At 65.0% G+C, this 113,506-nt stretch carries 109 protein-coding genes, 1 tRNA gene and 1 pseudogene (1 of these 111 cut by a window edge); 51 read left to right on the top strand and 60 right to left on the bottom strand.

Annotated features, from left to right (window positions below):
- Positions 1–4: 4 nt before the first annotated feature.
- The 6 genes from ACOGXE_RS07165 to ACOGXE_RS07140 all read right to left on the bottom strand — a co-directional run bounded on the left by ACOGXE_RS07165 (position 5) and on the right by ACOGXE_RS07140 (position 2,177).
- Positions 5–241: a hypothetical protein gene (locus tag ACOGXE_RS07165; protein ID WP_419933259.1), complete on the bottom strand. Its 237-nt coding sequence runs from the start codon at positions 239–241 to the stop codon at positions 5–7.
- Entirely contained in the window at positions 238–507 is a 270-nt protein-coding gene (locus ACOGXE_RS07160; protein ID WP_419933258.1) for a hypothetical protein, read from the bottom strand. The genes ACOGXE_RS07165 and ACOGXE_RS07160 overlap by 4 nt, the downstream gene beginning before the upstream one ends.
- Positions 504–716: a hypothetical protein gene (locus ACOGXE_RS07155; protein WP_419933257.1), complete on the bottom strand. Its 213-nt coding sequence runs from the start codon at positions 714–716 to the stop codon at positions 504–506. The genes ACOGXE_RS07160 and ACOGXE_RS07155 overlap by 4 nt, the downstream gene beginning before the upstream one ends.
- 231 nt (positions 717–947) lie before the next feature.
- Complete coding sequence (locus ACOGXE_RS07150) at positions 948–1,334, bottom strand: helix-turn-helix domain-containing protein (RefSeq protein WP_419933256.1); 387 nt, start codon at positions 1,332–1,334, stop codon at positions 948–950.
- Positions 1,335–1,584: 250 nt separating this feature from the next.
- Positions 1,585–1,713 carry a hypothetical protein gene (locus tag ACOGXE_RS07145; RefSeq protein WP_419933255.1) on the bottom strand — a complete coding sequence of 43 codons (129 nt, stop codon included), beginning with the start codon at positions 1,711–1,713 and terminating at the stop codon, positions 1,585–1,587.
- A complete protein-coding gene (locus ACOGXE_RS07140; RefSeq protein ID WP_419933254.1) occupies positions 1,710–2,177 on the bottom strand; it encodes a hypothetical protein in 468 nt (155 codons plus the stop codon). The genes ACOGXE_RS07145 and ACOGXE_RS07140 overlap by 4 nt, the downstream gene beginning before the upstream one ends.
- 442 nt (positions 2,178–2,619) lie before the next feature.
- Here ACOGXE_RS07140 and ACOGXE_RS07135 point away from each other — a divergent pair, with 442 nt between their 5' ends.
- Positions 2,620–2,985: a hypothetical protein gene (locus tag ACOGXE_RS07135; RefSeq protein WP_419933253.1), complete on the top strand. Its 366-nt coding sequence runs from the start codon at positions 2,620–2,622 to the stop codon at positions 2,983–2,985.
- 640 nt (positions 2,986–3,625) lie between these two features.
- Here the strand turns inward: ACOGXE_RS07135 and ACOGXE_RS07130 are convergent.
- The 5 genes from ACOGXE_RS07130 to ACOGXE_RS07110 all read right to left on the bottom strand — a co-directional run bounded on the left by ACOGXE_RS07130 (position 3,626) and on the right by ACOGXE_RS07110 (position 7,528).
- Complete coding sequence (locus ACOGXE_RS07130) at positions 3,626–4,021, bottom strand: hypothetical protein (protein WP_419933252.1); 396 nt, start codon at positions 4,019–4,021, stop codon at positions 3,626–3,628.
- Between the two features lie 484 nt (positions 4,022–4,505).
- Entirely contained in the window at positions 4,506–4,748 is a 243-nt protein-coding gene (locus tag ACOGXE_RS07125) for a hypothetical protein (protein ID WP_419933251.1), read from the bottom strand.
- Positions 4,732–5,589, bottom strand: a complete 858-nt coding sequence (locus ACOGXE_RS07120) for a protein phosphatase 2C domain-containing protein (RefSeq protein ID WP_419933250.1) — start codon at positions 5,587–5,589, stop codon at positions 4,732–4,734. The genes ACOGXE_RS07125 and ACOGXE_RS07120 overlap by 17 nt, the downstream gene beginning before the upstream one ends.
- Before the next feature lie 57 nt (positions 5,590–5,646).
- Positions 5,647–6,528 (bottom strand): type IV toxin-antitoxin system AbiEi family antitoxin, encoded by an 882-nt coding sequence (locus ACOGXE_RS07115; RefSeq protein ID WP_419933249.1) that lies wholly within the window; start codon positions 6,526–6,528, stop codon positions 5,647–5,649.
- A gap of 67 nt (positions 6,529–6,595) precedes the next feature.
- The gene (locus ACOGXE_RS07110) at positions 6,596–7,528 is read right to left on the bottom strand and encodes a hypothetical protein (protein ID WP_419933248.1); all 933 of its coding nucleotides are present in this window, start codon (positions 7,526–7,528) and stop codon (positions 6,596–6,598) included.
- A gap of 724 nt (positions 7,529–8,252) precedes the next feature.
- Between ACOGXE_RS07110 and ACOGXE_RS07105 the strand changes: the two genes are divergently transcribed.
- Together ACOGXE_RS07105 and ACOGXE_RS07100 are read left to right on the top strand one after the other, a co-directional pair.
- Positions 8,253–8,741 carry a hypothetical protein gene (locus ACOGXE_RS07105; protein ID WP_419933247.1) on the top strand — a complete coding sequence of 163 codons (489 nt, stop codon included), beginning with the start codon at positions 8,253–8,255 and terminating at the stop codon, positions 8,739–8,741.
- 323 nt (positions 8,742–9,064) lie between these two features.
- Positions 9,065–9,919: a hypothetical protein gene (locus ACOGXE_RS07100; protein ID WP_419933246.1), complete on the top strand. Its 855-nt coding sequence runs from the start codon at positions 9,065–9,067 to the stop codon at positions 9,917–9,919.
- A 471-nt stretch (positions 9,920–10,390) separates the two neighbouring features.
- Here ACOGXE_RS07100 and ACOGXE_RS07095 read toward each other — a convergent pair whose 3' ends face one another.
- On the bottom strand, positions 10,391–10,975 hold the full coding sequence (locus tag ACOGXE_RS07095) for a DUF4389 domain-containing protein (protein ID WP_419933245.1): 585 nt from the start codon (positions 10,973–10,975) through the stop codon (positions 10,391–10,393).
- Positions 10,930–11,388, bottom strand: coding sequence for a hypothetical protein (locus tag ACOGXE_RS07090; RefSeq protein WP_419933244.1), 459 nt, complete (start codon positions 11,386–11,388; stop codon positions 10,930–10,932). Before ACOGXE_RS07090 ends, ACOGXE_RS07095 begins: the two co-directional genes overlap by 46 nt.
- A 252-nt stretch (positions 11,389–11,640) precedes the next feature.
- Between ACOGXE_RS07090 and ACOGXE_RS07085 the strand changes: the two genes are divergently transcribed.
- The gene (locus tag ACOGXE_RS07085) at positions 11,641–11,988 is read left to right on the top strand and encodes a hypothetical protein (protein ID WP_419933243.1); all 348 of its coding nucleotides are present in this window, start codon (positions 11,641–11,643) and stop codon (positions 11,986–11,988) included.
- A 115-nt stretch (positions 11,989–12,103) separates the two neighbouring features.
- Positions 12,104–12,349 carry a hypothetical protein gene (locus ACOGXE_RS07080; RefSeq protein ID WP_419933242.1) on the top strand — a complete coding sequence of 82 codons (246 nt, stop codon included), beginning with the start codon at positions 12,104–12,106 and terminating at the stop codon, positions 12,347–12,349.
- Positions 12,350–12,783: 434 nt separating this feature from the next.
- On the opposite strand, the gene ACOGXE_RS07075 is transcribed toward ACOGXE_RS07080, so the two are convergent.
- Positions 12,784–12,915 carry a hypothetical protein gene (locus ACOGXE_RS07075; RefSeq protein ID WP_419933241.1) on the bottom strand — a complete coding sequence of 44 codons (132 nt, stop codon included), beginning with the start codon at positions 12,913–12,915 and terminating at the stop codon, positions 12,784–12,786.
- A 65-nt stretch (positions 12,916–12,980) separates the two neighbouring features.
- Between ACOGXE_RS07075 and ACOGXE_RS07070 the strand changes: the two genes are divergently transcribed.
- Together ACOGXE_RS07070 and ACOGXE_RS07065 are read left to right on the top strand one after the other, a co-directional pair.
- Complete coding sequence (locus tag ACOGXE_RS07070) at positions 12,981–13,637, top strand: RNA polymerase sigma factor (RefSeq protein WP_419933240.1); 657 nt, start codon at positions 12,981–12,983, stop codon at positions 13,635–13,637.
- Positions 13,634–14,599: a hypothetical protein gene (locus ACOGXE_RS07065; protein ID WP_419933239.1), complete on the top strand. Its 966-nt coding sequence runs from the start codon at positions 13,634–13,636 to the stop codon at positions 14,597–14,599. The genes ACOGXE_RS07070 and ACOGXE_RS07065 overlap by 4 nt, the downstream gene beginning before the upstream one ends.
- 123 nt (positions 14,600–14,722) lie before the next feature.
- On the opposite strand, the gene ACOGXE_RS07060 is transcribed toward ACOGXE_RS07065, so the two are convergent.
- The 4 genes from ACOGXE_RS07060 to proX form a co-directional block, all read right to left on the bottom strand.
- The gene (locus tag ACOGXE_RS07060) at positions 14,723–16,123 is read right to left on the bottom strand and encodes a hypothetical protein (protein WP_419933238.1); all 1,401 of its coding nucleotides are present in this window, start codon (positions 16,121–16,123) and stop codon (positions 14,723–14,725) included.
- A gap of 456 nt (positions 16,124–16,579) precedes the next feature.
- Complete coding sequence (locus ACOGXE_RS07055; RefSeq protein WP_419933237.1) at positions 16,580–17,116, bottom strand: hypothetical protein; 537 nt, start codon at positions 17,114–17,116, stop codon at positions 16,580–16,582.
- Between the two features lie 40 nt (positions 17,117–17,156).
- The gene (locus tag ACOGXE_RS07050; protein ID WP_419933236.1) at positions 17,157–18,236 is read right to left on the bottom strand and encodes a restriction endonuclease; all 1,080 of its coding nucleotides are present in this window, start codon (positions 18,234–18,236) and stop codon (positions 17,157–17,159) included.
- 407 nt (positions 18,237–18,643) lie between these two features.
- Positions 18,644–20,749: a glycine betaine/L-proline ABC transporter substrate-binding protein ProX gene (gene proX, locus ACOGXE_RS07045; protein WP_419933235.1), complete on the bottom strand. Its 2,106-nt coding sequence runs from the start codon at positions 20,747–20,749 to the stop codon at positions 18,644–18,646.
- Positions 20,750–20,937: 188 nt separating this feature from the next.
- Here proX and ACOGXE_RS07040 point away from each other — a divergent pair, with 188 nt between their 5' ends.
- The 4 genes from ACOGXE_RS07040 to ACOGXE_RS07025 all read left to right on the top strand — a co-directional run bounded on the left by ACOGXE_RS07040 (position 20,938) and on the right by ACOGXE_RS07025 (position 25,006).
- On the top strand, positions 20,938–22,764 hold the full coding sequence (locus ACOGXE_RS07040; protein ID WP_419933234.1) for a BCCT family transporter: 1,827 nt from the start codon (positions 20,938–20,940) through the stop codon (positions 22,762–22,764).
- Between the two features lie 31 nt (positions 22,765–22,795).
- Complete coding sequence (locus tag ACOGXE_RS07035) at positions 22,796–23,761, top strand: glycine betaine ABC transporter substrate-binding protein (protein ID WP_419933233.1); 966 nt, start codon at positions 22,796–22,798, stop codon at positions 23,759–23,761.
- Positions 23,762–23,843: 82 nt separating this feature from the next.
- Positions 23,844–24,500, top strand: coding sequence for a DUF4389 domain-containing protein (locus tag ACOGXE_RS07030; protein ID WP_419933232.1), 657 nt, complete (start codon positions 23,844–23,846; stop codon positions 24,498–24,500).
- A gap of 86 nt (positions 24,501–24,586) precedes the next feature.
- A complete protein-coding gene (locus ACOGXE_RS07025) occupies positions 24,587–25,006 on the top strand; it encodes a hypothetical protein (protein ID WP_419933231.1) in 420 nt (139 codons plus the stop codon).
- Positions 25,007–25,165: 159 nt separating this feature from the next.
- Here ACOGXE_RS07025 and ACOGXE_RS07020 read toward each other — a convergent pair whose 3' ends face one another.
- The 14 genes from ACOGXE_RS07020 to ACOGXE_RS06955 all read right to left on the bottom strand — a co-directional run bounded on the left by ACOGXE_RS07020 (position 25,166) and on the right by ACOGXE_RS06955 (position 43,403).
- Positions 25,166–26,884, bottom strand: a complete 1,719-nt coding sequence (locus ACOGXE_RS07020; RefSeq protein WP_419933230.1) for an HNH endonuclease — start codon at positions 26,882–26,884, stop codon at positions 25,166–25,168.
- A 1,013-nt stretch (positions 26,885–27,897) separates the two neighbouring features.
- On the bottom strand, positions 27,898–28,974 hold the full coding sequence (locus tag ACOGXE_RS07015) for a hypothetical protein (protein WP_419933229.1): 1,077 nt from the start codon (positions 28,972–28,974) through the stop codon (positions 27,898–27,900).
- On the bottom strand, positions 28,971–29,753 hold the full coding sequence (locus tag ACOGXE_RS07010; RefSeq protein ID WP_419933228.1) for a glucosamine-6-phosphate deaminase: 783 nt from the start codon (positions 29,751–29,753) through the stop codon (positions 28,971–28,973). Before ACOGXE_RS07010 ends, ACOGXE_RS07015 begins: the two co-directional genes overlap by 4 nt.
- Complete coding sequence (locus ACOGXE_RS07005) at positions 29,750–30,586, bottom strand: ROK family protein (protein WP_419933227.1); 837 nt, start codon at positions 30,584–30,586, stop codon at positions 29,750–29,752. Before ACOGXE_RS07005 ends, ACOGXE_RS07010 begins: the two co-directional genes overlap by 4 nt.
- Positions 30,583–31,356, bottom strand: a complete 774-nt coding sequence (locus ACOGXE_RS07000) for an ATP-binding cassette domain-containing protein (protein ID WP_419933226.1) — start codon at positions 31,354–31,356, stop codon at positions 30,583–30,585. The genes ACOGXE_RS07005 and ACOGXE_RS07000 overlap by 4 nt, the downstream gene beginning before the upstream one ends.
- On the bottom strand, positions 31,353–32,561 hold the full coding sequence (locus ACOGXE_RS06995) for an alanine racemase (RefSeq protein WP_419933225.1): 1,209 nt from the start codon (positions 32,559–32,561) through the stop codon (positions 31,353–31,355). The genes ACOGXE_RS07000 and ACOGXE_RS06995 overlap by 4 nt, the downstream gene beginning before the upstream one ends.
- 1 nt (position 32,562) lies before the next feature.
- Positions 32,563–33,534, bottom strand: a complete 972-nt coding sequence (locus ACOGXE_RS06990) for an ABC transporter permease (protein WP_419933224.1) — start codon at positions 33,532–33,534, stop codon at positions 32,563–32,565.
- Between the two features lie 98 nt (positions 33,535–33,632).
- Positions 33,633–34,850, bottom strand: coding sequence for a substrate-binding domain-containing protein (locus tag ACOGXE_RS06985; protein WP_419933223.1), 1,218 nt, complete (start codon positions 34,848–34,850; stop codon positions 33,633–33,635).
- 20 nt (positions 34,851–34,870) lie between these two features.
- A complete protein-coding gene (locus ACOGXE_RS06980) occupies positions 34,871–36,121 on the bottom strand; it encodes a M20 family metallopeptidase (protein ID WP_419933222.1) in 1,251 nt (416 codons plus the stop codon).
- Positions 36,118–37,308 (bottom strand): ROK family protein, encoded by a 1,191-nt coding sequence (locus tag ACOGXE_RS06975; RefSeq protein ID WP_419933221.1) that lies wholly within the window; start codon positions 37,306–37,308, stop codon positions 36,118–36,120. Before ACOGXE_RS06975 ends, ACOGXE_RS06980 begins: the two co-directional genes overlap by 4 nt.
- Positions 37,309–38,990: 1,682 nt before the next feature.
- Positions 38,991–40,418: a cadherin-like beta sandwich domain-containing protein gene (locus ACOGXE_RS06970; protein ID WP_419933220.1), complete on the bottom strand. Its 1,428-nt coding sequence runs from the start codon at positions 40,416–40,418 to the stop codon at positions 38,991–38,993.
- Positions 40,419–40,761: 343 nt separating this feature from the next.
- Positions 40,762–42,435, bottom strand: coding sequence for an HNH endonuclease family protein (locus ACOGXE_RS06965; RefSeq protein WP_419933219.1), 1,674 nt, complete (start codon positions 42,433–42,435; stop codon positions 40,762–40,764).
- A 319-nt stretch (positions 42,436–42,754) separates the two neighbouring features.
- Positions 42,755–42,931, bottom strand: coding sequence for a hypothetical protein (locus ACOGXE_RS06960; RefSeq protein WP_419933218.1), 177 nt, complete (start codon positions 42,929–42,931; stop codon positions 42,755–42,757).
- A gap of 235 nt (positions 42,932–43,166) precedes the next feature.
- Entirely contained in the window at positions 43,167–43,403 is a 237-nt protein-coding gene (locus ACOGXE_RS06955) for a hypothetical protein (RefSeq protein WP_419933217.1), read from the bottom strand.
- A 173-nt stretch (positions 43,404–43,576) separates the two neighbouring features.
- Between ACOGXE_RS06955 and ACOGXE_RS06950 the strand changes: the two are divergent.
- The 3 genes and pseudogenes from ACOGXE_RS06950 to ACOGXE_RS06940 all read left to right on the top strand — a co-directional run.
- Positions 43,577–43,693 (top strand): annotated as a pseudogene (locus tag ACOGXE_RS06950) (topoisomerase DNA-binding C4 zinc finger domain-containing protein); the annotation flags it as partial.
- Positions 43,682–44,203, top strand: a complete 522-nt coding sequence (locus ACOGXE_RS06945; RefSeq protein ID WP_419933548.1) for an HNH endonuclease — start codon at positions 43,682–43,684, stop codon at positions 44,201–44,203. The pseudogene ACOGXE_RS06950 and the gene ACOGXE_RS06945, both read left to right, overlap by 12 nt.
- Before the next feature lie 300 nt (positions 44,204–44,503).
- On the top strand, positions 44,504–46,669 hold the full coding sequence (locus ACOGXE_RS06940; RefSeq protein WP_419933216.1) for a fibronectin type III domain-containing protein: 2,166 nt from the start codon (positions 44,504–44,506) through the stop codon (positions 46,667–46,669).
- 25 nt (positions 46,670–46,694) lie between these two features.
- Here the strand turns inward: ACOGXE_RS06940 and ACOGXE_RS06935 are convergent, their stop codons facing one another.
- Both ACOGXE_RS06935 and ACOGXE_RS06930 read right to left on the bottom strand, forming a co-directional pair.
- A complete protein-coding gene (locus ACOGXE_RS06935) occupies positions 46,695–48,305 on the bottom strand; it encodes a SulP family inorganic anion transporter (protein WP_419933215.1) in 1,611 nt (536 codons plus the stop codon).
- Positions 48,306–48,643: 338 nt separating this feature from the next.
- Complete coding sequence (locus ACOGXE_RS06930; protein ID WP_419933214.1) at positions 48,644–50,359, bottom strand: cation:proton antiporter; 1,716 nt, start codon at positions 50,357–50,359, stop codon at positions 48,644–48,646.
- A gap of 185 nt (positions 50,360–50,544) precedes the next feature.
- Here ACOGXE_RS06930 and ACOGXE_RS06925 point away from each other — a divergent pair, with 185 nt between their 5' ends.
- On the top strand, positions 50,545–51,834 hold the full coding sequence (locus ACOGXE_RS06925) for a sodium:proton antiporter (RefSeq protein ID WP_419933213.1): 1,290 nt from the start codon (positions 50,545–50,547) through the stop codon (positions 51,832–51,834).
- 18 nt (positions 51,835–51,852) lie between these two features.
- Here the strand turns inward: ACOGXE_RS06925 and ACOGXE_RS06920 are convergent, their stop codons facing one another.
- The 6 genes from ACOGXE_RS06920 to ACOGXE_RS06895 form a co-directional block, all read right to left on the bottom strand.
- Complete coding sequence (locus ACOGXE_RS06920; protein WP_419933212.1) at positions 51,853–52,497, bottom strand: anti-sigma factor; 645 nt, start codon at positions 52,495–52,497, stop codon at positions 51,853–51,855.
- Complete coding sequence (locus ACOGXE_RS06915) at positions 52,490–53,035, bottom strand: RNA polymerase sigma factor (RefSeq protein WP_419933211.1); 546 nt, start codon at positions 53,033–53,035, stop codon at positions 52,490–52,492. Before ACOGXE_RS06915 ends, ACOGXE_RS06920 begins: the two co-directional genes overlap by 8 nt.
- 142 nt (positions 53,036–53,177) lie before the next feature.
- Positions 53,178–53,609: a fasciclin domain-containing protein gene (locus tag ACOGXE_RS06910; protein ID WP_419933210.1), complete on the bottom strand. Its 432-nt coding sequence runs from the start codon at positions 53,607–53,609 to the stop codon at positions 53,178–53,180.
- A 3-nt stretch (positions 53,610–53,612) separates the two neighbouring features.
- On the bottom strand, positions 53,613–55,148 hold the full coding sequence (locus ACOGXE_RS06905) for a fasciclin domain-containing protein (RefSeq protein WP_419933209.1): 1,536 nt from the start codon (positions 55,146–55,148) through the stop codon (positions 53,613–53,615).
- Positions 55,149–55,350: 202 nt separating this feature from the next.
- Positions 55,351–56,139 (bottom strand): DUF1295 domain-containing protein, encoded by a 789-nt coding sequence (locus ACOGXE_RS06900; RefSeq protein ID WP_419933208.1) that lies wholly within the window; start codon positions 56,137–56,139, stop codon positions 55,351–55,353.
- Positions 56,136–57,236, bottom strand: a complete 1,101-nt coding sequence (locus tag ACOGXE_RS06895; protein ID WP_419933207.1) for a 3-oxoacyl-ACP synthase III family protein — start codon at positions 57,234–57,236, stop codon at positions 56,136–56,138. Before ACOGXE_RS06895 ends, ACOGXE_RS06900 begins: the two co-directional genes overlap by 4 nt.
- A gap of 117 nt (positions 57,237–57,353) precedes the next feature.
- Between ACOGXE_RS06895 and ACOGXE_RS06890 the strand changes: the two genes are divergently transcribed.
- Both ACOGXE_RS06890 and ACOGXE_RS06885 read left to right on the top strand, forming a co-directional pair.
- Positions 57,354–58,817, top strand: coding sequence for a cryptochrome/photolyase family protein (locus tag ACOGXE_RS06890; RefSeq protein WP_419933206.1), 1,464 nt, complete (start codon positions 57,354–57,356; stop codon positions 58,815–58,817).
- A gap of 567 nt (positions 58,818–59,384) precedes the next feature.
- Positions 59,385–59,867, top strand: a complete 483-nt coding sequence (locus ACOGXE_RS06885; protein ID WP_419933205.1) for a hypothetical protein — start codon at positions 59,385–59,387, stop codon at positions 59,865–59,867.
- Between the two features lie 458 nt (positions 59,868–60,325).
- Here ACOGXE_RS06885 and ACOGXE_RS06880 read toward each other — a convergent pair whose 3' ends face one another.
- The gene (locus tag ACOGXE_RS06880) at positions 60,326–61,000 is read right to left on the bottom strand and encodes a hypothetical protein (RefSeq protein ID WP_419933204.1); all 675 of its coding nucleotides are present in this window, start codon (positions 60,998–61,000) and stop codon (positions 60,326–60,328) included.
- A 584-nt stretch (positions 61,001–61,584) separates the two neighbouring features.
- Here ACOGXE_RS06880 and ACOGXE_RS06875 point away from each other — a divergent pair.
- Positions 61,585–62,286 carry a FadR/GntR family transcriptional regulator gene (locus tag ACOGXE_RS06875; RefSeq protein WP_419933203.1) on the top strand — a complete coding sequence of 234 codons (702 nt, stop codon included), beginning with the start codon at positions 61,585–61,587 and terminating at the stop codon, positions 62,284–62,286.
- Between the two features lie 258 nt (positions 62,287–62,544).
- Positions 62,545–62,964 carry a WhiB family transcriptional regulator gene (locus ACOGXE_RS06870; RefSeq protein WP_419933202.1) on the top strand — a complete coding sequence of 140 codons (420 nt, stop codon included), beginning with the start codon at positions 62,545–62,547 and terminating at the stop codon, positions 62,962–62,964.
- A gap of 46 nt (positions 62,965–63,010) precedes the next feature.
- Here ACOGXE_RS06870 and ACOGXE_RS06865 read toward each other — a convergent pair whose 3' ends face one another.
- Positions 63,011–63,322: a hypothetical protein gene (locus tag ACOGXE_RS06865; protein WP_419933201.1), complete on the bottom strand. Its 312-nt coding sequence runs from the start codon at positions 63,320–63,322 to the stop codon at positions 63,011–63,013.
- Positions 63,323–63,409: 87 nt separating this feature from the next.
- A complete protein-coding gene (locus ACOGXE_RS06860) occupies positions 63,410–64,273 on the bottom strand; it encodes a metallophosphoesterase family protein (RefSeq protein WP_419933200.1) in 864 nt (287 codons plus the stop codon).
- A 214-nt stretch (positions 64,274–64,487) separates the two neighbouring features.
- Here ACOGXE_RS06860 and ACOGXE_RS06855 point away from each other — a divergent pair, with 214 nt between their 5' ends.
- On the top strand, positions 64,488–65,072 hold the full coding sequence (locus ACOGXE_RS06855) for a hypothetical protein (protein WP_419933199.1): 585 nt from the start codon (positions 64,488–64,490) through the stop codon (positions 65,070–65,072).
- A gap of 99 nt (positions 65,073–65,171) precedes the next feature.
- Here the strand turns inward: ACOGXE_RS06855 and ACOGXE_RS06850 are convergent, their stop codons facing one another.
- Both ACOGXE_RS06850 and ACOGXE_RS06845 read right to left on the bottom strand, forming a co-directional pair.
- Positions 65,172–66,401, bottom strand: coding sequence for a hypothetical protein (locus tag ACOGXE_RS06850; RefSeq protein ID WP_419933198.1), 1,230 nt, complete (start codon positions 66,399–66,401; stop codon positions 65,172–65,174).
- A gap of 57 nt (positions 66,402–66,458) precedes the next feature.
- Positions 66,459–67,664, bottom strand: a complete 1,206-nt coding sequence (locus ACOGXE_RS06845; protein WP_419933197.1) for a hypothetical protein — start codon at positions 67,662–67,664, stop codon at positions 66,459–66,461.
- Between ACOGXE_RS06845 and ACOGXE_RS06840 the strand changes: the two genes are divergently transcribed.
- Positions 67,657–67,971: a hypothetical protein gene (locus ACOGXE_RS06840; RefSeq protein WP_419933196.1), complete on the top strand. Its 315-nt coding sequence runs from the start codon at positions 67,657–67,659 to the stop codon at positions 67,969–67,971. The two genes, ACOGXE_RS06845 and ACOGXE_RS06840, sit on opposite strands and share 8 nt — an antisense overlap.
- A 432-nt stretch (positions 67,972–68,403) precedes the next feature.
- Here ACOGXE_RS06840 and ACOGXE_RS06835 read toward each other — a convergent pair whose 3' ends face one another.
- Positions 68,404–69,225 (bottom strand): RCC1 domain-containing protein, encoded by an 822-nt coding sequence (locus ACOGXE_RS06835; protein WP_419933195.1) that lies wholly within the window; start codon positions 69,223–69,225, stop codon positions 68,404–68,406.
- A 582-nt stretch (positions 69,226–69,807) separates the two neighbouring features.
- Here ACOGXE_RS06835 and ACOGXE_RS06830 point away from each other — a divergent pair.
- Together ACOGXE_RS06830 and ACOGXE_RS06825 are read left to right on the top strand one after the other, a co-directional pair.
- Positions 69,808–70,650, top strand: a complete 843-nt coding sequence (locus ACOGXE_RS06830; RefSeq protein WP_419933194.1) for a protein phosphatase 2C domain-containing protein — start codon at positions 69,808–69,810, stop codon at positions 70,648–70,650.
- A 10-nt stretch (positions 70,651–70,660) separates the two neighbouring features.
- On the top strand, positions 70,661–71,068 hold the full coding sequence (locus ACOGXE_RS06825; protein ID WP_419933193.1) for a hypothetical protein: 408 nt from the start codon (positions 70,661–70,663) through the stop codon (positions 71,066–71,068).
- Positions 71,069–71,609: 541 nt separating this feature from the next.
- On the opposite strand, the gene ACOGXE_RS06820 is transcribed toward ACOGXE_RS06825, so the two are convergent.
- The 3 genes from ACOGXE_RS06820 to ACOGXE_RS06810 form a co-directional block, all read right to left on the bottom strand.
- Positions 71,610–71,990, bottom strand: a complete 381-nt coding sequence (locus ACOGXE_RS06820; protein WP_419933192.1) for a hypothetical protein — start codon at positions 71,988–71,990, stop codon at positions 71,610–71,612.
- Between the two features lie 91 nt (positions 71,991–72,081).
- On the bottom strand, positions 72,082–72,396 hold the full coding sequence (locus tag ACOGXE_RS06815) for a hypothetical protein (RefSeq protein WP_419933191.1): 315 nt from the start codon (positions 72,394–72,396) through the stop codon (positions 72,082–72,084).
- A gap of 127 nt (positions 72,397–72,523) precedes the next feature.
- Entirely contained in the window at positions 72,524–72,739 is a 216-nt protein-coding gene (locus ACOGXE_RS06810; protein WP_419933190.1) for a hypothetical protein, read from the bottom strand.
- 1,376 nt (positions 72,740–74,115) lie between these two features.
- On the opposite strand from ACOGXE_RS06810, the gene ACOGXE_RS06805 reads away from it, so the two are divergent.
- Positions 74,116–74,709, top strand: a complete 594-nt coding sequence (locus tag ACOGXE_RS06805; protein ID WP_419933189.1) for a GIY-YIG nuclease family protein — start codon at positions 74,116–74,118, stop codon at positions 74,707–74,709.
- Positions 74,710–74,800: 91 nt separating this feature from the next.
- Here ACOGXE_RS06805 and ACOGXE_RS06800 read toward each other — a convergent pair whose 3' ends face one another.
- Positions 74,801–75,148, bottom strand: coding sequence for a hypothetical protein (locus ACOGXE_RS06800; RefSeq protein ID WP_419933188.1), 348 nt, complete (start codon positions 75,146–75,148; stop codon positions 74,801–74,803).
- Positions 75,149–75,686: 538 nt separating this feature from the next.
- Here ACOGXE_RS06800 and ACOGXE_RS06795 point away from each other — a divergent pair.
- On the top strand, positions 75,687–76,622 hold the full coding sequence (locus tag ACOGXE_RS06795) for a hypothetical protein (protein WP_419933187.1): 936 nt from the start codon (positions 75,687–75,689) through the stop codon (positions 76,620–76,622).
- 794 nt (positions 76,623–77,416) lie between these two features.
- Here the strand turns inward: ACOGXE_RS06795 and ACOGXE_RS06790 are convergent.
- Genes ACOGXE_RS06790 through ACOGXE_RS06780 form a run of 3 tightly spaced genes read right to left on the bottom strand, consistent with a single transcriptional unit; the run spans position 77,417 to position 79,260 of the window.
- The gene (locus tag ACOGXE_RS06790; protein WP_419933186.1) at positions 77,417–78,286 is read right to left on the bottom strand and encodes a trypsin-like peptidase domain-containing protein; all 870 of its coding nucleotides are present in this window, start codon (positions 78,284–78,286) and stop codon (positions 77,417–77,419) included.
- Positions 78,286–78,897: an ImmA/IrrE family metallo-endopeptidase gene (locus ACOGXE_RS06785; RefSeq protein ID WP_419933185.1), complete on the bottom strand. Its 612-nt coding sequence runs from the start codon at positions 78,895–78,897 to the stop codon at positions 78,286–78,288. The genes ACOGXE_RS06790 and ACOGXE_RS06785 overlap by 1 nt, the downstream gene beginning before the upstream one ends.
- 3 nt (positions 78,898–78,900) lie before the next feature.
- Positions 78,901–79,260, bottom strand: coding sequence for a helix-turn-helix domain-containing protein (locus ACOGXE_RS06780; protein WP_419933184.1), 360 nt, complete (start codon positions 79,258–79,260; stop codon positions 78,901–78,903).
- A gap of 104 nt (positions 79,261–79,364) precedes the next feature.
- On the opposite strand from ACOGXE_RS06780, the gene ACOGXE_RS06775 reads away from it, so the two are divergent.
- The 5 genes from ACOGXE_RS06775 (at position 79,365) to ACOGXE_RS06755 (ending at position 82,972) form a co-directional block, all read left to right on the top strand.
- On the top strand, positions 79,365–79,637 hold the full coding sequence (locus ACOGXE_RS06775; protein WP_419933183.1) for a multiubiquitin domain-containing protein: 273 nt from the start codon (positions 79,365–79,367) through the stop codon (positions 79,635–79,637).
- A 10-nt stretch (positions 79,638–79,647) separates the two neighbouring features.
- On the top strand, positions 79,648–80,028 hold the full coding sequence (locus ACOGXE_RS06770; RefSeq protein ID WP_419933182.1) for a hypothetical protein: 381 nt from the start codon (positions 79,648–79,650) through the stop codon (positions 80,026–80,028).
- Positions 80,010–81,440, top strand: a complete 1,431-nt coding sequence (locus ACOGXE_RS06765) for a HesA/MoeB/ThiF family protein (protein WP_419933181.1) — start codon at positions 80,010–80,012, stop codon at positions 81,438–81,440. The genes ACOGXE_RS06770 and ACOGXE_RS06765 overlap by 19 nt, the downstream gene beginning before the upstream one ends.
- Positions 81,441–81,962: a hypothetical protein gene (locus ACOGXE_RS06760; RefSeq protein ID WP_419933180.1), complete on the top strand. Its 522-nt coding sequence runs from the start codon at positions 81,441–81,443 to the stop codon at positions 81,960–81,962. It abuts the gene before it with no gap.
- 314 nt (positions 81,963–82,276) lie between these two features.
- Positions 82,277–82,972: a hypothetical protein gene (locus ACOGXE_RS06755; protein WP_419933179.1), complete on the top strand. Its 696-nt coding sequence runs from the start codon at positions 82,277–82,279 to the stop codon at positions 82,970–82,972.
- Positions 82,973–83,063: 91 nt separating this feature from the next.
- On the opposite strand, the gene ACOGXE_RS06750 is transcribed toward ACOGXE_RS06755, so the two are convergent.
- On the bottom strand, positions 83,064–86,372 hold the full coding sequence (locus tag ACOGXE_RS06750; protein WP_419933178.1) for a hypothetical protein: 3,309 nt from the start codon (positions 86,370–86,372) through the stop codon (positions 83,064–83,066).
- Between the two features lie 1,098 nt (positions 86,373–87,470).
- Here ACOGXE_RS06750 and ACOGXE_RS06745 point away from each other — a divergent pair.
- From ACOGXE_RS06745 to folK, 7 genes are all read left to right on the top strand, one after another.
- Positions 87,471–87,605, top strand: a complete 135-nt coding sequence (locus ACOGXE_RS06745; protein ID WP_419863090.1) for a hypothetical protein — start codon at positions 87,471–87,473, stop codon at positions 87,603–87,605.
- A 7-nt stretch (positions 87,606–87,612) separates the two neighbouring features.
- Positions 87,613–88,785: a zinc-dependent metalloprotease gene (locus ACOGXE_RS06740; RefSeq protein WP_419933177.1), complete on the top strand. Its 1,173-nt coding sequence runs from the start codon at positions 87,613–87,615 to the stop codon at positions 88,783–88,785.
- A complete protein-coding gene (gene tilS / locus ACOGXE_RS06735) occupies positions 88,769–89,716 on the top strand; it encodes a tRNA lysidine(34) synthetase TilS (RefSeq protein ID WP_419933176.1) in 948 nt (315 codons plus the stop codon). The genes ACOGXE_RS06740 and tilS overlap by 17 nt, the downstream gene beginning before the upstream one ends.
- A 94-nt stretch (positions 89,717–89,810) precedes the next feature.
- Positions 89,811–90,362, top strand: a complete 552-nt coding sequence (hpt, locus tag ACOGXE_RS06730) for a hypoxanthine phosphoribosyltransferase (protein WP_419933486.1) — start codon at positions 89,811–89,813, stop codon at positions 90,360–90,362.
- A 107-nt stretch (positions 90,363–90,469) separates the two neighbouring features.
- Positions 90,470–90,988 carry a hypothetical protein gene (locus ACOGXE_RS06725; RefSeq protein ID WP_419933175.1) on the top strand — a complete coding sequence of 173 codons (519 nt, stop codon included), beginning with the start codon at positions 90,470–90,472 and terminating at the stop codon, positions 90,986–90,988.
- A gap of 8 nt (positions 90,989–90,996) precedes the next feature.
- Positions 90,997–91,365 (top strand): dihydroneopterin aldolase, encoded by a 369-nt coding sequence (gene folB, locus ACOGXE_RS06720; protein WP_419933174.1) that lies wholly within the window; start codon positions 90,997–90,999, stop codon positions 91,363–91,365.
- A 4-nt stretch (positions 91,366–91,369) separates the two neighbouring features.
- Positions 91,370–91,888 (top strand): 2-amino-4-hydroxy-6-hydroxymethyldihydropteridine diphosphokinase, encoded by a 519-nt coding sequence (gene folK, locus ACOGXE_RS06715; protein ID WP_419933173.1) that lies wholly within the window; start codon positions 91,370–91,372, stop codon positions 91,886–91,888.
- On the opposite strand, the gene ACOGXE_RS06710 is transcribed toward folK, so the two are convergent.
- A complete protein-coding gene (locus ACOGXE_RS06710) occupies positions 91,879–92,556 on the bottom strand; it encodes a PaaI family thioesterase (protein ID WP_419933172.1) in 678 nt (225 codons plus the stop codon). The genes folK and ACOGXE_RS06710 overlap by 10 nt on opposite strands.
- 40 nt (positions 92,557–92,596) lie before the next feature.
- Here ACOGXE_RS06710 and ACOGXE_RS06705 point away from each other — a divergent pair, with 40 nt between their 5' ends.
- Together ACOGXE_RS06705 and ACOGXE_RS06700 are read left to right on the top strand one after the other, a co-directional pair.
- On the top strand, positions 92,597–93,751 hold the full coding sequence (locus ACOGXE_RS06705; RefSeq protein WP_419933171.1) for an acyl-CoA dehydrogenase family protein: 1,155 nt from the start codon (positions 92,597–92,599) through the stop codon (positions 93,749–93,751).
- A gap of 9 nt (positions 93,752–93,760) precedes the next feature.
- The gene (locus ACOGXE_RS06700; protein ID WP_419933170.1) at positions 93,761–95,053 is read left to right on the top strand and encodes a 3-hydroxyacyl-CoA dehydrogenase family protein; all 1,293 of its coding nucleotides are present in this window, start codon (positions 93,761–93,763) and stop codon (positions 95,051–95,053) included.
- A gap of 8 nt (positions 95,054–95,061) precedes the next feature.
- Here the strand turns inward: ACOGXE_RS06700 and folP are convergent, their stop codons facing one another.
- Both folP and ACOGXE_RS06690 read right to left on the bottom strand, forming a co-directional pair.
- Entirely contained in the window at positions 95,062–95,937 is an 876-nt protein-coding gene (folP, locus tag ACOGXE_RS06695) for a dihydropteroate synthase (protein ID WP_419933169.1), read from the bottom strand.
- Between the two features lie 17 nt (positions 95,938–95,954).
- Positions 95,955–96,986 carry a polyprenyl synthetase family protein gene (locus ACOGXE_RS06690; protein ID WP_419933168.1) on the bottom strand — a complete coding sequence of 344 codons (1,032 nt, stop codon included), beginning with the start codon at positions 96,984–96,986 and terminating at the stop codon, positions 95,955–95,957.
- A 198-nt stretch (positions 96,987–97,184) separates the two neighbouring features.
- On the opposite strand from ACOGXE_RS06690, the gene ACOGXE_RS06685 reads away from it, so the two are divergent.
- From ACOGXE_RS06685 to ACOGXE_RS06660, 6 genes are all read left to right on the top strand, one after another.
- Entirely contained in the window at positions 97,185–99,686 is a 2,502-nt protein-coding gene (locus ACOGXE_RS06685; protein WP_419933167.1) for an ATP-dependent Clp protease ATP-binding subunit, read from the top strand.
- Between the two features lie 14 nt (positions 99,687–99,700).
- Positions 99,701–100,561: a hypothetical protein gene (locus tag ACOGXE_RS06680; RefSeq protein ID WP_419933166.1), complete on the top strand. Its 861-nt coding sequence runs from the start codon at positions 99,701–99,703 to the stop codon at positions 100,559–100,561.
- 57 nt (positions 100,562–100,618) lie between these two features.
- Positions 100,619–101,314, top strand: a complete 696-nt coding sequence (locus tag ACOGXE_RS06675) for an IspD/TarI family cytidylyltransferase (protein ID WP_419933165.1) — start codon at positions 100,619–100,621, stop codon at positions 101,312–101,314.
- 11 nt (positions 101,315–101,325) lie between these two features.
- Positions 101,326–101,868 carry a 2-C-methyl-D-erythritol 2,4-cyclodiphosphate synthase gene (gene ispF / locus ACOGXE_RS06670; RefSeq protein WP_419933164.1) on the top strand — a complete coding sequence of 181 codons (543 nt, stop codon included), beginning with the start codon at positions 101,326–101,328 and terminating at the stop codon, positions 101,866–101,868.
- Entirely contained in the window at positions 101,865–102,821 is a 957-nt protein-coding gene (gene rlmB, locus ACOGXE_RS06665; protein ID WP_419933163.1) for a 23S rRNA (guanosine(2251)-2'-O)-methyltransferase RlmB, read from the top strand. Before ispF ends, rlmB begins: the two co-directional genes overlap by 4 nt.
- 33 nt (positions 102,822–102,854) lie before the next feature.
- Positions 102,855–102,927, top strand: a tRNA-Thr gene (locus tag ACOGXE_RS06660).
- A gap of 46 nt (positions 102,928–102,973) precedes the next feature.
- Here the strand turns inward: ACOGXE_RS06660 and ACOGXE_RS06655 are convergent.
- Both ACOGXE_RS06655 and ACOGXE_RS06650 read right to left on the bottom strand, forming a co-directional pair.
- Positions 102,974–104,068, bottom strand: a complete 1,095-nt coding sequence (locus ACOGXE_RS06655) for an alcohol dehydrogenase family protein (protein WP_419933162.1) — start codon at positions 104,066–104,068, stop codon at positions 102,974–102,976.
- Complete coding sequence (locus tag ACOGXE_RS06650; protein WP_419933161.1) at positions 104,065–106,518, bottom strand: FAD-dependent oxidoreductase; 2,454 nt, start codon at positions 106,516–106,518, stop codon at positions 104,065–104,067. Before ACOGXE_RS06650 ends, ACOGXE_RS06655 begins: the two co-directional genes overlap by 4 nt.
- Before the next feature lie 53 nt (positions 106,519–106,571).
- Between ACOGXE_RS06650 and ACOGXE_RS06645 the strand changes: the two genes are divergently transcribed.
- The 4 genes from ACOGXE_RS06645 (at position 106,572) to ACOGXE_RS06630 (ending at position 111,210) form a co-directional block, all read left to right on the top strand.
- Positions 106,572–107,711: a pyridoxal phosphate-dependent aminotransferase gene (locus ACOGXE_RS06645; protein WP_419933160.1), complete on the top strand. Its 1,140-nt coding sequence runs from the start codon at positions 106,572–106,574 to the stop codon at positions 107,709–107,711.
- 70 nt (positions 107,712–107,781) lie between these two features.
- A complete protein-coding gene (locus ACOGXE_RS06640) occupies positions 107,782–108,858 on the top strand; it encodes an aromatic ring-hydroxylating oxygenase subunit alpha (RefSeq protein ID WP_419933159.1) in 1,077 nt (358 codons plus the stop codon).
- 28 nt (positions 108,859–108,886) lie between these two features.
- A complete protein-coding gene (locus ACOGXE_RS06635) occupies positions 108,887–110,251 on the top strand; it encodes an MmgE/PrpD family protein (RefSeq protein WP_419933158.1) in 1,365 nt (454 codons plus the stop codon).
- The gene (locus ACOGXE_RS06630) at positions 110,248–111,210 is read left to right on the top strand and encodes a PfkB family carbohydrate kinase (RefSeq protein ID WP_419933157.1); all 963 of its coding nucleotides are present in this window, start codon (positions 110,248–110,250) and stop codon (positions 111,208–111,210) included. The genes ACOGXE_RS06635 and ACOGXE_RS06630 overlap by 4 nt, the downstream gene beginning before the upstream one ends.
- Here the strand turns inward: ACOGXE_RS06630 and upp are convergent.
- The gene (gene upp / locus ACOGXE_RS06625; protein WP_419933485.1) at positions 111,158–111,787 is read right to left on the bottom strand and encodes a uracil phosphoribosyltransferase; all 630 of its coding nucleotides are present in this window, start codon (positions 111,785–111,787) and stop codon (positions 111,158–111,160) included. The genes ACOGXE_RS06630 and upp overlap by 53 nt on opposite strands.
- A 123-nt stretch (positions 111,788–111,910) precedes the next feature.
- Here upp and ACOGXE_RS06620 point away from each other — a divergent pair, with 123 nt between their 5' ends.
- Both ACOGXE_RS06620 and ACOGXE_RS06615 read left to right on the top strand, forming a co-directional pair.
- On the top strand, positions 111,911–112,531 hold the full coding sequence (locus ACOGXE_RS06620) for a LytR C-terminal domain-containing protein (RefSeq protein WP_419933156.1): 621 nt from the start codon (positions 111,911–111,913) through the stop codon (positions 112,529–112,531).
- Positions 112,532–112,536: 5 nt separating this feature from the next.
- On the top strand, positions 112,537–113,506 hold the 5' portion of the coding sequence (locus tag ACOGXE_RS06615) for a glycerate kinase (RefSeq protein ID WP_419933155.1). Its footprint extends 65 nt past the window's final position; the window shows 970 of its 1,035 coding nt (coding positions 1–970); it begins with the start codon at positions 112,537–112,539; the stop codon falls past the right edge of the window.

The following is a 113,506-nucleotide window of genomic DNA, read 5'->3' as shown; positions in this document are numbered from 1 at the left end:
AGATTCATGCGCGTGTGTACCGGTAGTGCATGCGGTAACCAAGCTGGTCGTCGTCAAGCTGTCCTGAATCACAGAACCGCCATAGCACGCCCTCTACAAGATCAGATGAAACCTTGTTGTTGTCAGGGAACAACCGCTGACGAATCTGCACCGCTGTGAGCGTGTCGTCGCCGATGGCATCTAGCACCGCAGCTTCGAGATGGGTCACGCCGATGAGTGCCTGTTGCGATGGTTGCATCATTCTGCCGGAATCGTTCCCAACACGACCCTGCCGTCCGCGAGTTCGGCAACCGGTCCGGAACTGAGGTCGACCCGCAAGTCCAGCTTCTCCAGCCATCCGGACGTGGCACCGGGACCGTCCGCGATCCTCACTTCGTCGTCTGTGAGAAGCGGGTCGTTACTCAGCCACACTTCGACCGGTAGGAATTGTTGATGGGGTATTCCCTTGAATCTCGGGGGTGGCGCTACCTTGGCCACGACCCACGTCTTGCGAGTGTCTTGGCTCATGTGTCAAGACTCTCGGTTCGGTACTTGGCGAGTTCTGCCGCTAGCGTCTCGAATCCGTGCGCGAGCGCGACCATGAGGTCATCGAAGACGAGTTGGGCGTTGCGCCGGTGCTGGCTGTTCTCCCGCATCGGAGCGATCTGGTGGCTCATGTCACGTGCCCAGTTCTCGACTGCCACGGCGAGATGGTCAACGGACGGTGAACCACTCATGATGCCAGCGTGTTGGACGCGACGCTGTCACCGACCAACCTGCAGCGTGTTCTCGGGGTGCGTGTTTGACAGGGCGCCTTGACGTCGACGCCGCGTGGTTGGTTGGTGTCGTCGAGGCGCCAGGCCCGAAACGGACGCGTGTCAGCCATCTCACTTCCTCTCGCTTCGGAACGGGCGGGACTCTACCCACGGCCTCGCGGTCGATGTGCGCCAGCTCGCTTCGGGGGATCGCTAGTAGCGGTGGATCACCCGCCCCATCCGGCAGTCCATCCAGCTGAGCCGATTGAGATCGTGACGCCGCAGTACTCGCAACATCGCCGCCTGAGGCACCCCAGTGCGCACCGACAGAAGGGTCGGTCCCCGCGTGGTTGAGCGCTGTGGTGGGCAGGACCGATCTCCGATTGTCGAGTCGGTGCTCACGCGAAACCGATGCGGTCGCCTGGACCGGTCCGCCAGACCTGCCACGCCCTCAGCCTGGTAGCGGTGCCACCACTTCGCCACCGTGCCCCGCGCCAGGTCCATCTGGCGGGCCACCTCGGCCTGAGTCGTCCCTGCCTCGGTTCGCTCCACCAACAGCAGCCGCCCAGCGGGCGTCAAGCGAGCATCGGCGTGAGACATTGAGCCCCCGGCGCGATCATGGAGGTCCTCTCAGACACCACGCTCGCAAAGGAAGCTCAACCTGTCACACTGATACCAACCTCAGTGTCCACGACATCTAGGCGCAGGCTCGGCGCACACTGTCCCAGTCCGCTCCTGCGGGCGCTGCGGCCCACATGCGGTTCGCTGCTACAGCGCGCCGGTCGATGGCGTCGCGCAGCGCGTGCAGCTCGCCGGGGGGCCAGTCAGCGGTCCGGTCGCCGTAGCGGGCTTATAGGGCTCGCCGGTCGCGGTCGGCTTCGGCCCAGTCGTCGTAGTGGTCGCAGTAGTCGTCGAAGATGCAGCCGAACGGGGCCAGCAGCAACGCTGAGGCGAGTGTCAGCGCAGCAATGCCGGTCATGGCCCCCATCCGTCGAGGTCGTGACAGTCGGCCGAGGAGTCGCCGAAGTCCAGCGATCCGCCGTAGTAGGCGTTGATATCCTGCGCCAGCAGCGCCGCGGCGTTGGCATCGGCGTAGGTGCCGACGGCGACGGCCTGCTCGATGCCGCCACTGAACGCGACCACGCTGATGTCGTAGCTGCCGTCGTCGTTGGCGTAGCACGACCCGTACAGCAGGGCGTCGCGGGGCGCTGCGGTCTGGACGATGTTCTTGATCTCTACCTCGTCGACCGGGTTGGCGACGGTCACCGGCTCGCCTATGGCGTCTTGCAGGTTCGTTAGGTCTTGACGGATGGTGAGCCACCCGACGATGGCGATGGCGACGAGCGCCAGCGCCGCGAGGGCGGTGACGACGTTAGGCCAAGTCCGCGCGGCGGGTCGGGCCGATTGCGGGGGTGGAGTATTCTGATCGGTCCCGTTATTCATGTGGCTGGGTCCCTCCGGTAGACGGCTGTCGTCTGTCACGAACGCCAACGCAGTCGCACCGGAGGGACCCCACGAATGGGGGACCCTCAGCTATGTGGGGTTGCGACCGCGCCTGCGGATCACATGGCGTTCGTGACTTCGAAGACCGTAGCCGGAGGGGTCAACCCGGTTTGTCACCTTGTGGGGCGTGCGTTACGGCGGACCTATTGCAACCGCCACACAGCCCGACAAGCCGCGACCTGACGACGATGAGCGCCCGCGAAACGACGGCTGAGCATCCCCGACCGCCCCGAACGCATCGCTCGAACTGTTGCCGTCACACGTCCACCATCACAGCGACAACTGCCATCGCCGAACTACTTGTTAGGCACCACGCCATCGGTAACTGCGTAAGTCATTCCCGCCGTGGCCGATGTTCCTTAATCCAGTCGCCGCACTCGTTGTGCTGACGCTGAAGTACAGCGACCGCAGTGTCTACGACAAGTTCATCTCTGGCGCCATCAGTGGCTACCACGCGGCCGCTGCTTTCAACCTGAGTCAGCCCAATCCTCACCGAGAGGCCGCGGCGTTGATGCCATGGATGCAAGCCCAACTAGCCCTTTGCTCTCTCGGACCCCGAGCGACGACTCTCTTCCATGAGGAGTTTATGGAGCGCTTCATTGCCGCAGACGCCGGCTCGGCAGACGATTGCACGGCAGTGCACGCGGCGCTACAGGAGCTGTGCAGCGACGCCGACAACATCTCCACGGTGACAACGTCGTTGCTCTACTTGATATCCCTCGTCGAGATGTCCGAACCCCCGGCCTGAGCCATTGGACGCCGCCGTAGCCATGGCAGCTTCATGATCGGCTCATAGCGTCGCTCCTAATGGCGCCCGGCTGTCGATCGCCGTCTCATTTGACAACCGAACCCAGACTCTCCGTAACGCATTCGCGCAAACAGGACACTCGCACGGGACAAGCGACCCGGCACGCTGCAGCTAGCACTCGATGTCTTCATAACCGGCCGACAGATGGTTCGATGCGCGGGCCAGCAGAAACCCCGACGTATCGGTCTGTCGCGGCACAGCCTTACTTCGCTGACCTCGGCGAGGTCGTCGAGCACAAGCGGATGAAGCGCGCCTATCAGGTGATTGGCTCGAACATCACCAGTGATGCGTCGGGCGCGCGATGCCGCATCGGCACTCTGAATCACCCTGAGAACACGATGGGACCTGACTTCTAGTCAGACGAGGTGCGCAAGATCGGCGACGTATCTAGCTGATCTCGGGCGGAACGAGCCCTGGCTTCGGCATCCCGTCATGAAGCGACTGAACTTGCGTGAGAGGGTCGCCCCGGACGCCATGCTGGCCCTTACGACGGCATCGTCCTCAAGAAGCTTGTTCCAGAGGACACTCAACCACGCGGCAAGCCACGAGGTGAATTGTCGCAGGCTTCATGTCCAACACTTCACTGGATGGGGGCGTCTGACAGTGGCGGTTGGGTCTGGGGACCGCAACCCGTGGCGAACTCATGAGTGATATAGGCGGTGCCGAGGAAGGGCGCCGACCAGATTAAACCGCGACGAATGCGCACTAGCCACTCCAATGACAGCAACCCGAGTTGCGCACAGAGGTGGCGGTACGTAGGGGACCGCAGTCTCAGCGCGACTCTGACTGCTTCGCGTTGCGTGCTGCGTTGGAAGCGTTCAATACGTGTATAGGCGGGGTCATTCTTGACCGGGGCGTCGATCTGCTCGTTGAGAATCTCCTCAAGCAGCTCATCGACGACGCCTTGGTGTTCAACGTTGCGCAACGGCCTCTGCTGGGGCGATCCGTCCGCTTCGCTGACTTCGATGGCACCCATCGAGATCACGCTGGTCAGCCACAACCGAAGGCGCTCTTCTCGTGATTGTGTCGCCCAAGGGCAGGAGCAGCCGATGTCGTGCTTGTCAGCACGTAGAGGGCGAGGGCAAGCGCAGCGGAACCGTTGTGCTCCGAAGAACCGTCGTGGGCTGCGGGGCCGCAGCCCAGCGATGCGGGTCACTCAGCAGTATCAGGCTTCTCAGCGGTGTGTGGCTTCGGGGCCGGTGCAGGCTCTTGCTGATTGGGCTGCTTGATCCGTTCGTTGGCCTGTTGTGCGTACATGTGAGGAGGCATCGAGCGAACCACTGAGCGAGCATCCTGGTTGATTCTCTCGTTGCCTGATTCCAACGCTGTTTTCTGGCCTAGCTGACGAAACGAGCCGGACGCACAAGATCGCCTAGCAATTGCGCGGTATCAAGGAGCATTCTCACCGGTAAAGGCGCCCGGAAGTGCGTCGTGCTCGATCCTGAAACGCCTCTCGGCGATCAATGCAGCGACGCCGATGCCCGTTCCGCATCAAGAAATTCAATACTCGCCTCAGTGTCGCCTTCGCGATGCGCCACTGTGACTGTCATGCTGCCGTGCGCATAGATCCGCAGGCGGATGCCTCGTTCTGAAAGGCGGGCGTCGAGTTCGTCGAGCGCAGAGACAAGCTTCGGTTCGCTGCATAAGCGCTCTTCGGAGCATCGCGCGGCGTCGAGGCTGGGTTCGTCAGGCAGCGTCAGCATCGGAGGGTGTTGTGGGGATGACTGCGGCAACTGCGACCGTCGCGTTGTCGTCGAGCCCGAAGCCGCGTGCTGCCCACATGATCCGCTCAGCGATCTCATAGGCACCGGTGGTGCCGGAGTGCATGAGCGACGCGACGGCGTCTGCTATGACACCGGACGCCGGTGCGGCTACCTCAAGCGCCGGTCGGATGAGCGCCTCCCACGCTCCGTCCGAGACGACCACGGCGGCGAACGCCGTGAGGTTCTCGGGCGTATCGATGTCCTCGTCGCAGAAGACATCCATGGGGTCGCTGCGGTCGTTCGCAGACCTCGGCCAGACCCGCGGCGCGCCCAGAAATCTCGTCACATTGCCGTAGTCCCCGGCGCTGCGATGGGCACTCCCGACCGGCCTGCCGTGCCAGCCCATGTCGTCACGCCACAGCACCACCACTCTGCAGTCCCCGGCGATCCCCACCGCCAAGCCGTCCTGCGGCGTCCACGCCACGACGCTGAGCTTGCTCGCCGGGCACGATCGAATGTCGCGCATCGCGAACCGCGAGTGACGCGGCGCGAGCCTCGCGACGGTCTTGTGAGCAGCCCTGAACGCTGCATGCATCCCGTCTGTCCCCGCGATGCGCATCGGCAGTGCTCTGATGGCGCCGCGGGCCGCCGCACGGGCGCGCGGGTGGCCGCCCAGGCCGTCCGCCACCGCGATGAGCCACGAGCCGTCAGCTTGCAGACGGCACAACGCATGGTCCTGGTTCTCGTCGCGTGGACCCGTCTCCGAACGCCACGCCACGCTCACCGGGCGAGCCGACAGGTACCGCCCTTCGATGTCGGCACGCCGTGTCGCTGTGTCCATGTCGGCGCAGCCTGGCGTCCCGACCCGCGCCAAGGCAAGGATTTGGATTCTGGGCGTTCAGTAGTCGGGGTCGAGCTGGCTGGAGTAGACGACGCCCCAGCGGTCCGGTATTCCGCTCCACTCGGGGTAGCCGTCGTGCATCGCCACCGCGTGCCGGGCGCGGATGCTGCGGACATGGCGCCAGAGCGGCCGCAGGCTGATCCAGCGGTCGCGGCCCCGGAGCTGTTGCAGAATCGAACCTGTGCGTTGCGGGACGTGCGGCGGATAGCTGCTCGCTGCTGCGGCGAGCGTCTTGGGGCGCAGCAGCCGTTCGCACAGCATCTCCAAGGCAATTTCGACGACATGGTGGAAGCCGTCGCATCGCTCAGGTGATTCCATGATGTCCAGCAGAATCGTCTCAGCTGCCGCGACGCGCACGATGCGCTGCTCGGTCCTCGGGACACCTCCGCCGGCCGTTGTCGGCTCGCACAGCCTTCCCATGATCGCCACAGGCCGATCGTGCTCAGGATCAACCGGATGGAACCGGGTCGCCGCGTCGCGTGGTCCGTAGATGGGGTGAAGCTCCAGCGCGTCCATGGCCATGTCGCCGTCGACCCCGACGTTCACGCGATTCCCCGACACCTGGCAAGGGGCCGCACCTTGCATCTCCGCCGCCGCTGCGTAGCTGACGTAATACCCGACCTTGAGATGCCGCATCATGTCGTCCAGGTAGGCAACGAGAGTTGGAGCGGTTCGTTCCCTGCCGTGGTAGCCCCAGGTCATGACCCAGCCGTCGCGGCACACCCGCAGCGTCAGCGACTCGGTTTCCATCTCAGTGAGCAGGCGGCGCGCTTGATCCACGCCCATCCCGAGCCGTTCCGCCGCTGCTTCGGTGGAGAAGAATGTCTTGGGCAGTTCGGCGAGCTCTTGCTCAGCGTCATCGAGAGCGAGTGATGGCATGCATGGGCACCCTGGCGTCTTGAGATGGGCCAGAGCAAGGAATCGGGATGGCGCGAAGCGCGCTGCTCTAGGGAACGATCGTCGAGCGGTCTTTGAGCGGTTGGGTGTTGCGTACAAGCAGCTCGTCTTGGGCGGGCTTGCCGATGGTGCTGACGGTGAAGCGGTACTCGCGTTGGCGTGCGAAGCGGGGATGCTTGACGAACGCGAACGCGCTTGCTCGGTGCTGGACCGGGAGGTGCTTGATGTGCCTTTCGTGGTCGTTGGTGTACACGACAGGCCCGTGGCAGACATGCACGACGCGTTCGAAGTTCGTCTGCGTGCGCAGCGCATGCTCCTGCAGTCGATGGAGCCACTCGCCGAGCGCGGCTGGGGGTGCGGGGGCCATCTGCGCGAACGCGCTGGCCAGCTCCTGTGCGAACCCGGCGGGATGGCCCAGGTCGGTCATGCAGTCTGCTTCGAACTCGTTCTCCAGAGCGGCGCGTTCGCGCTGTGTGCGCGGACACGTCGACGCACAGAAGAACCAGCTGCCGTCGCCTTGGTAGGCCACTGAGCCGTCGATCACATGCCGCAACCAGCCGTTGTCCAGCGCGTCGGGGTTCCACTCGGCAAGGCTGCTTCGCAGCGATTCGACATATCGCGCCTCGTCCGGGTCGCGGATGCCGGTGGCATCGCCGGGGTAGTCCCGGTAGTACTGCGCGGTGCCGAGCTTGATGCACTCGGCGTCAATGGCCGAGTGGCGCCGAGCCGAGTACTTGACGACGCTCGCCGGTGTTGCGCTCGTGTGAGGCGCATCGAGGTCGACACGATGCACGAACGCCAGCGAAAGGTACGGCTTCGCCTCGGCGAACACGGATTCGAGCCGAATCTCGGGGCAATCGGAATGTTCCCGCAAGTCGTCAGAGATGGACACCTCCACCCGCGAGCCATGGGCGGCCAACAGCTCGACCCCTTCTGGCGTGTCAAGCCTGATGGGCGCAGCATTACTCATGAACGCGCCCATTCGGTCCGCCGCGCCTGAGCATCACTGGCCGCGAGGTCCGTTCCGAGCATGTCTGCGTGTGCCTAAGGGAGCAGCTTGGCGACCCACAACCATTGGTGAGGCCAGGTCGTGCTCGACACGTCAGGAAGCACCTCTCCATTCTGCGCAGAAGTCCCAGTTCGGGTGGACGATGGGGTATGCAGCATTGCGAACCTCAAGATATGGCCTGATTGCAGCGTCCTCGTCGTCGAATGCGCCGCTTCCGAGACCAGCGGGTTCTATCGGGATGCTTGGGGGAAAGCGGCGACATCGGCCGAAGTACTCGGTCCTGCTGAAGCTGCCCGGGTTCACGCGTTCGCGTCCCTGCTCGTCGATTCGGAGACTCTCGCCTTCGACCAACATTGAGGGATCGAACCACGCACAAGTTCCGCAACGATCGGGGTCCAAGACTGTCGGTTCTGGCATGACCGGCAGTGTATGCGGCACATTCCGTTGAACATTCGTTAGACACTTTCACGGGCCGACTAATTCGCTAGACATTTGATTTCGCGAACAGGTTGTGGTTCGGCTCCCGGCCCGCTATATAGGTGTCGAGTCGCTGCGGCCAGGTGCCTGTGCTTGGGGCCGTCGTCTGCACACACAGTGCTCTTTGACACTGTGATTTCAAATCAGATTGAATGTTCTGGGCCAAGCATTTGGCGCGCCTCGACTCATCAATATAGAGAAATTCACCTAAGGAGTGAAAATGCAAAAGAAGAATGAAATTTCAATTCAGAAAGAAGAAACAAGAGGAGGAAATGTCATGAAGAAGATTGCGAAATGGTTGAAACTGAGCATGCTAATGAATCGGGCACCTCAGGTGCGGCGGGCTGCGTCGAGCGATCCGAGTTCGGGTTCTCGGTTCACCAAGCAACCGACGAATCGACCGGCTTCACTCGGCTGGTCTGACTGGGGCCGTCGACTACAGGAATTCCCCGGCGAGAGTCACCACGGCTACACGACACGCCGCTGCATGCGCAGCGGTGCGAAGAAGTGGGTGGATCACGCCTGTCGCAACGGTCTGGACCCTGCACGGCAGGACTGGCTGGCAGTCGACAGGATGCTCACACAGGGCAACCTGTCGGCCGGCACCCGTCCGGTCTACAGAAGCCACATCAGGTCGTGGTTCTCTTGGTGCCGAAAGAAGCGAGGCGATTGGGCGGAGCACCCGTGTTCGGCCGGGGAATCCGGCTAGTGCCTGAGACTGTCGGCTTCTGAGCCCCAAGAGCCAAGTCGCGTCGGCAGCCAAGGCCCCGCCCAGCGACGGGTGTGCGCCAGGGCTGTCGGCGCGACGTGGCGTGCAAGCGTGCGCAACTGGTGCCGCTCATGGTGCGGCGGCGTATCTGACCTGTCTGCGCCGTTCAGCGTGGATAACTGGATTTATCGCTGCAGCCTGCGCATCGGGTCACGACGCTGCGTGTCGGTGGTCCCCTGATGGGCAGCTCCCTTTCGGCAAGCCGGATGCCGCGCGGCTGAAGTTCCAGTGGAATTCTGCACTCGGTGCTGCATATTGCCTGTATGGGCTCTGCAGAGGCGCTCGCCTGCATGCCGTTCGTGTTCAAGACGCACGACTTCTGCGCGCATGCGGGCATCGAGCCGTCGTCTGCGTCGCGTGCGCTTCGTGCTGCCGCCGCTGAAGGCGTCATCACACGACTGGCGCGCGGCCTGTGGCAGCGCCGCGACTGCGAGGCGCCGCTCGCCGAACACCACTCGCATCATCCGTTTCCGCCCGCTTGGATGAACGCCAACGAATGCTCGCTCGACGCAGTGTTCGGTTCCGCGCCGCGCCGCTTCTCGCACATGACGGCGCTGGAAGCAGCGGGCGTGCCGCTTGTCATCGGGCGGCAGATGTCGTTCCCGCGTGAGAGCGCGAGAACGGCGATGCCGCTGGGCATCACGGTGTTCGGCGAACCCCGTGACCGTGTGCCGCTGTTCGCTGCGAGGGTGACTGAGCGCACCTGGATGTCGTCCGGGACGCGCGCTGCCATCGAGACTGCCCAGCACGACATCGCAGCGCCTCAGTGGGACGAACGCATCGCATGGGTGTTCGCTGAGGACGGCGGCGGGATCCTCAACGCCGAAGAAGCCGTCGAGATCAGCGAGGTTTTGAAGATGCGGGCCGGATTGCGGCGTCTGTCGTCCATCGCGGACGCATTGCGCCGTCTCGCCGCTGACGACCCCGACATCGGCTTAGGTAGCGTCCCCGGTGAATGGGCGGACATCGTGAACGCCCGCCGCGGCGACGTGTGGATTCGCCTGCACCGATCTTCGCGGACACCGCTCGAACCGTCCGATGCTGCGTGGGTGGACAACGAGCGCAAAGTGCTTTGGCATCGGCATCCAGAAGCGCTCGCAGCATCTCTCTCGACCTGAACGTCACCTCTTGCGCATTGCCGTCGCACGGTCGTTGCGTCTTGGGGATCGACGCAACCAGCTGCACAAGTCGGCCGGCGCTGTCACGCTCTCAGATTGGCAGCGGCGATATCGCGTCGGGTAGGGCCAATCCGGCGGATCACCTCGGACTGAGAACTGTCGGTTTCGGTCCGCTTCGCCGGCAAAGGCCGCCTAGTAGGCGTCAAGCGAGCATCGACGGGAGACATCGAGCCTCCTGTCGCCGTGGCTGTACTCGCCAACACCACGCTCGCTCAGGAGGCTCGACCCGGCACCCTGCTTCGAACCTCTATGTCCACGACACGTAGTTGCCGTTCGTGAACAGTGCAAGAGGTGCGTCCTCGAACTTGTCTCCCTCTTGAACCTGCGCGTGGCGGAAGGTCTGCCCAGTCGAATCCAGTTCGTGCTCGGCTATCGGACTCTGAGACTCGCGAAGCTCTGCGCGGGCTGACGCTATGCCGCTGCACTTAACGGCGGGTACTTGTCGTTCAGCGCGTGGATGAAGGACAGGTAGCGCGTGTGGGCTCGGTAGAACCCGATCACGAAGCTGCGCATGCGTGTGGGCCAGCGGCCGGTGAACAGGATGATGACGTAGGCGATCGTCACCACTGCGACGACGAGATAGGAGTAGACGATCACGAACACGATTTGTGGCAGCCCGTAGATCACTCGGAACAGCGATGTCAGGCGATTGCGGTTCTCCAGCTGCGCGGCGATGTTGACTGCGACTGGTGAGCCGCCCGGGTCGTCTGCCGCAGAAGAGAACTCGAATTTGGGGTACTGCTCGTGGATGATGTGCAGGTATGAGAGCACCCGGTGGTAGTGGCGGACGTACATCACTTGGAAGTTCGCGATGCCCGCCGGCAGCTTGCCGGTGATGAAGATGATGATCCACGTCAGGATCGACAACAGCCAAGCCGCAGTGACAAAGACCATCTGGATCACTTGGTGCGGAAGCAGCAAGATCCAGTGAACGAGCGGTCGCCAGTTCGCTACGCGATCCGGGGCGTCGACTGAAACTGAGGCTGGGTAGTCCATGCGGCGAAATTACTCCGGCCCTGACACGAGGCAGTGACACATGCGGCTCGGACACAACCCGTCACGGCGCCAAGTGGGGAAAGCTGTCGTCGTCCGCGGGATGTGCACGAGCGACGGCGGTCATGTCGTCTGCGGACGCTCATGACCTGATCGCCGCGCAATTGTCGGCAGATGCACTCGACACGGTTGTGCGCCTGAAGCGCGTGGATGTGTGCACTCGCGCCCCGCCACAGCAGCGCTCGACTGAGCACCGAGAAGAACTGGGCGTCGCGCGCATCGCGGACGCGGCACACCTTGCGCAGCCTGTCGCGGTAGGCATCGAGAGATTCGCTGCTTCCTGAGGTCACGATGTGAGTCTCAGCAGCTTCCAAGGCATCAGCTAGCTCGATGGCAGCGGTGTCGGTGGTGCTCATCGGGCGGGCAGGCTAGAGCCAGCGCTGGCTCGGGAGCTTCAGAGCTACTGCCGCCAAGACTGCTCCACTCCCATGAATCCGTGCTCCGGCGAGCACGGCCTGCTTCGCTTCCGAACCATCGATGGCGAATCCCTCGCGGGCGCCATCACGGGGTGAAGGAGCTTCCCGCCATCGTGATGAAGTACGGTCCTCGCGATCTCAAAATCAAGCTCGTGATTCGTGCCGAAGTGGCAAAGTGCGAGAGGCGAAGGCGTGAAGGAGCCGACGACGCTCGGAAGGGCGATCGCGCTTGTGCTGGTCCTCGTGCCTCTGGTTTGGGCCGGCTCGTGCGTTTGGCGATGGGCCGGCAGTCCCGCAGACAACGAACCCGCCCGAGAGTGGGAGTTGGACTTCTGTGATCACTTCTACGACTGGCGAGTATTCGACAATGAGATTCAGCGCATGCAGCGCAGGTACGGCGACCTTACGGCAGACTGGCCGGGCTTCGAGCTTGAGCGACTCAAGCGCATGGTGGATGAACGAGCACAGGCAGCATCGGCCATGTGGGACAAGGCTCCCGCCAGCATGCGCACGTGGTCCGATGTCCGTTCGTTCTGTTGACGATTCGGTTGGATCATGACACTCGTCGTCGCAGTGTGTGCCTGGGTGCAGATCGCTGTAGATGGCGCGTGTGCAGCGCCGCCGCTCTCTGGCTGGTTGCCTAGCCCCTTCGGGCATGGATGCGCGCCAGCACGCTCAAGCCGCTGTCGAACACATTGCCGAGGCTGTCCTGATGGTGCTCTCTGAAGCTGCCCGGAGCGGCCGTCCGGCGATCTCGCGTGCCGAGATCAGTCGCCGTGTCGGCATCCCTGAGACCAATCGAGGAAAACAGTGGATCACGTCTTGGGTGCTGTTCTGGCTCGAAGAGCAAGGCAAGGTGCGCCAGCACAAGCCCCGACAAGGCTGGTCGCTAGCGCGATAGCTGCCGGGACATATCCAGGAGGACTCGGACCGTCGTCGAGTGCCTGGTCACTCGCGGCTGCAGAAACCTGATGTCGTCAGCTGCGTAGCCAGTCGCCACACTGATTGAGGTGAGCGGGGCGTTTGGTGGTCACGGCTCGGCACGCGCTGCCGCGCATCGAAGCAGCGCCACGCGCTTGCCCGCAGCAGCCTGCGATGGTGAGTACGAGATGCTCGAACAATGCGTCAGGTTCAGGTCTGCCAAGCGGGTTGGGCCGCTGTGTCTGAACAGTCACCCTCGGTTCCGTGTCGGGCAGAAGTCGAGGGCAGTAGGCCACGAGCGGCTCTGTTGCGCCGTCAACGCCGATATTCGAAGCCGAGGTGATTATGCAGGCCGGTCGCGTTCTCCCACAGATAGTTATCGGGTGCGCTGACCTGCCGGCAGGTGCTGAAGGCTTAGAGCAGCAGCAGTTCGAGTGTGAAGTCTTCGATGTTGTCGACGCAATTGCGGTCGCCGGTCACGGTGCGTGCGACGGTGTGCTTGTGGAACTGGTCGATCCGGTCCATTGCCGCGAGGGCTTGTTCCAACGCCCCGCCATAACTCGGCGATAGCTCTGAGCAGTTGGTCGTGAAAGGGTCCAACGGGTGCGGACATGACAGCCATGATGGCTGTCTGCATGATCGCTGCCCATGACGAGGATTGGTTCCGGGATCTCTATGCCGAGACCTACCGGCCCTTGCTGGCCTATGCCAGCCGCCGGGTTGATCGTACGACGGCCGACGAGGTGGTCGCCGACACGTTCCTGACTGCGTGGCGCCGGCGAGACGACGTTCCCGACGGCGCTGAACGCCTGTGGTTGTTCGGTGTGGCCCGCAACGTGATCCGCAATGCTGCACGATCGAGCCGTCGACGCGAGGCGGCGCAGCATCGGCTGCGCATCGCGAGTCCACCCGAGACCATCGAGGTCATCGCGCCCCCCGCCGATGACCGCGCGGCGCTGCTCAGGTCGGCGCTCGGCGACTTGTCGGAGGCCGATCGCGAAGTGCTCATGCTGGTGGCCTGGGAAGAACTCAGCCACGCCGAGATCGGCGTAGTCCTCGGCATCTCGGCCAACGCTTCGGCAATCCGTGTCCACCGGGCTCGCAAGCGGCTAGCTGCGCGGCTTGACCGACGAGAACACGCTGACGACGGAGGGACCGGCGAATCGAATGTGAAAGAACGGCGTCGTCGCGGACAGGCAGCGGTCGAACACGATGAACCGCACCAGCCCACTCAGGGGTCGGATGACTCGGCAAGGAAGGCCCGATGAACCGCACTGATGTACACGACAACCTCATCGACGAGCTGCGCCGGGCCAATCCGGTCAATGCCGATTCCCTGGCGCCGGCGACGGATCCGGATCCAGCTAAGTCGCTGGAAATGATCTTGGCGGACGGCGGTGATCCGTATCTGCCGAGCCGGGGAGTTCATCGGTCGCGCAGGATGGGCCGGCTCAGCGCACCTGCTCGTCAACATTGGATCAACGCCGCAGCCGCAGCCGCAGTGATCGTAGTTGTCGCCGCTGCGACCGTCGTCGTCTACGACGCCGGCACCGGCCGCGATGCAACCGCCGCAGTGCACCAGGCCGTCGAGGCCACCATTGCGGTGAGCGACTCGTCAACTTCATCCACGACGGTCGTATTCGATTTCGACGATTTCACTGAACCGTGGGTATTGACCGTCGACGCGACATTCGCGAACGGGAGTGTCGCGTACCGAGTGACGCCTGGACCCGTTGCGGAGGACGTGAACGTCCCGCAGATGGACTCCTACGCCGAGGTCATTGTCGACGGCCAGACGTACCGCTCGGTGGCCGAAGGACCATGGGAGGGTCCCATTCCGGTCGCTTCGTCCGCAGGCGAGCCGGGCTCGGCCATCCAGTCGAACCTGACGTTCGGCGTCGCAATCGACGATCTCGGGGATCTCTACGACTTCGTTGACGTGGGTGACGAGATCCTCGATGGAATCGCTGTGGCTCACTACCGAACCCACACCACGCCTGCAGGTGCGGGGGCAGGTTTCTTGATGTCGCTCGGCATGTTCATGATGGTGACGGGCCAACAGCCGACCGAACAGCTGGACCGCACCCAGCTCGACGTCTGGGTGGACAGCGATGACCTGATCCGCCGCGTGAGCTACAGCGCCGAGATCGACGGCACCGGCTCATTCACAGTTGTCACGGAGTGGGGTGACTTCGGAGACGCCCCGCCGATCACGGCGCCCACGAACTGAGCCTCAACGTCATCGGCTGCAGGACGACGTGCCCGAGTGGGATATCGGCTGATTTGTTTCTGCTGGTCGGCCGCTGCGAAAAGAAATGTCGGCTGGCTCGTTCCAAAAGACACGCCAAGTTGCTCAACCGCGTGGATTGTCTGGGCCTTCTTGGCTCAATGATGAGTCTGCGGTGCCGGACCGGTCGTTGGATGGCCCCAAGCCTTGCTTCATGCGCCGTCCAGCCGCCGCTGCTGACTTGCCCGTTGCGATGCCTGCGGAGGCCGCTTGTCCAGCGACTGCAGCACCGGCATGGACCGCCTGTCGGCCGGCTGTGGCCGCTCCTTGAGCAATCGCGACTCCCGCCTTCGCAGCGAACTCGGCCGAGTCAACACTGAGCGAAGCACCCTGGGCGGCGATTTGGCCCACCAACGATTGCGCGCCACCCTTGACGAATTCGCACACGTCGTTGAGTTCCACGTTCTTCGCGGCCTTCTGCGCAAGCACCCCCGCCGAGATGCCAGCCAGCATCCCGACACCCGCGGGACCGCCGGCGACTCCAACGAGCGCTATCGCGCCCAGGCTGGTGCCCGACACGAGCGCTCCCTTGAACGCCCCGTCGGCAAGATCGCCATAATCGCCGGCCACGCGCGACTTGTGGAACGCACGCCCCAGAGCGACGACGGCGATGGGCATGAGCACCGGGTTGGTGCTGAGCGCTGCGCTGAGCGCCATCGATGAGGCCATCTGAGCGAACTTCTCCGTGTCGGCCCGGTTCCAGCCGTAGATGACTGACACGATGCCGACCGAACCGCCGAGGAGGTCAGCGGCATCATAGGTGACCAGTTCGTTGAGCCAGCTCTTGGGGATGCCGAAGCTGGATTTCAGCGACTCAGCCACAGCGTCGTAGGTGGGTTTGTCCCATGTGGCCAGCGGCAGCCCCTGCGGCGTGGAGACGTCTCGCAGCAGCCCCTGGATCGCTCCGAGCGTCTCCTGGATCAGCGTGTCGTCGGCCGAGGCTTCCGATGCCGCCTTGAAGGCTCCCGAGATCGTGTGCCCGCCGTCGAAGAGCCGGTGAGCGCCACCCCCGATGTGGGTTTCGATGTAGACGGCGTCCATTGCCTTGTCGTAGATGGTCGGTGCGCCCTTGACGGCGCCAGCGACTATCTCGTTGACGGTCGAAGACAGATCACTTGCAATGAGCGCCTGTGCCGACGAGAACACGTGCGCGGTGGCCGCACTGGTCGTGTCGAACGCCCACCGTGCACCCTTTGCTGCGGCTCGCCCGCCGGCAGCGCTGGCCTTCGCGGTCCCGCTGGCGATGGTCTGAGCGGCGGCAGCTCCGGTAGACGCTGCAGACTTCGCACGATCCGAAATCGGCCGATCTGTCACCGCTTCGCGTGCCTTCCGCATCCCGGCCGCTGACGCGCCGGCTGCCTGCTTGCCCGCAGCGAGGGCACTGCCAGCCAATCGCTTGAGTCGCCCAGGCTCGTCGTTCTCTGACTCAACCGCGCCCTCGTCGGACCGTTCTGGCTGATCGACCATCGGGCCGAAGCTAGTGCGGGTCTGCAGTCCGCAGCGCTTCGCGTCGTGATTCCGGAAGCGGACTAACCCGCCGACACCCGCTTGGGCCATTGGCTCACAACGAGCCGCATTGAGCCCGACGGCGGCGCCCAGCGCCACCACGTCGTCACCATCCCCCGGCCACCGGGCGGGTCATCTCGGCCTGGGTTGTGCGCTCCTCGATCCGTTCGACCAGCAACAACCGATCTGCCAGTGCCTAGCGAGTGTCAGCGTGGAACATCGAGCTTCCATTCGTCGTGGTTGTTCTCGCAGTAGCCACGCTCGGACGCGAGGCTCAACCTGCCACCTGCTCCTGATCTCAATGGCCAGAACATCGAGCCGTGCATGGCATGGCTCGGGGTGTCTGTGCTGCCGGATGTTCCTATTGGGTCGTGCGAAGGATCGAGCCGTCGGGTTGGCTCGGCCGGTGCTCGGTGGCTAGCGCAGCAGCTCGTCCACTGTGGCTTGGATTTCGTGCCAGCTCACAGGCGTGGCGAGTTCGTTGAGGCGGCTGATGCCCACGGATTTCTGCGATCCGAGCACCCGGTTGAGGACCTCGGTAGGCACGGCCCAGAATTGCCAGCAGTTTGGATCCGCGGCATTCGCATCGTTCGCAGGTACCTCTGCGTGCAAGCAGAACACGTAGATGTCGGCGAATCGCCGGGGTTGATCATGATGCGTGACAGTGTCGGTCGCTGCTGACCATGATGTCGTCTTCTGTTCGATGCCGAATCTGACGGTTGCTGAGCGGTCGGGGTTCCAGCTTTGGCTGCGACCGGCTGCTTTGACTTCGATTCGCTTTTCCCGGTACAGCAGGTCGTAGGCGTCCCATTCTTGGCGCCGAGCGGCTTCGTCGATCACTCCGAGCGCCATACCGACCATCCATTCGGCGAACAAGCCGCGGTTGCGGTTGTCTACGAGGTTGCCAAGCGCCCAGCGACGAAAGTCCTCGACGTTCAGCCGATGCTCCGGCATTGAGGGCGACCGTATCGGGAGAGTAGGAGCGAGCCGGCTGTCAGTCCTCGACCAGAGTCCACATCCGCTTGAGGGGAAGCTCGGCCTGGAGTTCCTTGTCGAGCTTGTCGTAGTTCCTAAACACGGCCTCAAGCAAGTCATCGGCATCCCACACACGCACGCGGAAGAACTGGCTGCGCATTTCTCTGCGGGCGGGCTGGTTGACGCCGCCCCACGCGACCAGCAGGCCTTGGTCCGCGTCCTGACTGCTGAGCACACCGTTGAGTTCGCGTACCACCTTCACATCCACAGGCGCAGGGCTGGACTTGACTTGCACAATCAGACGCGGACTATCGAGTCCGAGCGGGCCTCGACCGGCGAACACATCGATGCCGCCGTCTGGTCCCGGGGGAGCAGCGTCCACCGTGAAGCCCTCGGCTCTCAGGATCTCGGCCACGAGCCGCGACAGCTCGTGGCCCGCGAGATTTTCGGCAATGTGACTTTGGATGCGATCCTTGCCGATGCGTTCGAGGTCGATTGCGGACTCAGCAGAGTCGGTCGTATCTGAATCGATGTCCACAGCATCCGTGTCGGTGTCTCGGATGGATGCGGGCTTGGCCCTCGCGCCCGGATCAGCTCCGGTCTTGAGGAGTTGGTGCAGCCGCCACTTGCCGTCGTTGCGTGTGATGGTGCAGATCGTCAACGCGGAGCCAAGCGAGTACAGCAAGTCCTGTTTGACAGCTGTGCGGGGGACATCTGTGCGCCGCCAGTCAACCGAGACGGCGTGGCGCCAGTTCGGTTCGGGATCGTGGTTGTAGCAGTACTCTTGGGTGACGACCCCTAAGGCGATCTGCGACGTCGCTTTACGGGGCAGGACGACGAGATCGCCCACTCGAACTCGGTCGAACAGCGTCCACAGTTGATTTGCCCATGTTGAGATCGACTTCTCGCGTGCGTTCGGTGCGGCCGCCTGCATCAGGCGCTCGACTTCGTCACGACCTGAGAGTCCCCGGAGATCGGGAATATGGCCCCAGCCCATGCTCGCTAAACCATGCTCAAGATTGAAGTCCTCGCGCTCCCCGGACTTGCCGGCCCTGATCAGCCAGGCCGTACTCAGCTCGGTCCTGTCATCGCTTGACATCCGCTCTATTCCCTCCGGCCGAGGTCGCTCCGGAACAATAGGCGCGAGCCAATGGGAGGCTTTCGCAACGCCGGGATGGCGACTGTCTTCGATCTTGTCAGCGGATCGAAAGCACCCTGAAACCAAGTTGATTGAGCAACTCACCGACGGCTCGCGCCAGCTGTCGCTGTGATTCTGGACCAACCGCTAAGGGCTAGCTGTTCACCACTCTCGATCCCCAGCAGATCTTCTTGTGCTGACCGGTGCGGTCGTTATGGGTCGCTGTCGATCCAGACGAACCCCGGGAGATCGTCGGTGTGTGTGTGAAGAGCGGGTGCAGCCGGCCAGCGGACCGATCTGCGCTTCCCCGAGGTGGTCCGTGGTCGTGTCCGCAGATGCCTGCAAACGCGACAGGCGGTCCTGTTGGGTCATGACTTGTCTGTTCCGAACCAGCCGTCGTGCAGTCGTGCGTAGATGCCGGTTTCCATGAGTTTGAGCAATGCGAGGTTGAGGCGCTCGCGCAGCTCGGGGTCGTTTTCGTTGACCATTAGGCCGTAGCGGACTCGCCGAAATTCGGACCCGACCGTCACCACATCTCCGCCGCCCAGGTGTGAGGCGTGGTACTGCAGCACGGGCGCATCGAACACCACGGCCTCGACTTCGTCCTCTGTGAGCAGTTGGTAGGCGTCGTCGATGTCGTCGACGAGGATCGGGCCGACGCCGATGGTGGGCAGGTAGCTCTCGCCGGCGGAGTGCTTGACGGTGGCGACCCGTCGACCCGGCAGATCCGCGGGTCCTGAGATCTCTGATCGCAGTTCGTTCACGGCCAGCGAGGATGCGATGGCAGCGGTGAAGCTGGCGAATACGAGCGTGCCCATGGCGATCCAAAGCAGAGCGAGCACTCGGCCTCGGGTGCCGCGGGCCACCTTGTCGCCGTAGCCGACTGTGCTCATGGTGACAACTGACCAGTAGAAGGAGTCCCAGATTCCTTGGCGGTACGGCTCGGCGAAGTCGGGGTTGTGGCGGCGTTCGAGCAGCCAGATCAGGTGCGCGGCAATGAGCACAGCCAGGGCGAAGACGGCGAGCAGCCAAGGCAGGTCTGACTGTGCGACCGCCCTGAAGAACGCGGCTATTCGTGTCCCGATGCCTCGGGATTCTTCGGCAGTCGTGAGGATGCTGAGCCCCGAGTCGAGCACCGGCACGGTGAAGTCGACGTCGCGCTCGCGATGGCTCGTAACTGCTGTGCCGCCGAGGCCGACATCGGCGACGCGACGGTTGATGTCGTCGATCTGTTTGGCGACCGTGTCGACGGCGTAGATCTCCGTTTCCATGCCCAGATCGGCTGCGAGCAGCTTGATCAGCTCCACTTCGAAGCCGCTGTAGATGCCGTTCTCGTAGGTGACGAACGGCGGAAGGGCGCGGGCCGCGACGGTGAGCGTTCCGCCGGATGGCGCATCGTCGCCGTCCGGCGCCAGCGCGACTGCGTCGGGATCGGCAGCGCGGACCCATTCCTGCACCATCGCGTAGTTGGCTCGGACCCATTCTTCGGCGTGACGGCGGATGTCTGCGGGGTCGCCGCCTTCGGTGATCATGCGGGCGTTCTGCGCGGAGATGTCCTCCAGCGGGATGACTACCCGTTCCAGCAGCGTTCGAACTGCCGGATTTGTGTCGAGGAATTCGGCGTTGGCGACCGCTCGAATGTCGTTCGGGGGCCAGCCGGTCTGGCAAGGATCTTCGGCGCATCCGGGAATCCCTGCGACCGAGGTGCGGTCGATCGAGTCCGCTTGGTCTTGGGGCAGTGACGGGAATGGCGTTTGCAGCCAGACCACGTCGACTCCCGGCACGAGCGCGCCCATAGCCCAGTTCGGCGTCCATGAGAAATACAGCACGGCCTCACCGGCTCGCTGGCGGGCGATGGTTTCGGCGATCAGCGGCGAGTAGTCGCCCTGGATGTGCTCGACGGTGTCGTTCAGCCCGTACGCGTCGAGGTGGTGGTCGATCGTCTGCGCACACGACCACCCCACGTTGCAGCCCACCAGGTCGGCCCTGCCGTCGCCGTCTCGGTCGAACTTTGCCGCCACTGATGCGGTCGCGAGGTCGCCCAGATTCGTGATGCCGTGTTCGGCGGCGCTGCTCGCGTCGACGAAGTAGCCCTGCAGCGCTCCGTCGTCGACTGCCGTGCCGACCACTTCCACCGCAGCGTCGGGGGAGACATAGACATCGTGCAGCGGGAACCAGCCGTTGGCCCACAGGTCCACTTCCCCGGCGGCGACCGCCTCGTAGAACTCCGCGTTTTCCATCGTCACCGGGCCTTCGACCCGATAGCCCAGCTGCAAGAGCAGCAGCCGATAGACCTCCGCTTGGAACCAGCCTGTGTCCCAGGTGGCTCGGGCCATGCGCACCAGGGGTTTCGCTGACGATTCCTGCGCCGACACAACAGAGATGGGCATGAGCAGCACCGTTAGTGCTGTCAGCATTGCGGCGATGCGTCGGCTGCGGGTGGTGCGACGCGCCCGCGGTTGCCCGGCAGGCATCAACCCACGTTAGTCCCAAGTTGATGTGAGGCAGATTAATTGCAATATGTAGCAACTTGATACATGCCGATCATGTTGACGACATATCACACAGACAGCGCTCGCCGACTAGGGTCTACGAGGACCGGGCGGTGTGTCGCCTGAGAGCGCACGTCCATTCCCGGGGAGAGCGACTCGGGGGGTTCGCTATGGACGAAGACCAAGAAAACGCGGCTGTCGACCCGCGCATTCACCGAAGTCCTGATGACACGGACGTCAACCTGACCGAGGCGACGCTCGCGTTGCACGACTGGGAGGAAGAGGAAGAGCGTCGGCGCGACGAGGCGATTCACAACCGCCAGCCGCTGCAGGGTCTGCAGATCGATCCGGATATCGATTTCTACCCGGAGGTGGCTGACCGGGAGCCGGGCGACCGCAACATCGTGCGTGCCGGATTCGACATCCATCCGCAGGTGACGTTCTGGTCGTCGGGGATATTGCTGGCCTTCATCCTGCTTTCGATCTTCGTCGACGGCACTCAGGACGTATTCAGCTCGATTCTCGACTTCATCAACGAGAAGCTCGGCTGGTTCTACATCCTCGACTTCAACATCTTCCTGATCGTGGCGATCTATTTCGCATTCAGCAGGTACGGGAAGATCAAGCTGGGCGGCCCATTCGCGTTGCCGGAGTTCTCCACGGTTTCGTGGTACGCGATGTTGCTGTCGGCGGGCTTGGGCATCGGGCTGATGTTCTGGGGGGTTGCCGAGCCGATCTTCCATTTCATGTCGCCGTCCCCGTTCTTCGAAGGCGTCGAGGCCGGAAGCGGGACGGCGGGACAGGCGGCGCTCGCGACCACCTATCTCCACTGGGGGGTCCACGGCTGGGCGCTCTACGGGCTGGTCGCGTTGGCGTTGGGCTTCTTTGCCTACAACCGAGGTCTGCCGCTGACGTTCCGCTCGATCTTCTTCCCGATTCTGGGCAAGAAGATCTACGGCACCTGGGGCAACGTCATCGACATCCTGACGGTCATGGCCACGCTGTTCGGGCTGGCCACGTCGCTCGGCTTCGGTGCGAGCCAAGCCTCAGCGGGCTTGAACAAGCTGTTCGGGCTTCCTGACGAGCAGTGGTTCCAGGTGCTGCTGATCGTCGGCATCACGTTCTTGGCGACCATCTCGGTGGTTGCCGGGCTCGATGCCGGCGTGAAGCGGCTCAGCGAGCTGAACATCTGGCTGGCTGGCGCGTTCTTGGTCTTCGTACTGCTGGTCGGCCCGACGCTGTTCATCTTGTCGTTGTTCACACAGAGTGTGGGCAACTACATCCAGGTCTTGCCGGAATTCGCGTTCTGGAATGCAGCCTTCTCCGAGACGCAATGGCAGGCATGGTGGACCATCTTCTACTGGGGATGGTGGATCTCGTGGTCGCCCTTCGTCGGGATGTTCATCGCCCGCATCTCCAAGGGCCGCTCGGTGCGCGAGCTGCTGCTGGGCGTGATCGTCCTGCCGTCGATCCTGTGCTTCCTGTGGATGGCGGTCTTCGGAGGCTCTGCCATCCACCTTCAGCAGAACGGGATTCGCGACGTGGCCACCGCGGTGAACGACAACGTCGCCACCGCCCTGTTCGACATGCTGGAGTCGTTCCCGCTCACCGGCATCGTCTCGTTCGTCGGCGTGCTGTTGCTGGTGTCGTTCTTCGTGACATCGTCCGACTCGGGCTCGCTGGTCGTCGACCATCTCACCTCCGGCGGCAAGCTGGACTCGCCCAAGCCCCAGCGGGTCTTTTGGGCATGCATGGAAGGCGCCGTGGCAATAGCGCTGCTGATCGGCGGCGGGCTGAGCGCACTGCAGACAGCGGCGGTTTCGATCGGACTGCCGTTCGCGCTGATCCTGCTGATCATGTGCTGGAGCTGCAAGAAGGCGTTCGACGAAGAGCTCGACCTGCTTGAGAGCCACTACGACGAGCAGATCTTCCGATCACAGCACAGCGGATTGATTGCCACGGTCAAAGACCGCCTTCAGCACGGACCGACGAAGTGACCGGCGCGACAAAGCAGCGAGGAGACGAGAAATGACAAAGCAACGTCGCAGAAGTCTGATCCTGGTCGGTGCCCTGGTTGGTTTGGTCGTCGTCGCACTCGTGGTGATCTTCACCAGCGAGGAGGAAGACGGCACGGTGCGGATGGCCCGCGCCAACTGGGACAGCGGCTACGCGCAGGCAGAGATCTACGCCTCGCTCATCGAAGAGCTGGGCTACGAGGTCACCGATCCTTCTGAGCACGAACTCGGACCGCTCAACTTCTACCCCGCACTGAGAACGGGCCAATACGACCTGTGGGCCAACGGCTGGTTCCCCAACCACGACATCTTCCTCGACTTCGAGACCGCCGCAGGGCTGTCGACAGAGGGGGAGATCGAACCGGTCGGAACCCAGGTGGGCGGCGGCGGCCGGGAGGGCTACCTGGTCGATAAGGCCACCGCTGACCGACTGGGGCTGAGGTCGATGAGTCAGCTGTCCGACCCGTCGGTTGCCGCCGAGTTCGACGTCGACGGCGACGGCACTGCCGACCTGTACGGATGCAACGCCGACTGGGGTTGTGCCCAGATCATCGACGGCCACATCGCCGACAGCGAGTGGGGCGCCAACGTCCAGCAGGATTCAGCCAACTACAACGACCTCATCGGCGAGGTACGGGCGCGCGTCGACGCGGGCCAGCCGGTGCTGTTCTACGGCTGGACGCCGAACTGGACCTACACCGTCCTCACCCCCGGCGAGAACGTGGTGTGGCTGGACTCGGCGTTCCAGGTGAACGACATTCGGGCCGTAGCCAATGCCGATTTCCTCGACAGCCACCCAGACATCCGCAGCCTGCTTGAACAGGTCAAGCTTGATCTGGCGTGGATAGCGACACAGAACGAGCGGATGGCAGCCGGCGGCTACACCCAGGAGCACATCCGAGCAGACGCATCGCAGTGGATCGAGGAGAACCGGGCCAAGGTCAACGGCTGGCTCGAAAACGCACGGGCAGCCTCGTAGGGACCATTCTGGCGGAGACCCAGAATTCTCCGAGGCACCGGCCTCAATCGTCCGATCGGACATCTTCTCAGGAGGGATATCCATGTCAACCACCGAAGGCGCGAGCGCGCCCGCAGAAGACGACTACCCAGCGAGACTGGATGTCGAGTATCCCGAAGGAGGGCTCAGCCGGGCCAAGACGTTCTTCCGGATCATTCTGGTCATACCGATCGCAATCGTCGCCGGTCTGGTGTCCGGCTCCATCGCCAGCAACTGGGACCCCGGCCAAACGAACGCGGCAGCGGTAGTCACCGCCGGCGGGCTCTTCGGGCCGACGCTGCTGATGCTGCTGTTCCGACGCAAGTATCCCCGCTGGTGGTTCGACTGGAACTTGGAGCTGACGCGGTTCAGTGCCCGCGTCAACGCCTACCTGTCGATGATGCGCGACGAGTACCCGTCGACCGACGAAGAACAAGCCGTTGCGCTCGACTTGGATTATCCCGATGCGGGCCGAGACCTCAAGCGCTGGCTGCCGTTGGTCAAATGGCTGCTCGCGATCCCGCACTACATCGTGTTGGCTGTGCTGGCAGTGGCAGCGATCATCTGCGTCGTGATCGCGTGGTTCGCGATCCTCTTCACCGGCCGCTACCCCCGAGGGCTGTTCGACTTCGTGCTGGGCGTGCACCGCTGGGGCCTGCGGGTCGGTGCCTACATGTGGCTGCTGATAACCGACCGCTACCCGCCGTTCTCGCTGCGCTAGCGCTGGCGACTCGGCACCTGACAGCGCGACTTGCTGTGCCGCGCTGATGCGAAAAACCCGACTCCTCTGAACGAAGGGACCCACCGATGTTCGGACGCAGACGTCGCGCTGCCGAGCCACCGCGGCTGGCATCGCCGCCGCCGCTCGATGCTGAGGAACTGGAGATACTGCGCGTGTTGGTGGCGCAATGGCGGTCGTTGTGGGAGAACGGGAGACCTGACGAAGCCGACGTGCAACCCGTCGAGACGATGATCGCACTCTGTGCGACGCGCTTGGTCGGTGTCGGATATCGCGAGACGCCCACAGCCGTCGTGCCCGAAGGCGAACTTGACCCTGACAACATTGGCGAGCTGCGACGGCTTGTGCAGCGACGTCACGAAGTCGTCATCGATCTCGATCTGACGGAACGCGAACGCGAAGCCGATCTGGAGAACCTCTCGGCGCTGATTGCGCACCAAGCAGCGGACCTGCTCTCGGACAGCGCTTCGCCAAACTCGGCCGAATGACGCAGCCCGTGCTGCTGACCCCGACACACGAAACGCGTGCCGTCCCACAAGCCCTGCCGCTCTGTCGCGATGCAATTTCCACGACACGCGTCCGCGTTGCGAGTCAGCTACCAGCCGGCTGCGAGTCCTGTGCGTCTTGGGCAGCGGACGAGGGCGTTGTCAATGGCGGGTGTCAGTTTCTTCGGTCCGATTGGCTTCGGGGGCTTCGCATATGAGTTGCCTTAGTTCTTCTTCGGTTCTGGGAGTCTTCTTGCCGTAGTGCAGCATGAAGTGGCAGTTCGCGCAGACGGGTATCAGGTCTTTGCGAGCGTTGACCTTGCGGCTCTTGCCTTTCCCTGCGGAGATCGGCGTCAGGTGGTGGACGTGGATGTAGTCCCGTGCGAACTCCCCGTACCGATCCGCGAAGCTCATGTTGCAGACCTTGCATCGCTTGCCGTTGATTTGGATGCTTCGCTGCCGCAGCCAACGGCTGCGCTTGAACTTGGTGACGACAGACTGGTAGCTGGCGCCCTCGTCTGCTCCGACGTCGGCCTCGAGCCCGGCTTCGATTTCGATGAGAGGTGCTTGCAGGCTGTCATCCTGGAGGGCTGTCCACGCCTGCATCACGGCGGCTGCATCGTCGGCGCTGAGCTTCCAGCCTGAGGCCCGTATCGACCGGCGGAAGAAATTCGGGGCGATTTCGCGGAGGGCCTCGATGGGCAGACCGTCCTCGGGTGTGGTCCAGTCGCTCCAGGCGACGTCGATCCACGCAGTTGATCCGTCCGAGTCCGATGTTGTCTGACCCGTCGCGATGATTCCGCCATCGGGACCGTGTACGAACAGAACGACGTTGTCGCCTCTGCGGATGCCTGATTTGCGTGTGCCGGTCGACCATCTGGCGAGCACCGGTTCGCCGCGTGCGGTTGCAGACACGTTGTGTTGGTAGTGCTCTTCGTCCATGTCCCAATCGGATCGGTTCCAGGTCAGTACCCAGGTCGATCTGCGCGCAGGTCCCGAGGCTCGGCGGTCGTCGGGGACCTCTTGGGCTTCTTCGCCTGGTCCGGGATCCAAGCCATGCTCGACGAGGTGAATCAGGCGCGCCGGGGAGCCCGGCGGCGTCACGTGGCGCACTGTGCCCGGGCGGTCGATTGACTTGCGGAGTTCGGCCTGCACGTGTGTCTTGGCGGCCGAGTGAGTCAGCCATTCGACTGCTCGGCGGTGCTGGGCTCCGGGAGGATATGACTCGTCTCGATGGGCGGCACCGATGACGCGTCCGATCGCGATCCAGTCACGTGTTCCGCCGTGCTTTGTCAATGGCATGACGACCACATCGCCCACTCTGATCTGGTGATAGAAGTCCCATATCTGATCTCGTGCGCTGCGCTGCGCCGCTGCGGGCTCGTCGCTGAAGTTCTGCTTGATGAATTCGCCAAATGAATCCCGTGTGGAAAACGAGTAAACCTTCCTGATGGCATCCCAACCAATCCACTCGATGGTCACGGCGCCGTTGTCGAGATTGGGCTGCACCTGCTCTCCGTTGCGGCCCGCGCGCACCACCCAGGCACGCGGCTCGAAAGATGCCGCCGACGGATCTTCTGAGAATTCCGCCGTCAGATCCATTGCGACGCAGTATTTTCGCCATCGACGCACATAACTGATGTACGAGCGCGCTGTGCCAGGTTGAACTCTCTGAACTAGGACTTCGCGGAAGTTCTCGATGCTCTGATCGTCCGGCGACGCAGGATCGACTCCGGCGTCGAGCGCGTACCGAAACCACTCGCGCAGCTTTCCTCGGTATGCCTGCCGAGTGCTCTTGCTAGGGCGCGAGAGTTGATCAAGGTAGTTCTCCAAGTGATATGTCAGATACTCGTCGGTCAGATTGCCGGTATGACTATCCATGTCCAATAACCTCCGTGTGGACCATTGGGAAGCGGGTATAGGCGCGCTGGCGAACATATCGCCTCATGCTCGACGACGCCATTGAGGAGGCCGCAATCTTTGGGTGACCACGGATGGCGACGAGGACCAGCTGCCTGCCTGTAGTGCAGCGGATGTCTCTTTAGGTTCCGTGTGGGACAACGTGTATCTATTGTCATGTCCATGAGATGGAAAGCGAGACCCACCGATCCGGCGACTCTTTGGAGCGAGGCTGCGGAACGCAGCGTGATGTGGAGTTTCATTTTTCATCTGAGTTTCGTGTCATTCGCAATCCTTGTGCAAAGGCACAATTGGCTGGTGATCGCCGTAGTTCTGTCCTTTCTGGGTGCAGCAATTATGTCTGTGACTTGGCGTGTCTGTATGGTGCAGGCTCTCAAGGCTGACACTGCGGCTGAGCAGCAGTCTTGACCTGATGATCACGACTATGGAGGCTCAGGTCAGCAGCCCGCGCGCCGAGAACTACCGGTGGAATGTGAGCATGTGCAATGATGGTTGACCTCAGCAGAGCGACCTGAGCGTCAGCATGACAACTATCGCGACCAGTGCCGATATCAGGTAGGCGACAAATGCCCAAGGGCTCCTGACCTTCATTTCGAATCGCACTCGGATTCGATGCACCAGGACACACGCGATCCAGGCAACAAACCCCGAGCTGAGCCAGAATGACCACCACTCTTCGAGCAGCATGCACGCAATATCAGCTACAACCTCGATTGCGGTTCTTCTGCCTCGGGATTCCGGGCTTGCCTGCTCGTCGAATAATCCGCATCCGGTGCCCGACAGCAGGAGCAGCGATGAGATTCCGACGAGGGGACGACTCTTGACAGTCGTGGCAGCCAGCTCTCGCCCACAGCCCGGAGCGTTCCTACTGCGCGAGTACGGTCTGTTCGACAGCGCCTCGGCGCTCATGTTCGTTCGCGGACGCTCTTCGCTGGCGCGCCGCGGCAATTCCGGCTGGGCGCCAGTGCGCACGATCAATCTCCGATGATCGCGCGAATGTCGGATTCGCTCACAATCGGATCGTTGCCGTACGGCGTGTCGTAGCCGGCATAGTCCTGCACGTACTGGAGGATGTAGGTGCCGTTCTCGTCTGACGGGTTCTTGTGGTCCACGAGCAGCGAGACGATGCCCGCGGCGCCGCGAAGGTGGGCTCCTGCAAGCAGTCCGGACATCGTGATCTCGACTTTGTTTGCGCGTCCGCCTGGGGGCGGGCTGACGCTGGGGTCGAGTTGGTCCCAGTACACGTAGGTGCCGAGGTATTCCTGCAGCGTCTTGCCTCGGTCGGCCAGGCCCGTCACGATCCCGTGGTACTTGTTCTCGAAGTGGTCCTTGATGACCAGAATGTGCTTGTCAGGCGTCGTGAAGTCCTTGTAGCTGGCGATGCCGTTCTTGCCGGTGAAGTTCTCGTCGCTGAACATGACGACATCGCGCGCCCACGTCGGGACGCTGGCGAGCGGAGGCTCTGCAAGGAATGCTCGGACGCCGTTGGCCCAGTAGTGGTTGGGCACGTCGATGTAGTGCGCCGGGTAGGTGTTCTGCATGAAGGTCACGGTGTCGAACTTGTAGTAGCCGAGGTCGACGAGGTCCGATTCCTGGAACTGGAATCCGACGAACCCGAGGTAGTTGATGACGTTCGACTGGATTAGCTTCCAGTCGGGATTCGGATCATCGGGGCTGTACAGGTCTGCGATCCCGATGACCTCGAAGAACTGCTCGACGGTCAGCGAGTTGGAGTAGACGGGATCGCCGGCAAGATCCCGGATGACGCGGCCGGGATAGCTGACCTCGGGATACGGCGGCACAACCGGCAGTTTCCAGTTTTCGTTGTAGTACGACTGCTGCGACGGGTCGATGTCGGATTCGTAAATCCAGACGGCGTCGATGAAGTCCTCGTAGGACTTCGACGGCTCTGCGTCTTCGGAACCGGCGGCACCGGTCGCCTGAGCCGGGTGGCTGATCATGAACGCTGCGACTGCGACGCTGACGACCGCGAGAGTGATCGCACGTCGGCGCGTGCCGCCGGATGAGCTTCGTCCAGGGTGTCTGTTCATTCGTGGGTGTCCTTTCCTGTTTCGTGGATTGCTTGCTGAGGCTGTCGATGGTCAGGCGTCAGGAGTGCGGCGGCTTGAGGGTCGAGGACGACGGTGGCGTTGTGGTGCAGCCGCAGTGCTGAGGCAGGCAGTGATCTGGTCACCGGCCCCTCAAGTGCCCGGGCCACCGAGCGAGCCTTTGACTGTCCGCAGGCGACGAGCAGCAATTCCGCCGCAGTCAGAATCGTCGCGATGCCCTGTGTGATCGCAGAGGCGGGCACACGGATGCCGTGCGTGAAGGCGCCGGCGTTGTCATCGCGGGTCTGCTTGCTGAGCTGGACCACGCGTGTGGTGCTGGAAAATGAAGAGCCTGGTTCGTTAAAGGCGATGTGTCCGTTGGTGCCGATGCCCAGCAGCTGCAGCTCGATGCGGGCGCCGCGCACCCGCTTTTCGTAGTCGGCGCACTCGGCATCGAGGTCTGGGTTGTGCGGGTTCGGTGCGTGCACCGAGTCCGGTGAGAGGTCAGTTGCTTGGACGAGGCGCCGGCGGACCGTATTGGCGAATGTGTGTGGGTCGCCGGGGTTGAGTCCGAGGTATTCGTCGAGCAGATAGACGTCGGTGTCGGCGAGGCTCAGCGCTCCGGCTTGGTGCCGATGCACCAGTTCGGAGAGCGGCCCTTCCATCGTTGCGCCGGTGGCGATTCCCAGCGACGCCGGCTTCGATTGGCAGACGAGTCGCTGAACGCAATCTGCGACGTGATGAGCTAGTGCGTCCCGGTCCGGCGCAACGATGATTCTCACTGCTCGCCTGGTATGCCGACATGGGACGGGAAGCATCCGACTGCGGCCGCGGCGCCGACGATGCCGGCGTGGATTCCGAGATGTGCGGGACTCACTGGCTTGGACAGGGCGAGTCGGAATGCGTATTGGTGGAAGTTCTCGGTAAGGCCGCCGCCGAGCACCCATCGACTTGGGTTGAGGAGTGCTTCGAGCCGGTCGAAGAAGGGTTGAGCCCGCGCGGCCCATTGGTCTGGTGTCAGGTTGTGGTCGGAGATGGCGCGTCCGGATGCAATGTCTTCGAATCGGCCGGCATCGTGCTCGATCCCGCCGAGTTCGGTGTCGCTGATGAGTGCGCCGTTGTGGAGCAGGGCGCTTCCGATGCCGGTACCGAATGTCAGCACGATCGTGAGTCCGTCACTGTTGTTGCGTGAACCGCCGTAGGTCAATTCGGCGAGTCCTGCTGCGTCGGCGTCGTTGATGAGAACTGTCGGAGTGCTTTTGAGCGTGCGGAGGCAGTCGAGCGCGCCGTCGTGTTCCCAGGAACCGGACAGGTTTGGCGCGTGTCGCAGGCGTGATCCGGCGATGACGCCGGGCAGAGCGACACCGACTCTGCCTGTCCATTGTTCGGCTGCGGCGATCTGTTCAACGAGCGCAGCTACTTGCAGTGGGGCTGCGGCGTCGGGTGTCTGGCGAGTGTGGATAGCTCCCGCGAGCTGTCCCGTGCCGAGGTCGATGATGGCGCCTTTGATGCTTGTGCCGCCGACGTCGATGCCCAACTGGAGTCTCGCTTCGGCGCTTCGATGATCGTGAGCACGCGACGTGGCCTGAAGTCCGGCGGAGGCTGAGCTGCTCACGGTCCATCCTGCTGGGTCTTGGCGCCGGTGATGTAGGCGACGAGGTCGTCTTTGGTGACATCGCTGACATTCACTTCGGCGGTCTTGCGGCCTTGGCGTAGGACGATGGCTCGGTTGCAGACATCGGTGACTCGGTCCATGTTGTGGGTGATGAGCAGCACTGCGGCTCCGCCGTCGCGCAGGTTGCGGATCAGCTCGAGGACTCGTGCTGCTTGCTCAACGCCGAGCGCGGCGGCGGGCTCGTCGAGCATGACGATCTGCCGACCCCATGCCGTCGCCCGTCCGATGGCGACTGCTTGTCGCTGTCCGCCTGACAGAGTGCCCATGGCGTGACGCAGCGACGGTATGCGGATGCCCAGCTTGTCGAGGATTTGCCCGGTCTCAGCGCGCATGCGTTTCTTGTCGAGCACACCGAGCCAGGCGCCGATCGGCCCGCCGCGTGTGTGTTCACGGTTGAGAAACAGGTTCTCGGCTACATCGAGAGTGTCGATGACTGCAAGCGTCTGGTGAACGGTTTCGATGCCGAGATCGCGGGCTGCGTCGGGCGAGGAAACAGTGGTCTCGGTGCCGTCGATTCGCAGCACGCCGCTGTCGGGGGTGTAGACGCCGGCGACGCATTTCACGAACGTCGACTTGCCCGCCCCGTTGTCGCCCAGCAGCGCTGTCACCTCTCCATAGCGGAGCGTGATGGTTACCTGATCGAGGGCTTGCACCGCCCGGAAGGACTTGCTCAGACCCTCGGCTTCAAGAGCGGGTGTTGCGGCGCTCATGTCTGCACTCCGAGCGTGACCGGATCGCCGAAGCCGTTCCAGATGCCGGCTACGCGGGGTTCGCCTCGGGCGACGCCGGAGACGCCGACTATGAATGCGCGAGTGACGAATGCCTGTATCCGGAAGCCGAATACGACCGTGGATCCTTCCTGGAAAGTGTGCTGCGCCGGGGGAGTGAGGCGGGCGTAGTAGTCGATCGCTGCGGGGCTGGGCATCTCGACCGGAACTGGCTGAGTATCGATATCCGAGGAGTCGTCGGCGACGAGGGCTCGCACCTGGTAATCGCCGAACACCGGGTCGATGTAGAGCCCGCCCCCAAAGCACAGTGGGACGCCGTGGTGGATGTGGGCGATCTCGCTGAGGTACAGCACCGCTGGCAACTCGGGTAGGTCTTCTACGGCGTGCAGCGGTGTCGTGCCGCTGAGTCCGTGGCCCGGCTCGACCTGTGTCGCTCCCGCTTCGGCCAGCATCGGCAGCACCTGTGTTGACGTCGTCCCGGGAGCGTTGATCTGGAGCCGCTCAGGGCAGGCTCGATGCTTGCGTGCGATCTCCGCAGCTCGTGCCAGGGTGCCCATGTTCGGGGTCAGCTGCGCTGACCGGGACGCTGCGTCGTACAGCAGCGCAGGGAACGTCGTGAGTCCGGAGAAAATCGCACCGTCAAGCGTGGCGATGTGGTCAATTGCCGCTCGCAGCTCGCTCAGCGCGATACCGCCCTCGTGTCCGGGATAGAACTCGTCTCCGTCGTCGAACACGCGCACGAGCAGCGGCTGGGAGCGGCCGCTTGCGTGCGCCGCCGCCGCCGCCCGCTCTGCCTTGCGGCGGGAGAACACCGTCCAGAAGTCGGGCTCTAGGGCGGCCGCTTCGGCGGACTCGCTTTGCGGCACCTGCACCAAGTGTCCGAGGTGCCCGACGGAATGTTCGGCTCGGACGATTGGCCGGGCACAAGCCATGTCGACGGCCACGAAGCCGTCGGCGCCGCCGGCTGTGATCGCGTCCAGCGCAGCCGCCGCGCGGCCGATCTGCTTCGTCATCGCGTACACCGTGAGGCCTAAGTCGTCGGCGACTCTGCAGAGACCTTCGGTGTTCGATTCGATCGTGTCGAGGTCGAGCACGTAGCTGTTGGCCGGAATCGATCCAGACTGGTGCAGCGCAATCGCAGTCTCGACGAACCTAGGGTTACGCCGCAGCAACGCGTCGAGAAACACCTCAGGTCTCCTTCTGTTCGCGCATGCTCAGCGCGACCGCGAGGATGATGATCACGCCGCGGGCGATGAGCTGGTCTGCGACGCGCAGTCCCATGAGGATCAGCCCGTTGTTGAGCATTGCCATCACGATCGAACCTGCAATGGCGCCTACCACCGACGCTCGGCCGCCGAACAGGTTCGTGCCCCCGATGACCACGGCGGCGATCACTGTCAGAAGCAGATTCTCGCCGAGGTCGTGCCGGCCGATGGCGAGCCGCCCGGCCAGCAGCATCCCTGCGAACGATGCTGCCGCTGCGCTGACCATCAGCGCAGTGATGCGGACCCGATCGGTGTTGATGCCGACTGCCGACGCGGCGGAACGGTCGGCGCCGACGGCGAGCACGTGTCGGCCCCAGCGCAGCTGGTGCAACGCCAGATGCCCGATCGCGCCGATGACGACGGTCCAAATGAGCAGCGACGAGATCGGCCCGAGTGATCCGGCGCCGAAGACGTCGAGGTAGAGATCGTTGCGGATCGGCAGCGACTGCAGGTTGTTGAGGCTCCGGGCCACGCCGCTGACGATGCCGAGCATGCCCAGGGTGACCAGGAATGACGGGATGCGGACCTTGACAGCGATGAAGCCGTTCAGAGCACCGATTCCGAGGCCGACAGCGAGCGCTGTCGCGGCACCGCCGAAGAAGCCGAAGGTCCCGACGGCGTCGGCGACGACCAGCGACGAGAGCGCTGCGACTGATCCGACGGACAGGTCGATCTCAGCTGCGCCCAAGGCGAACGCCATGCCGACCGCCATGACCGCGATCGGTGCTGCCTGGCGTGCGATGTTCAGCAGGTTCGACGTGGTGACGAATCCGTCGTCGCGCAATATCACGGCGAACAGGGCGAATATCAGGATCGCTGCGGCGTACACCACGTACTGGCGCGGCTCCGCGATCTGTCGGCGTCGCAGAAGGGGTTTTCTGACGGGCTCAGTCAAGTGGATGACCGCATCTCACTGGTGGGGTGACATCGAGATCCTCGCGTCCCGCCGACGATTCCCGCCGGCGGGACGCGAGCCCGAGGAGGGATTCCTCGTTAGCGGTCCAGTGCGTCGAGGACCTCTTGGGGCGGATGGGCAGCCAGCGATTGCCGGTATCCCTCGACGATGTTGTCTGCGGTCACCCCGATTGCGGGCACGACAGCGAAGGCCGGCGCCGGTTTGCCCAGCAGCCCGTACGCGCCTTCCAGTGCCATTGTGCGGCCGAGGTTGTATGCCTCGTCGGCTGCGATGCCTACGACGTTGCCGCCCTCGACCAAGTCCAGCGACACGTTGGTGTCGAGGTCCATGGTCACGAGCGCGACATCGGATGCACCCGCTGCGCGCAATGCTGCCAGCACGCCGTCTGCGGGTCCTGCGGACCACGGCGCGTAGATGCCGTCCAGGTCGGGGTGACGTGTCAGCATTGCTGTCGCGATCTCTTCCGCGGCGGCCGGGTCTGCCAGTCCTTGCTCGGCGACGATTGTGATGCCGGGATAGTTGATCTCCATCCAGGCTTTGAACGCTTGGTCGCGTTGGTTGGTCACGTAGTAGGCGGCGTCGTGGAAGATGTAGCCCACTTCGCCTTCGCCGCCGAGCGCTTCGGCGAGCAGGTTCGCTGCGGTGATGCCCATGGCCGCGAGGTCATCGGTGACGATGCCCACGTAGTCCTCGCCGTGCACGTAGCCCTGCGGGATGTTGGACAGGAACACGAGCTGCACGCCCGCTTCCACGGCGGGACGGAAGGCTTCGGCTCCTGCGTCGGGACCGATCGCGAGGCTGATGATGATGTCGGGTTGCTGTGCCATGACGGTCTCGACGTCATTCGCCTGCTGCGCTGCGTCGAAGTTCGCGTTCGTCTCAGCGATCACCTCGATCCCGAGTTCCGCGAATGCGTCGCGGGCACCCTGGCTTACTGCGTCGGTGAATGCACCGGCCGTGTGCCACAGCAGCGCTGCGGTGTAGCCGCCGGCTTGCACTTGAGCGATCTCGTCGTCGCTCAGCGAAATCTCGCTCGACGCTATGGCCTCCTCGCCGCCGGGACCTTGTGTCTTCGGCGGTTCAGGTGCTGGCTCGGGCTCCGGTTCGGGTTCCGGCTCGGGCGCAGCCGTCGGCTCCGGCTCTGGTTCTGGTTCGGGCTCCGGTTCCGGTGCCGCGGCGGTCGTCGCCGGTGCCGCAGCGTCGTCGTCGTCGCCGCATGAAGCGGCGAACAAGGCGAACGCTGCAATCAGCGACACCCACAGCAGCAGCTTGGATGCCCGTCTGTTGGTGGTCATGTCCCCTCCCAGGGTTCCGGTTACAGATCTGTGGCGCCGCACCACTCGGCGATGAAGTGCGCGAGGGTTCGGGTGGCCGTGATCAGCTCGTCGATGTCGAGCCGTTCGAATGGCGTGTGGCAGTGCGAGATGTCGCCGGGAGCGAAATAGACGCTGGGAATCCCCAGGTCCCGTAGGAATGGCTTCTCTGACCAGTACGGGGCGCCCTCGATACGTGCGGGTTGTCCGCTGATTGCCGTGATGGACTCGGCGAGCGCCAGCACGCCGGGATGCTGCGCGCTTATCTCGTCGGGCGTGCCGCCAACGGAATGGTCGCGAGCGGCGCTGAAGCGGACATCGCACTCCACGCGGTGGTCCCGGGCAACGTCTTCGGAGATCGTGCGGATCTGCTCGGCTGCGTCGTCGAGGCTCTCGCCGGGCAGCACTTTGCGGATGAGTGACAGTTCGAACGTTCCCGGCACAGCGATGTTGCCGCCCGAGGCGACCGAGGTGACGAGCAGGAACGCTTCCCCGAGCAGCTCATGGGCGGGGATCGAGCGCCGCAGGGTGTCTGAGCATTCCCACAGACGACCGAGCAGCGCGTGACCGGCTCGCAGCGCGTCGACGCCGAGTTCGGGTCTGCCGAAGTAGGCCGACACGCCGGTGTAGGTGACATCGGCGATCAGAAAGCCCATCTGTGCCGTGTAGATCGCGGAGGTTGTCGGTTCGGTGTAGATCGCGAAATCCGCGTCCGGGATCGGACCGCTTAGCCCTTCGACCGCTGCTCGTATGCCGGCCGACACACCGCTGCCGGGCTGACCTGACTCCTCGTCGGAAATGAACAGCGCCGACACTTTGCCAGCAGGTCTCAGACCGGCGCGCGAGACGGCGGTGGTTGCCTCGATGATTGCGCAGATCCCTGCCTTCTGATCGGCGACCCCGCGTCCCCAGATCTCCCCGTCGATCACGTGCGCGCCGAACGGGTCGGCACGATCAGTGCCCTGCCACTGCTCGGACCAGTCCTCCGTCGCAACGGTGTCCAGATGCCCGGCGAGCAACAGCGAACGGCCGGAGCCGCCGCCGGAGGACCCCAATACGTTGACTCGGCCCGGCTCGAACTCGACCAAGTCGGCGTCGTCGAAGCCCCCGGCGGACCCCATGGCATCAAGCACCCAACGACCGAACTCCTCTTCGTTCGGAGTGACGCTCGGAATGCCGACCGCCTCGCGCACCAAGCGCACAACCTCGTCGCCGTCCACAGCCGCCGCCGCACGGGCGGCAGCAGCGCTCACAGCTGCGCTCCCAGCACCTTCGCGATCAGCGAATCACGCACATGCCGCTGAGCCATCGACGCCGCCCCTATGAGCGTCGCTCGCTCTCCTAGGCTCGACGCCATCAGCTCAGGAGCGACGGCCACCAAGCCAGCGAGTCGATCCCGCACCGTGGCCACAAACAACGGATCAGCGCCGACAGGACCGCCGAAGACGATGCGAGTCGGGTCCGCGATCAGACAGAGATGCGAAACGGCCAGCGCCATTGCGCTAGCGACCTCATCGAGCACAGCGGCGGCTGCCGCATCTCCCCGGCTCGCCGCGGCGAAGATCTCACCGACATCTGCCGCCAAGTCGAGTGCCGACTCACGGCCTTCCTCCACGGCCTGCCCCAGACGCTTGCGAATCGAAGGAGCAGACGCAACGTCCTCAAGTGTCACCGGCGCCGTGCCTTCATGCGGCCAAGAGACGATCAGCGACCCCAGCTCTCCTGCCGATCCGGTGCCGCCGCGATACAACTCGCCGTCGACCACCAAGCCAAGACCGATGCCAGTCCCGGCGAACACTGCGGCGAAGTCCCCGCCGCCCTCCTCGTCCCTCAGACATGCCAATTCGCCCAGCGCAGCGAGATTCACGTCGTTCTCCACGAACACCGAAGTGCCGAACTCCTCGCTGAGATACTCGGCCACTGCCAAGTCCTCGAAACCGGGCAGGCTCAGCGACTGTTCGACTCGGTCGAGCCTCGGCCGGTAGATCCCCGGCACCCCAACGCACACCGCATGACAAGGTGAATCGGAGGCTGTGACCATCGACGAGACAACCCGAACGAGTGTGGACAACGCCGCGCGAGCATCAGGCCCGGATTCGGTCTCGACCTCAGCGATGACGTTGCCGAGCAGGTCAGCGAGACCTACGAGCAGCCTTGTCGCGCCTACGTCTGCGACGACGCAATGACCTGCTGACGGCACGAGTTCGTAAAGCGTCGCGGGACGGCCAATGGAGCCCGAACGCGAATCGTCCTCGGCGACCCGCACCAAGCCTGCCGATTCGAGATCAGCCATCAACGCCGACACTGTCGGCTTCGACAGTCCGGTCGCCCGAGCGACCTCCGCGCGGGACATCCGTTGCGGATGCGCTTCGAACAGCGCGTCAACGATTCGCTGGCCGCTGTGCAGCCTCAAGATGGCCGAACCTGACGCCTCTGTCATATCGTTAGTAACGTTACCTTACAAATATGAGGTGCAGTGACGCGCCCTTCCGCTCCCTTTAGCTCGACGCTTTGGGCCTAGGCGCCCGCTCCGCTTCCAGCGTCCGCTTCCGGCTGTGCTCACCCGGCATCGCGCTGCCGCGACTGTCCCAGTCGGGTGGCAGCTTGCCTAGCGACGCGCGTACAGCCGAGTCGGCTCGGTATCCCGGTGGGCGATCCATTTCCGTCAGTTCACGCATCGCTGCTCGCTCACTGGGTTGAACGAACGGGAATGACCTACGTGGTTACCCAGATGCGGGCCGGACTGTCCGGTTAGGCGCATTCCTTGATAGCTCAAGGGAAGGGACAGCCCGACCCGCGAACGTGTCGGTCAGTTGGTGCGCTGCTGGTGACCCACACTGCGGCGCAGCCTCGGTTGTCGACCCTTAGCGTGAACCGGCAGTCGCTGACGACATCTCGTCGCGGCTGACGGCGAGAGGTCGAAGATGCATCCAGGAGGGGTTGAGCGAGTGAATGGCGACGCAACTCCGGCGATTCTGGTCCGGTTAGGGCCTTGGCAATGGCAGCGTGACCAGTTGGAGCCCGGGAATCACCGAGAAGGGCATGGCTATCGGGAAGGCATGTCGTCCCGAGAACTGGTCGATTCGACGCGTGCGTGGTGGCGCATCAACCCCGACCGGCTAGAGCGTGCAGGCATCCGGCACGCCGTAGCAGTGCACCAAGGCATCACGCTGGCCCTCGTCGAGATCGGCACCTGGTTTCAGCGTTCGGACGGCCGAAGGGCATTCTCAGCGAAGCTCGTGACCAGCGGTCCCGTCTTCGACGAGTGGGTCGGACCAACTGGCCGACGAGTCGATTTCACCCGAGGAGCGCGTAACCCGATCGCCTATTGGCCACCGACCTAGGCGTTGTCGTTCAGCTGGGCGAGCTTGAGTACGCCACGGGCGCAGATCTGGTGGGTCGAAACCTCATTGCCGGTTGTGCCGAACAGGGTTCGCGTGCAATTGGGGGCAGCTGGAACCGAAGCGGAGCGTCGCCCTCGGACCACCAGCCTGTACTAACACCGGCTAATTCTTGCTCTGCTGAGAACGTCCGCGGGAACGCCGAATTGACGCCATGTGGCGTGCGGCATGCCCGTACGTGTGCCATAGGTGGCGGCGTGGGTAAACGAAACCCGCCGGTTCGGTTTCGGCCGGATCGCTTCGAGCGCTTTGAGATAGTCGTGCACGGCTGCAGCCACGCACTTGGCCGAGCGTCCGAAGGCCGCAGCGCCTCACATCGTGATCCGATAGTCAGGCGAACCCACCGCAACCCCGTGGGTGAATCGCTCACGACAACCGGCATTTTGCTCCCTCGGCCTGAGCCGTTCCCGTATCGATCCGCCGGTAAGGCCAAGACCTCCCACCGGGCGTCAAGCGATTTGGAGGTGCACATAGCCAGCGACGAGCAGAGCTGGTATGCGGCCCGCCGGACTGTCTAAGGACACTGGTTTGCCGTCGGGCCGAGCGTCACGGAGATCATGACGGCTACGGATGGCAAGACAGCTAAACCGGCGCACTGGTATGAGCATCTTGCAGCTTCGGCTGATCTGACATCTCGGCGCCATGTGGTTGTCTGAGCAATCGGCACTGCACAGTGCTGCAGTTGCTGCGGAGATGGCCTAAGGGGTGGCCAGGCTCCTCGCTAAGCGGCGTGGGAGCGGTTGGCCGGATGTAGCGCCTGGTCGACAACGATTTGGAAGCTCGATGTCTCGGTGCCGTCCTCGGACGTGGCGGTAACGGTCACTTCGGTGTCGCACGTTTCGCAGAGCATGACGTGGTTGGCCGGCAGGTCAGGGTTCGGACAAGGCTGATCGATTGTCACGCTGGCTGCGGGATTCATGGGAACGGCGGAGAGAATCAGCTGCTGGTGGTCATGGCTTAACGCGAAATTGTCGTCAAAGTTCTGGTTGTTGACTAGGAGGGCATATTCGTCGTCGCCATGGGGCTTGGTGTAGCGAAACAGCGCCCTGCCGTTATTGGTCACGTACCTAAACTTGTATCGGATTCCCTCGAAGCAGTAGATGTCCGTCTTGGTGCCCGGTCCGCCGTCGATCGTGAGCTTGGCGACTCGTGCATCGTCGGATACATGAGGTTCGGTTCGGATTGCTGCTTCGATGGCGTCGTAGTCGGCCGTTAGCACGTCGCTTACAGATGTTGATCGCGTTCTCTTCCTCTGGTCTTGAGTTCCGCTGAGGCTCAGATGCGGGCGAACTGTGACACGGTGGTCTGACCAGTAGAAGCCGCCTTGGGCGCCCTCTCTTGCTGCACCTCCAAAACACTGAAGGATCCGTGGCGATGGCATGCAGAACGTCGGCGTCACCTCAGGCAAGTGGATACCGGCGTCTGTTCTGCCGTTGGCAGCGTTCAGTGACTGCCTCATGGCATGGGAGACTCTCAATCGCAGAGTGTCCTGGCTCAGGCCGTGCTCGGCGAGGATCGCGAATCTGTACTCACGCTGATGCCGGTAATCCATCGTCTTGGTGAAGATGCGACGGATGATCAATTCCAATGGGTCGTCAAGTTGCAAGATGTAAGCGCGAGGATCGTCCAAGTAGACGACTGGTCCATAGCACACAATGAGGCCATGGCACAGTTCGATGTGTTTACTGGTTGGATGCTGAATCTCAAGCGTGCTCGCAAGGATGCCATGCTGCGAGGTAGCCATCATTGCTAGCTGTCGGGCGAATTCGGCCGGATCGCCGATGAAGGTGGTGTGGTCGTAGTGAGACTCCAGCGAATCGTGCCACAGTTCCCACTCCTTGGGCGTCTGAGGCTCCATGGAGGCGCACCAGATGAGGCAGTTGTCGCCAAGCAGGTAGTTGTTTCGGATGCGTTCGTCGACATCGAGTCGAGAGAGGGTTGTAGGACCGAATTCGCGAACCAATGGATGAGATACGGCCAGCCGTTTTTCTGTGTCCCGGTAGGCGTCCAAGTCGGCAGGGTCATCGCTACGACTCTCGACTAGCTCTTCGCCGGCGATTACGCCTTCGAGGAGGTCCCAGATGAGCGAGTCGCCGTGACGGCGGTAGAACGCGAGGCTCCCCATTTGCAGAGCGCTGCCGAACTCCAAGGCGTAGCGCCTCGGGCAACCTTTGATGAGTTTGGTCCCTTCGGTTGCTCGTCCGCCACTCCGGCGTCCCAAGTGTGCAGGATGCTGCACCTCCGCGGTAGCAACAGCCCTCTCAGGCTCCACAAACTCGAATGACCGAGGAAGCACTTGAGTGTGTTGGATTCCGCCGCCGCTGCTAGAGGACTTCGTTAGCTGCGCACTGGCACGCCGTTCTTGTCGTGCTTTCGCCGGTCGGCTGTCGTTGCCGCGCTTCTGAGTCGGGTTGCGCTTGCGACTCATGATTCCAGTCTGTCCTCCAAGATCACATCATCAGATCAGCGAACGGAATCGCTGTCGTCGATGCTCAGCTGGTGCAACCCCATCCGTCTCCGTCGCGGTCGAGCCGATAGGGGTCGACTCCGATTTCCTTGACGCGTACGGGCCGCTGGTCGGCGGTGAGGTCGCCGCAGTTGAGCGCGTCCCCGGGCAGGTTGGGCAGGCAGGGTTCGTATGCGGGGTGGCAGTCGCCGACGGCTTCTGATTCATCGGCCTCTGCGTCCGGTGCTGCCTCTGCTTGGGGCAGGTTGCCGAGGTCGCTGTCGCTACATCCGGCGAGAACACTTCCGAGCTTGTTGGCCTCGGCCTGGTCGACGGTGAGGCCCCAGCGGGTCTTGACCTGCACCCATGCGGCGGCATACCAGCAGTGCACGCCTTCGGTGGGCGGCAGCCACTCAGCGGGGTCCTTGGCGCCCTTAGAACGGTTCGAGCTGGCAGACACGGCAATCAAACTGTTCGAGTAGCCGAGGTCGTTGGCGTACTGCTCACGGCGATCGGCAGTCCAGTCGTTCGCGCCGGATTCCCATGCTTCGGCGAGCGGCACGAGGTGGTCGACATCGAAGGCGCTGCCGCTGCCGCTGGTGGTCTTGCCGTCGTAGCGGCTCAGCCACTCGCCGCCTGACAGCGAGCAACCCGATCCGACGCTCGGGGCGACTACGGCCTCTGCGATGAGCACTTCGCGTCGAGCGTCGCAGCTGTCCCCGTCAGCATCTACCCAGTGTTTGAACAGGCCGCGGTCGTAGCCGCCCCGATTCTCCACAGCGACTGTCAGTTCGCTGAGCTGGCGGACAACCTGCTCAATCTGCGAGTCCTCATCGGCTTCGATGGTCTTGGTCGGGGCGCTGCCCGGTTCGGCGGCTTCCTCGCCGACGAGCAGCGCTGTGGCCCAGCGATCTGTGCCGCCGAGCCGAGCCATGGTGCGACCGGCGATCTTGCCGTCAGGCACCGCAGCGAGTCCGCCCACGACATAGCCGCCTTCGGCTGCCTCATCGAGGCGCGTCTGTTGTTCGGCAGGCATGTCCTCGCTACGTGGACCCGCAAGCACAATGCACGCGTCGCCAAGCACCCCCGCGAGAGTCACTGCTGAGTAGATGTCGGATTGGGCAGCAAGGTCCGATGCCACCACGACAGGAACCGAGTCCACATCGCAATCCCCCTGGCCAGACGCCGGAGGCACACGTACACGAGTCGCTGCGCTGCCCGATGACGACCCGGGTGTAGGGATGAATTGCGCCGCTGACGGGACGGTTGTGGTCGGTGCGGTGCCGGGATATGCAGCTTCCTCGCCGACCAGCAGCGCGGTGGCCCAGCGATCCGCGCCGCCGAGCCGCGCCATGGTGCGACCGGCGATCTTGCCGTCAGGCACCGCGGCTTGGCCACCCACCACATAGCCGCCGGCCGCAGCAGCGTCGAGTCGGGCCTGCTGATCCCCGGACATCGCCTCACCGCGGGAACCCGCGAGCACAATGCACGCATCGCCCAGCACGCCGGCGAGGGTGACAGCGGAGTAGATGTCTGACTGCGCTGCCACATCCGAGGCCACAACCAAAGGCACCGAGTCCGAATCGCAAACGCCCTGAACGGATGCAGGCGGAATCAGCGCTGCGGACGCCGCAGCGGGCGTCCCAGAAACCGCCACGAGCATCGCGGCCAGAAGTGGCATCGCGGCGGCCGTCGCAGTGTGCTTCAGTGTCTTGCGCATCTTGGAACCTTCATTTCTGAATCGAACTGTGGCGGACAATCCAGCAGGGGCCAACGTAGGGACGCCCTGTGACGAACTCACCCAATGAACGCTTTCGCTCTAGACGCCGAGCGGAGCCGAACGCTAGGGCAGCACGAGCCGCGAAGATGGCCGTCATCATTGCGTGCCCTACGCCTCAGCAGCTCTGGTAACCAGCCGTGGGGACGATTTCGCCCATTTCGGCCGAGGGCATCCCGGAAGCCTTGACTTGCTTCAGCAGATTTCGCTGCTCGCGCGGAAGTGACTTACGTGCTTGCCCGTAGACCGAGAGTGGCTGCGGTTACCGACTTTTGTTGATGTGGGCGAGCACGGTGTCGTAGGCGTCGCACCAGCGTTCGGCGGCTTTGCGCACTTCGCCCGATTGCATTCTGAGTTTGCTGTCCATCACGTAGTCCATGACGCTGCCAGCGGCTCGCACCGCGAGCGCGTGGTTAGGTTCGATGTGGTTCGGTTGCATTCGCGAACGCTAGGCATGGCAGCGCGGTCGGCGTCAAGGGTGGGTGTACCGAGGCAATAGGGGTGGTACCGCGGTGCGTTACCACGCGGCTCAGCCCGACAGGCCGCGAGCGGACGACGACGACCGGTCCTGCGAGCCGGGACGGGCATTCCCGATGCGCCCGGGCGGATCGCCCGAGTGGTGGAGGTTGCTAGACCCGAGCCTCGCCCGCGCCGTTAGACCGCTGTGGCGACCGTCAGCCGTTTGGACGCCAGAAGCGCCAATGCTCTCCCTTGGCGTCCTGCTCGGCTTCGAGCATTTCCGCACCCACAAGCCGCCACAGCACTCCTTCCGCGAGGTCGGCTGAGCCGTTCTTGTCCATCGGGAACAACCGGTGCCGCACGTAGTAGAGGGTGAGCTTGTCGTCGCCGATGGTGTCGAGCACATCACGGCGAATCCAAGCGGAGCCGAATTCGACCGGAGTTGAAATCACACTCCATGTTCCTTCAGTGATGCACTGAGTTGCCCTAGCGAGGCACGAACACGACGCATCGAGATCGCCGACGGCGAGCAAGCTCGCAACTACATTTCCTGCCGGTCAGGAGTTGATGCATGACATCGAAACGCACCGATCCAGCTGGCTCCTCAGACGCTGCCGAGGTGTCATGTCCGAAGTGCGGTGCGGAGATGGTGCGACGGGTCGCTAAGCGGGGCGACAACGCCGGTAACGAATTCTGGGGTTGCTCGACGTTCCCGAAGTGTCGATCGATCGTGCCGATCGAGGAACCCGAGCCTGCTGCGGATGAAGTTGATTCGGCGTGCCCGTTCAGCAGCCCCCGGCCTGAGCCGCAGAAGGGGCTGCTGCGCAAAGCCGTCGCCGCGATCGACAGCATCTGGCGGTTCAACCTCGAACTGGACGAGCCGAACGCAAAGGACCGCTGGGAACCTGAGCACCGCCGCAAGGTGCTCGACTATCTGCACATACGTGACGGGGAGCGCTGCGGGCTGTGCGGCGCCAAGATGAAGCTCGACGGAGCGCAAGTCGAGCATGTCGTGCCGAAACGTTTCGCCGTGTTCGAACTCACCGCCGACGGCGAAGCCCGTCAGGGCACCTACTACACGAGCGTGCTGCACGGCATGGAGAACCTCCAGGTCGCGCACCCGCGGTGCAACAAGTACAAGGGCAACAAACCAGACATCCGCGAGTGGCGGCACCCGAGCATGCCCCGGCTCGTTGTGGCCAACAGCAAGGACAACCGAGTGCTGATGCTGCCGCCACCGGTCCAGGGGTGATTCCATAGCGGCGAATGCCATGAACGCGTAAGGCGTCGACAGCATTCCTGATGGGGGTTCGTGAGCGGTCGGGCGGCGGTCTCGCGATGCGGTCCGGTGCGCTCTGTCCGGTCGACGCGCAGTAGGCCAGTTCAGCAGTCTGAGCTGCTGAACCGGTTTCGGGCTGCGCCCTCTCGCATCTGCTTGAGGTGCTGTATTCGCGGCCGGCACACGCAAGCTTGGAGGACCGGATTGACGCGATTTCGCGTAAAGGTGCTGGTCATGCTGCCGAAATGAGTAGTGTTTGCCATCGTGGCCCGGATGAGTGGGGAACACCTGGCCGGCCGCTTCGGCCGCGCTATCGGCGTCGGCCATCCTGCTAACGGCGCGAAGCGATTCGTGTCGTCGAAACGTCCGAGAACCCGGCGCGTGTGGGTCATCGCAGCGGTTGCGGCGCTGATGGGCTCGTTGGCGGTTCCGGTGGGCGCGCAGGCGGCCGAGGACGATGAGGTGTCGGATCTGGCCGCGCTGAGCGAGACGCCGGGGGAGCTGACAGTCACCTGGACGGCGCCCCAGCGTGCGCCCGACGACTACCGGGTTATGTTCGCGAAGGTCGGCGAGTCCTACAAAACGTGGACGGATGGCTCCGGCAACGTGTTCCCGACGGCGAACAGAGCGACGCTCACAGGATTAGAGGAAGGCGAGTCGTACAAGCTCATGGTCCGAGCCCGCTACGGCGCAGCCGGGTCCGGTCCGTGGTCTGACGAGGTCACCGCGCTGGTGCTGTCGTTTTCTCAGCGAGGCGCATTGGGCCAGGGCAGCGCGGTGGGTCCGCGTGCGACGGTGGGGTCGGGCGGCGGCGCGATCGGTCGGGTGCGGTCGTCCAGCGACGCGGCAGGCGAGCTGGTCGTGACGTGGCGCAGGTCCAAGCCAGCGCCTACGGACTACGAGGTCTACTGGGAGCGCAATGACCGGGAGTTCTCAGACGAGCGGCGGCTGATCCTCACGACCGAGCGCATGCATCTGACCGGTCTTGAAGAGGGGCGGGTGTACAAGTTCAGGCTCCGCAGCCGCTACGGGAATGCGTCGCCGGGGCCGTGGTCGTTCACCTACAGCAAGCGCGTCTCGACGGCCGCGGACCTCCTGCCACCCGAACCCGAGCCGGAACCCGAGCCCGAGCCCGAACCGGAGCCCGAACCCGAGCCCGAACCGGAACCGGAGCCGTACGACGGAGTGGTTCTGGGCACCATGACCGTGGGCACCATGACCTACAACGGGTCGGTGGTGCGGGGATTCGCAGTGCGCGGCGGCGGCATGGGCGCCTTCGAGGCCACCGCTGCGGCGGACCCGGCCGATGTCGGCAGCTACGGAGACGTGCGACTCGTGATGCACACACCGGGAGATGTGACCCTGCCCCATGTCGGCGAGGTCTCCGATTCGTTGACGCTGGCTCTTGCCGGCGAGCCAGAGCTGCCGTTCACGCTGCTGTTCGGCGACACGCAGCTGTCGTCGGCCCACGCGGTGAACCCCGAAGGGGACATGGTGCCGATCGGCCGTTTCTGGGCGTGGGAGGACATCACGCCCGGCTGGAACGTCGACGACGAGGTAACGCTGCGCGTCACCGGCGCCGACGAGCTGCTGGCCGGCACCGAGCCCATCTGGCACTCCAAGCTGACCGTGGGCAGGCTCAACAATTCCTACACCGGCTATCTCGGCTATCAGAATCGCGGCGCGGGGAGCAACAAGTTCGGCGCTTTGGATCCAACATCGGCCACGGTGGATGGCGAGATCTATGAGTTCCTCATCCTGTCGTGGTATCGGGGCAGTCGTCTCAACGGCGACGGCACGTCGCACACCCGGGCGCTGGACTTCTACGCGTGGGACAAGGTGATCCCCGCCGACTGGGTGCTCACGGTGAATGGCGACAGCTTCCGGGTCAGCGACGGCGTCGCTGGGTTCCTGCGAGAGCGCCTTCCCGGTGACCGCGACCAGTACAAGGTGTACTGGACAGAACCTGGCATCAAGTTCGATCTCGGGGCGATCTACCCGGTCACACTCTCGCGACCTACCGGGGACGCCTCTGGCGAGCAGACACCCGACGAGCAGACCTCCGAGGAGCAGACCGAACCGCCGCGGACGCCGTTGACCGCGACGTTCTCGTCCGACGGCATCGGCTCCCATCAGGGCGCCGGCTCGCAGATCACCTTCGAGCTGCGGTTCAGCGAGGAGACCCCGCTGAGCTACGTCACGTTGCGCGACTCCGCGTTCGAGGTGACCGGCGGAACGGTGGTGCGCGCCCAGCGCAGGAGCCCACCATCAAACTTGCGGTGGAGGATTACGGTGCAGGCATCTGGCGGTGGCCCGATGGAGGTGGTGCTGCCCGCCACGGCGGACTGCACCGCGGCGGGCTCGATCTGCGCAGCTGACGGCACGATGCTCTCCAATCGCAACAGCGTCACGTTCCCCGGGCCCGGCCCGCAGAGCTAGCGGCACTTCGCCGTCCGATCCCTTCTCAGGCGTTCGCGTCAGGTGCGCCGACCAGCAGTGCACGTGTCAGCGTGCGGGCTTCTTCGAGCGAGTCGACGAAGTGCGCGTCGGGGATGTGCCGCAGGACGCGGAGCCCGCTCAGGGTTTTGAGCGGTTCGCCGTGGAGCGCTGCGACGACGGTGAACGTGTCGCGCTCGGCGGCGGTGTCGACCAAATGCTCAATGAGGAGCGCGGCGCTGTCATCGATGTAGACGGTCGCAGCGAAGTCCAGAACGAGAACGTCGTGGTCTGCGATGTCGTGACGGATGATGCGGCCGAGCGCATGCGCCGAGGCGACGGTGAAGCTACCCCGCAGCGCGATCAGGCAGCTGCGGGCTTCGAAGGTGGCGTCGGCGTCGTCCAGGAAGGTGCGGTCGAGGAGCGGCGAGGAGATCACTCGGTCCATTTCGAGGCGCTCGAACTGGCGCATGCCTGCCAGTGCGGCCGTGACGAACCCGATCGTCACGGCCGTGACGAGATCGAACAGCACCGTGAGGACCAGGGTGACCGCCATGATCACAAGGTGTTCGCGCTGAACTCGATGCAGGCAGCGCAGGAAGCGCCAGTCGATGAAATCGAAACCCACTCGCATCAGGACGGCGGCCAGCACAGCATGGGGCACCCATTGGACGTGCGCGCCGAGACCGCCGACGAGGGCGAGTAGAACCACAGCGCACAGCGCTGCGGAGAAGCGAGTGCGAGCACCTGCTCGAATGTTCGCGACGGTGCAGACGGTGGCGCCACCCGCGAGCCCGCCGAAGATGCCCGTGGCGATATGGCCGAAACCCTGGCCGAGCAGGTCGCGGTGCGGATTGTGCGGCTCGCGGGTCATCGACTCTGCAATGCGAGCCGTGAGCAGCGTGTCGATGGAGCCGACGAGAGCGATGGTGGCGGCGGGCGGAATTGTGCGCAGCAGTGTGCTGAGCGAAAGCTGTGGCGCGTGCAGTTGGAGCGTGCCGGTCGGCACTGATCCGATCGTGGGAGCGTCGGCAAACCACCAAGTCCCGACAATCGTCCCCACCAAGAGCGCTGCGAACATCGCGGGCACATAGCGGTGCAGCGAACGAGGCCACACCAGCATGACACCTAGAGCAACCGCGGCGAGCAGCAGCGCCTGCCACTCGATGCGGCCGATGTCGGCTGGCCAGGACTCGATGGTGGCAATGACCCCTGCGCCCTCGACGCTGAGACCCAGCAGCGGCCGAGTCTGCATGATGATCACGATGACGCCGATGCCGGTCATGAAGCCTGAGACGACCGAATACGGCGCATAGGCCACAAACCTGCCGACCCGGGCCGCTCCCAGCAGCACTTGGATCGCGCCGGCCAGCATCACGATGGTGAAGAACTCGGCAACGCTGGCCGCGTTGTTGGCGATGATCGTCGTCGCGACCACCGCCATCGGTGCGGTCGGGCCGGAGATCATGGTGCGGGTCCCGCCCGTCACGGCGGCAAGAAAGCCAAGAGCGATCGCGCCATAGAGGCCGGCGAGCGCTCCGAGGCCCGATGCGACGCCATACGCGATGGCGAGCGGCAGCGAAACCATCGCAGAGGTGAGGCCGCTGATGATCTCAGTCAGGCCGGCGCGCAGCTTCATTTAGGTCTGCCACCCGCCGCTCACAAAAGAACGACGCTAACGCAGATCAAATGAGGGCGTTGACCAGCGTGTTTGTATCCGTCGGTCTGCGACGACCATGTTGGTTGGAGGACACCGTCCACCAACCCTGGCGGCGCAGGACGCAGAGTCGTCAAACGGCTCCACCGCAAGCACGGCCACGACGCACCCAGCCCAAGCTGGGTCAACACCCTGCCACGAACGGGCCACCTCATCGGACCTGTCCATGAATGGAAGACAGTCAGCTGAAAGCGCCACAAACCCGTAAGTCGCGCGTACGTGAGCTTCGGTGCCGATTGGACGAACCCCCCTGAGGGCGCTCAGGGTTGAACCTCGTTGCAGTGCAACACGGTGCGTGTCACCGTTTCGGTCTGCGATTGGGGTACTCCGAAGTACCCCAAGGTGTGAGCGATGAGCGCGTCGATCGCCGCTTGGCGCTCTGTGACGACATGGTTCACGAGCCCGCCGTCATCGAGATCTGCAGCGTCGTCTGGATTGACAGCCCACGCCAGGACGATGATCTGCGGGTTGTGCTCACGCGCAATACGGGCGAAGTGCGCGACGTCGGATGGTTGGCTGTCGACGGCCAGTGCAATGCGGGCTCTGCGGAGTCCAGCTCGCTCAGCGATCAGCTGCCGAGAGATGTCGCCATAGAGAACCTTTCGCCCGGTTCTGGCTGCCCAGCTTTGCGCGCGGGGATCGATCGAGACCAAGGAGTAGGGAATCTTGGCCAGTTCGAACGCAGCGGCGATGGCTCGGGCGCGCGGTCCGAATCCGTTCACGACTGCGTGATCGCGCGTCGGTTCTTGTTCGGCAAGATCTTGACCGGTGCCTGCTGCGGCCGTCGCGCTGCTGACGATGCTGCGATGCTGAGGCCACATCCGGCTGCTGCGTGCGCTGAACGAACTCAGCGCGATCAGCAGGACCGCAACGGCGATGAACGTGTCGGTGCCGTCGGTGAGGCCGAGCGGCAGGACGCCGGCATTCTCGCCGACGCGTTCGAGGACGAAGGAGAACTCGCCGATCTGAGCGAGCACTACCGCTGAAGCGATCACAACGCGCCGCGGCTGGCGAATGATCGCCGCTGCGGCTGCTGTCGACACCAGCTTGATGACCACTGTGCTGAGCACCAGGCCGATCACCAAGACCGCGTTACGCGCGAAGTACGCAGGGTCGAACAGCATCCCGATCGACACGAAGAACATCGCCGTAAAGAGGATCTGCAAGGGCATCACATCCGCGATCGCACGAGCCGCTGAACGGCCTTCTGAGACCATCAACCCGGCCAGGAACGCTCCCAGGAAGATCGACACGCCCGCCAAGCTCGTCAACAGGGCGGTCCCGAAGCAGATTGCAAGGATTGCCAGCAAGAACACTTCCTTGCTCTGGGAACGCTCTACCAGCCGCAGCAGCCGCGGAACCGCCGTCCGCGAGACGAGCAACACCGCCGCCACGATCGCGCCGGCCGTGGCCAATGCGACGACGATGTCAGCCCAGTTGCCCGACTCCCCGCCCAGCGAGGGCACCACCAGCACCATCGCGACGCTGGCGAGGTCCTGAAAGATCAGCAACGCCACGGAGAAGCTGCCAGTCGGTGATGTAGTCGCTTGTTTCTCGGCCAGCACGTTGAGCACAATCACTGTGCTCGATAGCGAGACGAGCAGACCGGTGAACACAGCAATCCGCCAGCCGACACCGAAGGCCATCGCCACGGCAGCGGCGATGCCGGTAGCGAGCCCGACCTGAACGACGCCACCGGCCAAGAAGATCGACGCCATCTGCCTCACTCGCGTCAGGCTGAATTCGATCCCGAGAGTGAACAGCAGCAGCATCACCCCGATGTCCGCTGACTGGTTCACCAGGTCGATGTCGCCGATGAGTCCCGTACCACCGGGTCCGATGACCGCACCGGCTGCCATGAATCCGACAATTGGCACAACGCCCACGCGAGCAAGCAGTGCAGCGATCAGCGTTCCCGCGACCAGCAGCACTGCCAGCTCGACCACCAGCGGCGGCACAGACTCAGGAATCGGCACTCGTTGTCGAGGCTATGTGCGGACCTATCCGCGCTGAGCGCGGGCCACGTCAGCTAAGTCGACTCCTGACCAAGAATCGCCGCGGTGGGTATCTACGATCGCCCGAAGAGTGTGTCGTCGGCGTGTGCCGGCGCTGATGCGGGAGGTTGGGCGTGCGCAGAGTTGTCGCCTTTTCGGTCTTGCTGGTGATCGGGCTTGGCTTGTCGCAGGTGCTGCCGCAGTTGGCCGGCGACTCACACGACCTGGTCGCCAACGTCGTCCGGGTGGCCACGATGACCGGGCTGGCGTTCATCATGATCCACGTCGGCTTCGAGTTCCACATCGACAAGACGAATCTGCGTCAGTACGGGTGGGACTACTTCGTGGCGTTCACAGCGGCGACATTCCCCTGGATCTTCGCCACCGGGTACTTCGTGTTCGTCATGCTGCCCTCAGATTTATGGGGCAGCGGCGACGCCTGGACCGAGACACTGCTGGCGGGCCGGTTCGCGGCGCCGACCTCAGCGGGCGTGCTGTTCAGCATGCTCGCCGCCGCGGGGCTCGCAGGAACGTGGATGTTCCGCAAGGTACGCATCCTGGCGATCTTCGACGACCTCGACACGGTGCTGTTGATGATCCCGTTGAAGATTCTGATCGTCGGACTGGCATGGCAACTGGGGCTGATCGTGGTGCTCATGGCCGTGCTGCTGGCGCTGGCCTACGTGTTCTTGCATCGGGTCGCATTGCCGGTGTCGTGGGGATGGGTGCTGGGCTACGCAGCCGCGATGGTGGCGGTCAGCGAAGTGCTGTACTCAGCCACCAAGGTGATCGACCCTTCGGTGCCGATCCACATCGAGGTGCTGCTGCCGGCGTTCGTGCTGGGCTGCGTCGCACGCCCGAAGCCCGCGCAGCCTCGCACGGCTCCGATGGCCGCCCATGACGAGCTGCATGAACTTCTCGAACGGCCGGCGGAGCGGCGCGCCGGGGCGTGGGTGGCGGCAGTGTTCATGCTGCTGGTCGGCCTCAGCCTGCCGCAGATATTCGAGGGCGCCGACGCACAGCATCCCGAGCCGACGCCCGCCGCGCTGCATGCAGCCGCTCCAGGCGCCTCAGTCGACGATCCCGCGTTGGCAGGCGGCGAGTTCGAGGGCCGCTACGCCGACACGGTCACCGCCAGCCAGCCGTCGATCAGCTGGGGAGCGATCGCGGCCCATGTGCTGGTGCTGTCGGCCCTGATCAACGTCGGAAAGATGTTCCCCGTCGTGTGCTACCGCAAGGAGGCCCACTGGAAGCACCGGCTGGCGATCGCGGTGGGCATGTGGCCTCGCGGCGAAGTCGGCGCCGGGGTGCTCGTGCTCAGCCTCAGCTACGGCATCGGCGGGCCGATCGTGACCGTCGCAATGCTCTCGCTGGCGCTCAATTTGGTCCTCACCGGAGTGTTCATCATCATCGTCAAGCGACTGATCAGCCACGAAGATCAGGCTGTAACGGTCTGAGCGCAGCGGTGCCGGCTGTTATGGGGCTCGCAGGGCTCCGCGCAGTATGGATCGCCCCGAGTGGGACGGGTCCCCGTCGCGGGGCTCGACGCTGATGTCGACGACCGAGTACACCGACGGGTCGTAGCCGACAGGGACTGCGAGGCTGCCCGGGTCCGCATCGTCCACGAGGCCGAGTGACACCAGGTCGGCGACGTTGCCTTGGTCGTCGGGTGCGATGAGCCAGGCTTCGAGATCGGCGCCGGGTCCGGCGCTCGGCAGCGACGCGTCGACGAGCTGGATGCGGTGAAGTCCCTCCTCCGCGATGAGATCGGCAGATGCGTGCGCTTGGGCGCCGAGCGGATCAAATGCGTCGGCGTCATAGGCCAGCGCAGCGCTGGCGATGACATCAGGGTCGTCTGCCGCAATGGCGTAGGCCGCGATGCCGACGACCACCAATGCGACTGCTGCGGCCGCGCTGGGCACCGCAATGCGCCAAGCCCGTCGCCTGCGGGGCGCCAGCGGAACGACAACCTCGTCTGCCTCGTCGGGCCTGCCCAGCGTCGAGCTGATGCCCTCCCACACGTCAGGGGGCGGTTCGATCAGCTCGAGGTCCTCGCGCGTCAGGTCGCGCAGCATCGCTTCGATGTCGGCGTCGTCTCGGCGGTCGGGTCGGTCACTCATAAGCCGACTCCAACTGGTCTCGGATCTTCGCGAGGCCGCGATGGATGGTGCTCTTGACGGTGCCGATAGGCAGCGATGTGTCCTCCGCAATCTGACTGTGAGTCGAGCCGTCGAAGTAGTGCATCTCGATCACCCGGCGGGTTGCCTCAGGCAGGCGACGCAGCGTCTCTGAGATCAGCATTCGTTCGGCGATTTGCTCGATCCCGGCCTCGGTCGGGATGTCTGCGAGGTCGGTGCCGGATCGTCGCTCCGAGTGCCGCTTCGCAGCACGGATGTTGTCGATGATCCGGTTCTTGGTGATCGTGACCAGCCATCCCGCCAGAGTGCCCTTGGCAGGGTCGAACCGTTGGTGGCCCTTCCATGCGCTGATGAACACCTCTTGGGTGACATCGCTAGCGCGACTCTCGTCGAGCGTGCGGCGGCACATCGTGTAGACGAGATGGCCGTACTGCCGGTAGACGGCTTCGAGAGACCCGTCCTCGCCCCGAGCGAACGACTTGGCGAGACCCTCGGCGGTCTCGTCCGCGGAGCGCTGCACGATGAGATCGTACCGAAGCGGTCTCGCCGTCCCGGCGGTGTCCGGACGCCCGTATGGACGGCGTGCCGGCCGCGGTGTGCGATCCGGCGCCTCGGCGGGCGGGCATAAGCGCAACTGCCCGCCCGCCGAAGCCGGGAACGCCCTACTCGCCGGAGGGAGGCAGCAGGACGGTGTCGATGACGTGGATTATGCCGTTGGAGGCCGCGATGTCGGTGGCGACGACGGTTGCGTCGTTAATCATGACGGTGTCGCCGACCACCGCTATCGCGACCTCTGCGCCGTTGACCGTCGGAACGGTCTGGCCATCGAGGCTTACGACTACCTCGGCTGGCACTTCGAGCGGGAGCACGTGGTAGGTGAGCACCGCAGTGAGCAGCTCGGTGTTGGCGAACACGTCCGCGGGAGCCATCTCCAGATCGTCCAGTGCAGCGGCGAACGCCTCCTCAGTTGGAGCAAGGACCGTGAGAGGACCCTCGCCGCTGAGCTCCTCGACCAGACCCGCAGCCTGCACAGCAGTCACCAGCGTCGGGAACGCACCCGAGGAGACTGCGACATCCACAATCGTGTCCGCCATCACCTACTCCTGAGCCGCGGACGACAGTGCCTCGATCACCGAAGGCGGAACCAAGACGGTGTCGATGACATGGATGATGCCGTTGGACGCGGCGATGTCGGTGGCGACGACGGTGGCGTCGTTGATCATCACGGTGTCGCCGTCCACGGAGATGGCGATCTCTTCGCCGTTGACCGTCGCGACGGATTGGCCGTCGAGACCCACGACAACCTCGGCTGGCGCTTCGAGCGGGAGCACGTGGTAGGTGAGCACTGCGGTGAGAAGCTCGGTGTTGGCGAGCAGGTCTGCGGGAGCGATGTCCAGCGCGGCGAGCGCTGCGGCGAACGCCTCCTCGGTCGGAGCAAGGACGGTGAAGGGACCCTCCCCGCTGAGCACCTCAACGAGACCCGCGGCCTGCACGGCAGCCACCAGCGTGGGGAACTGGCCTGACGAGACTGCGACCTCGACGATCGTTCCCGGCATCATTTCTTCCGGCGCAGTGGACGACAGCGTCTCGATCACCGCGGGCGGGATCAATACGGTGTCGATGACATGGATGATGCCGTTGGACGCTGCGATGTCGGTGGCGACGACGGTGGCGTCGTTGATCATCACCGTGTTGCCGTCCACCGCGACTGCGACTTCCGCGCCGTTGACCGTGGCAACCAACTGGCCGTCGAGCGTCGCCACGGCCGCAGCGGGGGCCTCCAGCGGCAGCACGTGGTAGGTAAGCACTGCGGTGAGAAGCTCGGTGTTGGCGAGCAGTTCTGCGGGCGCCATGTCCAGCGCGGCGAGCGCTGCGGCGAACGCCTCCTCGGTCGGAGCAAGGACGGTGAAGGGACCCTCCCCGCTGAGCACGTCGACCAGACCCGCGGCCTGCACAGCCGCTACCAGGGTGGGGAACTGGCCCGAGGAGACGGCGACCTCAACGATCGTGCCCGCGATCGCCGCCTCGTCCTCAGCCATCGTTTCCTGGTCGGTAGCGGCCGCTGACGCTCCGCCGGTCACCGAGGGCGGGACCAGAACGGTGTCGATGACATGGATGATGCCGTTGGAGGCTGCGATGTCGGTCGCAACGACTGTGGCGTCGTTGATCATGACGGTGTCGCCGTCCACGGAAATGACGATCTCTGCACCGTTCACGGTCGCGACGGATTGACCATCGAGAGTCACAACGACCTCGGCGGGGGCCTCCAGCGGGAGCACGTGGTAGGTGAGCACCGCAGTAAGCAGTTCGGTGTCAGCGAGCAGGTCCTCCGCGGTCATGTCCAGCGCGGCAAGTGCTGCGGCGAACGCTTCTTCGGTGGGGGCGAGCACCGTGAACGGGCCGTCGCCGCTGAGCACTTCGACGAGACCCGCGGCCTGCACGGCAGCCACGAGGGTGGGGAACTGGCCCGAGGCGACTGCGACTTCCACGATGGTGCCCGCGCTCATGTCCTCTTCAGCCATCGGCGCTTCGCCTGCCGATGTGGGCGCTGCGGTTGCCGTCGGGGCTGCGGGGGCGTCAGCGTCGTTGTCGTCGGCGCCGCACGCAGCCGCCAGCAGAACCAGTGCCAGCAATGCGGCCGACAGTCGAGACGATCGGCGGAGTCTTCCGGTCATGGTGTTTTCTCCAAGTGTTGGGGGAGCTTGAAGGTGATTACGGAATGACCGGCTGTTCGGTTGCAGCAATCTGCAGATCGGCAGCAGGAATCTGCGGAGCGGACTTGCGCGGGCGGCACACCGGCGCCTGGGACTGCTGCGGCGTGGGCGTGCGATGTCGCTACTGCGCGGTGCTGCCTGAGCTTCGACGGGGCGGCAGCGGGATGAAGGCGCTGGTGCGGGCCGCGTAGTCGGCATAGCCAGGGCGCCGTTCGCCGATGGTGCGTTCGAGCAGGGCGACTCCCGAGACGCGCACCAGCAGCACCGTCATGACTGCCGGCCCGATGATCGTCCACCAGGCGCCCGCTGCCCCGGCCACCAGGTAGATGCCCCACCAGACAAGGAAATCGCCGAAGTAGTTGGGGTGGCGGCTGTAGCGCCACAGCCCTCGGTCCATCACCTCGCCGCGGTGGGCCTGGGTGGCGCGGAATCGGGCGAGCTGACGGTCGGCGACCGACTCGAAGATCAGTCCGAACGCCCACACGGCCCCGCCCAGCCAGTCCAGCCAGCCCACAGCCGAGTTGTCTTCGGCGCCCAGCACGGCCTGAATGGGCAACGACACGATCGTCGCCAGCAGCGCCTGCAGACCGAACACGATTGCCAAGCTCCACAGCGCGAAGGGCTGCCAGCGGCTCCGCATGGCGGTGTAGCGGTAGTCCTCTGGCTCGCCTCGTTTCCGTAACGTCAGGTGAATGCAGAGCCGCAGACCCCACAGAGTGACCATCGCAGTCAGCACCAGCTTGCGTCCGCCGCCTTCGTTTGAGCTGAGCCACAGCCCCCACGCGATAGCGACGAACACCGCGGGCCACATCGGGTCCACGATCGAGGCATCCCGAAGCCGCAGGCTCACGAGCCAGCAGCCGAGCATCAGCACTCCCGCAACGGCAGCCGCGATCGCCAGCGAGATCACAGCTCTGCGGTGCGGTCCGGCTCCCGGTACAGCATCGCGCCCCAGTGCGCACCGGCTCCGAAGCTGGTGAACGCGACCAGCGAGCCGGGTCCGACACGGCCGGCTGAGCGCAGCTCGTGGAACAGGATCGGCAGCGTCCCTGCCGTCGTGTTGCCCCAGCGATGGATGTTGGAAGGCACCAGGGAGCCGTCGACGTCCAGCCTCTGGCGCACACCGTCGAGGATCCGCTCGTTGGCTTGATGCGCGACCACCACATCGAGATCGTCCAACTCGTGGCCGGTCCGCGCCAGCACCTCAAGCACTGCTTCGGGCATCGTCTCTACTGCGAGCCTGTACAGACCCCCGCCGTTCATCGCGGGATGGTGCAAGCCTTCGGCAATCTGTGCAGCGTCGGCATAGGGACGGTGCAGCGAGCCCAACCCCGGCACCTCGATGAGATCGGCATTGGCGCCGTCCGTGTACAGCACCGACGCCAGCAGCCCGACGGGTTGACCCCCGCCTGCTGCCGCCGACAAGTCGTGTCGTTGGACGACCGCGGCGCCGGCGCCGTCGCCGAACAGAACACTCCAAGCCCGGTGGCGGTTGGCCAGTTCTCGCTCATCGTCGGTTACGGGCCGGTCGGTGCGACCGAGCACGATGTCCCACGCGTCGCCCCACGGCAGGTAGCCCGCATGCACCTCGGCGCCCACCACCAGCACCGTGTCAGCACGGTCGGTTGCGATCAGCATGTCGGCCAGATCCAACCCGAACAGGAAACCGGCACACTGCTGGCGCAGATCGAGCGTCGCCACGCCCTCAATGCCCGACTTGTACTGCACCGCACCCGCGATGCCCGGATTCTGGCGGTCCGGCGTCATAGTGGCGCAGATCACTGAATCCACATCCGCCGTTCCAACCCCGGCATCGGCCAGTGCCGCCGTCGCCGCTTCGGCGCCCAGATCCGACGCCGCTGTGCCCGGCTCGACGAAGCGACGGCTCACCACACCGGTGCGTGAGCGGATCCACTCATCGGACGTGTCCATGATGCGCGTCAGCGCCTCATTGCTCACTACGTGAGGCGGCGCCGCGATCCCAGTCCCCGTGATGACTGCGGCCATGAACAGCGGAGCCTAAGACAGCAATGTCCGGCCACAAGCGCGGGCGGCCATGGATTATGAACAGCAGCACGGCAAGGGCACGCCGGCGCGGCTCCTTAGGCTCCTGGCCGACTCAGCATGGACGACGTCGCGATCGCATGGTTCCGCAGAGACCTACGCCTGGCAGACAACCCTGCATGGGCCGCGGCCACTGCACACCAGGTGGCGCTTCCGGTCGCCGTACTGGAACCCCGCCTAGTCCGTGCCGCAGGACCGCATCGGCTGCTGGCTTACTTCGGTGCGCTCGCCGGTCTGGAGCAATCGCTCAACGAGCTTGACGCATCGCTGCATGTCGTTGTCGGCGACCCGATTGAAGTCATTTCGCAGCTTGCAGTTGAGACGGGGGGAGCGACGGTGGCCGTAAACGCCGACGTCACCGAATACTCAATGCGTCGAGATGCGAAAGTTGCCGAGGCGCTCGGCAGGCCGCTGGACTCGCACTGGGGCACGCTGGTACATCCTCCCGGCAGCGTGCTGACCGGCAAAGGCACGCTGTCGCAGGTGTTCACTCCGTTCTGGAAGCGATGGCAGGCCCTGCCGCTGCCGCCAGCGGTCGGCACTGGCCGCGTCGGCGTCGCCGGCACTGTTCTGGCTGCTGATCTCAACTTTGGTCCTGCGGGACTGACGACGATCTCTCTCGCCGAGGCGCGCAGCGAGCTTGAACGGCTAGGGGTAAGCGTGCCCTCGGTGGACGATGTGCCGACGACAGCGGCATGGTCCGAGCCACGCGCTGCCGAACAACTCACGACCTGGCTGGAACAGGTGGATCGGTACAACGAGATACGCGACGGATTCGACATCGCCGGCACGTCTGAACTCAGCAGTGCGTTGCACTTCGGCCTGCTGTCGCCCCGGGCCATTGCCGCTCAGGTCGCTACCGGCACTGCGGGACGGTCGGCGTTCGTTCGACAGTTGGCGTGGCGGGACTGGTACTCCCATCTCACCTACGAGCATCCCGACATCACTCGACGTGCGCTGCGCCCCGCGTACGACCGCATCAAGTGGCGCACTGGTGCGCCGGCTGACCAAGACTTCAAGGCGTGGAGCACGGGCCGCTGCGGCTACCCGATCGTGGACGCCGCGATGCGCCAGCTCTCAGCAACCGGCTGGATTCACAACCGCCTCCGCATGATCGCGGCCTCGTTCCTTGTCAAGGACCTGCTGATCGACTGGCGAAGAGGCGAGCAGTGGTTCCGCCGGCTGCTGCGCGACGGCGACATCGCCCAGAACGCAGGCAACTGGCAATGGTGCGCCGGAACCGGCCCCGACGCCTCGCCGTACTTTCGGGTATTCAGCCCCGTCACCCAGAGCCGCCGCTACGACCCCGAGGGCAACTACCTGAGGCGTTGGCTGCCCGAACTCGCTCGACTGCCGAACCGGCAGATCCACGCACCGTGGGACGCACCCCCACAGGTGCTCTCGGTCGCGGGCGTCCGGTTGGGAGTTGACTATCCCGCCCCCGTCGTCGATCACGCCCAAGCCCGGCAGCGAGCACTCGACGCCTACCGGTGCGCGCTCGACACTGAGACTGACAGCGCGTGAGCCGCGCGTTCAGCACCACTCAGCCGGCGGCGGATGCGCTCGTTGAGATCGGGTTCGTGGACCGGATCACTTGAGTCTGCTGCTGCTGCACATTGGAAACCGAGTGAATGCAGGCTCTTGCGCCGGTGCCGCTGCCAGTGATCTGCCTGATTGACTTTACGTCTGGAACGTCCGAGGCACTCTGCGCTTGCTAACAGGAAAAGCCAAGGTTCCCTAGAGTCCTTCACGCTCTCGACTCTGTTCAGCAACTCGTCTTTCGCGAGAGCGTTGACGGACAAAGTCATCCGTTTGCCGCCACCGTATCGCTTCCATCCGCGTAACGAGTTGCATCGCAGATCACTCGGCCGTAGATGTCGATTGAGCAGTGAGACAGCGAGCGATTCGTCTAGTGCGTGTTTCGCGTCGCCAATTCGGAACGCCGGGAACCAAAACTCCTCATACTGACCATGTTGGCATTCTCACAATGGAGGCTGACGTATTGAGGAGGTTCAGGCAATGTCAAAGAGAGGAATTGGACGACTAAGGATACGGCCGACGTGGACGTCAATCGTGGCAATAGCGGCGGTCGTGTTCGCCACCGTTGCCGTCAGTGCTGCGCCTGTCAGCGCGGAGACAGACTGCGATACGGAAGGCTATGAAGCTGAGCACGACGGACGTTGCGTGGATTACTGGTCGGCAGTCTGCCAGAATGATCATGGCTGTCGTTCCGACTACTGGCAGCAGTTTCACGAGAAGCGTATCGAAGCAATAGAACGGGCTATCGCTGAGGCCGTGTCGAAGCGAATCGAAGCACTTGACAGGCTGTTCGGCGAACCAGACGATCTGCTAGGTGGTTCGGACGGGCATGACCTGTCCTGGCAGGACCCGCCGAACATTCGGTGCAATCCGCATTCCGATGTTTGCCTCTGGCAGGACGCGGATGGGGTATACCACAACCGGGTGAACCCGCACTATGTCGGACCGTCACCGCTTGAACAGAAGCTTGCCTGCTTCGGTCGCGGCGGGGCATGGGGCACCGACCGGGATGGCAACAGCAGCTGCAGCAAGTGAGCCAGACCGGGTTCTCGCAGAGGATGACACTATGAAGCGAACGACAACAGATGGCACGTCCCGATGCCGTCACGCCGATGTCGGCGCCTGAGCGAACTTGGAGCAGGACGCAGGGGGAGGTGTCGCCCGCCTGCATCTCGATTCATCATTCGGCCGCAGCTGTAGACGTGAGACCCGTAAGGCCTCCATCGGGACCTGAACCGTCCTGCTGGAGAATCGAGCCCAGTCCCGGACGCGCAGCCGACAGCCGTCCTGTGGCAGCGACTCAGCTGCTCCGAAGCGAGGTTCGCCGCACTGCGGCCATGAGCGTTTTTGAGAGCGATGCGTTCGTGCTCGGTCTTGGAGTGCTTGTGGTATTGGCCCATGTTGCTGTAGTCGTCAATGCGATTGTTCGAGTCATGTTCTGAGCGGCTTGTCCGCCGCCGTGCGCCTCTGTTTCCGCCATGCCTCCCGAAGGGCTATCTGGCGGCGATGCGGACAAGGTTCGCCTTGATTGCCGTGCGCGGACGCGGCGATTGCTGGCGAAAGAAGTACCAGCCGCTGGAGATCATGAACCACGCAGAATTGGCAGAGCCCGCTGCGACAAACAGCCAAAGCAGCCATTCACGCAGCTCCGGCAGTTCTTTGACGAAATCCTCGGCGAAGATGCTCAGCAGCATCAGCGTCACGGCAACCATGATGCCGATCGCGGCGACAGCGATGAGATGACCCTGAGCGCGTCCGCTGCGCTCGGAGTAGCGGATGCAGTATCCGCGAACATCATCGATCTGTGCGCTCATCTTGTCCGACGTGCGGTCAATCGTCGACTTGTGTGCCGGTTCGAGACTGTAGGTGAACGCTGCGCCGATTAGACACGCGAACAGCGACACAGCGGCAGACAGCACATAGAGGTACATCATTATCTGGATGATGTCGCTGCTTTCGTCCCTGATCGCCGAGAAATCAGCTGTCGCCAGCACGGAGAAACTGAAGCCTGCAAGAGCGATCGACAATCGTTGCCGTCGCTTTCTCATCCTGTTCTGGTCGTCTTGCCGGATGTCGTATTCAAGACGCGACATCGGAAAGCCGTTCCGGCTGTTCTGCCGCACAGGCGCAATCAGACTGACAATGCGCATTACGTCCCCCACCTTCATTCGACATTGATCATGCCGGGACGTTCACGGTAGCGCACGCGCTAGCCACCTTGACGGTATTCGACACTCAGGTGCCGCGCGCCAAACCGACCGAGGCATTCGCGCCGTCCACTTCTTCAACCAATAGTGCAGGATTCAGTTGGCCGTGTCATGAATAGAACGGACTCGCACTTCGACTGTTCGCAGTGGTCTCAACCGAACCCGATTGCGAAAACGACGCAACCTGAGCCCTTTCGGCAAAGGAGCCCCGCTCGGCCCGCCCGCTGAAGGGCAGACATCACACCGCACGGCGTTCCACCAAGAGTCCGAGTGTTGTCGGCGAGGCGGCATCCATGAGGGAGAACGGAAGCGACGCAAAGTCATCCATATGCTCGAAGCTCTGCGCGGCGCCTTTGGACGATGGTCTTGAGACCGCATTCGCAAACGATGCAGCTGCGATGCAGGCAGCCGAGTCCGCCGTCGCTCAGCGCCCAGATCAACGTGGGTGGCTGAGCGTGCTCATCCTCGCCCGTCTCGCTTGCCGCATTCGTAGTATCAGAACACTAAAGGCATGCTGTCTCGTGGCCGGCTGAAGGGATGCGCTAATGGACATCGACGTTCGCAGCGGCTCCGGTTTGCGTGAACGCACAGTCGAGGCCATCGGACTCGGGATCGTCGACGGCACCTATCCGCCCGGTCATCGGTTCGCCAATCAGGATGAGCTGTCTGCGCAACTGGGGGTCTCGCGCAATGTGCTGCGGGAGGCATTCGGCTCGCTTCGCGACAAGGGCCTCATCGAGGCTCGCCCCAAGACCGGCACCATCGTGGCGGACACCGAAGCCTGGGCGATGTCCGATCCCGACGTTCTGCGCTGGAGCGTCGCCTCCCGATCGGCGCCGACGACGCTGCGCCACGTCGCCGAGGCGCGCCAGATCATCGAGCCGGCCGCGGCGAGACTGGCGGCGCTTCGGCGAAGCGAAGCAGACGCCGAGGAGATAGTTCGTCTCTGCGAGGCACTGGCGGAATGCGCCGACGATCCGAAGCGCATCGAAGCCGAACTGGCATTACACAGAGCCGTCTTCCGCGCCGCAGCTAACCCGATTGTCGCTCACCTTGCAGAGACGATCAGTGGGGCTCTCATGGGAAGCCCGAGCGGGCCTCACTCGATGCCCGGCGATTCTGCGGACACAATCGGCACTTACCGCCGCGTGGCCGAAGCGATTCGCGCCGGCGACGGCGCCGAAGCAGCTCGGGTCATGGCCGAGCTGGTCCAAGCCTCAGCACCCGAACCGCTGGACCAGCCCTGAGCATCAGGTTTCCCGTCGGCGCCTCGGAGATCGGACCAGGTGTGAGCTCTGACAGAGCGACGCGGCTCCTAGGTCAGCCGTGAGTCCAGGTCGCCGCTGAATCTCTGTGGTCGGCGCGCGGGTGCCGGCGCAGCCAACCTCTGCCGGCACCTCCAACATCGAGAAATGTCGGGACTCGCAGGCGCAGTCCCATAGCGGACATCGACTTCCCGGCCGTCCGACAACACAAATAATAGTATTATATGATAATATATGTGAATGGCAACTACTCTCGACCAGCTGATCTCCCTGTCCCGGGAAGCCTGGCGGGAAAGGGCGGCCTGCAAGGACGTCGACACGAACATCTTCTTCATCGGACCCGGCAAATCGCCCGATACCGCTCTCGCCGTATGCAACCGATGCGAAGTCAAAGACGAATGCCTGCAATTCGCGCTCGACAACGAAGAAGACTTCGGCATCTGGGGCGGGCTCTGCGCCGACCAGAGAAAGAAGCTCCGTCAGGCTCGGACCGCTGCGCCTCCACTGACTCGGTCAGAATCTGCCGCCCGTGACAATGCGAACTCAAGTGTTCGCTCAAGCCTTGCCGGCGCATCTGGCCGCCGTTCGCTGCCGGGCTCGAACTGCATTCCCCAGTCGGCCCCGAGTCACTCGCATGTTGTGACGGTCGGTACTGGCTAGCTGCCTGGACAACTGCACTTGTCGGCGCCGCCGTTTGCCTGCCGGCTCATGATGAGCTGTCGAGTGAGGAGCGCCACTGTCCGAGCACTGCGTTCCGCTGGGCTTGCTCGCGGGCGCGTCCGAGCCGTCGCGAGGCGCTGCGCTCTTCGCCGATGAGTTTCGCGACCGTCATCTGTTGGCCGTCGGGCGCGGTCACCCAGATGCTCCGCAGCTCACCTGCCGAACCGTGCTGGCAGGTGTCGGACAGCCAGTCGCTGACATGCACCAGGCACGCAGCGACCGTGTCAGAGTGCCAGGTGTGAGCGCGCAGCAGAGCCAGCGCAGTCTCTGGGTCCAGCGGCTCCAGCTCATCCGGCATACGAACGACAGTACCGCACACGCGGGAACGCAGTGTCAACCCCTGAAGCGGGCCTCATCGGGCACGGCGCGCGCCAGTGGCAGGGGGTCACCGTGGCTGGTACTCCACTCGCGGCGGGTCGCTGAGGGTGAGCAGGGCCAGGTGGTCGCTGCGGCCGTCGTTGGCGAGGCCGACGACCTCGGTTTCGTGGTCGATGTGCTCGCGGTTGGCGCGATGCCAGTGCCCGTGAACCACGATCTGCGGTCGAATGCGGTCGACGGCGTCGGCGAGCAGCCGACGAACCGCGTCGCAGTCGCGCCGCACCCGATGCGGCGCCCAGTCGAGACTCGAAGTCAGCCCTTGGACCTGAGCGGGCGAGTCGTGAGTGACCAGCACATCTAGCCGCCCATCGTGATCGGTCCGCACATTGGCAAGCAGGCGATCGAGATCAGCTTGAGTGGTGGCTTCTTCAGGCCATCTCCAGCGCCGCACATCGGAGTCCTCGCGATCAGGCGACACGGCACCACCGAGCGCTCCGAATCTCGCCGTGCTCCACTGCCACACGCTTCCTCGCCACGCCCACCACAGCGACCCGCCGAGATGCAGCGGTCGGCGAGACTCGAACGCCTGCTGTGCTGCGGGTGTGGCTGCGAATCTGGTCAGCGCGGGCCACACCTCGTGATTGCCGTCGATGACGACAATCGGAATAGGGGACTGATGCGCCAACCGCATGAACTTCGCTTCGGTCAGGTCGTGGTCGCGCCAGCCCGTGTCGGACAGCCAGAAATCCCCGACCTGCACGATCGCGTCCACCTGCAGCTCCTCTGCGCGCGTCAGCGCCTTCCGGAGATGCCACGCCTCACCGTGCACATCGCCCACCGCCAGCACGCTGCGCACAGCGTCCGCGTGCAGGCGCGGAGCGGCGTCCCAGGTCTGGTCGGTCGTGAATGTGTACGGGGTGAACTTGGGCATCGCTGTGATCCTCGGCGAGCCATGGAGCATGGCGTCCCGCGCCTCCATCAAGCAAGGGATTAACGGCATGGCAGTCGCGGCGTACGAGCATGGAGGCGATGGGCCTCAATGTGCGCGACGATGACGTATGGGTCAGTTCGGTAGTGCGCAGAGTGCTCCGAGCGCCGGCTGGCCTGCTAGTCGACATGGACGACGGCTTCGTCGGCCCAGGCGTGTGCGGCTGAAGCTCGCGGCAGCGTACTTGGCGGCCCTCGCCGTCGTTTCCGCGGCACCGGCCGTTGCGGCGGAGGACTCCGAACCGGAGCCGACTCACGTCAACTGCACCGGCAGCATCTACATAGAGTCCGTCACGGTCAAATGGCGTGACTCGGACATCGACGGCTACTCAAGCGTCCAAGTCGACCCGACACAGTTCGTGCAGGACCAGCCCTACGGAGGCCTGGGATCGATGGCCGACGAGTTCGTGGAGTGCCTCGCGCTGACCGCCAGCGCCGGCAGGGAATTGCTCGTCATGACGACCATGACCGTGACACTGCAAGCACCGTCGCCTTGTCTGCTGTTCTGCGGACCCAGCGAAGAGTCCTTCGTCACTTCTGATTACATCGCTCCCGACTCCGAGGACGAAGTCCGCCGATCCACGCTCCTCGACCAGTTGTGGTGCCACGACATAGCGCCCGGCATTCTCGAAAAGCTCTTCTCGGCTGTCGAGGCATCGCTCGACAGGTGGGACCTAGAGGGCAACAGACGGCCGTCGTCCAACATCCTGTTCGATTGGGTCTTCAAAGCCTGCAACTGGTAGCAAGACGAAGAGTTAGATCGCCAAGACGATCGCTGCGAGCACAAGAGCTGTCCCAGTTCCGCCTTCCCGAAGACTCGTGCGAGAAATCTCCGCCGGCGCTCAACTGCCTCTTGGCAGGCATACGACATCTGAGGCGCCGGTGCCGCCTTGGGCAACTGGCAGGCATGGTGATCTTGGCGGGTAGCAGCTTCCTGTGAGCTGCCCTGCGTCTGTGTGCCCCTGCGGATACACGGCGGCAATGAGCGCATCGTCCCATCGGCCGTTGCTGTTCGAGTCGGTGTAGTCCTCGCCCGAGTCGTAACGGCCGTTGCTGTTGGTGTCGGTGTATGGCTCAGCTGAGCGCGAGCACGGACCGGTCGGAGTCTGTGTGGTCGGCGTTGCTGCCAAGCCGCAAGCGACCGGCGGTGTGTAAGCGGCAGGGCTGTCACCGGTCGTCTCAGTGAACGATTCGCCTGCGCTGTCGTACACATGGTTGCTGTTGAGGTCTTCCCATCGGTCGCCCCCGTTCGCTGCGCGCTCCGACGCGGCCGACCAGTCGCCCCAGGATGACCAGTCAGACCATGGCGAGTACGACGTGCCATAGGAGTTCGACGCTGAAGCGCGGGTGCGTGCTCGCGAGCGGGCCTGCACGTCTGCCGTGGGCTTGTCGAATGCACCGAGTCCTTCAGCTGTGCCGATGGTCGCGGTGAGCGGCGATCCTGCAGTGACGCTTCTCGTGATAGGCGATCCGCGGCCGAGGTGCCACTCGATGCGGTATTGGGTCTGCAGGCTCGCTGTGCCCGCTGTGCCCGACCATGTCAGGGTCGCTGTGTGTCCTGTCGCAGGAGCGCGGCAAGCGAGCGCTGGGCTGGTCGGAACAGCTGCCGCGGGCGGATCAGGCGCAGCGGGCTTCGGCGGTGCCGGAGGCGGCCGGCAGTACGGATAGACCGAGCACGGGTCGACATTGATCGGATCGTCGACCGGGTCGTCATCAATGGGGTCATCGTCGATCACTGGATCATCGATCACAGGATTGTCGATCACTGGATCCGTGGCTTCCGTAGTTGTTGGGGTCGTAGTTGTTGGGGTCGTAGTTGTTGGGGTCGTAGTCGTTGTGGTCGTAGTTGTTGTAGCCGTCGTAGGCCGCTCATGGATGACGACAGTGGAGCCATCTTGATCCAAATCGATCACCGAGAATCCGTCGTCAGGCGGGTCAGGGTCAATGATCGTCGTCTGGGTGGGCGGCGGATCGGGGTCCTCCGGCGGAAGAATGGGTGGTGGTTCGACAATGGTGACCGCCGCCGTGCCTGCGTTCCACAAGAACACGGCGCACACAGCAGTGACGGCCACTGTCAGTTGCTTGGCTGTTGATGTCCTTTCTGCTGATGCCATCTGTGCATCTCCATGTCAGTTCCTTTCGGGGTCGATCTCAGGGCAGACGATGCTCCACAGCGCTGTGCCGAGCCGGCTCCCTCCTTGTGAGGGATGCCGCAGATGCGCAGACGTATGCGGTTCGCCTGATTCGCAGATCGCACGCATTGAGGATGCAACGCAATTGCCGTCTCGCACTTCAAGCAGCGAGAGCATCGCCCACGCAGTCGGCTCACGAGTCGTCGGCGGCAGTCGGTATCGAGTGAGCATCCACTCGGCGAGCATCTGTCCGACTTCAACTGATGCTGGGTTGGGACCCGGCGCGCTGATGCCTTCATCTCGGACCAGCCGCAACCCCTCTGAGACTGTGGCCTGAGATAGATCAGTGCTGGAATAGCCAGCAAGCGCAAGTCGCCGATACAGGTTGCCGAATGCGTACTGGCCGTCTGAGCGGAGGTGCGGATAGTAGCTGTAGTTCGGCGCGAAGCTTCCAGTGCGCTCGTCGCGTGTCCATAGATACACGTAGTTGAGTGTCTTGTCGTATACGGCGTTCGCTCGCGCTGACTCAGCAGTGATTGTGCTCTCGGGCAGCCACAGTCGAATCTGCTCGGTGCTCCACCATCCCGAAGCCAAGCGTGCGCCGTCGACGATCTGAACTTCAGCATCCCAGTTGGCGTACACGCGGTCCCAGAAGCCGAGGAAGTCGTCGAGCCAAACCTGAACCTCTGGGGATGTGGGGAACGGCCCGCACTCGGGGAACAGCGCCCTGATCTCGTCGTGGTCGAAGAAGTAGAGGTCGTTGGCCGGCAACTTGGAGTCGGCTGAACGGTTCTCGTAGTTCTTGATGACCGCTGCAGGCTCTGGTTCTGGCTCGGGTTCGACTATCTCAACGGGCAGCTCCAGCACCGTCTGCGGGCTGTCGTCGTCGCGGCATGCGATGGACAGGGTGATCGGCAGCCTGCCGGCCTGCGCGCTGTAGAGCACTTCGAGGTCGCGTGCCACCTGACCTGCACCTTCGTGGGTCAGAATCTCGTGGATCACGGACTCGCCTTCGGCGTCTTGCAGCGAGAAACCGCAGGACGCGTCCGCCGGCGTCACATTCCAAGTGACACGGAAGCTCCCGCCCTCGCCGTGCTCATCGCGTCCATTGGTCACACCGGTGGGGCCGTGGGTGACGGTGACCACAGGAGCCTCAGGGACGGCCGCAGCCGTGTCAGTGGCTTCCGTAGCGTCCGTGGGCACAGTCGGCTCAGAGTCCGATATGCCTCCGGTATCGCTTTCCTCGGCTGCATCGGGTTCTTCGAGCGATGCGGCGGTCTCCGGGACGATGCGGGTGCCTTCTGCATCGTCAGAGTTGCTGTCAGGCGAGCCGGCCGAATGCGCGGTCGCGGGCGTCGCGGTCGCTGGCGGCGTGACAGTGTCAGCCGTCGCCGGTGTCTCAGACTCGCTGCTGCTGCAAGCAGAAACCAACAGCGCCGCGGCGAGCGCCACCGATGCAATTCGTTTTTTCCTGTTTGTCATGTTCTTGGTGTTCCTTCTCCGGCAATGATCGGAATAGGTGATTCGTTGCCGATGTGATCTGCGATCTATTGAGATTGGCGTATAGGAGGCCCGAAATTCCCTCAAAATCGGAGCTAATCGTCGCTTGATGCTGCAGCCCAATCATTCGATAATGCCGTTAAAGACCGTACCGGAATCGGCCATATCGCAGTCCGGGTGTTTTCGCCGAGAACTCAGGCGCAACAACGAGCATTAGGAAGCCACAATTGGAATGCAGCATCACAGCCATCTCACAGCCATAAGGCAGCAAAGAAACACGATGCGAGACATGAACTCGTTGACGCTCGGACCCGAAAATCTCGGCAATTTGCGCGCATTATCCGACGAAACGGACCAAACCGGCGCAAAGCGTGCAATGTTGACGCGCATGCCGAAAGCCAGCGTCACTTTGCGACATCAGATGACCTTGAACTGACTCAGTTCATCCGCTGAGTGTCAGCGGCGGCGCGGCTTGGCCGTGCTCGTTATCGCCCCAGCAGACGATCTTCTTGTTAGCTCGCACGCCGCAGACATGGTAGGAAGCAGATGAAATGGAGACGAATTCTCCTGCCGGCGGCGCGGCTTGGCCGTGTTCGTTGCCCCATTCGGCCCATGTCCAGCACTCGACCGACTTGTCCTGAGCGCGAATCGCGCATCCGTAGCCGTTTCCGAGGCTGACCGCTAGGAACTCCCCGGATGGCGGTGTGAATTCCGACGGTTCGACATTCCACATCGTGTAACAGGAGATGGTCCTGTCAGAGCGAAGCCCGCAGAGGTCGCGTCCGTCGATGTCGATGGCGGTGAATTCGCCGGGCATGGTCGTGACGAAGTGCTGATCGCCTTGGCACACCACGGTGCTGTCTGGCTGTATGCCGCAAGTCCGTTCGCCTGCTGCGACGATTGCTGTGTATTCGCCTTGCGGCAAGCCCTCGCCGCCTCGGGTGTCGCCCCAGCAGGCAACAGAGCCGTCTGTGCGCAAAGCGCAGGAATGGATATTCGCTGAGGCGACTGCCATGAACTCGCCTGCGGGCGGCATGTGGCGCCCTTCGCTCTGCACCCAGCAAGCCAGGGTCCCATCGGTGCGGATCGCGCACGGCCGGCCTCCGCCGATAGTGATGGCGGAGAATTCGCCTGTCGGCATGTCGCTGCCGACTCGGCCCCAGCATTCAAGGGACTTGCCCGATCCGATCGCGCACGAGAAACGACCCCCGGCCACGACCACCGGCGTGCCGTCCCACGACGTCGCGACCTGACCGGGAGACACGACCTCATCTCCCGACGAGCCGCACCCCGCAGCCCAGAACGATGTCAACGCCAGCATGAATAACGCGGCGTGCCGGGCGAAGCGGCCGCTAATGAACCGGACTCCGATCAGCCTTCGAGACCGCAGCCCGAGAGTCTCGGTTTGTATTCGATCGTCGGTTCTTGGTGGTTCGGCCTCACCGCTCGCGGGCAGGTGAGTTTCGCAGTCGTCCGGACGCTGACCGACCGATTCGAAAGTCTCGTTCACAGGTGGGTCCCTTCGGCAGTGGGCAACATTCGTCGTGAACGCGGCACAACCGACCGAAGGGACCCCCGGTGGGGTCCCACTTGGAATTCGGTTGTGCCCCGCCCTAGGAGGACGTTGCGTTCACGACAAGCCGAAACGGTAGCCGCCGGCCAGTCCGATCGCGGCCCATACGTGGCACAAACGACGAATCGGTCTGGAGCTGCGAGAATGCGCTTGCCAGTTGGGTGGATTCAGCAGCGTGGCGGTCTTGAGCTGCGGTCGTGGCCGATTCTGGACGCCAGCATTTCGGCGACATAATGCGACACGGTCTGCGCCGCAACCTGCAGCATGGCCTCGATGCCAAGCGGAAGCGTCACCCGGGGTGACGGCGTGCGCGTGGAGGTCGCTGCTCGCATCGAGCAGGGCGGCCGTCGGCGCCAGGAGGACGCTGTGTCCGTAGTGGTGAATCCGGATGGCTCGTGGGTGTTGGCGGTCGCTGACGGCGTCGGCGGCGTGAAGCGAGGTGAAGAGGCTGCCCCTGCTGCACTCGGGGCGCTGCCGCATCGGATCAGCGGCGAGGACGAGATGACTGCGGCGTTCGCAGCTGCCAATCGGTCTGTGCGTTCGTTGGCGCCGTCCCACTCGCTGTACCCATCAGATGAGGACATGCCGGGCTACTGGGGCGTCGAGCCGGTCACCACGCTCGCCGTCGCGGCATGGACCCCTGAGGACGGGATGCGCGCTGCATGGGTGGGGGACTCGATCCCGTTTCTTGTGCCGGTTGCTGCGGGCCGCGGTTGGCATGGCGAACCGGTGGCGATGAGCGGCGGGCATCCGGTAGTCGGCGAGTTCGCTGTCCGCGGCGACACGCCGGCTCCGTCGATGCTGCGAGCGATGCGCCGCATGAGCGACACGATCACCCAGGACGGCATGGACCGGATCGCTGGCGACCGCGGCATCATCGTCGCAGTGCTCACCGATGGCGCCTACAGCGGATGCATGCACCGCACGACCGGCCGATGGTTCTCCGACAACCCCGATGACAACAGCCTCGGCTTCATCCTCCCGGCCGGCTCTCGCGGCTCGGCCGACGCGGTGGCCGATGCAGTCATCGCGTGCGCCTGGTGGCACGGACTTCACGACAACGCGTCGGCGGCTGTCGCAGTGATGACGCCACGAACCTCCGCCCGCTGCCGGTAGAAAAGGGCACATGGCTGAACGCAAGATGTCAGATGAACACAAGGCCGCCATCGCGGCGGGACGGATCGAGGCTGCTGCGGTACGCGACTATCTCGAAGCCCTGGAGTCCGCCAAGCCGAAACTGGGCCGCCGCGCGAGCCCCGAGAAGCTGCAAGCCCGTCGAGCCGAACTCAACGCGGAACTCTCGTCAGGTGCCCTCAAGCCGATCAAGCGGCTGGAAACTATGCAAGCCGTGCGCGACATCGACGCGCAACTCGAAGCGCTCCAAGCCGAACCCGACATGACAGCAGTCGAAGCCGGCTTCGTCGAACACGCCGCCAGCTACGGCGCGCGCAAGGGCATCGCATACACAACATGGCGCGAATTCGGCGTCGCCGCCGACGTGCTCAACAGAGCAGGGATCACACGAGGGCAGTAGCAGAGACTTGGACAAATTTGCTCCGTTGCGGCTAGTCGCATGACGAGACTTATGCACTCGCAGACTCGCCAGCGCATTGAGAGCGAATACTCTCCGCGTTTGACGCTCAAACTCTGGGATGCGAAGCGCAATTAAGGACTAATCTGACGAAGTATTTCAGTTCGCCGGGAACTATGCGCGCTATATTGCTCAATGCAACCGAGGAGGTCGTGAGATCAAAATCGAGGGAGCGAAATGAGGCGATGATCCCGGGAGCAGTTAAGTTCAGCGATGAGCTGGCTTTCGGGTAGCGGTTCCTGAGCCTGATCAGGTGCTCGATGCTGCATTCGGCGCAAGCCGAGGGGGTAGCAGCGTCAGATGAGTAATCCCCACAAACGTGGGGATGAATCAGAGCCGAAGTTGTCAATCTGCAACAGGGCGACAATTGCGAAGGCGAAAGCCAAGCACTGAGCAAATTCCCCACACAAGTGGGGAGGACTCGATGCCAAACCCTCAATTGATCTCACGACCTCGGCGGTTCGCCCTTCCCGGACTTCTTGACTCAGATTCGCAGTGCGCTGAGGAATCGGTCGGAGCCGCAGTCGGGGCAGGCTTCACCGGCGTCGAGCGGAAACTTGTCGCAACGCAGGCAGATGGCCGCGAATTCTCTGCCGGGTTCGCCTTCGGTGAGTTGCCGTGCGTCGTGGTAGCGCAGCTGGTGGGCGATGAGTTCCAGTTCGTCGATGATGTCAACCTGAGCAGGTGACGCATCGTCGAAGTCTGCGCGCAGGACGTCGATCAGGGAGTGGAGCTGCTCGCGTAGCTCCTCGCGGTCGTCCTCCGGCAGCCGATCCACCGCCTCCCACAAGGCGAGGCGCGTCGCCGCGAGCCGGCCGCTTGTCCCGCCGCCGGCTTCGTGTGGCTTGGCTTGACTTGATGACACGAGGGGCACCGTATCCGCGGCCCGATCTGGGCAGCGCGGGATTTTGGCGGTCAAATCTGAGTTCGACTGCGGTTCTGCAGGCTTCTTGGCTCTACGCGATTGCTTTGGGGTCCTCGAACGGCCCGTCCATGTCTGACTGGTCGACGTCGGTCTCACCTAGCGCTTCGGCTGTGCGCACGATCTCGTCGAGACGCCGCACGGCTTCCTGCGGCGTCATCCTGTCAGCGAGCGCTGCCTTGACCTGCCGGTCGAAAGCTGCGTCCTTGGCTCGCCACCTGGCGACAGTGCGCACCGAAATCCCCGCAGCTCCGGCAGCCGACTCGATGGTGAGGCCGCAACGCACAGCGGCGACGACACGCCGCATCTTCTCCTGTCTCTCCTGTGCGAGCTGCTTAGTCGTTGCCATGACGACGAGAATGCCCCCAGTTGCTCGACGGCCTCGTTGTGGGAATCGCCGAACCAAGGGAGGCTCGTTGCGGCACTGGCTGCGGACTGCGCGACAGCAGCTGAACCGGCGGCAGCGGTCCCTGAGGTCATTTCCGCCAGGTGATGCCTCGTCTGTCCAGTTCTTTGCCGATGTGTCGTGATGCTTGAAGAGACTGGATCTGCGCGAGGGCCATCACCAGCTCTTCGGAACTGATCGCTCTGACAAGCTCCGCGAACTGCGCGTCATGCGAATGCATGATCGCTATCGCTTCGTCTTTGACTTCGCACATTCGTTCAAATGCCAGCTCAGACTGCTCACGCATTGACTGAGCCTGGCGGAGCGTCTCACAGTGCTCTTGATCATGGCACTCAGACATGGTCTGCATCCTCTCCGGCGTATGAGAGCGCTTGATTGATCTGCCTTTGCCGACTTGAATTGCCGACTTCCTGTAACGCTGTTTGCCGATTCGCTGATTGTCGTCTCAACACGTGCCGAGTCCTTTCTCTCGATACCGACTATGCCGTCGGCAGCATTGAGCGTAATCAGGTGCGTTCCTTGCAGTTCCTAACTGTGCCAGAGAGCACGAATCGAAAACTGCAAATCTGCAGGGAGAGGAGTTCTGATAAGTTGAAAACGTTGCTTATCGGAAAGGAAATCGAGCAATGCACAAGTATGAAGTAATCGGAAGCCGCGGCGGCCGCTACGTCGTTGAAGCACGCGATGAATGGGAAGCCGCTGAGGCAGTAGCCAGAGAGCATCTCTCGCAGACGAGGCTGCCATTCCCACGCGACGAGAACGGTTGGACTTGGTGGATGCGGGCCACACAGCCCGCAATTTTGACCCGACCGCTAGAAAACTGAATCACTGATCCTTGCGGCACAAACTGTAGGCAGTGGGCAGAATCAAAGCACAGTCAAATGACAACAAGAGCCAATTAGGCAGGCTGTTGACTCATTCGACGAGTCAGATGATTTGCTCACGGTCTTGCCAACTATGACGAGATAGGCGTGCACATCGCCTCGTTTGAGGCGGTGTGCACGATGCCGCAAGCCACAACCAGATTCAGACGTTTGGTTCCATGGCGAGAATGCCTCGCCACAGAAGCGCGATTCCCAACACGAATCACGGATCAAATGCAGATTCGTGATTCGCCGGGAAACAGCTGACCACATTAACTGGCGATGGCTATTCAGCTGCAAACCCGCAATACAGGACCCTCGCCGCAACTGTGCTCGCGGTTCGACGGGCAGATATCAGACACTCGCGAAATCAGTCCGCTCGCAGGCGCACACGCAACGACTCTCGGCAGGAATCTCGGCAACCGCGGTTACTCCCTCGGCATAAGCCGCCATATGGACGAGACCCGAGTCTCGGGACTCACCCGCGGCCAGGTCCGAATCCGCGCTCCTGGGTCGAGACGTGAGCGTTCCGTTTCCTGCACAGCACGACCGCGCTTCGCCGAACGCCTGCGCGTGACCCGATGCAGTGTCAGAGCAGTCCTAAACCCCGAGGACCCGGTGATCGCCTGCGACGTCATCTCGATGACCGCGAGCTTCCACACGGGCACGGCCGGCACCACGTACAGGACATACGGGACCTGCGGGGCATCCATCCGCTGCGCAGGCACCCCACGCTGGGCGGGCAGCGAAGGAAGAGCCGGCATCGAGACAACGAGCCAGTTCCGCGGGTCGGTGTGACATGCCTGTCGCAGACTTCGCCGCACAGAGCGCATCCGGCAACGTCGTCACCGTCACCCCAGCCCGAATCGAGGACCCCAAAGCCGGACTGCGGCTCTGCATCGGCTCCCAGGGGCAGCGGTGCATCGTCGGCGACCGCATGCAGACGCTCGACCAATTCACCAAGTGCGGCCGAGGCGACACCAGACGATGGCAGTGCCGCACATGTGACAACTATCACCGCAGGACCCGCGCCAAATCCGAATCCCACGACGAACGCCGCAACAACAACCAGGCGGTGTTCGACCTGCTCGGCGGGTCGTACTGCACTTATGAGCGCTGGTACCGCCTCGGCGACCAGCCGGCCGTCTACTACGGATACGCGTCCGACTTCGCCCGACGCGACCGCGACCACCGCAGAGGCAGAGTCGAATCGACCCGCACCCAGGAGAAGAACCCCAAATGGAAGTCACTCGTCGTGCGGACGCACTTCCACGACACCGAAGAAGCGGCACTGCAGCACGAACAACACCTCTACGACACCCACACAACCCGGCATGGCAGCGACGCAATGATGCTCAACGCCGTCAGACCCCGAGGAGCCGGCGGCACGTAGGACTCGTGGCAAACGGAGGTTGTCAGCAGCACACCGGTGCGAGCGTGGCGGGACCCGGGTTCCGTGCGCACGATGACCCGGGGATAGACGCCTAGTCCCCAGCGTCGGAGATCTCTGCGTAGTCGCGGACTTGGCCGCCGAACTCGCGGGCTGTGTAGTACTCCATATCGGGGTCGTCGTTCTCGATATTGAGGACTGACCTAGTTCCGTCGGCGGTCCACGAGATGCTGATGCCGCCTTCAGGCATCGGCACGACCCACAAGCTGAGGTTCTGCAACCCGAGTGCAACCTCGACTTCGAGAGCGCGCTCGACGCAACTCTCGTTCGGCATAAGGCTGCCGGGGCCGTTCCAGTCCCGCGGCAGGCTGTCGAGCATCGTGAGCACAGCGGAACTGCCGCGCTCCGATTGCGACCGTGGGGTATCCGCCGGATCGGTCATCAGTGCGTCTCTTCGCAGTCGGTGATTTGCAGAGGCGGGCCGATGGCAGCATGCGACACCACCGACATCGGCCCACGCTCAGCATCAATGCACTCACTCACAGCAGCCACACACGATCAGACTGGACATAACGGGCAGCCTGGCGTCGACCGGCTCGGCGATGCAATTATTTGGAGGCTGGACGACCAGCAGTCGAGACCGAGCTTGCTGCTGCGGGCACCCAATGTGCCATCGCTCATAATCAATTCGAGAACAGAATTCGCAACCCAATTAAACTGTCAACGCGGCTCATTGGTGGTCGCTATAGGTAACAGATCATTTCGCAATACCTTCGGGAAACACAAGGATCACTTCACATGACATCGCAAAATCTCTCCCTCAAACCCGGCGCATTGTGTACGTCGAATAGTTGGCGCCCAGCGCATCGGTATCTGTCACGCAGGCCGGTCAGCGCTGAGTGTTCTTCAAGAACCATCATCACTAGATCTACCAGAAATTCGGAAAACAACAGAAAGGCAACACCATGAAATTTCGACACATGACAGACGATCTGACAATGCTCATGATCCAAACATTCGGGGAGCCGCCCGCAATAGGCACCTGCGATCTGATCACAGGAATCGAGCGGGCCGCATCACACGGCAGACCCTATGAGGCAGCTTGGATCACATCCACGCTCGACGAGCTGGGGATAAACGATACGGCTGCGGGAAGCTCGGATCAGAGCGCATCGAGGCGCCCGACAGTCACAAACGTCGACCGGTCCCTCTTCGCACTGGAGGACGCCCTCAGATCGGCGTCGATCAGCGAGCACGAACGCTGCAACCTGAGCCGCTTCACCCAGCGGATGCTGGCGAGGCCGGTGCCCACCAAGGCAATCGCACGGGTCGAAGAGATCTTCGTCAATTCGACAGCGTTCCCCACATGGGCCGCGCCCCGCGACGGCGCCGCAATCTGCGGCAACGAGCGAATCGACTGCGAAGATCCCGACGCCGCAACCGGCCCGGCACACCACCCGACTGAGAGCAGTCAGTCGGACGACTGGTTTCTCGGGTACGACGTATGCGTAGCCACGGCGCAGATCGACGGCAGAGCCTTCGTGCTGGGTCTCGTGACCGGCACAGCCGGCGAAAATCCCACACAGCTGGGCGTGCTCGCGGCGCGCATGGCGATGCTCACCACGCCGGACATCACCGACATCACCGTGGAACCTTCACATCGCCTGCAGCCGACCGGATTCGAAGAAGCCCTCAGCGGCCTCGGCCACGACGCCATCGCCGTGACCTGCATCGACACGCCCGCGTCGGCGCAGAACGCCATCGCTGACATCAAAGCTCATGGAGGACTCCACTCGGGCAGCTGTCGACGACCCGGGCTCGTCGCGCACCACATCTCCGCAGTCGCCGCCGCCTCAGCCCACAACCGGCGAACGCGAACACAGCTCCGACCGAAGGAAACACGACTGGCAGCTTGACGTACTGCCACAGGACCGCGCCCGCATGAGCACAACAACTCCGGCGCGGAGATCACCGAAGTGCGGGACCTGCCACTCGCCTCGCCCATCGAACCGCGACCGGCACAAAGTCGCAAGGTCCGCACGCAGCTGAATGCAGAGCGCTGCCGGCAGATACCATCTCCACAGCCGACATCGGCACCACGCTGGCGGAACCCCGCAGGACATACCGCCATCCGAAGTAACCGCGGGTCCTCCCTGCGACCGACTGCCACGACAGCCTGGCGAACAAGTGAGAATAGTGGCGCCACGATTCTCACTTGCGGCGGCACCACCGCCACCTAAACCAACACTTCCAATACGGCTCCATGTTCGATGCGGTCAGCGTGAAGGTCAGCGGAGGCGACTTGCCATAGGAGCAACCCTCGGCGTGAACTGGGTCGCAAGGTGCATCAGAGCCACGAACCGCAGCGACCGAGTCTGCAGGTCCGACACATCGGTCGCAAACACCGACCCAAGTCCCACGGCTGCACCTGCAGGCGGCACCCGTTGCGGTTGAGCCAATCAGCGGCGATCTCCAGCAGCGAAAGCCCTCGACAGGTCCAATGGGTCGCCGCGCCTCGAACCTGCCGAGCGGTCGCCTCTGACGGCCCTGCCCGGTTCGCGTGGCACCGCTGCAGATGGAAACGACACGGTGCTCGCCGGGTCATTTATCCGGCAAACACAAAGACTGCTCGGCGTGTGAGCAAGCACACGATGGAACGAGAAAGCGAGCGGCGCCTGCGACAGCTACTGCTACTGAAGAGTAAACAAAGTTATGAGCGGCTAGCAGCAGCCTTGTCAAGCGGCAAGCCTTGTTGCACTGTCGTTTCGATGTGTTCCGCGTACCACACTATGCCGAGATCGTAGCCAGCCGTTACGGATATCGACAGGTTGCCCACCTGAACTGCTGGTTCAGCATATTGGTATGTGCCGGAGAAAACACCAAGCAACGCGAATTGCTTCTCCTGCGAGTAGAGCATGCGGCCGTTCTTCATAACGGTGTTGGTGGGCTTTGAAATGACCAAGCTGCCAGATGATCCCGGAAAGAGCTTTGCGTCGATCAGGAAGTACGGATTGCCTTCGAAGTGCATACCCCAGCGGGATGCAATGACTCCCGATTTGATTATCGGGAACACATTGGCCTTGTCGTAGAATCCATCCGGATAGCCGACGACTAGCACATCACTTGCCGTATTGATCTCAATGTTGTTCTGGCCTGCGAATTTCTCGGCGCTTAGTCCCCATGTGGACATGTAGTTCGCGCCAATCTTTACGCCTTCGGCGATCAAGTCCGACATTCGGATCGCCACGATGTCGACAGAAGGGTCCGGATGGAAAAGTGCGCGGTCGGTCCATTCGTCCGAGTCCAATTCGATCGGCACCCACTTCAATGTGCCTGCGCCGGTGTATTCACGCAAGTTGAAAGTGACGAGATTTGCTGGCATCTCAGTGTGCGCGGTTTGGTGCAGGAGGGCGTGCCGGTTGGTGACCAGCCAAGTCTCGATCACTCTCCGCCACTGGGGGCCATCCCCATCCTTTGGCTCGAACTGGTTGTAGAAGAATGCCGTGGCCTGAGAGGTGCCGACCGGGAACTTTGCCTCAATGATCGTCGACACGGCATGCAGAGCGTCGTCGATGCTCACTATGCGCTGCCTCCTGCTCGCGACGCCGCGCCTGCTGTGGAGGTGCGACTGCCGTTGCCGCGCTCGCGCAGGGCTTGCGTGCGTGCGCCTGTGACGTTCATGCGCCAGTTCAGCATCTCAGGGCTGACGGCGAGGCGCCGGATGGCGCCGGCGAATGTGAACCGGCCGCGGGCGGTGGCGAGTGCCATCTGCCTGGTGACGAGGAGTGCGCCGGCGAACCAGTCCGCCTCTTGTTCGTGGTCCGCTCTCCAGTCTCTGCATCCGGTCAGCGGATCGAGCGCGGGTGCGGGAGTGTGCTGGAGGATGCAGTGGCCGAGTTCGTGGGCGATGCTGCTGTGCTGGCGCGCTGGTGAGTGCGTGTCGTTGTAGACGATGATGCGCCGGCGGCTTTCGAACACCGTCAGAGCGGAGAAGGCTTCGGGTTCCTCGGTGATGAAGTGGTCAGCTGCGCTGCATGTGGCCCTGAGTTGGGTGAGCGGCAGCACGGGCACTTCGAGATGTCGCGCGAGCGCGAACGGGTCGAGCCGGTCGAACGGTCCGAGTCCGAGTTCGCCTCTCAGTTCGGACGCGAGCGCGGTCGCATCGCTCTTGAACCCGCGTCGCAGTGCCACGGCCTAGTCCTGTGCTCGGAGCCTTGCGTAGGTGGCCTTGATGACTTCGTTGAGCGCTGTGGCGGCTTCGGGAGTGAGATTCTTGTCGCTTCGCAGGTGAGTGGCGATCTGGGCGAGCGGCTCGGCTTGGGGACGGTCGGACTCGGACCGCACGAAGTCGTCGGCTGAGAGTCCCGACCAGGCTGCGAGCGCGGCGAGACCGTCGATGTCGGGCCGTCGGCCCTGGGCCATTCGGGTCAGCGTCGACGCGCTCACGCCTGACTCGCCGGCGACCTGCTTCCAGGTGAGCCGGCGTGCTTGGCGTTCAGCGTCGAGCACCTCGTAGAACGCATCGCTGTCGAACCAGCCGAGCTTGCCGTCCATAGTTCCCCTCCGTCAGTTGCATTTATGCAATTGCACCCCTATAGTGCAAATGCACGATGGCAATCGGCCATCGGAAACGCAACTGTTCCACAGGAGGATAACTGATGAGTGACCGAGCAGACGCACCAGACGTGCCGGGCCGCGAACGGCCCGTCCCGATCACGCTGAACAAAAAGCCCGTCAAAGTCGACGGGCCGACCGCGACCGGTCTGCAGATCAAGCAGGCAGCGATCGAACAGGGCGTGTCGATCCAGATCGACTTCAAGCTGTCGGTTATCGGCGACGACGGCAAGGAAGTACCAGTCCGCGACGATCAGCACGTCCAGCTGCATCACGGCTCGGAGTTCTTTGCTGTCGCCGGGGACGACAACTCCTAGGACCGATCTGATGAAGCCTGAGGTCCAAGAGGCCGTCGCGGAGCTGCGAGCGTGCTTTCCCGCCGCTGTCGTCTCAGCCGACGACGACGGCAGCGGGGGAGCTTTCGTCACCGTCGATCCGATCGACCCGGGTCCCGCGTACCGTCAGGACAGGACGCGGCTGAAGTTCCACATCAGCCACATGTATCCCGACGCCGATGTGTATCCGCTGTTCGTGCGTCCCGATCTTCGCCGCGTCGACGGCCGCGGGCATGGAAGAGGCTTCGCCGCGGGATCGTTTCGGAACGAGTCGGCGCTTCAGCTCTCGCGCCGCAGCAACAATCGGACCGCCGAGTTCGACACCGCAGCCCGCAAAGTCCTCAAAGTGATCGAATGGATGCACGCGCAATGAACCGCGCTGCGTGCTTCCGAACGCCCGCCTCGCTGATGCGCAAGCTAGAGGAGCACCTGTTCCAAGAGGACGGCGACGAGCACGGAGCAGTCATCGGGGCATCAGTCATTGATACCGGGCCTGGGCTTCGGCTGCTCGCGCGTCGCCTGTTCGTGGCCGAGGACGGCATCGACTACGTGCCGGGCGAACGCGGCTACCGGATGCTCACCCCGGAGTTCGTGCTGCGCTGCGTGCGCGCCTGCGCCCGCGAAGGACTCGCTTACCTCGCAGTGCACAACCACCCCGGCACCGACTGGGTCGCGTTCTCGGGCGATGACATGGCATCGCACCGACGCGGCTACCGGGCGCTGCTGGACATACTCGACGGTCCGCCGGCCGGGGCGCTGGTGTTCGCCCGAGACGCAGTGGCCGGCGACATCTGGCTGTCCCCACAGGAGCAAGTCGAACTCGACCACGCCGTCGTCACCGGCCGCACACCGCGCGTGCTCCATCCGGCGCCGCGCAGACCTCGCGCAGCCGATGCGCGCTATGACCGCCAGGCGAGACTGTTCGGCGACCGCGGCCAACAAATCCTCGGGGCACAGAAGATCGGCATCGTCGGGGCCGGAGGCGTCGGCTCGCTCGTCAACGAATACCTGGCCAGGCTCGGCATCGGCCATCTCGTCGCCGTCGACCACGACCCAATCGAGGAATCCAACGCGTCACGAGTGGTCGGCGCCAGAGCCTCGGACTGGACACCCAGATGGCTGCCGGCCAAGATCGCCCGCCGGCTCGGATGGAAGCCGACCCCCAAAGTCCGCATCGCCGAACGAGTCGCCAAAGAGGCCAACCCCGATATCAGATTCGACGCGATCGAAGCAGACATCGTGGACCCGCACGCCGCGGGCCGGCTCGTGGACTGCGACGCAATCTTCCTCGCAGCCGACACCATGCGCGCCCGCCACATCGTCAACTCGATCTGCCACCGCTACCTGATCCCGGTCTGGCAGGCAGGCACCAAAGTTCACCTAAACAACTCGACAGGCGACATCGCAGACGTGTTCTCTGTCGTCCGCCGACTCGTGCCCGGCGAGTCCTGCCTGTGGTGCAGCGGACTGATCGACCGCACCCGGCTCGCCGAGGAAGCCGCCTCGCCCCAACAACGCGCCGCGCAGACCTACATCGACGAAGTCCCGAACCCCAGCGTCATCACGCTCAACGCAGTCGCGGCAGCTCACGCCGTAGACGACTACCTGTTCACCACCGTCGGACTCACCAGCCCGAGCGCACGCCCCGAGTGGTTCAGGCACCACCCCCTCATCGGGTACTTCGCGCAGCTCAAGACAGCCAGCGAACCCGGCTGCCCGCAGTGCCAAAACCACCTCGCCGCCGGGCCTCTCGAGCCCCTGCCAGTACGAGAACGGAGCCAGTAGATGACTTACACAACCCATCAAGTCGCGACCGGCGCAGACGAGCGATCGGCAGTCGCTCGACTGCTCGACCATCCAGTCGCACTCATTGCAACGACGCTCACGGGCTCGTCGCTCGCCTATGTGTCTTTCCTGACAATCAGCGACGGATGGCTCGGCGCTGCCAAAGCATGGCTGACATGGCCTGCCTTCACCATCCTCAACCTCGCAGCCACAGCAGCGACTTTCCTCTCCGCATGGCTCACATTGCGCGAATTCAAGTGGTCCACTGGCGGGCAACGAGCCCCGCACGCAGCCGTGTTCACCGTGTCCGCTGTGCTGTTCCTGGCATTCATCGTCAGCGCCGCCATCGCCATCGTGGTGCTCGCCGTGTACTTGCTGGGCAGCTCCGACGACGACAACGACAACCACTTCCGAGGCCGTCCGCACCGTCGCCGCCGCAAACGCCGATCAGGACAACGAAATCGCCATCGCAGCCGTAGCCGCAGTCGCCTGAGTCGAACACGCCGATCGCGGCGACGGTGAACCGCACTGCTCCGCACCCGCGAACGCAACACCACCTTGAAGCCGCGCAGATCGTGCTGGCCTCGCGAAACGCTTCCGAGCGGCACCCAGACGATTCGCCCGGGTCCCTCCTAAGCCGGCTGAGCCAGCGTCCACGACTGACATCGTCAACCACCGGGACAGGTCGGTGCAGGTCAAGTCGACTGACTAGGTCTCCGTCATCTTGGAAGCGATGACACCGAGCGTAGATCACGCTGAAGCCCGCCAAGCGTGACCGTTGATAGGCCAGGCGGGGACGAAAAGACCAACCTCAGCGCAAGAAGCGAGAAATTCCCATGACCGATGAGCTTGAGCAGTTTCCTTCCCCTCGAATTCGAGACCATGCACGCGCGGGTGTGCAAGCTGCCGTGTCTGCATTGCCGCTCGGTGGCACCGTCAACCAGCTCTTCGACGCCGTGATGTCCCCGTCGATCGAGCGTCGTCAGACGCGCTGGTTCAAGCAACTGGCCGAGATCGTGGAAGAGCTGAAGGACAAGGTCGACGACTTCGACCTAGAGCAGCTTGCCGACAACGAGGTGTTCGTGACCGCCGTGCTGGACGCGTCGCGAATCGCGGTGACGACGCACCGAGAGGAGAAACTCGCGCTCCTCAGAAGTGTGCTCCTCCGATTGGCGACTGAGTCCGCCAGCGATGAGTTTCTCGCCCTGCAGATGCTGAGGTTCGTGGACGAGCTTGAGCCTGAGCACTTCATGGTGCTGAAGTACTGCGCGGACCCCAGCGGCTGGTACGACACCAACGGAATTGACCGCTCTCATCGGGCGGCGGGTCCGCTCCGCTCCGTGATGAACGGTGCCGGGTTACCGGTCACAGGAGCGGGCCTTGAGATCGTGCGCAGCGACCTGTCGGAACTCGGCCTCGTGAACTTGGACGGATTCAATGTGACCGTCTTCGGAGACAGCATGTGGAGACCGCTGGCGACCGAGCTAGGTATGTCGCTGCTTGAGTTCGTGATGCAGTCTGATGAGGACTGATCGAGAGTCTCTAAGCAGGTAGATCGTCACTGGGGAGATCGAAACGCCTGAGTGTCCACAGCTCAGGCAAGAGAGGGGATCGATACAGTCCTTACGCCGCAGAGTCACCGGTCGACCGAAGCTCGTCGCCAGCGACGGTTTCTCGGAGGTCGTCGATGGTACAAAAGGTCGTGGAGCAGGTTCGGTGGTACGCGGCTGGGCTTACATGTCTGGTGACCATGATGCCAGCGACTCTCCATTCGCGGTCTGGACTATCAATGCCCTTGTTGGCGGCTAGAGACTCTGCTGACGCTTCGACGTCCCGCACTTTCTGATTGAGCTTGTCGACATAACCGCCAGCCTTGTGGAACTGGTTGATTTGTGTGTGAATGGTCCGGGCGCTCAGCGGCACGAAGGGGTCTTTGGCTTCGATGACGAAGATAATCGAGCGCACCGCGTCGATGCTGAGGATGTCGATTTCTCCGCTGAGGTTGTTTATCCCGTGTCGGTGGGCGTGACGCTTCCGCACCCGAGGAATGCTCAGTAGGGGAAGATTGGCCAGCTGTTCGAGGCAGTCGTTCTCGAATTCGGTATTCCGCGCGTCACGGGCGGTCTTGAGTGCTTTGGCGACTGGCGGCGGCAGGTTGTCGTCGTGTATCGGGAGGCGAAGCTGCGAGAGGTAGGTGACCCAAGCCTTCTTCGCTAGCTCGGCGGTCCACGGCAGCACCCAGACGCCCGATTCGTCTCCGATGAGGGGCCGGATGGCGACGCGCGCTGATCTCCGTTCGACTTCCCAGTGCTTGATCGCCGAATCTGCTGATGCCAGTACCTCGGCGCTGAAGCTCAGACATTCCGCGGCCGCCTCGTAGTCGGCGAGAGGAATCTGGGGGTTCGCGGAGTGCACCTCGGCCGCGAGTTGCTGTGGGAGCACGAGTTCGGTGCATTGCGGCGTCGAGACCGGCCATTGGATCGTGATGTCCAGGATGCCCAAGATCGCGTCGAGACTGAATCCGAGCGAGCCTTGAAGCGCCTGATCGATGCCGGCGAACTCGGGTGCGCGAACACCGATCGGGGTCCACTCTTGGTCCGGATCGATGTCCTCGCCGGGGCTGCCGATGGGTATCGGTTCGGGCAGTCCTGCCAAGCGAGCATCGCGGGAGAACGATTCAAGGTCGACTGCGGCACTGATGTCGTCCTCGTCGATGATCACTTCAAAGAGGTCGGTGATGACGAGTGTTGGATTCGCCAATTCTCGGTGGAGTGCTTCGCTGCGGCTGCTGGACTCGCCGGCGAGCGTCGCGAGACTCAGCAGTTCCTGCCAGTCGTACTCAGTGGGCGTCTTGGTTCCGCTTGGGGGCCGCGCCAGCAGCTCCTCGATGATGAGGCTGATGAAGCGCGACTGGTGCAGCAGTTCTTGGCCCAATTCGGGGAGCCGTTCAACTCCCTCGCTCGGAGTTCCGGTCTGATAAGCCGTTCTTGTGGTTGCCCACCATCGCTGGCTGTTGGTGCATTCGAGCTGTGTCAGGGCGAGGTCGAGCACTGCAGCGCAGTCGAATTTCGACAGTTCCTCGTGGAGTCTGTCGATCAGCCACGGATAGACGATGTCGGTTTCGATCCGCTTGCCGGAATCGCCGCCGTAGGAGCCCGGATGGATGCCGACATCGTCAAGTTGGGCGCCGAGTTCCGCGAGGTGTGCGCTTAGGTGGGACTTGTGGAGGGTTGACGGTTCCGGAGCTTCTTGGATGCGCGGAAGGACTGTGATCGCATCGACTCGTATTCCCGGTGGCGTGCTGTTCCACGCGGTCACGAATACACCGGCAGTTAGACCACCCGAGATGGCATCAGACAGCAAGGCCCCCAGTTGCGCTTCGACTGCCCGTGAGTCTTCCTGCAGCTGGTCGCGGAACCCCGGGGCGCAGCCAATCGTGAGGACGCCGCTGCCTGCCTCTGCCATCTGGAACAACAGGTCCTGGTTGTCGTCGGTGATTGCGAATTCGATCCGGAGAGCTGACAGCCCGCTCGCCTGCATGAGATCGACGAGTTGAGCCCGCACGCACTCCAGCTTGTAAGCCAGGCAATTGCCCAGGCTGCGAGCAAGATCGGATGCCTGCTCGTCACCCGATCTTGCTCGCAGCGCCACGGCGACCGGTGTCTCGCAGACGACCAATCGGTACAGAGCGCCTCGCTTGGCGTTGCCGACGAGTATCGATGTGCCGTCGAGACTGTGAAGCGGCCAGGCCGACACTCGTCCCATGCCGAGCGCGTTAAGCGACAGCTCAATATCGCTCTGCTCTGATGCTTTTTGCCATTCGGCCAACGAGTGATGCGGCTCGGCATACAGGACATCAAGTGGGCGCGCGCCACGGAAGAACGACTTGCCGTTGCCTCTCCAGGATTCCCACAGGTCGATTCCGTCCCATGAGAACAGCTGACCGATGCGCGGCTGTTCCACTCGGTCGCGGACGAAATACCACAGGTCGATCTCATCGCGCCCGATGGTCCGCCGAATCCAGTCCAAGTCCTGATGCGTCATCAGCGCGCACTTCGCACCAGACGGGCTCGCCAGAATTGCTGCCTGAGGTTGGGCGACGATCAGCAGGCGACACAGCCTCGCCGAGGCTGGCAGTGCGACGGTTCCATTGACCGCAGTCAGCGTGCTGCTGGCGCTGACGGTCTCCAAGTGAGAGGCTGCCTTTCCGATCGCCTCGTGCAGCGCCGAGTGGTCCAAGCCACCCACCACGCTGATCGCCAGGTACTGGCAGTCGCTGTAGCGAATGACCGAATGCAAATAGGGATGCCGCTCGTCGCGTAGTGGGCCGATGACATCAAGGCCGGCTTCGTCGAGCATGCTCCCGATGTAGCGCCACGCCGCGGTCAGCCACTTGTAGTCCAGTGAAGGATCGAGTGCCAGAGCCTTTGCAGCGAGTGCTCCTGCGAGCGCATTGAACGCCTCCACGATCAATCCCGTCGGCAGCGGAATGAACGCTCGCTGTCCGTGTCGGATGGCGATGGTGGCACCGAACGTCGCGATCATGGACATCTCGTCGCGGCGCAGATTCTTGGCGGGGACCGAGTGAGCTTCGAGCGCCGCCCTGGCGCGTTCGGGATTGCTGCACTGAGCTATCTGGTCTTCCAAAGACGGCAGGCTGGCCGCGGCGACAAGCTCGTCGTCGCAGAGACTCGGCGTTGATTGCAGTACCTGCTCAATGCCTGCGGGCCATTTGGGAGCGAGCGCTGAAGCCACGGTGTCGACTCTGCGCAAGATCAGCTCGACGATGTCGGTCAAGCCGTAGTCGGTGTGCTCGTGCAGAACCGGGTCGATGATCGCGGACAGCCGCCGAAGCGTCTCGATGTCCGATGTCGGGCGCTCCAAGGTGCCCGCGACCATTCTGAACATCTCGCCAGCCCACTCGACGCGCACATCGAACCGAGGGTCGTGAGGCAAGAAGTCCTCTTCCGTTCCAACTAAGGGGCACTCTTGGCGCGCAGCTCGAACTAGTGGCTCCAGCAACGACACATCTGCGGGCATGTCGGCCACGCGAGTGCGACCATTGGCCAAAGACTCGAATACGACACTCAGCGAAGGTAGGTATTGGCTCGCATTTGGGGAAACGCTCGCGGCCTCCAGCAGTGCGTGCAACGAAGCACGCGATCGACCGTGCGCAACACGCGCAACAGGACCCTCTCCGTGCTCGCGACGCTCTCGCTTCCGTCGACTCTGCCTGCCCACCACGCACCTCTCTCGTTCGGGCGCGTGATTGTAAGTCACACGCGTGTGATCCGACCCGTAATTTCTTGAGGCCTGACCGGAGCTACGGAAATCCGCGAGGGAAACGCATACCCAATTCCGCACCTGATGGCTGTGGACGACTCGCCTTGGACCAAATGGGCATTGATTGAGGACCGCAACGCTCTGACCAGCGACAACGCAACCGCACCCAAACTGTCGCAACCCTCTGACCAGCGCAAACGCAGACTCGACAATGCTGCAATCTGGATGTGTGCAACGCTCTGACCAGCAGAAACGCACCGTCGCCCTAGCTAGCCCAACGCTCTGATCAGCAACAACGCGTCGATCCCTGCAACTACCACGCGACCCAAATCGGTGCCGAAACGCGTTCCGAGAATGACGCGATCGCGTTCCACGTCGAGCCCAGACGCGTTCCAATGTCGGCGCAGTCGCGTTCGCGAGAGCGGTCGCGCGAGGCTGTGACCTGCGGAAACGCTATTTCGCACACGTCCCGGCTAGAGCACAGTATTGGCTGCGCTCACCCACCTGTCGTCGACTACAACGACACAACCCTCTGACCCGCGATTTCGCGAATGGCTAGTTGGCCAGTCAGCACGCACCACTTACCAAAATGCCCAAAATCGCTTACCGCGCCAAGTCTGCCAAACGGCCTGCCAGCAGCTTCGACGTTTCGCACCAGCGCCCTCGGGCAACCGGCGGCTCACGGTAGCAGCGAGGCCTCGCGGCTCACGAGGGGTTCTGGAGCACGTGACCACTAATATCTGCGCCATGGAGCTTCTCGGTGCGCAGGTCTGGCACTACTGGCTGGCGGTCCCGCTCACCGTGGTGACGGTGGCGACCGTGGCCAAGCTGGTCGCGGGCTACGTCCAGAAGGTGGTTGCGCCGCGCTACCCCAAGCGCTGACGCCGACATGAGCGATCCCGCCGACGAGCACGTCGACTGGGATCTGGCGCGCCGAATCGCAGTCCGCGTCGCGGGCACCGAGCCGTTGTACCAGTCCTATCTCGCTGAACCGCTGCGACAGGACTTCGCCCGGTTCGTGCCGGTCGCGGCCGAGCTGGTCGCCATCGAGACCGGGCTGGAGACTCCCGGTGAGGCTCACGCCGAGGTCATCGACCGCACCGGCTGGATCGACGCGAACATCGCGGCCTTCCGGCGCCTGCTGCAGCCGCTGCTGGGCGCTACGGCCGGTGCCGACGGCTCAGCCGAGACGGCGGCAGCCGCAGCCGGGCGGGTGACGAGGACGCTGGGAGCCGTCGAGCTGGGCTCGGTGCTGGGCTGGATGGCACGCCGGGTGCTCGGCCAGTACGACCTGCTCTGGGCCTCCGACGACGAGGCCGCGACTTCAAGAGACACGACTTCACACGGCGCAGCATCAGCGGGCACAGCCGGCGACACCGTCTACTTCGTCGGCCCGAACATCCTGGTCACCGAGAAGCGCTACGCCTTCGTCCCGGCCCAGTTCCGCCTGTGGCTTGCGCTGCACGAGCTGACGCACCGCTCGCAGTTCACCGGTGTGCCGTGGCTGCGGCCCCACTTCCTGCAGCTCGTGAACGGGCTGGTCGACGATGCCCAGCCCGATCCCGAGCGCATGCGCGAGGGCCTTCGCACGCTGGTGACACAGCGTCGCGGCAATTCGGGTCGCAGCGGTTCGGGCCGCAGCAGCCCAGGTCAAGACGGCCAGGATCTGCTGGGCGAAGGGGGGCTTGCCGCCGTGTTCGCCACCGACCACCAGCGCGAGCTGATCGCCCAGGTGGGCGGCATGATGAGCTTGGTGGAGGGCCACGGCGACGTGACGATGGCGCGAGCCGCCCGCGGGCACATCCCCGATGCTGACCGGTTCGCCGTGGTGATGCACCACCGGCGTCGCAATGTGCGCGGCATGGCCCGGCTGATCCAGCGCCTGCTGGGCATCGAGGCCAAGCTGGCGCAGTACCAGGCCGGCGAGGAGTTCATCGCCCAGATCGAGGCCGAGCGAGGACCCCGGGCGGTCGACCGCATCTGGGAACGAGTGGAGCACCTGCCGTCCATGGCGGAGATCCGCGACCCTCAAGCTTGGCTGGAGCGTGTCCCCGCCGCCTGAGGGCGTGCGCGGCGCCCAGGGAGCTGAGGCGCCGGGGGTCGACGGCGAACTCGACCTGCTGCTGGAGCGCTGCACCTTCGGTGACGCCGGACGCCGCGAGCTGACCTGCGGCGTCTCGGGCGGTCCCGATTCGGCCGCGCTGCTGGTGCTGGCCTGCCGGTTCGCCCGCTGCAGCGGCGGCGCCACCGCCGTCACGGCGGTGCACGTCGATCACGGCCTCCGTCCCGACGGGGCTGCCGAGGCTGTACGGGTCCGGGCCTTGTGCGACCGGCTCGGTGCCGAGCTGCGTGTCGTGAAGCTCCAGCTGGCCCCAGGCGCCAACTTGCAGGCTCGGGCTCGTGAGGCTCGCCACGCCGCGCTCGACCCCGACGCGCTGCTCGGCCATACCGCCGACGACCAGGCGGAGACAGTGCTGCTGCAGTTGCTGCGCGGCGGAGCGCTCGATGCGCTCGCCGCCATGAGAGCCGACCGGCGGCCGCTGCTGGGGCTGCGGCGCACCGAGACCGAGCGGGTCTGCGAGCTGGTCGGCTACGAACCGATCCGTGACCCCTCCAACACCGACCCCCGCTTCTGGCGCAGCCGCGTCCGGGCCGAGCTGATCCCGCTGCTGTGCGACATCGCCGGGCGCGACGTGGTGCCGTTGCTGGCGCGCGGATCCGGACTGGCGGCCGCTGAGGCCGACCTGCTCGACGTGCTTGCCGCCGAGATCGATCCCACCAGCGCGTCCGAGCTGCGGGCCGCTCCGGTTGCGCTGGCTCGGCGAGCCATCCGCGCATGGCTGCGCACCGATCACCCGCCTGACGCCGGCGCGGTCGAGCGGGTGCTCGAAGTGGCCAGGCACACCCACCGCGCCACCGAAGTCGGCGGCGGGCGGCGGGTCACCAGATCCGCCGACCGGCTCAGACTCGACGATGGAGGGCTTGACGGTTGACCGTCGTTCCGCCATCGGGAACACGCAGGCGCTAGGTTCGGCCCACGTGACGCCTGCACCGGCATCGCAGACTCCCCCCAGCGACCTCGAGTCGATGCTCGACGGCGACCCCGCCGTCGGCGAGGTGCTGGTGTCGGGCCCCGAGATCGCCGAACGGGTCGCCGAGCTGGGCGCGCAGATCACCGCCGACTACGCAGGCCGCGAACCGCTGCTCGTGGCGGTGCTCAAGGGCGCCGTGATGTTCGCCTCCGATCTCAGCCGCGCCATCGAGCTGCCGGTCGAGATGGACTTCATGGCCGTGTCGTCCTACGGCAGCAGCACACGCTCCAGCGGCGTCGTCCGCATTCTCAAGGACCTCGACATCGACATAGCGGGCCGTGACGTGATCTTGGTGGAGGACATCGTCGAGAGCGGCCTCACGCTGTCCTACCTGCGTCGCAGCCTGCTGGCTCGCGGCCCTGCCAGCCTGGCCGTGTGCTCGCTGCTGACTCGCGAGCACAACGGCAGCCTGAACGGCCTCGTCGACTACATCGGATTCCACCTGCCGCCGGTGTGGGTGATCGGCTACGGGCTGGATCTGGCCCAGAAATACCGCAATCTGGCCGAGATCCGGGCGTACGACTCGTCCGCAACCGAGAGCGCCTGAAACTCCTGCTCGACGGCCGTGCAGGGCCGGATCGGCACCGGTACATTCGGCTGCGAGCACGCTCTGGGTTACCGCGAGCGTCGAGGCCGCTCCGAGGTGCGACGCACATGAGAGGGAAGTGGGCGGAGGGCATTCAGCCCCGCAACTTCAACTGGGTCGTCGCCGAGCGTCTCGCAGTGTGCGAGCGGCCTGGCGGCTACGGCGCCAGCCACCGGCGCGTCCGCCGCCAGGAGGAGATCATCTGGCTGCGGCGCAACGAGTTCGACATCGTCGTGTCGCTTATCTCTGCGCCGCACAACCTGCACAGCTACGACGAGCTCGACCTGCCGTACCTGCACCGGCCCTGGCCGGGTCCGGACGACCTGGGCGACTACCTGCAGTCGGTCCACGACGACTTGGAGCGGCTGGCCGCCGAGCGCAAGCGCGTCATCCTGCACAAGGAGCGCGTCGGCGAGGACGTCTGCGGGTTCGTGGCGTCGTACCTGCTGCTGTCAGGCAAGGTGCCCACCGGTCCTCAGGCCACCGCCATCACCGAGCGGATCTTCGGCCAGCGAGTCGGGCCCGAAGGGCGCCGTGTGGTCGACGTGGCGCTGGGCATCCTGGCTGAGCGAGACGCAGCGAGCTGAGCCTCGCCATGACAGCGCCAGACAGCATTCGATTGCGCGACCTGCGGGTGACGTGCGTGATCGGGGCGCTGGCACACGAGCGCACCGCACCGCAGCCGCTCAGCATCGACGTCGATCTGTTCGCCGACTTGAGCCAGGCCGGAGCCACCGACGACTTGAGCCGCACGGTCGACTACGGCGCCGTGTGCGACCGCATCGTGACGCTGTGCGAGCAGGCCCAGCCGCAGCTGCTCGAACGGCTGGCCGAGGTGATCGCCGGCGAGCTGTGCGGCATCGATGCCGTGACCGCCGCCACGGTCACGGTCACCAAGCTGCGCCCGCCCGTCGCGGCCGATCTCGGCACCAGCGCGGTGCGCATCACCCGCAGCGCGAGCTGAGCCGGTGAACCAGGCCCGCACCAGGGCGTTCGTCGCGCTGGGCGCGAACATCGGCAATCCCGCAGCGCAGCTGGCCGGCGCGCTCGACGCGCTCGACGCCGCCGGCGTGCTCGTGGCCGTCTCGGGCGTCTACCGCAGCGCGCCGATCGGCCCCGAACAGCCGGAGTTCCTGAACCTGGTGGCCGAGCTGGCAATCTCCGAAGGGCCGTACGAGTTGCTGGCCCGCTGCCAGGCCCTCGAAACCGCGGCCCAGCGGGTGCGTCGCGAGCGCTGGGGGCCGCGCACTCTCGATGTCGACGTGCTGTTGTTCGGCGACGTGCAGATGCGCGACCCCGAACTCGCGATCCCGCACCCCCGCCTGCGCGAGCGCCGTTTCGTGCTCGACCCGCTGGCAGAGCTGGCGCCCGAACTGGTCACGCTCGGCGAGCTGGCAGCAGTCGCCGACCAGGACTGCGAGCGCATAGGCAGCGTCGAGCTGCTGCGCCGCCTGGCCGCCGGCTCGACGGCGGCAGATCAGGACTGAGTCTCGGGGGCCTGCGGCGCGTCCTTGCGCATGATGAACAGCCCCTCGGCCCTGACGCACAGGCCGTCCGGGCCGTGCACGTCGGCGTGCTGGACGATCTTGCGGCCCGACGTGTGATCGATCCATGCCCGCAGCTGCAGCGGCTCGCCGATCGGCGTCGCGGCGTGATAGTGGACGGTCAGCCGGCCCGTGTAGGCCTGCCGGCCCCGCATGCGGTTCAAGGCACCCATCAGCTCGTCGATGATCAGCGCCACCACCCCGCCGTGGGTGCGCTCGGGAGGTCCGGCGAACATGGCGTCCACCACGGCTTCGCCCCGCACGGCGTCGTCGGATTCCTTGAAGTACCTGACGTCCACCGATGCCGGGTGCAGCTGACCGCCGCCGATCGAGAACGGATCGAACTCGATCTCGTCGCCCGGCTCGAGCGGCAGCGGGAAGTACTGCCCCTCGTAGATCTCCCGGAGATAGGGCCGCGAGAGCATGTCGTCGATCTTCACTCGCAGCGTGCCCTGCTCCAGCCGCTCGGCGGCGGCCTCGACGGCGGCCGTGACCTCGTCGAGCACGCCATCGTCGACCCGCCGGTTCGCCAGCGCCCGGTTCAGCCGTCGCATCGCGGCAGCGGCCCGCCCCACAGCGCTCCAGTCGTGCAATCCTTCCCCGGCATTCACGGCCTGTGACGCTAGCTGCGCAGCCACATACGCTCCCCGTATGCGGCGCACCATCTTTGACGAAGAGCACGAGATGTTCCGCGAGACGGCCAAAGCCTTCGTGGAACGCGAGATCGTCCCCCACCACGAGAAGTGGGAGGCCGACGGCAAGATCGACAAGGCCATGTTCCGCAAGGCGGGAGACGTGGGCCTGCTGGCAACCGCCGTCGACGAGCGGTACGGCGGCGGCGGGGTTGTCGACTTTCGCTACAACGCCATCCTCAACGAGGAGGTCCACGCTTCTGGCGCGGCCAGCTCGGGGCAGTGCATGACGCTGCACAACGACATCTGCCTGCCGTACTTCATCAACCTCTGCAGCGACGAGCAGGCGGAGCGCTGGATGGGTGGCCTCGCCAGCGGCGAGCTGATGAGCGCCATCGCCATGACCGAGCCGGGAACCGGCTCGGATCTGGCCTCCATCACCACCACGGCGATGCGCTCGGGCGACGGCTACGTCGTGAACGGCGCGAAGACCTTCATCACCAACGGCATCAACTCCGACCTCGTCATCGTGGCGGCCAAGACCGATCCCACCGAGAAGCACCGAGGCATGTCGCTGATCGTGCTCGAGGAGGGCATGGAGGGCTTCGAGCGAGGCCGCAACCTCGACAAGCTGGGCCTGAAGTCCCAGGACACCGCCGAGCTGTTCTTCGACGACGTCTTCGTGCCCGAAGAGAACCTGCTCGGCGGCGAGGGCAACGGCTTCATGCACCTGGTGCGGAACCTGCCCCAGGAGCGCCTGTCGATTGCGGTGGGCGGCGTGGCGCACGCACAGGCGGCGTTCGACTGGACGGTGGACTACGTGACCGAGCGCACGGCCTTCGGCCAGACCATCGCCTCGTTCCAGAACACCCGCTTCGAGCTGGCCGAGATGAAGACCGAGCTGGACATCGCCTGGGTGTTCGTGGACCGCCAGATCGAGGCGCTCAACGCCGGCGAGCTGACCGCCACCGACGCCGCCGAGGCCAAGTGGTGGGTCACCGAGATGCAGCTACGGTTGATCACCCGCTGCCTGCAGCTGTTCGGTGGCTACGGCTACATGAGCGAGTTCCCGATCTCGAAGGCGTACGCGGACGCCCGGATCCAGACGATCTATGGCGGCACCACCGAGATCATGAAGGAGATCATCGGCCGCGAAGTCGCCGGAACCCGGTAGGCAGGGCGGATGCGGACCATTGACTCAGTAGCAATCATCGGCGCGGGCACGATGGGTGCCGGCATTGCCGCGGCATCGGCGGCGGCAGGGTGCCGGGTGCTGGTGCTCGACAGCGACCCCGCCGCGGCACAGCGTGCGCTGGACGGCGTCGACGAAGACTTTCGAGGGCTCGTCGACATTGGCACCGTCGATGACCGTCTGGGCGACATCGCCGGCTACGACTGGGTGTGCGAGGCGGTCATCGAGGACCTCGCGACCAAGCGCGAGCTGTTCGAGCGTCTCGAAGCCGCCCGCAGCGACGGCTCGGTCATCTCGTCGAACACCTCGGGCATCCCCTTGCGGCAGATCTCCGAAGGCATGAGCGAACGGTTCCGCCGTGACGTGGCCATCACCCACTTCTTCAACCCGGTACGGGTGATGAAGCTGTTCGAGCTCGTCCCGGGCGAAGACACCGACCCCGAAGTGATCGACGCATTCGCACGCTTCGGGGCTGAGCGGCTCGGCAAGGGCGTGGTGCACGCCAAGGACACGGTCAACTTCATCGGCAACCGCATCGGCTGTTTCTTCATGCTGAGGGGCCTGCACGTGGCGAAGCCGTTCCTGGCCGACGGCATGACCACCGAGACCGTCGACGCTGTGCTGGGCGCGCCGATCGGCCTGCCGCCGACGGGCTTGTACGGGCTCATCGACCTCATCGGCCTCGACGTGATGGAGCTGGTGGGCGCCAACCTGGCCCAGAACCTGCCGCCCGGCGACCGCGGGCTCGACTTCACTGCTTTTCCTGAGGCGGAACAAGCGATGGCCGACCGGGGCCAGCTCGGGCGAAAGACCGGCGGCGGATTCAGCCGGCGACTGAAGCTGGACGACGGGTCACGCAAGGCCGAGACCTTCGATCTCGTCACCGGCGAATGGCGCGACGCCGTCGCACCCGATCTCGACGGCGTGCCCGCCGGCCTCGGTGAGGTGCTGTTTGCCGACTCGGTCCAGGGCGAACTCGCCCGCCACGTCTTCGGCGGCACGCTGACCTATGCGGCCGATCTGGTGCCTGAGATCGCCGACGACATCGCCAATGTCGACAACGCCATCCGCTGGGGCTTCAACTGGGTGCACGGCCCCTTCGAGATGTTCGACCATCTCGGCCCCGAACTGGTGATCGAGTTCCTGCGCAGCGTCGATGAGCCGCTGCCGGCCATGCTTGCGGTGCTCGAGGCGTCGGGTCAGTCGACCTTCTACAGCGAAGCCGCCGACGGCACCCGCACCCAGCTCATGCCCGACGGCACCATCGCACCCGTCGGCCGCTGACCCTCCGCTCAGAGCGTGGGGCGGACGATGGCGTCGGTCATCTGGATCGCTTGAGTCATCTCCGCGGCGTCGTGCACTCGCACTATGTCTATGCCCGCGTAGATGGCAGCGGTGATGGTGGCGGCGGTGCCGAAGAGGCGGTCGTCGATCTCGGCGTTGGTGACCGCGCCGATGGTGGACTTGCGCGAGGTGCCGATGAGCAAGGGCAGCTCCAGCGACCACAGTTCCGGCAGGCGGCGCATCATCTCGAGGTTCTGCGAGACGCCGAAGCCGAAGCCGAACCCGGGATCGACCACGATGCGGTCCGTGTTCACGCCGGCCTCGGCGCAAATCTGAAGGCTCGCTTCCAGCCCGGCCGTTACATCGGCCACCAGGTCCGTGTGCGGTCGTCCCCGCTGGTTGTGCATGAGGACGGCAGCAGCGCTGCGTTCGGCCACCAGCGGTGCCATTTCGGGATCGAGGCGGAAACCGGTGATGTCGTTCACGACCGTCGCTCCGGCATCGAGAGCGGGGGCCGCTACCGCTGCCCAGGTCGTGTCGACCGAGATCGGAAGCTCAGCCCCGATGCGGTCCAGCTCGGCTCGCACGGCGCCAATGACCCGCACGGCGCGGTGCTGTTCCACTTCCAGCGGTGTGGGCTCGGCACCGGGCCGGCTGGATGCGCCGCCGATGTCGATGATGTCGACCGCACCTTCGACGAGCTCGTGTGTCAGTGCGAGTGCCTCGTCGAGGCGGTCGGCTACGCCGTCGCCTGAGAAGGAGTCGTCAGTGGCGTTGATGATGCCCATCACGAACGTGCGGGTGCCCCATTCCCACAAGGGGCCCCGACCCGGGTTCCACTGCTCATGGCGGTAGCAGCGCCGGATCGGCCAGCCCGGCTGCATCTGGGGCCCGCCCACCGTCAGCTGGCGCTTGCCGCGCGTGCGCCCGGAGAGATCGGGGGCAGTGTCCCCAGCAGGTTGGAGGCCGCGGCCCGCAGACCCACGACCGCCGGCGACGCGTCCAGCGGGGCGAGGTCCTCGAGGGCTTGGGTCACGTAAGACTGCGCTGTCTCGACTGAGGTGGCGATCTCGGGGCCGTCCACGATCATTGCCCGGGCGCGATCGCGGCGCTCGTCGTCGAGCGGTTCGCCCAGGAGATCCCGCAGGGTCTCGCTGGTTGCCTGCCCGTCGGCCAGCATCCGGATGACGGGCAGCGTGTACACGCCCTCGCGCAGGTCGTTGCCCGACGGCTTGCCGAGCTCCTCGTCGGTGGCCACCAGGTCCAGCACGTCATCGACGATCTGGAAGGCCATGCCGTACGCGAGCCCGAAGCGGGTCAAGCGGTCCAAGGTCTCGCCGTCGACGCCGCCCACCAGCCCGCCGATGCGGCACGACGTCGCGTACAGCTCGGCGGTCTTGCCCTGGATGGCCAGGAAGTACTGGTCCTCGGTGCGGCCGCGGTCGTAGATGAGCTGCAGCTCGCGCACCTGCCCCTCGCACAGGCGCCCGATGGTGGCGGCCAGCAGCGCTGCCACCTCGGTTCCCAGCGACGCCGCCAGCTCCGAGGCCTTGGCCAGCAGGAAGTCACCGGCCAAGATCGCCTTCAGGTTGCCCCAGCGGTGATTCACCGCCTCGATGCCGCGCCTGGTCTCTGCGTCGTCCATGACGTCGTCGTGGTACAGCGAGCCCAGGTGCACCAGCTCCACCGCAACGCCGCCGCGCACCATCTCGTCGGTGACCGCCTCGGGCGCTGCGCCGTCGCGATCCAGCGCCAGCGCCGACGCGATGACGAACGCAGGCCGCAGCCGCTTGCCGCCGGCCGGGATCAGGTGCGAGGTCACCTCGGTGAGGAACTCGTCGCCGGTGACCGCCGCAGCCCGCAGCGCCGACTCGACACGCGCCAAGTCGTCGTTGGCACTCGACCGGGCCTGCAACGGGGAAAGGGGCGCCACGGCGCAACCGTAAACGACAGCAGCGCCGTTGCGGCACTCGAACCGCGCTCGAAACGCGCGGCGTTCACCGCCGGGCCGGCGGCTCGGTGGCCCGGTCGAAAGCAAGAGAGCGATCTGGCAGGGCATCGTTACACTGCGCTCAAGCGACCTTCTGCACCGCGTGCAGGACCGTGTGCAAGGCTCAGACCAGGAGGCCCAGTGTTCGAACGCTTCACCGATCGGGCTCGCCGAGTGGTGGTGTTGGCGCAAGAGGAAGCGCGCCTGCTGAATCACAACTACATCGGCACCGAGCACATTCTGCTGGGGCTGATCCACGAGGGCGAGGGCGTCGCCGCCCAGGCGCTGGAGTCGCTCGGCATCTCGCTGGAGGCCGTGCGCAGCCAGGTCGAAGAGATCATCGGGCAGGGAAGCTCGTCGCCCAGCGGCCACATCCCCTTTACGCCGCGCGCGAAGAAGGTGCTCGAGCTGTCGCTGCGCGAGGCGCTGCAGCTCGGCCACAACTACATCGGCACCGAGCACGTCCTGCTCGGCCTGATCCGTGAGGGCGAGGGCGTGGCCGCCCAAGTGCTGGTCAAGCTCGGCGCCGACCTGTCGAAGGTCCGCCAGGAAGTCATCCAGCAGCTCTCCGGCTACAGCGGCTCGGGCAGCGGCCGCGAGACGGTCGGCGCTTCGGCCGGCCAAGGCAGCGAGCAGGGCGGCCAGAGCGGCTCGCTGGTGCTCGACCAGTTCGGGCGCAACCTGACCTCCGACGCCCGGGCCAAGAAGCTCGACCCGGTCATCGGCCGGCTGCGCGAGACCGAGCGCGTCATGCAGGTGCTGTCGCGCCGCACCAAGAACAACCCGGTGCTCGTCGGCGAGCCCGGCGTGGGCAAGACGGCCATCGTGGAAGGCCTCGCCCAGAAGATCGTCAACAACGACGTCCCCGAGCTGCTGCGCGACAAGCAGCTCTACACGCTCGACCTCGGCGCGCTGGTGGCCGGCTCCCGCTACCGGGGCGACTTCGAGGAGCGCCTCAAGAAGGTGCTGAAGGAGATCCGCACCCGCGGCGACATCATCCTGTTCATCGACGAGCTGCACACCCTCGTCGGCGCCGGTGCTGCAGAGGGCGCCATCGACGCTGCGTCGATACTCAAGCCGATGCTGGCGCGCGGCGAGCTGCAGACCATCGGTGCCACCACGCTCGAGGAATACCGCAAGTACCTCGAGAAGGACGCAGCGCTGGAGCGCCGCTTCCAGCCGATAACGGTGGACGAGCCGACGCTCAGCCACACCATCGAGATCGTCAAGGGGCTGCGCGACCGCTACGAGCAGCACCACCGGGTCACCATCACCGACCAGGCGCTCGTGGCCGCAGCCAATCTGGCCGATCGCTACATCGCCGACCGGCACCTGCCCGACAAGGCCATCGACCTCATCGACGAGGCCGGCTCTCGCCTGCGCATCAAGCGCATGTCGACACCGCCCGACTTCAAGGAGATCGAGAAGAAGCTGGCCGATGTCACCGAGCGCAAGAAGCAGGCGGTCGAGTCGCAGGATTTCGAGACGGCCGGCGCGCTGCGCGACGAGGAGAAAGACCTGCTCGAGCAGCGCACCGAAGTCATGGCCCAGGCACGGGCCGAAGGGCACGACCTGTTCGACGAAGTCGACGAAGAGGCCATCGCCGAGGTGCTGTCCATCTGGACCGGCATCCCCGTCTACAAGCTGACCGAGGAGGAGACCCAGAAGCTCCTCAAGATGGAAGATGCCCTGCACAAGCGGGTCATCGGCCAGGACGACGCCATCAAGGCGGTCAGCCAGGCCATCCGCCGCACCCGCGCCGGCCTGAAGGACCCCAAGCGACCGGGCGGCTCGTTCATCTTCCTGGGCCCGTCGGGCGTCGGCAAGACCGAGCTGGCCAAGACGCTGGCGGAGTTCCTGTTCGGCGACGAGGACTCGCTGATCAGCCTCGACATGTCCGAGTACATGGACAAGTTCACCGTGAGCCGGCTCGTCGGCGCCCCTCCGGGGTACGTCGGCTACGACGAGGGCGGCCAGCTCACCGAAGCGGTGCGCCGCAAGCCGTTCTCAGTGGTGCTGTTCGACGAGATCGAGAAGGCCCATCCCGACGTGTTCAACACGCTGCTGCAGATCCTGGAGGAGGGCCGGCTCACCGACGCGCAGGGCCGCTCGGTGGACTTCCGCAACGCCGTGCTCATCATGACCTCCAACCTGGGTACTGCCGATTTGCGCAAGGCGCGGGTGGGCTTCGCCACTGCTGACGAGAGCGCCAGCTACGAGCGCATGAAGGAGAAGGTCAACGACGCGCTGAAGGCGCAGTTCCGGCCCGAGTTCCTGAACCGCATCGACGACACCATCGTCTTCCACGAGCTGAGCGTCGAAGAGGTGGTGCTGATCGTCGACCTCATGATCTCGCGCACCAGCGACCAGTTGCGGGCCCAAGGCCTGGGCCTCGAGCTGACCGACGCCGCCAAGGAATGGCTGGCCCGCACGGGCTACGACCCGCAGCTCGGCGCACGCCCGCTGCGGCGCGCCATCCAGCACCACGTGGAGGACGCCCTCAGCGAGCGGATCCTGTACAAGGAGTTCCACGCCGGCGAGATCATCGTGGTGGACGTCGAGGACGACGAGATCGTGTTCCGTGCCATCGAGGGCTTCGACCCCGGGCCGATCGAGCTCGAAGAGGCCGCCGCCGCCGAGTAGGCATGCCCCGGCGGATGCCTACTCGCGGTTCGCCGGAGCCTGACACCTGCCACAGCCCGCGCCGGTGGGCGCTCGGCGCTGCGCTCGTCCTCCTCGCGGTGCTGGCTGCGAGCTGCCGGGTCGACATCGTCGTCGATGTCGATGTCGCCCACGACGGCACCGGCAAGGTCACCGTCGAGATCGTCTTCGACGAGGAGGTGATGCGGTGGGTGCCGGACCTGGGCGAGCTCATCGTGACCGACGACCTGGTCGGCTGGGACATCCGGCAGTTCGCTGAGCAGACGGCGGCAGGCGAGCGGCACCGCGCAGTGGCAGTCAAGCGCTTCTCGTCCCCGGCGGAGCTGGCGGAGGTGCTCGCAGAGATCGACCGACCGGCGGACGGCTCAGCCGGACTGTTCCGGTCGGCGACGTTCGTGGGGTCGCGCGACGGGGCACGAGTGCTCTACGACCTGACGGTGACCGTCGGGTTGGACCGGCCGGTCGCGGGGCTGGTGAATCCGGCGACCGCCGACGCGCTGGAAGGCGAACTGTTCGGGCTGCCGATCTCCGAGATCGAAGAGCGGGCGGGAGTACCGCTCGACCAGTTGGTGACGCTGGTAGTCCGGGCGACGGTGCCACAGGGAAGCGGGACCTTGCCAGGCAATGGCGTGATGACCTTGAACGAGGGGGGCGTTCGGGAGCTGCGCGTTTCGGGCGAGCTGCTGGATGCCGAGATTGCTGCTGCCGATGCTGAGGCCGAGCGGTTGGATGCTCGGGCTTCTCGGGGGGCGCGGATTGCTGTGATCTGGTGGATTGTTCTGGGGCTCATCGTTGTCTTTGTGACTGTTGTTGCGCTTCGTGGGCGTCGTCGGCGCCGTGCGTTGACCTTCCGCTAGCCCTCGCGCCCTCCACAGCCCTCGTATTCCTGTGTCATCTGGGGGCAGACTGGGCTGGTGGGACGGGCCTGGGCTCTTGTTTTGGCTGCTGGCGCGGGGACTCGGTTTGGGGCGGGGGCTGACGGCGCTACGAAGGTGACGGTGCCCGTAGCTGGGCGGCCGATGGTCGCTTGGAGCGTCGAGGCGGCTGGGGCGGCTTGTGATGGGGTGACGTTGGTGGTGCCTGTGCAGCTGGCGGACGAGCTGGTCGACAGCGCTCATGGTGTCGATGTCGTCGTGGCGGGTGGGGGGACTCGGTCGGGGTCGGTTCGGGCTGGGTTGGCGACGGTTCCTGCTGACGTCGATGTGGTTGTGTGTCATGACGCTGCTCGGCCGGGGGCGTCGGTGGGGCTGTTCGATGCCGTGATTGCTGCGGTTCGTGACGGGGCCGATGCTGCGGTGCCGGCGATAGCGGTGAGCGACACGCTCAAGCGAGTGCCGGAGTGGGGCGAAGCGGGCGGTGTCGTCGCTGGGACCGTCGACCGCTCGGGGCTCTTCGCCGCTCAGACCCCGCAGGCATTCAGCCGGGAGGCGTTGGTGGCGGTCCATGCCGGCGAGTCCGAGGCAACCGACGACGCGGCGCTGGTCGAGGCGGTGGGCGGCACCGTGGTGGCGGTCCCGGGAGAGGCTGCGGCGCACAAGGTCACTGAGCCCGACGATCTGGTAATCGTGGAGGCGCTGCTGCGTGGTCGCACTGGCGGTGGCGGGCTCTAGCGTCAACTGGCGTGAGTGCTGCTGACGGCGGGGCTGGGCCGGCGATGCGGGTGGGGCATGGGTATGACGCCCATCCGTTTGCTGATGGTGCTGAAGGTGGGGGGCGGACGCTGGTGCTGGGCGGGGTCCGGTTTCCCGGTGAGCGGCCGCTGGCGGGGCACAGCGATGCTGATGTCGTTGCGCATGCGGTGATCGATGCGATGTTGAGCGCTGCCGGGCTCGGCGATATCGGCACGCACTTTCCCGACAGCGATGAGCGCTGGCGGGGCGCTGACAGCATCGAGATGCTGCTGCAGGTCTCGGCGCTGCTTGCTGAGGGCGGCTGGCAGTTGGCGAATGCCGATTGCACGGTTGTCTGCGATCGGCCGATGATCGCCCCTCATCGCGATGAGATGCAGGAGCGGCTCAGCGGCGCAGCCGGCGGGCCGGTCACGGTGTGCGGCAAACGCACCGAGGGGCTCGGCGGCAGCGACGGCATCGTGGCCCATGCCGTGGCCCTCCTGCTCGCCGGGGGCGAGCAGCCATCAGCACGTCTCGCCGGACGCCGGCAATGAGCGCGGAACGAGGCAGGCGACAGAGCCCCCCTCCTCGCAGCGGGCGGGGTGCTGCGCTTCCGCGCCGCCAGCGAAGCACCCGGGCCTCAGGCCGCGGGGGTGAGGGACAGCAGCGGCGAACCGGCTCCGGCAGCCGTCCTGGCGCCGGGCGGGGTGCCGCGAACCAGTCGCAGTCTGAGCGGCAGCAGTCAAGGCCGCGAGGTCTCGGCGGCGACCACGTCGAAGGCCGGCAGGCCGTGCGGGAGCTGCTGCGGGCCGGCAAGCGCAAGGTGCACGAGGTGCTGATCTCGGAGGACGCGCACTCGGCTGCCACGCTGGCCGAGATCGTCGACCTGGCCGGCGACCGGCGGGTGCCGGTGCGTGAGGTCACGCGCCGCAAGCTGGACGAGGCAGCGCTCACCGCCGCGCCGCAGGGTGTGATGGCCAAGGCCGCTGCCGTCCAACCTGTGCCCTTGGAGGAACTGGCACGGCCGATGGGGAACACGCTGCCGCTCGTCGTGGCCACCGACGGCGTCACCGACCCGGGCAATCTCGGTGCCATCTTGCGTACGGCCGAAGTTGCGGGCGCCACCGGGGTGGTGCTCACCAGCCATCGTTCTGCCAACCTCACGCCGGCGGCGGTGAAGGCCGCTGCTGGCGCCATCGAGTACCTGCCGATTGCCCTGGTCGGCGGCCTGCCCGCTGCGCTCGCCAAGCTTCGCGATGCCGGTCTGTGGGCCATCGGCTTGGACGGCCACGCGTCCGGCGGGCTGGAGTCGCTGCGGGTCGCCGATGAGCCGCTGGTGCTGGTGCTCGGCGCTGAAGGCCGGGGACTCTCGGCGCTGGTGGAGCGCCGGTGCGACCAGGTGGTGTCGATCCCGGTCATGGGTCGCATCGAATCCCTCAACGTTGCAGCTGCCGCAGCGGTTGCCCTGTTCGATATCGCGCGCGCCCGAGCCGGCAATCCCGCCTGACTCAGCCGTCTTCGCCCTTACGCTGGAGTCGGTGCCCGAGTAGCTCAACGGCCAGAGCACCGCTCTTGTAAAGCGGGGGTTGTGGGTTCGATTCCCACCTCGGGCTCAGCCGTGCTGGTTTCGGCCCGCGTCGCCTGACCGGGCGGGCTCGCTCAGAGCGTGATCACCAGGTTGCCGAAGTGCTCCTTGCGCACGAAGGCCTCTTGGGCCTCGCGAATGCGCTCCAGCGGGAACGTGCCGCCGAGCACCGGGCGGATCTCGCCGCGCTCGATGTAGCCGACCAGATCGGCGAACAGCCCGGGCCCGTAGATCGTGGCGCCGTGCAGCTCCAGGTCGTTGAGATAGATCGTCCGCAGATCCAGCTCGACCATGGGTCCGGCGATGGCGCCCGAGGTGACATAGCGCCCGCGGCCTGCGAGCGCATCAAGCCACAGCCCCACGGCATCGCCGCCTACGACGTCGGCCACGGCGTCGAACGGCCCGTCATTGGCCTCGACCGCCGCGGCAACATCGTGCTCAGGTTCCTGTCGTGGCACCACCACGTCGGCGCCGAGTTCCAGCACTTGCGCCACCTTGGAGGCGCCTGCGACGGCCACCACCCGCGCGCCTCGCCGCGTGGCAAGCTGCACCAGCGCCGAGCCAACGCCGCCGCTCGCTCCGGGAACAGCGATGCTCTCGCCGCCGGCGAGGCCGATGCGCTGGAGCATGTGCTCTGCCGTCGACGAGGCGCAGGCGAACGTCGCCAGCTCGGCATCAGACAGCGCAGTCTCGACCGGGTACACGTTCACCGCAGGCACCGCGGCGAACTCGGCAAAGCCTCCGTCTGCCTCGCTGCCGAGATAGCGGGCCTTGCTCCGGTCGGTCGGGTCGGCAGGGTCGGTCAGCCATGGCTCCACCATGACCCGCCGTCCCACCAGGCTCGCATCGGCACGGTCCCCGACGGCCACCACCTGCCCCACCACATCGGCGCCTTGGATGCGGGGAAACGCAACGCCCTTGCCGCCCCAGGTGGAATCCGCGGCGTCGGCATCGGCGTATCCCGCTCCCGATGTCGCCTCGGTCACCGACTTGCTGTACCAGGCCACCCGCGTGTTGATGTCGGTGTTGTTGATGCCGCACGCCGCCACCTTGATGAGCGCGTCGTCGGGCCCGGGCACCGGCACCGGCACGTCGTCGCGCACCTGGATCATTTCGGGCCCGCCGTGACCCACCAGCAGCGCCGCACGCATCGTCGCCGGGGCGTTCATTGACGCAGCCTCGCCGACGAGGGGTCGTAGATCGGTTCGCTGAGCACCCGAGCTGGACGGTGTTCGCCGAGGACACGCACCGTCAAGGGAGTGCCCGGCTCGGCGTCGGCCGGGTTCAGGTAGGCGAACGCCAGGCCCTGGCCCACCCAGAAGCCGTATGCGCCCGTCGTCACCAGCCCGACCGGGCGGCCGTCCCGGTACACCGCATCGCTGCCGCCGACCTCGGCCACGTCGGTGTCGACGGCCAGGTACGCCAGCTTCCAGCGCCACGGCCGCTCGCCGCTGGCGGCCGCTGCACGGCGGGCCAGCAGCGCGTCGCGCCCGATGAAGTCGCCCTTGTCGGGCTTCACGAAGCGTCCCAGGCCGGCCTCGTCGGGGGTGACGTCGTGGGTCAGGTCGCGGCTGATCATGTACCGCTTTTCCATCCGCAGACCCTCGGTGGCGTGGTTCCCGACATTCGCCATGCCGTGCGGCTCGCCGGCATCTCTCAGCGCTCCATACAGATCAGCGATGCGATCGAGCGGCACGTGCAGCTCCCAGCCCAGCTCGCCCGTGAATCCCACCCGCAGCGCTCGCACGCCTCCGATGCCGGCCACGGTGATCTCCCGGCATGACAGCCAACCGAACGCGTCGTTGCCCAGGTCGGCATCGGTGCAGGCGTCCAGCACATCCCGCGAGCGGGGACCCGCCAGCGTCAGCACGCCGAAGTCGCTCGAGCGGGTGACCAGCCGGGCGTCGGCGCCCGCCGGCCAATGCGTCTCGAAGAACTCTCGCTCCTTCAGCTCGAACACCGCGGCCGACACCAGGTAGAAGTGCTCGGGCCCGAGCCGGGAGACCGTCAGCTCGCCCTCGATCCGCCCGGTCGGCGTCAGCGTGTACGTCAGCGAGATGCGGCCGTTCTTCGGCAGCCGGTTCGTGGTCAGCCGGTCCAGCACCGCCGCGGCATCCGGCCCGACGAGGTCGAACTTGGCGAACGCCGACGAGTCGATGATCCCGACCCGTTCGCGCACCGCAGCGGCCTCGGCCGCGGCCACCTCGAACCAATCGGTGCGGCGGAACGAGACCACGTCGCACTGCGGCAGCCCCGCTGCCGTCGGAAACCACTTGGGCCGCTCCCAGCCGTACACCTGGGTGAAGACCGCGCCCGCGTCCGAAAGCGGCGCCAGGGCCGGCGACGCCCGGTAGGGCCGGGCCTCGGGCCGTTCGAGGCCGGGCAGCGGTGTCTGGTGGCGGAACTCGTAGTCCTCGGCGCCCTTGATGCGCCCGTAGGTGGACACATCGCCCGGCTCGATATACCCGAAGCGCCGGGCGTCGTAGGCCCGCAGGCTCAGGTCGGTCTCGCCGTGCACCATCCAGCGGGCCAGCTCCCGACCCAGGCCGGGACCGTCGGCCAGGCCCACCTGCACGCCGGCGAACTGCCAGAAGTTCGGCACTCCTGACGGGCCGATGAGCGGGTCGCCGTCGGGTGTGTGCGCAATCGCCCCGCGGATGACACTGCGGATGCCGACCTCGGCCAGGATCGGCACCCGCTCGAACGCTCGCTCCAGCCACAACCCGACCCGGTCGTAGTCGGCATCGAACAGCGGGTTCTCCAAGTCCCAGCCGGGCCCGTCGGCCCAAACAGCCTCGGCGTTGCGCTGCTCGTAGATGCCGATGAGCCCGGCGTCCTGCTCCTGGCGGATGTAGCCCGAGACGTAGTCGTCGCGCACCACCGGCAGCTCGCGCTCGAGTTCGGCGAACTCCGGCACCGGAGTGGTGACGAAGTACGAGTGCAGCGCGTTGGCCATCGGCACCGCCAGACCCACCATCTGCGCCACCTGGTGGGCGTAGCAGCCGGCGGCATTCACGACGTGTTCGGCGTGCACCGTGCCGGCTTCGGTGACGACGTCGAAGGTGCCGTCGGCCCGCCGACCGATCTCGACGACGCGGTTGCGGCGGCTCACTTGCGCGCCCCGCTGCCGAGCCACAGCCACCAGCGCATTGGTGGCGCCCGTGGGATCGACGTGGCCGTCGTTGGGCGTCCACACAGCGCCCTGCACCTCAGAGGTGTCGAAGAAGGCGTGCAGCTCGGCGATGAAATCGGGGCCGACCCAATCCATCTCGTTGCCGACGTAGGCGGCCAAGCCGAGCTGTGCCCGCAGCCAATCCACTTCCTCGTCGTGGTAAGCGATCCGGAAGCTGCCGCTGCGGTGCCAGGTGGTCGAAATGCCCGACTCTGCCGGGAGGCTGTCGTACAGCTCGCAGGCGTAGCGGCGCATGGCCGCCAGCGTGTAGCCGGAGACCGAGTGAGTGACCTGACCGGCGGCGTGCCAGGTGGAGCCAGAGGTCAGCTCACCCTTCTCGATGAGCAGCGTGTCGCCCCAGCCCTCGTGGGCCAGGTGGTACAGCAGGCTGGCACCGCAGATGCCGCCGCCGATGACCGCGACTCGCGTCGAATCGGGCAGGCTCATGCACCCTCACATTGGTCACGATGCGGTCCCGGCGTGCGGCAGAATACCGCCCAGTGGCGGCTGACCATACACAGGTGCCCGGAGCGGTTCACGCGGCGTTGCGGCATCCGGAGTACTACGTGCCGGGCCTCGCCGCCGACGAGGTGGCACAGCGCTACGGGCTGCGCCTCGAAGACATCACCAAGCTCGGCTCAGCCGAGAATCCCTACGGTCCGTCCCCGGCCGCGCAGGCTGCTGTGGCGGATGCGATCGGAAGGATGCAGATCTACCCGTCGTGGACCGCCGAGCCGCTCAGGGAGCGGTTGGCCGAGACCTACGGCTACGAGCCGGGCAACTACCTCTGCGGCGCCGGCGAGACCGAGATCATCTCGGTGCTCATCCGCGCCTACGCAGCCCAGGGCGAGCCCATCCTGATGCCGGCGCCGTGCTTCCCGATGTACCACCTGTTCGCCGAGGCCGAGGGACGGGTTGCCGACCTGCGTTACGAGGCAACCGATCCCCAGACGATGGCGGTGGATATCGACGCCTACATCGCAGCGATCCGTCCCGAGCACAAGATCGTCTTCGTCACCAACCCGCACTCGCCGTCAGGTACGTGGACAGCGGAAGGCGACCTGCGGCGCGTGATCGAGGCTGCCTCGCACTGCCTCGTGGTGCTCGACGAGGCCTACGTGCACTACTCGGGCGACCCCGGCGGCATCGGGCTGGTGGCCGAGCATCCGAACCTCATCGTGCTGCGCACGTTCTCGAAGGTGTACGGCCTCGCAGGGCTCCGGCTGGGGTTCGGCGTGGCTCAGTCCGGAATCATCGACGCGCTGCTGGCTGCGAAGCCCACGTGGAATGTCGGTCAGCTGCAGATCGCCGGGGGCGTAGCGGCACTGGGCGACCACGAGTTCGTGCAGCGCACGGTCGAGGTCATCTGCGACGCCCGTGCCTACGCCCAGGATCTGTTCGACTCCAAGCTCGACCGGTTCCGCTGCGTGGAGGGCTCGCGGTCGAACTTCTTCCTCATCGAGCTGCTGGATCAACAGCTGGACTCGTCGGGCGTGTGGCAATCGCTGCTCGAACGGGGGGTGATCACCAAGGACGGCGCCGTGTCATTTCGAGGTCTTGGCCAGAGATTCCTGCGAGCCGACGTCGGCTTCCGCGAGCGCATGGACCGGCTGGTCGCCGCTCTCGGAGACATCCCGTGAAGTCGTCGGCGGCGCACCAGCCGGTCCCATTGAGCACGGCCCGGCTCGTGGCCGCGCTGGGGGACCTTCCGTGAATCGGGCGCTCGCGGCCCGCTACTACACCGACCAGGCGATCTTCGATGCCGAGCTGGACGCGGTGTTCGCCCGATCCTGGGTGATGGTCGGCCACGAGTCCCAGGTGGCATCCCACGGCCAGGTGCTCACCGCCACGGCGGGCGACGAGTCGGTGTTCGTGGTCAACAACGGCGGCCGGCTCGGCGCGTTCTACAACGTGTGCCAGCACCGGGGCCACGAGCTGTTCGGGCCGCCGCAGCCCGGCGGCGAGATGCACACCGCGCCGGGCGTCATCACGTGCCCCTACCACGCATGGGTGTACGCGCTCGACGGCACGCTGGCCAGCGCCCGCAGCCGGGATGTCGGCGAGATCTGCCTGCCGCCAGTGCGCCTCGAGCGGCTGGGCGGGTTCCTGTTCGTGAACCTCGACCGCAGCGCGCCCGCCTTGTCGCAGGTGGCGCCCGGGGTGGAGTCCGAGCTGCTGGAGAACGCTCCGGCTGCGCCCGAGCGGGTGCTGAGCTGGCGCAACACCCATGTCATGGCGGCGAACTGGAAGGTCGTCGTCGAGAACTACAACGAGTGCTACCACTGCCCGAACGTGCACCGCTCGTTCACCACCGGCGTGGTGGACCCTGCCAGCTACCGCATCAGCTGCGAGGGCAGGGTGATCCGCCACTTCGCGCAGGGCGCACCCGCCCAGCGGTCCGGCTACACGCGCCTCGATGACGGCGCCGACTATGTCGCCTACTTCGTCTGGCCCGCCTCGGCGATCCAGGTGTATCCCGGCCAGGTCGTCAACACGTTCCGCTGGGTGCCGCTGGGGGTTGACCGGACGCTGCTGGTGCGGGAGTTCTGGCTGGACACCGCCGAGCCCTCCGACGTGCAGCGCGAGGTCATCGACCTGGACTGGCAGACGACCGCCACCGAAGACTTCGGCCTGGTGGAATCCGTCCAACGCGGGCTCCGCAGTCGCGGCTACACCCCCGGGCCGCTCATCTGCGAACCTTCCGGCGTCGGCACCGTCCACAGCGAGGACTCGGTGGCGCACTTGGGATCGCTGGCCCAGGCGGCGCTGGAGACCAGGCACGGCTGAACTCGCTGCTTCTGGTTCGATGGGGCTGATGGCTGCCGACGACGCGACCAATCCGACTGCCGCGCTGGCTGAGTTTCTGACGGCGTTGGGAGGCTCGGTGCCGGCGCGCCTGACCGACATCGCGCAGGACTGCGTCGCCGACACCTTCGGCTGCATGATCTTCGGCGCCGCTTTGCCGTGGGCCCGCACGGCAGCGGGCTACGCCCTCCAGACCGGCGGCGTGGGCAGCTCGTCGATCATCGGCGGGGGCCGCACCACCGCGGCCATGGCCGCCTTCGCCAACGGCGCAGCCGCGCATGCCTTCGAGCTGGACGACGTCCACGAGGAGTCGATCTCCCATCCCGGCGCGGTAGTGGTGCCCGCAGTGCTGGCGCTGGCGGAGGAACTGGGCGCGGGGGGCGCTGATGCGCTCGACGCCGTTGTCGTGGGCTACGAAGCGATGGGCCGAGCCGGCATTGCGGTCGGGCCCGGTATGCACCTGCTGAGGGGCTTCCATCCCACGTCGATGTGCGGAGTCTTCGGGTCTGCAGCGGCCGCGGCCCGCCTCCTGGGTCTGGACGCCGACCGGCTGCGCCACGCGCTGGGGATCGCCGCCACGCTGGCGTCGGGGACGATGGAGTTTGCATCGTCCGGCGGTCAGACCAAGCGCCTCCATGCGGGTCGCGCCGCCGAGGGCGGCGTGATGGCAGCACGGCTGGCCGCCGGCGGCTTCGAGGGGCCGGCTGACGGGCTGGCCGGCGCCTACGGCTTCTGCCGTGTGTTCAGCGACGAGCCCCAGATTGAGCTGCTCACCGATGACCTCGGGAGCCGCTGGATGCTGGATGAGATCACGGTCAAGCCGTGGGCGGCGTGCAGTGACATTCACCCGCTGATCCAGGCCACCCTGGACCTGCGCACCGCCCACGGGCTGCGGCCCGACATGATCGAGCGCATCGAGGCGACGGCACCCACGAAGGCAGCCGTGCACAACAGCGGCGACGGCACCTCATCGGTGCTGGCCGCGCAGTACTCGGGGCCTTGGAACATTGCGGCGGCGCTCGTGGCCGATCCCGCGGACCCCGCCACCTACAGCGCGGAGCGGATTGCCGATGCCGAGCTGGTCGAGCTGCAGTCGAAGGTCGCGGCCATCGCTGCCGATGCGCGCTGGGATGCCACTTACGCGCACACGATGGGCGGCTCGGTGCGCATCACGCTGCGCGACGGCAGCGTGCTGGAACGCTCCGTGTGCGGTCAGAAGGGATCCATGCACGACCCCCTGAGTGCCGACGAGCTCGAAGCCAAGTTCGCCACGCTCGCCGGTTCGGGCGCGGCGGCACTGTGGGACTGGGTGCATGACCTGCCGGCGACGACGACTGTTGCGCTGCCTTCGGTGGTGTGCGAGGCCCGTCCATGAGCGCGCCGAAGATCGTGGTGGTGGGCAGCCTGAACGCCGATGTGACGCTGTGGGTGCCGCGCCGGCCGTCACCCGATGAGACGATGCATGCCGAGCGCATCGCGTGGTTCCGCGGGGGCAAGGGCGCCAACCAGGCGGTGGCGGCGGCCCGCCTGGGAGCCGAGGTGGTGATGGTCGGCCGGGTGGGCGACGACGAGCAGGGACGGTGGCTGCGCTCGGGTCTCGAGACGGAGGGAATCGACTGCCGGCACGTCGCCGGTGTGGGGGTGCCGACCGGCTTGGCAGCGATCACCGTCGATCCCGACGACGTGTCGATCGTGGTGGCCGCAGGTGCCAACGCATCGCTTGATGCCGACGGCGTGCAGGCAGCCGCCTCCGGGATCGCTGCGGCTGATGCGCTGCTGCTGCAAGGCGAGGTGAGCGCCGAAGCCGCCCGGGCCGCCGCCGAGATCGCTCGCGAGCACGGTGCGACGGTGGTACTGAACCCCGCCCCCTACAACGACGTCGCCGCGGCGGTGCTGCCGCTGGCCGACATTGTCATCGTGAACCGAGCCGAAGCGCAGCAGTTGCGGCAGCCCGATGCCCGCGGCTGCGTGCCCGAGCTGCGACCTGATGCCGTGCTCGTCGAGACGCAAGGCGCTGCTGGCTGCGTTGTTCACCCGTTGCGAGGCGCGGGCCCGCCAGCCGAGGTCGACGGCGAGATCAGCGTGGCGGCACCGCAGGTCGCGGTGGTCGATGCCACCGGCGCCGGGGACGCGTTTGCCGCGGCGTTCGCAGTCGGCATCGCATCGGGGGCCACAGTCGAGGACGCTGCCCGGTTGGCCGTGCGGGCCGGTGCTTGGGCAGTGACGGTCGCCGGCGCCCAGCCGAGCCTGCCGACGATGGCGCAGCTGCAGGTGCAGCTGGTCAGGCCAGACCGTAGAGGCGGTCGCCGGCATCGCCCAGGCCGGGAACGATGAACGCCCGCTCGTCCAGGTGGCTGTCGACGGCAGCGGTCACGATGCGGACGTCAGCGGCGCTGCGCTGCAGTGCGGCGATTCCCTCGGGCGCGGCGAGCGTGCACACCATGGTGACCGAACCCACGCCCGAGGCGACCAGCACCCGGATCACCTCGGCTGCCGAGCCGCCCGTCGCCAGCATCGGGTCGAGCACCAGCACCGGTCGATCCTCCAGCACGCTCGGCAGCGACTCGAGGTAGCACTCGTGGCCGACGCCGTCGGAGGTCTCGACCCTCCGCATCCCGACGAACCCCACCGGCGCGGCAGGCAGAAGCCGCAGCGCGGCGTCGAGCATTCCCAGCCCGGCGCGCAGGACGGGCACGATCGCCGGCATCGGCTCCAGGCGCGAGCCCTCAGCAGGCCCGAGCGGCGTCTCGACCGGCTCGGAGACCCAGGCCGCATCGGTGAGCGCCTCTGACACCAGCAGGAAGGTCAACGCGTCGAGCCGCTGGCGGAACTCCTCCACGGCAGTGTCCTTGTCGCGCAGCCGGGTGAGCAGGGCTGCGGCTACCGGGTGGTCGACCGTGCTGACATTCATTGGGCTGACGTTCATGGGTTGGCTCTCATGGTCGGTTCTGGGTCGGACCGCCAAGGGTCCGTTCGCAAGTTAGGTCGTCAGGGGTACACCCGGCAGCGCATCTTTGGTTCTACGCTCACAGCGATGAACAGCCAAGCTGGCGAATCCAACAGTGGCGCCGCTGTGCGCGGGTTGCTGCTGGTGCTGGTGGCCGTCGTGGTGGGCGTGCTGCTGCTCCGCTCGGTCGACGATCCCGACGACACGGTCGTGACCGACACCGCGCCGCCTGCTGCGCCGGGGGACACGCTCCCGACGGCGACGGAGGCTCCGACGCCCACGAGCGCTGCCGATGCGGGCGACTCGGGCTCTGCCCCGGTCGCCACCGTCGCGCCGACCGTCACCGTCGCGCCCGCCACGGACACCACCTCTGCAGGCGCAGAGCCGTTCCAGCCGAGACCGGCCGCTGAGGTCTCGGTGCAGGTGGCCAACTCCACGACCGTCCGGGGAGCTGCGGGACGTCTCACCGACCGGTTCAAGACGCTCAGCTACATCACCAAGACGCCGACGAACTATGTCGGGACGCCGCTCGACCGGACGCGCGTCTACTACCAGCCGGGCTCGCTGCTCGAGGCGCGGGCGATCGCAGGCGTGCTCGAGCTCGACGCCGACAATGACGTGTTCCCGATGCTGGCAGACACGTCGGCCGTGCAGGGCTTCGAGACGCCTGACGTGCTGTTGGCGCTGGGGACCGACTTGGCCGAGTAGCCGGCATGCGGGTCGTCGCGTGCCCGGACAAGTTCCGTGGCACGGCATCCGCGGCAGCGGTAGCGGAGGCGATCGCGGCCGGCGTGCGCCACCACGCCGGCCCGCGGGCCGAGGTCGTCTGCCTGCCCGCAGCAGACGGCGGCGAAGGCACGCTCGATGCGCTGGGCGGCCCGAACCGCACCTCGTTGGTGACAGGACCCCTGCGGGACCGGACCGAAGCGGGGTGGCGGCTCGCCGGCGACGATGCGATCGTGGAGATGGCCTGCGCCAGCGGGCTGCTGCTGGCAGGCGGAGCCGAGGGCAATGATCCGCTCGCGGCGACCACGGCGGGCACCGGCGAGCTGATCGCGGAGGCGGTTGCCAGCGGCGCCCGGCGGATCATCGTGGGCGTGGGCGGCTCGGCGACCACTGACGGCGGGCTCGGCGCGCTCGATGCGATGTCGCCGCTGGCCCGCCTCGCCGGCGTCTCGGTGGTGGTGGCCTGCGATGTGCGCACCCGCTTCCGCGATGCCGCACGCGTCTTCGGGCCGCAGAAGGGCGCGTCGCCGCCGCAGGTCGAGCTGCTGACCCGCCGCCTCGAGCGGCTCGTCGACCTGTACCGCGAGCGTTACGGGGTCGATGTCGGCGAGACGCCGGGTGCGGGTGCTGCGGGCGGCTTGGCCGGCGGCCTGGCGGCGGGCCTGCGGGCCGAGCTGGCACCGGGATTCGACGTGGTCGCGACCGAGATCGGCCTGCCGGAGGCCATCGAAGGCGCCGACCTGGTCATCACCGGCGAGGGACGGCTCGATGCCAGCTCATTCGACGGCAAGGTCGTGGGGGGCGTCCTGGAGCTTGCCGCCGAGGCGGGCGTGCCGGCCGGCGTCGTGGTGGGCGCTCGCGACCCGGACGCCGATCTTGCCGCCTGGCGCCCGCATGCCGGCGACACCCCGGCCACGAGCCTCGTGGTGCTGTCCGAGCGCTACGGCGCCGAGCGAT

Source organism: Candidatus Poriferisodalis sp., from assembly GCF_965208555.1.
GTDB lineage: Bacteria > Actinomycetota > Acidimicrobiia > Acidimicrobiales > Poriferisodalaceae > Poriferisodalis.
This window is presented reverse-complemented; position numbering and strand designations above follow the sequence as displayed.

Excerpts from the sequence above, each read along its gene's own strand:
- ACOGXE_RS07095 (WP_419933245.1), bottom strand. The coding sequence starts at position 10,975 with ATGGACTACCCAGCCTCAGTTTCAGTCGACGCCCCGGATCGCGTAGCG.
- proX (WP_419933235.1), bottom strand. The coding sequence starts at position 20,749 with ATGCCTGCCGGGCAACCGCGGGCGCGTCGCACCACCCGCAGCCGACGC.
- ACOGXE_RS07110 (WP_419933248.1), bottom strand. The coding sequence starts at position 7,528 with ATGGGCGCGTTCATGAGTAATGCTGCGCCCATCAGGCTTGACACGCCA.
- upp (WP_419933485.1), bottom strand. The coding sequence starts at position 111,787 with ATGAATGTCAGCACGGTCGACCACCCGGTAGCCGCAGCCCTGCTCACC.
- ACOGXE_RS07020 (WP_419933230.1), bottom strand. The coding sequence starts at position 26,884 with ATGGATAGTCATACCGGCAATCTGACCGACGAGTATCTGACATATCAC.
- ACOGXE_RS06875 (WP_419933203.1), top strand. The coding sequence starts at position 61,585 with ATGGACATCGACGTTCGCAGCGGCTCCGGTTTGCGTGAACGCACAGTC.
- ACOGXE_RS06760 (WP_419933180.1), top strand. The coding sequence starts at position 81,441 with ATGACTTACACAACCCATCAAGTCGCGACCGGCGCAGACGAGCGATCG.
- ACOGXE_RS06865 (WP_419933201.1), bottom strand. The coding sequence starts at position 63,322 with ATGCCGGATGAGCTGGAGCCGCTGGACCCAGAGACTGCGCTGGCTCTG.
- ACOGXE_RS07125 (WP_419933251.1), bottom strand. The coding sequence starts at position 4,748 with ATGCTGACGCTGCCTGACGAACCCAGCCTCGACGCCGCGCGATGCTCC.
- ACOGXE_RS07080 (WP_419933242.1), top strand. The coding sequence starts at position 12,104 with ATGGATGCGCGCCAGCACGCTCAAGCCGCTGTCGAACACATTGCCGAG.
- ACOGXE_RS06895 (WP_419933207.1), bottom strand. The coding sequence starts at position 57,236 with ATGGCCGCAGTCATCACGGGGACTGGGATCGCGGCGCCGCCTCACGTA.
- ACOGXE_RS06825 (WP_419933193.1), top strand. The coding sequence starts at position 70,661 with ATGGCTGAACGCAAGATGTCAGATGAACACAAGGCCGCCATCGCGGCG.
- ACOGXE_RS07000 (WP_419933226.1), bottom strand. The coding sequence starts at position 31,356 with ATGAGCGCCGCAACACCCGCTCTTGAAGCCGAGGGTCTGAGCAAGTCC.
- folB (WP_419933174.1), top strand. The coding sequence starts at position 90,997 with ATGACAGCGCCAGACAGCATTCGATTGCGCGACCTGCGGGTGACGTGC.
- ACOGXE_RS07165 (WP_419933259.1), bottom strand. The coding sequence starts at position 241 with ATGATGCAACCATCGCAACAGGCACTCATCGGCGTGACCCATCTCGAA.
- ACOGXE_RS06755 (WP_419933179.1), top strand. The coding sequence starts at position 82,277 with ATGACCGATGAGCTTGAGCAGTTTCCTTCCCCTCGAATTCGAGACCAT.
- ACOGXE_RS07055 (WP_419933237.1), bottom strand. The coding sequence starts at position 17,116 with ATGCCGGAGCATCGGCTGAACGTCGAGGACTTTCGTCGCTGGGCGCTT.
- ACOGXE_RS06680 (WP_419933166.1), top strand. The coding sequence starts at position 99,701 with ATGCCTACTCGCGGTTCGCCGGAGCCTGACACCTGCCACAGCCCGCGC.
- ACOGXE_RS06655 (WP_419933162.1), bottom strand. The coding sequence starts at position 104,068 with ATGAACGCCCCGGCGACGATGCGTGCGGCGCTGCTGGTGGGTCACGGC.
- ACOGXE_RS07100 (WP_419933246.1), top strand. The coding sequence starts at position 9,065 with ATGGGCTCTGCAGAGGCGCTCGCCTGCATGCCGTTCGTGTTCAAGACG.
- hpt (WP_419933486.1), top strand. The coding sequence starts at position 89,811 with ATGCTCGACGGCGACCCCGCCGTCGGCGAGGTGCTGGTGTCGGGCCCC.
- ACOGXE_RS07050 (WP_419933236.1), bottom strand. The coding sequence starts at position 18,236 with ATGTCAAGCGATGACAGGACCGAGCTGAGTACGGCCTGGCTGATCAGG.
- ACOGXE_RS06965 (WP_419933219.1), bottom strand. The coding sequence starts at position 42,435 with ATGCGCAAGACACTGAAGCACACTGCGACGGCCGCCGCGATGCCACTT.
- ACOGXE_RS06740 (WP_419933177.1), top strand. The coding sequence starts at position 87,613 with ATGAGCGATCCCGCCGACGAGCACGTCGACTGGGATCTGGCGCGCCGA.
- ACOGXE_RS06700 (WP_419933170.1), top strand. The coding sequence starts at position 93,761 with ATGCGGACCATTGACTCAGTAGCAATCATCGGCGCGGGCACGATGGGT.
- ACOGXE_RS07060 (WP_419933238.1), bottom strand. The coding sequence starts at position 16,123 with ATGGTCGATCAGCCAGAACGGTCCGACGAGGGCGCGGTTGAGTCAGAG.
- ACOGXE_RS07105 (WP_419933247.1), top strand. The coding sequence starts at position 8,253 with ATGCAAAAGAAGAATGAAATTTCAATTCAGAAAGAAGAAACAAGAGGA.
- ACOGXE_RS06830 (WP_419933194.1), top strand. The coding sequence starts at position 69,808 with ATGCCAAGCGGAAGCGTCACCCGGGGTGACGGCGTGCGCGTGGAGGTC.
- ACOGXE_RS07015 (WP_419933229.1), bottom strand. The coding sequence starts at position 28,974 with ATGAACAGACACCCTGGACGAAGCTCATCCGGCGGCACGCGCCGACGT.
- ACOGXE_RS07040 (WP_419933234.1), top strand. The coding sequence starts at position 20,938 with ATGGACGAAGACCAAGAAAACGCGGCTGTCGACCCGCGCATTCACCGA.
- ACOGXE_RS06890 (WP_419933206.1), top strand. The coding sequence starts at position 57,354 with ATGGACGACGTCGCGATCGCATGGTTCCGCAGAGACCTACGCCTGGCA.
- ACOGXE_RS06745 (WP_419863090.1), top strand. The coding sequence starts at position 87,471 with ATGGAGCTTCTCGGTGCGCAGGTCTGGCACTACTGGCTGGCGGTCCCG.
- ACOGXE_RS06620 (WP_419933156.1), top strand. The coding sequence starts at position 111,911 with ATGAACAGCCAAGCTGGCGAATCCAACAGTGGCGCCGCTGTGCGCGGG.
- ACOGXE_RS06805 (WP_419933189.1), top strand. The coding sequence starts at position 74,116 with ATGCCTGTCGCAGACTTCGCCGCACAGAGCGCATCCGGCAACGTCGTC.
- ACOGXE_RS06780 (WP_419933184.1), bottom strand. The coding sequence starts at position 79,260 with ATGGACGGCAAGCTCGGCTGGTTCGACAGCGATGCGTTCTACGAGGTG.
- ACOGXE_RS06770 (WP_419933182.1), top strand. The coding sequence starts at position 79,648 with ATGAAGCCTGAGGTCCAAGAGGCCGTCGCGGAGCTGCGAGCGTGCTTT.
- ACOGXE_RS07140 (WP_419933254.1), bottom strand. The coding sequence starts at position 2,177 with ATGAATAACGGGACCGATCAGAATACTCCACCCCCGCAATCGGCCCGA.
- ACOGXE_RS07115 (WP_419933249.1), bottom strand. The coding sequence starts at position 6,528 with ATGCCATCACTCGCTCTCGATGACGCTGAGCAAGAGCTCGCCGAACTG.
- ACOGXE_RS06880 (WP_419933204.1), bottom strand. The coding sequence starts at position 61,000 with ATGAAGGTGGGGGACGTAATGCGCATTGTCAGTCTGATTGCGCCTGTG.
- ACOGXE_RS06650 (WP_419933161.1), bottom strand. The coding sequence starts at position 106,518 with ATGAGCCTGCCCGATTCGACGCGAGTCGCGGTCATCGGCGGCGGCATC.
- ACOGXE_RS06910 (WP_419933210.1), bottom strand. The coding sequence starts at position 53,609 with ATGGCGGACACGATTGTGGATGTCGCAGTCTCCTCGGGTGCGTTCCCG.
- ACOGXE_RS07145 (WP_419933255.1), bottom strand. The coding sequence starts at position 1,713 with ATGACCGGCATTGCTGCGCTGACACTCGCCTCAGCGTTGCTGCTGGCC.
- ACOGXE_RS06800 (WP_419933188.1), bottom strand. The coding sequence starts at position 75,148 with ATGACCGATCCGGCGGATACCCCACGGTCGCAATCGGAGCGCGGCAGT.
- ACOGXE_RS07025 (WP_419933231.1), top strand. The coding sequence starts at position 24,587 with ATGTTCGGACGCAGACGTCGCGCTGCCGAGCCACCGCGGCTGGCATCG.
- ACOGXE_RS07160 (WP_419933258.1), bottom strand. The coding sequence starts at position 507 with ATGAGCCAAGACACTCGCAAGACGTGGGTCGTGGCCAAGGTAGCGCCA.
- ACOGXE_RS07150 (WP_419933256.1), bottom strand. The coding sequence starts at position 1,334 with ATGTCTCACGCCGATGCTCGCTTGACGCCCGCTGGGCGGCTGCTGTTG.
- ACOGXE_RS06960 (WP_419933218.1), bottom strand. The coding sequence starts at position 42,931 with ATGCAACCGAACCACATCGAACCTAACCACGCGCTCGCGGTGCGAGCC.
- ACOGXE_RS06775 (WP_419933183.1), top strand. The coding sequence starts at position 79,365 with ATGAGTGACCGAGCAGACGCACCAGACGTGCCGGGCCGCGAACGGCCC.
- ACOGXE_RS06870 (WP_419933202.1), top strand. The coding sequence starts at position 62,545 with ATGGCAACTACTCTCGACCAGCTGATCTCCCTGTCCCGGGAAGCCTGG.
- ACOGXE_RS07090 (WP_419933244.1), bottom strand. The coding sequence starts at position 11,388 with ATGAGCACCACCGACACCGCTGCCATCGAGCTAGCTGATGCCTTGGAA.
- folP (WP_419933169.1), bottom strand. The coding sequence starts at position 95,937 with ATGCAGCCGGGCTGGCCGATCCGGCGCTGCTACCGCCATGAGCAGTGG.
- ACOGXE_RS06940 (WP_419933216.1), top strand. The coding sequence starts at position 44,504 with ATGAGTGGGGAACACCTGGCCGGCCGCTTCGGCCGCGCTATCGGCGTC.
- ACOGXE_RS07155 (WP_419933257.1), bottom strand. The coding sequence starts at position 716 with ATGAGTGGTTCACCGTCCGTTGACCATCTCGCCGTGGCAGTCGAGAAC.
- rlmB (WP_419933163.1), top strand. The coding sequence starts at position 101,865 with ATGAGCGCGGAACGAGGCAGGCGACAGAGCCCCCCTCCTCGCAGCGGG.
- ACOGXE_RS07130 (WP_419933252.1), bottom strand. The coding sequence starts at position 4,021 with ATGGGTGCCATCGAAGTCAGCGAAGCGGACGGATCGCCCCAGCAGAGG.
- ACOGXE_RS06725 (WP_419933175.1), top strand. The coding sequence starts at position 90,470 with ATGAGAGGGAAGTGGGCGGAGGGCATTCAGCCCCGCAACTTCAACTGG.
- ACOGXE_RS07030 (WP_419933232.1), top strand. The coding sequence starts at position 23,844 with ATGTCAACCACCGAAGGCGCGAGCGCGCCCGCAGAAGACGACTACCCA.
- ACOGXE_RS06705 (WP_419933171.1), top strand. The coding sequence starts at position 92,597 with ATGCGGCGCACCATCTTTGACGAAGAGCACGAGATGTTCCGCGAGACG.
- ACOGXE_RS06860 (WP_419933200.1), bottom strand. The coding sequence starts at position 64,273 with ATGCCCAAGTTCACCCCGTACACATTCACGACCGACCAGACCTGGGAC.
- ACOGXE_RS06985 (WP_419933223.1), bottom strand. The coding sequence starts at position 34,850 with ATGACCACCAACAGACGGGCATCCAAGCTGCTGCTGTGGGTGTCGCTG.
- ACOGXE_RS06795 (WP_419933187.1), top strand. The coding sequence starts at position 75,687 with ATGACAGACGATCTGACAATGCTCATGATCCAAACATTCGGGGAGCCG.
- ACOGXE_RS07065 (WP_419933239.1), top strand. The coding sequence starts at position 13,634 with ATGAACCGCACTGATGTACACGACAACCTCATCGACGAGCTGCGCCGG.
- ACOGXE_RS06765 (WP_419933181.1), top strand. The coding sequence starts at position 80,010 with ATGGATGCACGCGCAATGAACCGCGCTGCGTGCTTCCGAACGCCCGCC.
- ACOGXE_RS06975 (WP_419933221.1), bottom strand. The coding sequence starts at position 37,308 with ATGACAGAGGCGTCAGGTTCGGCCATCTTGAGGCTGCACAGCGGCCAG.
- ACOGXE_RS06935 (WP_419933215.1), bottom strand. The coding sequence starts at position 48,305 with ATGAAGCTGCGCGCCGGCCTGACTGAGATCATCAGCGGCCTCACCTCT.
- ACOGXE_RS07070 (WP_419933240.1), top strand. The coding sequence starts at position 12,981 with ATGACAGCCATGATGGCTGTCTGCATGATCGCTGCCCATGACGAGGAT.
- ACOGXE_RS07120 (WP_419933250.1), bottom strand. The coding sequence starts at position 5,589 with ATGGACACAGCGACACGGCGTGCCGACATCGAAGGGCGGTACCTGTCG.
- ACOGXE_RS07035 (WP_419933233.1), top strand. The coding sequence starts at position 22,796 with ATGACAAAGCAACGTCGCAGAAGTCTGATCCTGGTCGGTGCCCTGGTT.
- ACOGXE_RS06810 (WP_419933190.1), bottom strand. The coding sequence starts at position 72,739 with ATGCGTGAGCAGTCTGAGCTGGCATTTGAACGAATGTGCGAAGTCAAA.
- ACOGXE_RS06920 (WP_419933212.1), bottom strand. The coding sequence starts at position 52,497 with ATGAGTGACCGACCCGACCGCCGAGACGACGCCGACATCGAAGCGATG.
- ACOGXE_RS06630 (WP_419933157.1), top strand. The coding sequence starts at position 110,248 with ATGAGCGCGCCGAAGATCGTGGTGGTGGGCAGCCTGAACGCCGATGTG.
- ACOGXE_RS06635 (WP_419933158.1), top strand. The coding sequence starts at position 108,887 with ATGGCTGCCGACGACGCGACCAATCCGACTGCCGCGCTGGCTGAGTTT.
- ACOGXE_RS06815 (WP_419933191.1), bottom strand. The coding sequence starts at position 72,396 with ATGGCAACGACTAAGCAGCTCGCACAGGAGAGACAGGAGAAGATGCGG.